The sequence below is a fragment of the Oscillatoria sp. FACHB-1406 genome (assembly GCF_014698145.1).
Taxonomy (GTDB): domain Bacteria; phylum Cyanobacteriota; class Cyanobacteriia; order Cyanobacteriales; family Spirulinaceae; genus FACHB-1406.
The window spans coordinates 1-115,343 of record NZ_JACJSM010000016.1 but is presented as its reverse complement, the minus strand read 5'-3'; the positions used below and the strand labels follow the sequence as shown (position 1 = coordinate 115,343).

Genomic DNA, 115,343 nt, shown 5'->3' with positions numbered 1-115,343 from the left:
GAGAACGCCAAGATTGGTTTTTCGGCGTAGATATGGCTATCTACCACACCACCGGCAACAATGTCAGAGTCCCGATTATCCCAGACGGATTCTTAGCCCTCAATGTCGAGCGGTGCAAAGGTGGGGAACCGCGTAGCAGCTATGTGATGTGGGAAGAAAACAACGTTGCGCCCATCCTTGCCCTCGAAATCGTCTCCAAAACCCCTGGAGGAGAATACAGCAGTAAAGAAGCGCTCTATGCCCAATTGGGAGTGCTGTACTACGTTATCTATAATCCCCGGCAATTCGGAGGCGAGAGCCATCAAAAATTGGAAGTGTATAAATTAATAAATGGAAGATATCATTGGCAGGTGCAAGAACCGGTATGGATGCCAGAAATTGACCTAGGAATCGGTCGAGGGGTACGCAATTATGGGGAATATGAAAGAGAGATTTTATATTGGTTTGATGAAGAGGGAAATCGCTACGCTAGCACGGAAGAGGAATTAGAAATAGTGCGGCAACGGGTGGAATCTGCCGAACAACAAACCGAACAAGAACGACAACGAGCGGAATCTGCCGAACAACGAGCGGAATCTGCCGAACAACAAATCGAGCAACTACAGAGAGAACTGGAGCGCTATCGTCAGCAACTGGGCGACTTACCCGATCTTTAAGAATTTCGTAGCTTTAATGAGACCCTGTAGAAAAGAGGAGAAATTGAGATTTGAGCGAGTAGTGAGTCATATGAAATCCGGATAAATAGCCCCACTATAAATTGGCTTTCCTGCTGGCTGAGGCGATAAACATACTATGGTCATTCAACCGGATTTCTTATCATATCGTAGCGGGCTAACGTTCTCAACAGGTCAGCCCGATCCTACTCTTAGGCTTAAGTTGAATGGCACTGAAACAAGAGTTGAAAAATCGCCGTAGAGACGTTGTATACAACGTCGTTATTGATATTTCGTAGGGTGGGCAACGCCCACCAGCCTTAAGTCAGTGCCATTCGGCTTAAGTTAACACCAATGATGCCCCTACAGATTGCATCGTGCGATATCGTCCCAACGCCGTCAGCGGAAAGTGCTGGTAGTAAAGGTGATATTTAAGGTAAAAATGACAGGGAAAGCCGGTTCCGGTGAAGTAAACTTCGTCCCAACTGCCGTCGGGTTGCTGGGTTTCGAGGAGGTAGGCGATACCGCGAGAGATGGCATCCCTTGCACCTACCGTTGAGGTTGCTGCGTTTGTACTTTCCATTGTCTCGACTGCTGCCATTAATCCAGTCAGCGCCCAAGCCGTTTGGGAGGCGGTACTATCGCCCTTGCCTTTTAAAAACGGGTTTTTGTAGCTTTCGCAGGTTTCCCCCCAGCCGCCGTCGGGATTTTGGCAGCGCACTAGCCACGCTGCACCGCGTTCGATCGCGCGTTGGTGGGATTCGGCAGCAATTAACGAAAGAGCCGACAGCGCTCCACTCGTACCGTAGATATAGTTTACACCCCAACGTCCGAACCAAGAGCCATCGGCTTCTTGTTCGCCTGCGAGGTAAAGGAGGGCATCACGCAAGGACTGAGAACCGAGGGATAAGTTGCAACGTCCGGACATTTCCAGCACCCGCGCGGTGACATCGGCGGTGGGAGGATCGATGGTTGCTTTTAAGTCGCTGTAGGGCAGGGCATTGAGCCAATCTTGGGTATTATCGATATCGAAGGCAGCCCAACCGCCGGAACGACATTGCATGGATAGAATCCAGTGCAAGGCGCGTTTCATTGCGGCTTGTTTGACGGGTTCGTTTGGCATTTTTAAGACATCTAACGCCATGACGACGACGGCGGTATCGTCTACGTCAGGGTAGAAGCGATTCTCAAATTCAAACGCCCAGCCGCCGGGAGTGCCGGTTTTATTTTTGACCGACCAATCGCCGTAGTTTAAAATTTGTTTATCGAGGAGCCATTGTCCGGCGCGTACCAGTTCAGCGCGATCGCGTTCTATCCCCGATTCGACTAGCGCGCGCACCGCTAAGGCAGTATCCCACACCGGCGAGACGCAGGGCTGAATCCAGTACGTCTCTTCGGTTTCAACGGCGAAGTTATCGACGGCTTTCAAGCCGCGATCGACGATCGGATCGCTAACATCGTAATGGAGAGCGCGTAACGCTAGCAAGGAATTGAGCATCGCCGGGATAATTCCGCCCCAATCCCCCGTCGCTTCCTGCCGTTCGATAACCCATTTTTCTGCCGCTTTCAATCCTTCCTGGCGCAAGGGCATCAAATTGTTACTTTCTGCGAATTTAAAGGCATCGTCCAGCCACACGAAAGCGTCTGTCCAATCGTTATGACGCGGCAGTTCGTACTTGACATTTTGGATGCCTTCTGCATAGAGTTCGTTGAGGTTAATTCCCGGCTCGACGATGTAAACGGGTTTTTTATCGAAGACGACAATTAGGGGAACGGTGCTGCCCCGCGCCCAACTCGACATTTCGTAGATGGTGAAGGGGAAGTTATCGGGCAGCAGCATCAGCGCGGCGGGAATTGAGGGAAGTCCGCGCCAGTCGTAGCAACCGATTAGCGCGAGGTGCAGTTTGGTGAAGATGCGCGTTTTGCTGATACCGCCTTTACTGAGGATGAATTGCTTGGCTTTGAGTAGGGCGGGATCTGAGGCGGGAACGCCTAGCAACCGCAGCGCCATGTAAGCTTCGACGGAGGTACTGAGTTCGCCGCCATCGCCGAAATAGAGTTCCCAACCACCATGTTCGCGCTGTTCGCGGCGCAGGTAGGTTTCGATTTTGGGGAGGGGGCGGGTTGTGTCGGTTCCCCAAATTTTGTGCAAGAGAACGACTTCGGCGGTGATGGTGACGTTAGATTCTAAGTCCGCCCACCAGTAGCCTTCGGGGGTTTGCAGGGAGAGGAGGTAATCTTGGCTGCGCGCGATCGCGTTTTCTAAGGCTGCGGTGCTGGGCGGTTCGCTTGTCGTTCTGTCTTGGATTTGCATATTGCTTGAATAAAGGGGAGTTGGGGTTTCAGGGGCGCTGATTCTCTCCTCGGAATTGAAAGCTGCCCCGTGGGGAAGCAAGTCTCGAGTTTAGTTGAAAATCTATCAAAAAATTCCCCTACGCATCAACAACTGCTAACGGGAGGGTTGCGACACAAGGGCAGTTCGAGGGTGAAACAACTACCCTTTCCAACTGTGCTTTCGAGAGAGAGAAGCCCGCGATGGTGCAGGGCGATGGTTTGGGCGATCGCGAGTCCCAAACCTGCCCCGCCCCGCCCTCGGGCGCGATCCTCCTCGCCGCGATAAAAGCGATCGAAGATTTTTCCTTGAATTGCGGGTGCAATGCCAATTCCGGTATCGCAAACGCAGAGATAAGCGCGCGACTTGCGAGTGTAGAGTTTAACCGCGATCTCGCCTCCGGAGGGGGTATATTGAATCGCATTCATTAGTAAGTTACTCACCAAGCGGTAGAGTTGTTCGCTATTACCGCGTACCCACAGGAGGGGTTCGCCTTCAGTTTCGAGGTTCACTTCGAGATCGGCTTTGAGGGCGAGGGCGGAGAGTTCCTCAATGAGATCGCTGGCGATGTCTTGCAAGCAGCAGGCGGTGCTTTCGAGTTGCGGTTGCTGTTCCAAACGCGACAGCAGCAGCAAGTCGGCGACTAATTGACTCAAGCGCAGGTTTTGGCGCTGCAAGATGGCGAGTAAATCCCGATCGCTTTCGGCGGTTTCTGGGGGCGCGCGCAGGGCAGATTCGACGGTGGCCAGCATCGCGGCAATGGGGGTGCGGAGTTCGTGGGCGACATCGGCGCTGAATTGTTGAATTTGGCGATAGGCGCGGTAAACGGGGCGCATGGCGAAACCCGCTAAGCCCCCACCGGCTAAGGCGACGAGAAGCAGCGCGATCGGAATTCCTAAGCCCAAGCACCAGCGTACCATTGTCAGGTAGGCTTCGATGTCTCGGAGCGATCGCCCGACTTGCAAGGTTCCCCAGTCTTGGCGATCGCGCGTATGCAAGGGCAGGGAGATTTGATGGTAGGTTTGGCGATCGCCGTCTTGAAGCATCTGCCACCGTTGCGGGTTAAATTGGGCGGGCAGCGTGCGACTATCGTTACCTGCGACGGCAACTAAGCGCTGGGAACTGTCCCAAAGGCGAATGTAGTAATTGCCGCGATTGATGGCGCTGAGGCTGTAGGGATTGACGGGCGGCAGGGCTTTACGACAAGCGGTTTGAACGCGGCAAAGGTTGGGGAGGAGTGCTTCAACGCTCGGTTCGAGTTTGCCGGGAGTTGTTAGTTTCCATTGCAAACTGTCGTGTAAGGTTCCAGCGACGGTTTGTAATTCGCGATCGATGGTAACGGTATGGGCGTGCGCGATCGCGCGATAAACTCCCATGCCCAAACCGACGAGAATCAAGCCCATTACACCGCTGTAAGCGAAGGCGAGGCGGAAGCGGGTTTTTTGAAACAGGCGTTGGCAATTTACCACGAGATCTCGAACCCAATTTAGCCGTTTAAATGTTATCTTTTGAAGTCGATCGTGTTAACTTTTTGTTACAAAAATCGGCTGTTTTTTAAAGGTTTTGGCTTGCTTTTTTTGCCCTATTGACATATACTCTAATAATGGAAGTGGTGACGTTTTTTAGATAAGCTCGTCTATTCCCATTATAAAAATATAGTACCTAAATTCTTGCCAAAAAGCAAGCCCCAAATTTTAAAAAATTGCCCGAAAATTTCCGGTTTGCAAAAACATTTTAACTTACGAGCGTTCACAGGTCGGTTGAAGTTCGAGTTTTAATGTGTTAACTTTTTGTTACAAAAATCGGCTGTTTTTTAAGAGTTTTGGCTTGTTTTTTTTACCCTATTGACATATAATCTAATAATGGAAGTGGTGACGTTTTTAGATAAGCTCGTCTATTCCCATTATAAAAATATAGTACCTAAATTCTTGCCAAAAAGCAAGCCCCAAATTTTAAAAAATTGCTCGCTATTTCGCCCCTAAATTCAGTTTGCCGCAACGACCCCCAAAAGCGATCTAAATTAGGGATAACTTTTCAAACGATAACCCAAACCCCGCACCGTTTCAATCGGCACTTCTACACCGCAACTTTCTAATTTGCGTCGCAACAAGCGCATTTGAGCGGCAACAACATTACTCATCGCCTCCGCACCCACTTCCCACAATTGATTGCGAATTTGTTCGCTGTTGAGAACTTGATTGGGATGGCGCATGAGATATTCCAAAAGTTGATATTCCTTGTTAGTCAGTTCGACCGTTCGAGGCGGCTGATTTGGGTTGTGCTGGGTAACAGTGCGGGTTCCGCAGTCGAGGTAGAGGGAACCGACGCGAAGGATTTGAGGTTCGAGGTGAGGCGAACGGCGTTGCAAAGCGCGGAGACGGGCGAGTAATTCCTCCATTTGAAAAGGTTTGACGAGGTAATCGTCCGCCCCAGCATCTAAACCCGCGATTTTGTCAGCCATGCGATCGCGCGCGGTAAGCATCAAGACAGGCGTTATCCAACCGCGATCGCGCATTCGTTGTAAAAGCGTCAGTCCAGAAAGCCCCGGTAGCAGCCAATCTAAAACCGCGATCGCATAGCTAAAATCCCCACAATCCAAATAATTCCAAGCCATTTGCCCGTCCGTCGCCCAATCGACGATATATCGTTCCTGAAGCAAGACTCGCTTAATCGCCTCTCCCAAATCAAACTCGTCCTCAACCAACAAAATTCGCATCGCCCTCCCTCAAAGATTCGAGCCAATTACTGCCAAACCGAGCAAAATCAACTTTGATTTCATCTCCATTTCATCAACGGCTGAAATACTAAAGATATCCCTTTTATTCACCCCCATAAACAACAATGAAGCGAATCTTAATGAGCCTTGCAATTGTAACGACAACTTTGACAATCTCTGGAGTTTTCCCCGCGCTGGCTACTGTTGAAAATGGCGATCGCTTCTCATCAGAAATCCAGAATAATTGCAGCAGTAAGCATCGAGGGCATCGTCACGGCGATCGAACCCCCACACCCAGCCGGAAAACTTCCTAACTTCCCGCGCAATTCAATCGCCAGCAATAGGACTCTTCAGCGACATTCTTCTCAGCGAGAATGCGTCTGGAGGGCATAGAAAATCTCGATCGCACCATCCAGCTAACACTTTTAACAAGCTAATCCGTGAAACTCTTAACCCCGCTGTCGCGCCGAGCGCGTCAACTGCATCGCGCTCTTGTCCCTCTTGTTCTCCTGCCCCTGCTGATAACACTAATCACAGGTGTCGGCTTTCAAATCGCCGTTCAGACTGGGAACGCCGATGAGTGGGAATGGTTGCTAGCGCTCCATCGGGGAGATTTCGCGATTGTTAACTTAGAATCAGTATACGTTTTTTACAACGGTCTGAGCGTGCTGTTTTTACTCGCGAGCGGTACTCTGTTATGGCTCAATAGCGGACGACGCAATCGCGAAAATTAACTTCTCAATTCTCATTTAACCCCTTCAATCGCTATGAGTTACTTGACTTCAAGCGTGACTCGCCGCAACCTCCTCCGTTTTGCCGCCAGCCTCGGGCTAACAGTCGGATTTCATCAACTTTTAACCCCGAAAACGCGCGCCCAAAATCAGCCCATCGGCGAACTCAAACGCCCCGATCGCTATCCTGAAGTTATCGATTTAGAAGTCTTAGAAAGTCGCCTGAAAATCGGCGATCGCGTTGCTGATGCGATCGCGGTTAACGGTACGGTTCCCGGCCCAATCATTCGCCTCAAAGAAGGACAAATTGCCACCCTCAACGTCAGCAATCGCCTCAACACCGATACATCAATTCATTGGCACGGAATTATCCTTCCCGCTCAAATGGATGGTGTTCCCGGAATTAGTTTTAATGGCATCAAACCCGGACAAACTTTTCGCTATCGCTTCCCCGTTCAACAAAGCGGGACTTATTGGTATCACAGTCATAGCGGTTTGCAAGAACAACAAGGTCACTTCGGAGCTTTAATTATCGATCCCCTCGAAGCCGAACCCTTCAGTTACGATCGCGATTACCTCATCATGCTCTCCGATTGGACGGATACCGATCCCCATCGCATCCTCAGCAACCTCAAAAAATCCAGTACCTATTACAACAACCAACGTCGCACGATTGGCAATTTTGGCGAAGATTTAGACTGGGCGCAAATGCGCATGGATCCCACCGATATTGCTGACGTGACGGGGGCCACTTACACCTATTTATTAAATGGGATGCCCCCGGAAAGTAACTGGACAGCTTTATTTAAACCTGGAGAAAAAGTCCGGCTGCGATTTATTAATGCCTCGGCGATGACCTTTTTTGACATTCAAATTCCGGGTTTAAAAATGACAATCGTGCAAGCGGACGGGCAAAACGTTCAACCCGTTACCGTCGATGAATTTCGGATTGCGATCGCGGAAACTTATGATGTCATCGTCGAACCCGAGCGCCCCGGCCCTTATACTATCTTTGCCGAAACAATGGATCGCAGCGGCTACGCCCGAGCAACCCTCGCTACCCAACCGGGCGCAATTGCTGCCATTCCCCCTCGCCGCACCCGTCCCCTGCGAACGATGGCAGATATGGGGATGATGCACGATGAAATGAGAGAGGGGGAGACCGGGAGAGGGGGAGATGGGGAGATGGGGAGAGGGGGAGATGGGGAGACGGGGGGACGGGGAGATGGGGAGAAAAGCTCGATTAAGCAACATTCCGGACATGACGCACACTCTAAACCGCAAACGAGCCAGCCTTCCGATTCTTCCATGCCGGATGGTCATAACATGAGTCACGGTAGCGAAGGTCATTCCATGCCAGATGGTCATAACATGAGTCACGGTAGCGAAGGTCATTCTATGCCCGATGGTCATAACATGAATCACGGTAGCGAAGGTCATTCCATGCCAGACGGTCACAATATGAACCACGGTAGCGAAGGTCATTCTATGCCCGATGGTCATAACATGAATCACGGTAGCGAAGGTCATTCTATGCCCGATGGTCATAACATGAATCACGGTAGCGAAGGTCATTCTATGCCCGATGGTCATAATATGAACCACGGTAGCGAAGGAGAACCCCACGGTTCCGATACTCATGGTGCGGGTAACGCCGCCGTCCCGATGATGGTTCGCAATCGCCTCCACGAACCCGGAATCGGCTTAGAAAATACTCTAGAGCATCGCGTTCTCGTCTATACCGATCTCCGCAGCCTCGTACCGAGAAACGATAATCTTACTGTCGAGCGCGAGCTAGAACTTCACCTCACCGGCAACATGGAACGATATATGTGGTCGTTTGATGGCAAGAAATATTCAGAATCGCCGATTGTCACGTTGTACTACGGCGAACGGGTGCGCCTGACTTTTGTCAACGATACGATGATGGAACATCCGATGCACCTTCACGGGATGTGGATGGAAGTTGATAATGGCGCGGGGGCGTATAAACCTCGCAAGCACGTCTTAAACGTCAAACCGGCGGAAAAATGTTCGGTGGAAGTCTCTGTTGATGCGCCTGGAAATTGGGCGTTTCACTGCCATCTGCTTTATCACATGGATGCGGGGATGATGCGAGCGGTTAGGGTTGTCGATCGCGCAGCAGGAGGTGCAGTATGAGAGTTAGCGCGATCGCCATTGCCATCAGTATAAGCCTTGTTTCGTTTCCCCCAGGAGCGAACGCAGAACCAGAATCCCCCGTACTGTCTGCCCCCACCGCCCAACAAAATCTTCCCTACCCCCCTCCCCTCGACCCAACCTTACCCCCCCTACCCGAAATTCACCCCCATCCCGAACCGATGTATGGGGCGTTGACGGTCGAGCAGCTAGAATATCGTCTCAATGAGGGTCACGATACTTTCAACTGGGAAGCCGAAGGCTGGTACGGGGGCGACTATCGGCGCTTGCGGCTCAAAACCGAGGGCGAAGTCGAGCTTAGCGGCGATGGGGGCGAGTTAGAGGTTCAGCTTCTTTATTCGCAACTGGTGTCTCCGTTTTGGGAAGTACAAGGGGGATTGCGTTACGATCGCGAGTTCGGGCAGAATGTAGAGCGCGATCGCTTTTTCGGCGCGATCGGCATTCAAGGACTAGCTCCCTACTTCGTTGAAACCGAAGCAACCCTTTTTGTCAGCGAAGCCGGAGATGTATCGGCAAGATTTAAAGCCGAACGAGACTTTTTAATCTCCCAACGCTTAATTTTACAGCCCGAAATCGAACTCAATCTTGCTGCCCCATCGGTTGAAAATTTTGGAGTCGGTTCGGGGTTAAATGATGTGGATTTGGGGTTGAGATTGCGTTATGAAATAACCCGCGAGTTTGCGCCTTACGTTGGAGTCAATTGGACGCATAAATTCGGTCAGACCGCAGATTTTGCCCGTCGCGAGGGCAAACAGGTCGATAATTGGGCGGTCGTCGGCGGCGTGCGCCTCTTGTTTTAAGGAAAGTTCGGGAGCGCGCAGAATGGATATTTTCGCTATTCTGCCTCGGCGAACTGTTCGCTAATAATGCCATCGCCTTCAATTTTTAACCAACGTCCCCGCCAAAAAGCGCGATCGCCGTATGCACCTTTTATCCAAATTGTCAAGCTTAAAACTTCGCGTAAGGGTAAAGCCCACAACCATCCGGCGAGCTTAGGGGCTTTCAAGTGAGAGAGGGCGATAAAAACTTGAAGGTAACGAACAGTCCAGGTGAGTGCCGAAAGCGCGATCGCCCAAGGTGCAAACTTGGCGATGAGGAGCAGCGGAACGCAAAATACCGTACCGTAGCAAAAGATCATCGTATAGTATTGCGGGCCGCGATTAAAGCGAATCGTCCTCGCCCAGCGCAGTTCTCGGGTGAAGACATCGCCAACCGTTTCAGTGCCGGTATCCGATTCGAGAACGTAATGGGAAAGTTCGACGCGATCGCCGCTGCGAGCAACACGCTTGCCCAAGTTATAATCCGAACCAATCCGATTGAGGTGCAGTCCGCCGCACTTCGCTAAAGTTGTTTTGCTTGTCGCCAGAGTGGTTCCCACCGCACAATTTAAACCGCCGTCTAAGATACGCGCTAGCAACAAGCTGGGAATGAAGTCAAAACCGCGCCCAAAAGCCGCCATTGCCGCACCGAGAGATTGCGGTTCGCGTCCGACAAAAGCACAAGTCACCATCCCCACGCCGGGAGTGGCGAGTGGTGCGGTGACGGTGCGAAGATAGTCGCTACTAACGCGAATATCGCTGTCAGCAAAGATAATCCACTCGTACTGGGCTTCCGGCAAGAGGTAACTGAGGATACTATCTTTATGGTTGGCTCCGCGCGGTTCTAGATTGACAAAGAGGCGGGCGCGATCGGGATAAGTTGCGACCAGCTTTTCAAGAATAGGAACGGCTGGATCTTTCCCATCCACAACGCCGAAAAGGATTTCGTAATGGGGATAATCCTGCTGGCACAAAGACGACCAATTCTCCCACGCTCCCGCGTCGAGTCCGCAGGCGGGAATCATCAGCGAAACGGGCGGCAGGTCTTTGGCGAGCATCTCTTGACTCTGGGTAGAGGAGTCAAAAAACTGACGCATCGCGATCGCGCAGGCGAGGTAAAAGACGATGGAACCGCTAATGAGGAGAAAAAGAACCAGTAAGGTGGCGATCCCGACGGGATCCGCGTAGCGGTGCGCGAGAATCATCGTTTACTACAGCCAATAATCAAAGCTTATTATATCGCGCGCGCCCCGTTCGCTGCCTTTGCCAACGACACACTTCTTAACAAAATCGCTAAGAAAACCCGAAACGTTTTAATCTAAAGACTGGCATTAAATAAAGATTTGTTTTTAGCAAAGTCGCCAGGGGAGCGCTGAACCATTATTGTGGTTAATGATGGAGCCTCAGAATGCCCCAGCTTAAGGAAATCAACACGCTTAGATGGGAGATAGTTAAAAGCTAATGAGTGTCAAGGCAAGTGGTGGAAGTTCGGTTGCCCGCCCCCAACTATATCAGACGGTAGCGCTCTCAACGATTTCTCAGGCAGAACAGCAAGATCGCTTCCCCGATCCCGGGGAACTCGGTCAACTGAACGCCTATTTCGGTTCGGGAGCAAAACGGCTTGATATTGCTCAAATCATGACGATTAATTCAGACGTAATCGTTTCTCGCGCTGCTAACCGGATTTTTTCCGGAGGTTCGCCGTTATCCTTCCTCGAAAAACCGCCCGAAGAAACCAGCGACAAGCTCGTTTTGGCTAGAGCAGCCGAGCGCGACTCGGCGACTTACGTCGAAAGCAAAGGGGGTTCTGGGATTTTTGGAGGCATCCGTTCGATTTTTTCAATCTCGGATGGTGGCGTTTTACCCGTAAAGATTCCGGCAGGTTTCCGACCGATTAGCGTTTCGCGCTACGGCCCGAGCAATATGACCAAATCCCTGCGCGATTTATCGTGGACATTGCGATATGTCACTTACGCAATTGTTGCAGGCGACCCGAATATTTTGGTCGTTAATATTCGCGGACTGCGCGAAGTCATCGAAAATGCCTGCTCGATCGCAGCGACATTAGTCGCTATGCAGGAAATGCGCAACGCGAGCATCGCCTATGTCAGCGGCGATGAAGAAGCCCGAGAGATCGTCGCTCAATACTTCAATATCGCGATCGCCGAACTGGAAGCCTCAACCCCTTCCGACAAAGTGCGTCAAACCGCCGCCAGCGATCGCCAAGGCTTACAACTGCCCCAAAGCTACTTTAACGCAGCAGAACGGCGGCAGAAGTTTGTGATGAAACCAGGACTCTCTGCGGGAGAAAAACAAGCCGCTGTCAAAGCTGCCTATCGGCAAATTTTCGAGCGCGATATCACGCGCGCTTACAGTCAGTCGAATTCCTACCTCGAGTCGCAAGTCAAAAACGGCGACATCTCGATGAAAGAATTCGTGCGCCGTCTGGCAAAATCCCCCCTATATCGCAAACAATTTTTTGAACCTTTTATTAACAGCCGTGCTTTGGAATTGGCCTTCCGTCATGTCCTCGGTCGCGGTCCGAGTTCTCGCGAAGAAGTCCAAAAATACTTCTCTATCGTTTCTAGCGGCGGTCTGTCAGCCCTGATCGATGCCTTAGTCGATTCTCAGGAATATGCAGACTACTTCGGCGAAGAAACCGTACCTTACCTGCGCGGTTTGGGTCAAGAAGCGCAAGAATGCCGCAACTGGGGAATGCAGCAAGACCTGTTTAACTACAGCGCGCCGTTCCGCAAAGTTCCTCAATTTATTACGACCTTTGCCAAGTACGAGCAGCCCCTTCCCGACCAGCACGTTTACGGTGCGGGCAACGATCCGCTCGAAATTCAATTCGGCGCGATCTTCCCGAAAGAAACCCGCAATCCCAATACCAGCCCAGCGCCTTTTAGCAAGGACACCCGCCGCATCCTCATCAATCAAGGACCGGCCATCAACAGCCAGATTAGCAATCCAGGAGCGCGCGGTGCGGCCCCCGGAACGCTCGGCCCGAAAGTGTTCAAGCTCGACCAACTTCCGGGAGGCGGCAAGCAGAAGGGAACGAGTGTCAAATTCTCGGAAAATTCGACCCAAGCCGTTATTAATGGCTGTTATCTGCAAGTCTTCGGCCGTATGCCTTACGAAGGTCAGCGAGATAAAGTCGCAGAAATTCGGCTCGAAAATGGCAATATTACGGTGCGCGAGTTCGTCAAATTGTTGGCGAAGTCGGATGCGTTCCGCAAGACTTATTGGCAACCGTACTACGTGGTGAAAGCGATTGAATATATCCATCGCCGCCTCTTAGGTCGTCCGACCTACGGCCGCCAAGAGATGAATATGTACTTCGATATCTGTGCGAAGAAGGGGCTGTATGCCTTGATCGATGCCATTGTCGATAGTACAGAGTATTCCGAGTCTTTTGGGGAAGATACGGTACCTTACGAACGCTATCTGACGGCGGCGGGCGCGAAGATGCGATCGCTGCGCTCGGGTCGTCCGGCGATCGATACGACCTATAACGTTCGTCAGACCGAAGAAGTTACGCCGCGCTACGTTCAGTTGGGAACGGTATCGGAAAATCGCACCGAACCCGATATTCAAATGCGGATCGCTCAAGGAGTTTCGACCAAGCGCCAACAAACCAAGACGTTCAAACTGATCGATCGCGGTAACAAAGTCGAACTCAAAAACGCGATCGCGGCAGCTTACCGTCAAATCTTCGAGCGCGACATTCCGCCCTTCACCACCTCCTCGACGCAATTCAGCGCCTTAGAGAGCAAACTCAGCAACGGCGAAATTACCGTTAAAGAGTTTATTGAGGGCTTGGGATGTTCGGAGTTATACATCAAGCAGTTCTACGCCCCGTTCCCCAACACGAAGGTCATCGAATTGGGAACGAAGCACTTCTTGGGGCGCGCGCCGCTCAACCAAAAGGAAATTCAAACCTACAACCAAATTCTTGCCACTCAAGGCATTCGCGCCTTTATCTCGGCAATGGTTAACAGTATGGAATACCTGCAAGTGTTCGGCGAAGATACGGTTCCCTACCGTCGCTTCCCGACCCTACCGGCGGCGAACTTCCCCAATACCGAACGGCTGTATAACAAGCTCACCAAGCAAGATAAGGAACTGGTCGTTCCCAGTTTCAAGCCCGTTAAAAGCGGTCTGTAGCCCGCGTCCGGTTGGTTTGCTCGCGGCAAGCCGACCGGCGATCGCACGCTGAATTGGACGATCGCGCTCGAAAACCCGCTCGGGATTAGAGTTGCGATCGCCGAATTTTCGTTTGCGCTTGTAACAATTCCTCTCAAAGATGAGGAGAAATGTAAAAAAGTATTAAGCGTCGATCGAGAAAGCGGACGAAATACCGCAAAATGATTGCGGAAGGTTGCTGAGGGAGTCAGGAAATCGAGGTCGGTTGGAAAGCCGATCGCGCATTCCCAAAAAATTCAGCCGCCGAATTTTAAAACACCAGTTTTAAGTCCACCCGGTCTATTTTTTTTTGTTGGAGGATATCCATGAGTATTGTCACGAAATCCATCGTGAATGCAGATGCAGAGGCTCGTTACCTCAGCCCCGGCGAACTCGATAGAATCAAAGCTTTTGTCAGCAGCGGTGAAAGCCGTCTTCGCATTGCTGAAACCTTAACCGGCGGTCGCGAACGCATCGTTAAAGAAGCAGGCGATCGCCTCTTCCAAAAGCGTCCGGATGTCGTATCCCCCGGCGGTAACGCTTACGGCGAAGAAATGACCGCTAGCTGCCTGCGCGACCTCGACTATTACCTGCGTCTGATCACCTACGGAATCGTTGCTGGCGATGCTACTCCGATTGAAGAAATCGGCTTGGTCGGTGCAAAAGAAATGTACAAATCTCTGGGAACCTCCCTCGACGCGATGGCTGAAGGCGTTCGCGAAATGAAAAATGCAGCAACCGGCATGATGTCCGGAGCCGATGCTAGCGAAGCGGCAGCTTACTTCGACTTCGTAATCGGTGGGTTGCTCTAGGAAACGCCCCCTCGACATTCTTAAAAATTAGAGATGCTCTGCCATCGAGCATCCGCGATCGAGATTCTTAGACTTAGGTAAAACAAGGAAACAAAGCTATGCAAGACGCAATTACTGCTGTTATCAACACTGCTGATGTCCAAGGCAAGTACTTGGATAGCTCGGCAATGGAAAAGCTCAAAGGTTACTTCAAGACGGGCGAACTGCGCGTTCGTGCTGCTACCACCATCAGCGCCAACGCAGCCACCATCGTTAAAGAAGCTGTAGCAAAGTCTTTGCTCTACACCGATACCACCCGTCCCGGCGGTAATATGTACACCACACGTCGTTATGCAGCTTGCATCCGCGACTTGGATTACTACTTGCGCTATGCAACCTACGCAATGCTTGCTGGCGATCCTTCCATCCTCGACGAGCGCGTTCTCAATGGTTTGAAAGAAACCTACAACTCCCTCGGCGTTCCCATCGGCACCACGGTTCAAGCGATTCAATCGATCAAAGAAGCGACCGCTGCTCTCGTCGGTCCTGATGCTGGTAAGGAAATGGGCGTTTACTTAGACTACATTAGCTCTGGCTTGAGCTAGTCTGTAGAGGTTAACGAACCCAAAGCCAGTCAATTCCACCACTAGGTTCGGGAAGTCAGCAAGTGAGTGCTAACTCGTTGAAGGCTTAGCCGGTATGTCCGACTTTTAAGTTTCGACAGTTAGTATTGACTCGCTAACTCCCGACCTTAGCAGTTTCATCAGAAAAATGGGTTTGAAACCCCGTGCTTCTAGCACGGCTTTACATTAATTTTTGGTAGAATCGTGTTGGTCAATGACCCACCCGCGACGATGGAGACATAAACCCTAACACCAAAGCTTGCGAAACTTCGCAACGGGGAAGAAAAATCGGTAGACCGGGAAAAGAGGACGGGGCAATGGGTAGAGCTATCCCTCGAATCAACCCAAAACCGAGAAATTCTTTTCGGAATTTCGACACCTAAGAACCGCTGGGCTAGCGGGGATAGTCTGTGGAGCGAACGTAAGACCATAAAACTCCTTGCGGGTGGAGGCAGTTGCAATGAAGCAGAAACCTGAATCGTGAGGTTTAGGAATCACCGCACTTTTAGGGCGGTGAGGATGTCAAGGCAAATATTATGACTTGGCTGCGCGATTTCCCTCGCGAACGGGGGCGGAAAAATTCCAAACCTGACTAAACATTTCAAAAACCGAATAAATTAGTAAGCATTAATCAGCCAAAAAGTCAACAGTAATCTTCATTTTTTGATTTTTAGTTTAGGAGAAAAATTGACCGATGCGAATGTTTAAAGTGACTGCTTGCGTTCCCAGCCAAACTCGAATTCGGACGCAGAGAGAACTTCAAAATACTTATTTTACTAAGTTGGTTCCCTTTGATAACTGGTTCCGCGAACAGCAGCGAATCATGAAAATGGGCGGCAAAATTGTTAAAGTCGAACTCGCAACCGGGAAGCAGGGAATTAATACCGGACTTGTCTAAGGTTTCCTGTTACAGTTTGCGCGGGGGAGGTCGAAAGCGACCTCTTTTTTTTTGTGTATCCGAAGGGATCTGCGTAGCGGATTGCGCCCTTCAGCCTGTATATTGACCTATACCCCTCCCGCCTCCACTGCAATGCGCGATCGCTCAACCGAACTGCTCGAGAAGAAGCGGTTTCCCCTCGATAAATTACGATACCTTTTCCCCTTCTTCGATCCCGAAGTCGGCAATTGGGCGATGGAAGCGCGATCGCTCCGTTGGTTAACCTTCCTGTGGCTCTTCGTCGGCTTAGTGATGCTCTTTTCGGCTTCCTATCCTATTGCCGATGCCGAGTTTGGCGACGGAGCCTACTACTTTAAGCGGCAACTGCTCTGGATTTTTGTCGGACTGCTGGGTTTTAACTTTCTGGTACGCTGGCCAATTCGTTACGCGCTTGGAATTGCTAAGTGGTTCGTCTGGCTGCTGTTAGCGTTAATTATGACCACCTTGATTCCGGGTTTGGGAACGACGGTGAATGGTGCAACGCGGTGGGTGAGTGTCGCCTCCTTGCCCTTACAGCCCTCAGAATTGATTAAACCCTTCTTAGTATTGCAAAGCGCGATCGTCTTCGGACAATGGAAACAGTTAGATAACCGCAAGCGAGGACTGTGGTTGGGAACGTTTGCCTTGCTTCTCGGCAGTATTCTGCTTCAACCCAACTTAAGTACGGCGGCGTTATGCGGTATAACCTTATGGCTGATTGCCCTAGCAGCGGGCGTACCCCTCCTGTACATGGGAGGAACGGCTTTAGGAGGGTTTATGTTAGCCGTCGGCAGTATCAGCATCCAAGACTATCAGCGCCGCCGCGTAACTTCCTTTCTCAACCCTTGGGCAGATCCGATGGGAGATGGCTATCAGTTAATCCAAAGTCTCTTAGCCGTTGGTTCCGGCGGAACCTGGGGTTCTGGGTTCGGCTTATCCCAACAGAAGCTATTTTATTTGCCCATTCAGTACACAGATTTTATTTTCTCTGTCTACGCGGAAGAATTTGGCTTTGCGGGCAGCATTGTTTTGTTGCTACTGTTAATGGCTTATGCAAGCTTCGCTGTTATCGTCGCGATTAAATGTCGCGAACCCGTTCGCAAATTGGTAGCGATTGGTGTCATGGTACTGTTAGTAGGGCAAGCGCTGATTAATATTGGTGTAGCGACGGGCGCGCTACCGACAACGGGATTGCCTCTTCCACTTTTTAGCTATGGGGGCAGTTCGGTTATTGCCAGTTTGCTCTTAGCGGGGTTACTCGTGCGCGTGGCTCGGGAAAGCAACGAAGCAGAAGTTATTTCGCTACAAAGTCATCGTAAGAAAGGAAGAAAAAAATTATGAATTATGAGTTATGAGTGATGAATTATGAGGGATAAGTTATTAATGATGAGTTATGAGTGATGAATGATGAATGGGAATTATGAGTTATGAGTTACGAACTGGGTATCATTCAACAAATGCAACAGCCGGAGTTTTATCCCCATCCGGTGAAAGAGCCGATTGAACTGCTACAAACTCACGCCTCCTATGTTTTTTTGACGGGAGATTATACTTATAAAATTAAAAAGTCAGTTAACTTTGGTTTTTTTGATTACTCGACGCTCGAAAAACGACAGCATTTTTGCCAGGAAGAGCTACGGATGAATCGGGATTTAGCACCCGAAATTTATCTTGAAGTGTTACCAATTACGTGTGATGGGGAGCGATATACCTTACAAGGTAAGGGCGCAATTATCGAATATGCAATAAAGATGCGACAGTTTCCGCAAACGATGCTCTGGAGTCATTTATTCGAGCAAGGAGAATTAACTATCGAATGGATGGAAGAATTGGGGCGAACGGTAGCCGCATTTCACCAAAGTGCAAAGACGAATGACTATATCCGCAGCTTTGGGGAAGTTGAAAAAATCAAGGCAGCATTTGATGAGAATTATCAACAGAGCGAGCCTTACATTGGAAGGGTACAAACCCAGCAGCAATTTGAGGAAACGAAGCAATTTAGCGATCGCTTTTTTGAGTGCGAACGGGACTTATTGAAGCAGCGACAAGCGCGAGGTAAAATCCGCGAAGTTCACGGCGATTTGCACTTAAAAAATATTTGCTTGTGGGAAGGAAAAGTTCGTTTGTTCGATCGCATCGAGTTTAATGAAGAATTTCGCTTTGTCGATACGATGTACGATGTCGCCTTTGCGGTAATGGATTTGGAGGCGCGGGGGCGCGTCGATTTAGGGAATGCTTTCTTAAATACTTATCTCGAGCGGACGGGCGATTGGGAAGGATTGCAAGTTTTGCCGTTGTACCTAAGTCGTCAAGCTTACGTGCGTGCTAAGGTGAACTCTTTCTTGCTTGATGATGCAGCAGTACCTCCTGAAGAGAAGGAGAAAGCAAAAGAAGCTGCCGAAAATTACTACCGTTTGGCTTGGAATTACACCAAAACCCATCGCGGACGAGTTGCGATGATGTCGGGATTGTCAGGTTCGGGGAAAAGTACGGTAGCGCGCCAGTTAGGGCGGGAATGGGGGGCGATTCACCTGCGATCGGATGCGGTACGCAAGCATCTGGCGGGACTGGATTTGCAAGAGCGGGGAGATGATACAATTTATACGCCTGAAATGAATCAGAAAACGTATGGGCGTTTGTTGGAGTTGGCAGAAATGCTAGTTCAGCGTGGGTTTAGCGCGATTCTTGATGCGAAGTACGATCGCGTCGCTTTGAGAAAACCCGTAGTTGAATTGTGCGAATCGCTACAAGTCCCTTTACAGATTCTCTATTGTAACGCGCCGTTGGACGTACTGCGCGATCGCGTTGCCGCCCGCAGCGGAGACATTTCCGATGCAACCCCCGAACTACTAGCACGCCAAAGGGCAGCATTTGAATCTTTTACGCCCGCAGAACAGCGTTATGTGCGCGCGGTAGAAGAGAATTTCAATTCCGTTAAAATGCTTTAAATTGTTACTCTCTCCGCACTCGGTATAAGTAATATTTCTCATTATAGATCAAACTATCAACGAATTTTTCTAAAGGTAAAATTGACAGATCGCCGCGAGTTTCTTTTAACTCATAATTGAGAATTAAGATAACTTCTTCAGTAGCAGTTTGTAACTTTTCCGAGACTTGTCTCAACACTTCTCCCGAATCGACTTCAGTGCGACTGCGATTAAATAAAACAAAACTTCCAAGCGCTTGACGTTCGGGGTAGTAAATTTTTCGATTTAAGTAGCCGCATAGGGGAGACATTGCGACATCTTGACTGCCGACTAAAAATCCGCGATCGAGTTGATTCGTTTGAAGATATTGCGCGGCAGCTTTACTCGCAGAATAGGGAATAGTAAAGTCTCGACTGAACGCGACAATACCGCCAATCAATTGACAGCAGAGTAGGATGTTTAAGAAGGTTTTTCCCTGCCGTTGTGAAAACGTTAGCCACTGTGCGATCGCGGTATTTCTAGTATTCCTATTTTTTGGGATTTGTGGTGATAACTCACGCTTTTTATAGTAACTCGCTAGCCAAAATGAGATTATCAATACGAGGTAAAGATGACCAAAGTGTCGTTGTGCGCCGAGGAACTTAATATAAGTAAAGAGCAGAATTTCAGCCGTCGCGATCGCGTAAAAAAATAAAACTAAAGGTTTTCTCCAAAAAATGCCAGCAACCAAAGCGATAATCGCCAGAGAAAGCGTACCGCAAATCAGAACGCTATAGTATTTAGAATCTCCGGCAATGATGAGAACAATATAACTATTCCAAAGACGCGATAAAGCCGTAAAAAAGTGACGAATATCGAATGATAAATTCCAGCCTCTCGATAGTCCGCCATTTTCTAAGTTATCGCTGGGCGGAATCAAGAATGCAATGGAAGTTAGAACGCCGATGCCGAATATGGCAAGGCTAAAAAGCTTATTTTTTAGGTTCGCGCGAGTTTGGTAGTCAAGAGTTCTACTGAAAATCACCTCAACGATTAAAGTCAGCCCTAACGCGATCGCGATAAACAAGCTGTAAGCGTTGCAATTCGCCATAAAGAACAAACAGATGGCTAACCAAAGATAAGTTTGCTGGCGTGTTGCATACAAAGCACAAAAAAGAAAACTAAAAAGCATCCCCAAACTGTAATTTCGACTGATAACTAAATATTCATAGAAGGGGAGATAGCCAAAAACAAATAGGACTTTTTGAAACGTGCGAAAAGGAGAATATCGGAGGAAAAGATAAGCCGCGATTGTCCCTAAGATCAAGTGAAATAATTGCATAATAATGGGATCGCGAGCGATGCGATACAGCAATGCAACGCAGAAATACCAAAGCGCGGGATGGGGTTCGTAGCGAATTACGCGTAAAAACTCTGCCATTGACTCGCTATCGCGGACGATTAACCAAATCGTCATTTCATCGCGCCACATAGCATGATTGAGAATGCCAACTAATCCAAAAAGAAAGAAGATAGAGAGAAAAAAGAAAGTAAAAGTGTTACGATCTTCCGATATTCTTTTGTAGAATTGAGACCAGATTCGAGACGGGGACATTTTGACTTTGAACGCTGAAGAATCCAAAAACGAAAATTATATCAAAAAGCAATTCGGATTTCGCCTTCGTTCACTGACAGACATTCAGTGGCTGGTAATATTTTGTCTGGCTGCGATCGCATTATGGACGATTTCTCTAGGGAATGTTCCCCTGCGCGATTGGGATGAAGGTTCTCATGCAATGGTTTCGCGCGAACTATACCGTACCGGAAATTGGCTCTATTTAACCTTTTTCGGGCAGCCCTATTTTATGAAACCGCCGTTAGGGTATTGGATTGTCGCAAGCAGCTATCACCTATTTGGGGGCGTTAGCGAACTGACGACGCGCCTTCCGGTGGCACTGCTGACGGCGATGGGCGTACCGCTGCTTTACCTCGTCGGGCGCGAAGTGTTTCCCCGCCGCCTCAGCGCGATTTTGTCCGCTTCGGTATATTTAACGCTACTACCAGTGGTGCGTCACGGGCGCTTAATGATGCTGGACGGACTGGTGAATACTTTTTTCATTTTGCTGCTGTTCGCCCTATTGAAGGCGCGAAAACAGCGGTTGTGGGCGATCGCGATCGGGGTATGTCTTGCCGCGATCGCGCTAACGAAGGGAATCCTCGTTTTTCCCTTGTGGGCGATTGCGGGGGCGTTGATTTTGTGCGATCGCGATTGGAAAATCTTTAAAAATCCCTACGCTTGGTTGGGCTTAATTTTAGGGGCAACGTTTGCCCTCAGTTGGTATTATTCCCAATGGCTAAAATACGGCGATCTATTCATTCAAGTACATTTAGGCTCTCAAAATTTCGATCGCATTGCAACCGTTGTTGAAGGCAACGATGGCCCGCCGTGGTACTACCTCATCGAACTTCTTAAGTATAGTTTTCCTTGGCTATTATTTTGGCCGGGAGGATTAATTTTAGCTTGGCAGCATAGCAGTTTTTCATCGCTCGATCGCTTGAAAAAAGGAACTCCCAATAGTTGGGCAAACTTAATCTTAGTCGGGACAATTATTTTCCTCACCACGATTTCCTTGATGGGAACGAAACTGCCGTGGTATGTCATGCCCTTGTATCCCTTTTTTGCGCTGGCGGTCGGGGCAAAGTTAACGCAACTCGCAGAAAAACCAAAAAGATATTCTCTATTTTTGGTCGCGTTTTTTGGCTTGTTAACGTTTGTAGGCTTTGCAGGGTGCGGTTATTTCATCGTTGCCGATCCGCAACCGACTTTAATATTAATGGGAATTGGGGTTGCCGTGACGATGGGATTAACCGCTTGGCGGATGCAAAAACGCGATCGCATCTTTATCCCCATTCTCGCAATTGGAATGTATCTTTCCCTTGCGTTGCTGATGACTTCCACCTCTTGGAATTGGGAGTTAAACGAACAATTTCCCGTCGTTCGCATCGGCGCGCTGATTCGGGAAAATACGCCACGCGAGCGCGTTATTTATACCTCTTTCGCCTATAATCGTCCTAGTTTGGACTTTTATAGCGATCGCGCCGTCAACCCCGCCGACTTACCCGCCCTGCGCCAACACTGGCAATCGGGAGACTATCTCCTCCTCGATGCAAGCGCCCTCGCCCAATTATCGCCCCCCCAACGCGCAATCCTCGGTACGGCGGACGGATTTACCCTCGTTGGACCGATTTCGCAATAAAGATTTTCAGCTTAATTTTAGCGTCGAACTCGCGTTTATGGAGACTGCCATTTTCGCTCGGGAATCATCGCCGTTACCATAATGTTGCGTAATGTTCCTGTTGGTAAATCTCTGCCCCGATGATAAGGCACAATAACTTGAATATCTTTTGACTTATTGCGCCACTTTCGATGGCTCCCTTTTTGAGAAATCAATTCAAAATTATACCGCCGTAATATACGCTCGACAGCATCAGCATTCATTCTCCTCAGTCGGCTTATCCAACTGTTACCTCACAGATAACAGCCCCCGGCAGCAATTCAACGGGTTCTGGTTGTAAATAAAGCTCTATAGCTTCCTGAATATTGCTAAGTACTTCTTCTTGTGTCGTACCAGCCGAGACGCATCCTGGTAACTCCGGACACCAAACTGCCCAATCATTTGTTTCGACATCGGGTTCGAGTATGACTCGCCATTTCATAACAGTTTTTAAAAGCTTGCTCTACCCTATTCATTATATAGCGCTATTTGCCCGATAATGAGCGCTACTAAAAGCTGAAAGTCTTGACTCGCCCAATTATCGCTCCCTCAACGCGCAATCCTCGGTACTGCGGACGGATTTGCCCTCGTTGGAGTGGTGTTGCAGTAGTAGTTCCTTCAAACTTCCCAATCTTCCCACCGCAAACCGACAACTCGACTAAACTCTCGGACATTGTGAGTGACGAGGGTGAGATTGTTGGATAGTGCAATCGCTGCAATTTGTAAGTCGTAGGGACCGATAGGAATTCCTCGACTTTCAAGTTCCATTCTAATTTCCCCATAAATTTTTGCAGCCTTGCCGTCGAAGGGCAAACTCATAAATTCGTTAAAAAACTCTTCAAATAAAACAAGATTGTTATTTCGACGAGTGCTTTTATAAGCCCCGTAATAAAGTTCAGCTTTTACAACATCGCAGAGAAAAATTTCCGATCGAGATTGGGCGGCCATACGAGTCGCGATTGAAGAACTTCGACGAACCAGATATTGAATACAAGTATTAGTGTCTAAAAGGTAACTCATGACCAACTCCAATCTCGTCGATCGCACTGACCTTGACTTCCGCGTTCTAGGGGTTCCCCCTGCCAAGCGCCAGCGGTTCTTTCAAAAAAGCCTGGAGTCCAGTTGGAATAGTTATTTAGCCCTCGATATTGCTCCTCTGGCAAGAGTTCTGGCTGTAGAGAATCGACTAACAGCCTTAGAAGACTCCACCGTTCGCTTAATGGCAACTCTAAGATTTGTTTTTGGAGTTCTGGTGTCATTCTCTTTACCTCAAGTACATTTTTTGATAATCGATAAATATTCTGATACCAATTTCCAGTCCCCATACACAAAATTTTATCTGTATTTTAAACTCTCTAACTTTTTAGCTTTGAGGATTGTCTCCACCTGCTGATAGACATAGAAAAGCAAACCGCCTGGTCATTAAATGGCGCTCGTGCATCTTAAAACCCCGTTTCCGATACAAAGATTGCCCTCTTATATTGCCCGGTTCCACTTCCAGATGTAAGGCTTTAACCCCTAATTCCTGGCACATTTCTTCGATAAACCGAACGGCTTCCGTACCGATGCCTTGACCTCGATAGTTTTCCTCGAGATACAACTCATCAATGAAGGCATTTCGTCCCCCATACTCCAAACTGTAGCTAAACGTTAATACCACATAGCCCACAGCAATCCCCCCCCACTCGATCAGCCAGATGCGTCCTAAAGAATCGTTGGCAATCAGTCCGACTAAGGCATCTCTAACAATCCCCTCATCGAAGGGATAATGGTCAATAGCGTAGAATCGCTGCATAAATTCCGCTAATAAGGGAACATGAGCTTGACTGGCGGGCTGGAAACCGATTTGCATAGCCTAAACTTGCTAACTCTGTTTGGGGGTGTCTCACTCTATCATTACCCAGAGGTGGGGAATTACGACTAGGGCTGGTGCGGTAGGGCAAGAAGAGAGAACCCAATTTTCGTCATAATGAAAACGTAGCTCGCATTTTAACCTTGGAGAACGAACGCGATGGGAACATCTAAAAAAGATTTTGAAATTGAAAAAAGCGACGGCGAATGGCGCGAAAGCCTTAGCCCAGAACAATTCCACGTTCTGCGCAAGCATGGCACCGAGCGCGCCTTTACTAGCCCCCTCGACAAAAAATACGAGTCCGGGACTTATCTGTGCGCGGGATGCGGTCAAGAGCTTTTTAACTCGGAGACGAAGTTTAATAGCGGTACGGGTTGGCCGAGTTTTTACGCACCGATGGAAGGGGCGACGGAAACTACGGTTGACCGTTCGTTATTTATGACGCGGGTGGAAGTGCATTGCAGTCGTTGCGGCGGACATTTGGGTCACGTTTTTGAGGACGGCCCGAAACCGACGGGACAGCGCTATTGTATGAATGGGGTGGCGCTGGAGTTTATCCCCGATTCGCCGACGAAAGAGAGTTAATTGAGCGAAACGTAGGGGGCGGAGCGCGAAGCGTAACGCCCCTACAAGTTAAGATTGGGGTTCGGAGCGTAAAATTTCCGCTTGACGCGCACCGCTACACGGCTCCAGAGCGGGAGCGCGCTTTGCTATATAACAAACTTAGATGCTTAAACTCTATTCATGATTCAAGCCCTACTCAAACCGATAACGTTTGACGAATTCATAGCTGAATATCCAGAGAATTCTGAATGTCGCTATGAACTTCATAACGGAGCCATTATTGAAATGCCAAAGCCAACGGGAGACCATTCTGAAGTTGCTGGCTTTATTATTGCAGAACTGAACTTTGAGATTCGCAAAGATGAAAAATCCGGGTTCATTCCGAGAGAATGTATTGTCAAAGCCGCAAATGAAATGTCCGGCTATGAACCCGATGCGGTTGTTCTCAATCGTCAAGCTTTAAGCAACGAATCGCGCTGGAAAAAAGAATCGGTTATTACCATTGGAAAGTCGGTCTGTTTGATTGTTGAAGTCGTTTCTACAAATTGGAGAGATGACTATGGGTATAAACTGGTCGATTACGAAGCATTAGGCATTCCTGAATACTGGATTGTCGATTATTTAGGATTGGGTGGCAGACGCTATATTGGCGATCCAAAACAGCCAACGCTTTCCATGTGTCGATTGGTAGATGGAGAATACCAAATTCAGCAATTTCGAGGCAACGATCGCATAAAATCTTCTGCTTTTCCCAATTTAGATTTAACAGCCCATCAAATTTTTAACGCTCAAAGATAAGATCGTAATTTAAGAGCAGTTTATCGAATCGTCGATATAAACGGTTGTAAAGTTATTCCAAGCAGTAAGGGCATTGCAATGCAATGCCCTTACATGAGTTTTTAACCTAATACCAATTCTCAGTTACGATGCACTAAATTTTTCTTCGTAGGGGTATAACATCGTTATGCCCTCTTCGGGAATCGTGCAAAATCAATGAGAGTTGGTATAACCCCTAACGAACAGCCGCCCCAACCTTTTCAGCCATCGGGCGATAGCCGGAAAATTCCATCGAAAAGGTTGCCATTCCTTGAGTGGCGGATCGCAAGTTGGTGGAATAGCCGAACATTTCGGCTAAGGGAACTTCGACGCGCAGGACGGTGTAATCGGCGGCGACTTCGGAACCGATGGGCGTTCCGCGCCGCGAGAGTAAGTCGCCTTGAATGCGTCCGACAAATTGGCTGGGCGTTTCGACTTCAACGAGCATAATCGGCTCTAACATTAAAGGGTTAGCGCGATCGAAGGCTTGCTCGAAGCCTTGATGGGCGGCAAATCGGAAGGCGTTTTCGCTGGAGTCGATGGGGTGAAAGTCACCGCCAGAGAGAATGACTTTGACGTTGACCACGGGGTAGCCTCGCAAGCGTCCGGTCGCGATCGCGTCCCGAAATCCCTTCTCGCAGCCCGGGATAAACTGCTTGGGAATTGCGCCCCCAACCACACGATTTTCAAAGCTGAAGCCCTCTTCACAAGGTTCAATGCTCCCTACCACGCGCGCGTACTGCCCCGACCCTCCCGTTTGTTTTTTGAGGGTATAGTCGAAGCTAGCCGATCGCGCGATCGTTTCCCGATACGCCACTGCCGGTTTGCCGACATACACCTCCGCGTTATACTCCCGCCGCATCCGTTCCAGATAAATCTCTAGATGCAGTTCTCCCATCCCCGAAATCAGTATTTCGTTCGCCTCCGGGTCGCTGCTGGCGCGCAAGGTCGGATCTTCCTTCACAAAGCGGTTTAACGCCTTCGCCATCCGCACCGAATCCTCTTGAGATTTGGGCGTAATCGCGAGGGTAATCACGGGTTCCGGGACGAACATTGCTTCTAAGGAAAGCACCCGTTCCGGCGCGCAGAGGGTATCCCCAGAGGCGCAGTCAACACCCATAAAGGCGACGATATCGCCTGCTTCCGCGTTTTCGATGTCTTGGCGTTCGTCGGCGTGGAGGCGCACGATACGACTGACGCGGACGGGCGAACCCGTGCGACTGTTAATGACGCGGGTTCCCTTGACGATACGTCCGGCGTAAATGCGGACGTAGGTCAGTTGCCCGAATTCGTCGTCGGTGAGTTTGAAGGCAAGTCCGACAAAGGGTGCGTCGGGATTGGCTTCGAGATTAACTTCTTCGCCCGTTTTGACGTTCGTTGCAGTAACGATTTTTCGGTCTAAGGGCGAGGGAAGATAAAGGGTGACAGCATCGAGTAGGTTCTGCACGCCTTTATTTTTGTAGGCAGAACCCAGGAGGACGGGAACGATTTCTAGTTTCAATGTCGCTTGGCGCAACGCCTCCCAAATCAGTTCGCTGGGAACTTCTTGTTCGGCGAGGAGGTTGGCAACAATGGCATCGGAATAAAGGGAAATGCGGTCTAACAGATGGTCTCTCGCTGCTTGCGCTTCGGCTTGCAGGGAGTCGGGAATCGGCTGTTTCGTCCAATTTTCCCCATTTTCGCCCTCAAAGGTGCAGGCGCGCATTTCGATGAGGTCGATAACGCCGCTAAATTCGTCTTCCAAGCCGATGGGCAGTTGAAGCAGAATTGGGCTGAGGTTGAGTTTATCTTTGAGCGATTGTACGACGCGGAAGGGATCGGCTCCGGCGCGATCGAGTTTATTGATAAACGCAATGCGCGGTACGCCGTAGCGCTTCATTTGCCGGTCTACGGTAAAGGATTGGGACTGCACGCCCGCAACGCCGCACAGCACCATGATGCCGCCGTCGAGAACCCGCAGCGATCGCTCTACTTCGATGGTAAAGTCAACGTGACCCGGTGTATCGATGAGGTTGATTTGATAGTCATTCCAAGCGCAAGTCGTCGCCGCAGAGGTAATGGTAATGCCCTTCTGCTGCTCGAGTTCCATGTAGTCCAGTGTTGCGCCATCGCCACCGCCGCGCACCTCCTCAATTTTGTGGATTTTGCCGGTGTAGAACAAGATTCGCTCGCTCAAGGTCGTTTTTCCGGAGTCGATGTGGGCGGAAATGCCGATATTGCGAATGCGTTCTCGCGGGATAGCAGTCATGATGGCTCCTATTTTTGCCAGACTAAAGGGATAAGTTGATGGGTTTCCGATCCGCGCGATCGGAAGTCTAGCTTCATTGTAGCATATATAATTCAGATTGCGTACAACCCCTTCCGTTTGGGGCGGGTTTTCCGTTACATCAAATCCCCAACAAGGCTCCTACCCATCCCACCTCAGCTTTTCAGCTTTCCTGTGTAGTGCCGTGACACACCTTAAATGAGGCTTTAGAAAAACTCTTGAAACCCGATCGAGTAAGCAATAGAACGAGAAACCTATCGCACAGTTTTAGCTGTGTCACGGCAGTAGGGTGTGTTAGCGAAGCGTAACGCACTATTCCCGCTCTGAGTAACATTTTTCACGATTCATTTAGACCCGTCGCCGCCATATAATCCGTCCACCATTTTGGACTTGCCGATGTAGCAATGTCATTGATAACCATTTTTTTTGCACGCGAATCTTCTCTCAAATCTTCTAAAGAAGGATCGCTTCCGCATTCAGGACAGATATACATCCATTTTCCTTTAAATTCGGGATGGTCTGAGTTACGGTGAAAGCAATCTTTAAACTTTAAAAGATGATGATGCTCTCCGTAGCAATTTTGAATTACCCAGAAATCTCCGCACTGCGGGCAGGAACAGTATAAAGCAGTTCCATTTCCTGCACTTTTTTCTCGAGCGATGACTCTCTCAATCAAGTCTTCTTCTGAGATGAGATCTGGAAGCCAACTCGAACGAACATTCTTACCCCATTTTAAAGGCTGACTGCACGCTAAGCAAGTCGTACAAAGTTCTGTATTATGATATTGCAGGAGGAGACGTAAAATTCGTTTAATCTGGCGCTCTTCATCTTGTCCTGGAATTAATGCGATCGCGCCATACCGATGTCCGGCATAATCAAACTCATTAATGATAGCACCAAATTCTTCTCGTACAAAACGGTCAAAATGTACTTCTCCCCAATAATCTTTACGAATATCGGTATGAAGAATAAAAGCAGAAGTTAAAGAGAGTTCCTGCAAGTAGCGATTTTTAGCGACATCCATGACATCTTTTTTTAATTGCTCCCATGTTTGCTGAGTATAGTCTCTATATTTCGCGTCAAAAACATATTTGTTAACTTTGCCATCGACTTCCACAAAAAGTAAAATATCTGGTGTTCTTAATTCATCTTTTGTATTTCTCAGTTTGGGTTCGTACTGGACTCCAACTCGAAGTGAAAACTTGCTATTTCGGGTAACGAGGGAAAAAAGTTTATTTTTAGGTAATTCGAGCGTACCGTCGCTCTTAAGTTCAATGCTTTCAAAAAGATGAGCTTCTCCTTCTAAAGGCTGCATATCGGCATACAAAATGAACGCAGTATATAACTTGACAACGCACCAAATTTCGTAAATCTCCCAAGTCGGACGAACTTCTCCTCGATAAATCTGTTCGAGCAAATGCAAAACTTTTTGAATGGGTTCTAGAGTACCTCCTTTTAAGTTTAAATAGCAATCGAGAATGGGAGCATAGCTCGATGACTCAATCAATCGCAGCGAATTGAGTTGAGGGACTGTCGGCGTTTTAATATCTTTAATAAATTGAGAAGTTCTCGCTTTTTCTGCCCACTCAACACAATCTTGCAATTGCGAAATTTTGTCTTTAGCTTGTCTCTTAAACTCTTCTCTATCAGATTGAAATAACCGCCATCTTCTTTTGGCAGCTTTCACGAATTCTTTAAAATCTTCGTCCTTTCTATGCCACTTTTGCTCAAAAAATTTATTCTCTAGATTTCTTGAGTCTAACGACCCTATTGCAACTGCTAATCCTTTCGCGAAGTCCCTCAAGTAAAAGTCTAAAATATAACACAGGAATTCATTTTCTAAGCATTGAAATGATTCCGTCCGCTTAATTCCGATAACTCTTCGTTTGAATGGGTTGAGTTTATACTCAATCAAACTTCGAGGAGAAATACCTGCCTTTTCAACCTCTAGAGTTCCGATTTCAGTAACAAAACTTTTCAGCGGTCTTTTTTCAATTTCGCTCCAATTCATTCGGACAACAGATGCGAGTTCGAGTAATGCTGTAGCCGTTACCAGCATTCCGTTTCCTGCCTGCCATTTTTGCCCCAATCCTGGAACCCCAGAACCTTCACCCATAGGTACGGGCATCTCTCTTTGTACGCAACAGGCAGTAGAGATAGCTAAAATGCCAATATCAGCGATCGCTTGCTCGATTTGTTGTTCGCTAATACTAGCAGGATAAATGTGTAAAGTAGCAGCCGTTTCATTTAACATTTTACCGGCTTTATCTTTTAATAACACTGTAACTTGTCCCGATCGCCGCGCAATTTCTCCTTTCAATTTTCCCTGTAGTTCCCAACGCTGGGTGGTAGGAATCTGAGTCAGTGAGAAGGGAGATTTTCCCTCAAGAATAATTTCACCTCGCCAAGGTTTGTCGAGTTCGACATACCAACTCTCTCCAAATTGGCGAATATGAGTAATGCCATTTTCATCGGGAAGAAAGGGCGTACCTTTAAGATTGACAAAGCTAATTTTGGGGTAACTCATTTTAAGCGTAAATTATATTAGCGAGGAGGATTTTATCCCAGAGATAGGAAGAAGAAGGTTTGAGGAATGCAGTGGGCAAAGGCGGATATTGGATTGAATCGATACAGACATATAATCTTCGCTGCCTTTTCCCACCCTACAGGAGATGAAGAGTGCTTTAGAAACAGCCTCTCATACTTTTGTCCAGTAACGCACGTTAGCTCGTCGTCTATCTTGCAGTTGTTCGTTTAACTGATAAAGGATATTACCCGGATCGTAAGGTTGATAGGTTGTCTCGATCTCCTGAAGCCATTGTTGCAATAAACCTGTCTTTTCATCATTTTTAAAGAAGTAGATTCTCGGCAGCAGTTTTGTAAAAATAAAATGACCTAGACAATCTTGGGATGATAATCCTATAAGATTAGCGACAGCAGAGAAAACTTGATAGTCTCGGCTAATACGGTGTCCTAAAGGGATGCCTAATGCAGAGATAAATTTCTGGTTCCATCTCAAGATAAGTTTCCATTCGGGAGATTTTGGATCGAATTTTTCGACTGAAGCAATTTCGCGTTGTAAGGATGCAATGGAGAGGATTACCGATTGCGCTTCACCCAGATTTGTAGCTATGAGTGAATTGGCTAAATTCGCAGGAGGGTAAGCGATAGTGTAGGCGCGATCTATGACTTTTGGACTCAGATCGTATGTGGTTTCATCGGAGTTTAAGGTTCCGATTAACACCGAGTTGGGAGAAAGTTTGAAGGTTGAGGGGTAATCGTTTAAGAGTGACTGAATTTGTTGGAGTCTCATATCCTGTTTGTTCGTGCGCTCGATTGTCTCATGTAAAAACTTTGCTTCTTGAAAAAGTTGAGTTTCAATACTGGTAGAGTAGAGTAATAATCCTTGTCGGTGTTCGTCGCTGTTGAGAGAGGATATATTAAGGTGCAAGCGCGAATATTCTAGTGCTGATAGTAAGTCAGCACCGTAGTTCTCAATCCGAGCGAGATTCAGTTCGTCTAGGCAAACTAAACACAAGCGATCGGGTTGAATTTTCGCATCTTTAAGAGCCGTTAGAAAAGGAGAGGGACGAAATATTTCGCTTAACGGATCGAAAAAACCTAGTAAGTCAGAAGAATCGAGCCAAGCGGGGCGAACGGGGATAATTTTCGAGCTTCCGCCTAAGAGATGGGCTGAAGTTTTAATAATACTTGTCTTACCAACTCCGACAGGGCCATTGAGAAGAAGAAGGCTGCCTGAATAACAAGAACTCAACAGAGCTAGTAAATAACTCATCTCAATATTTTTAGGGAGAAAAAGTCCCGACTTGCTCAATATTGTCTGCCACTGCAATGCTAAGCTTTGAGGAAAAGGCAAAACTTCCGAGGGCTGAATCGGTTGTTCTTGAACTTCTAAAGGAACGGCTAAACGATAGGGTTCTACTGCATCAAAAAGTTCTTTTGCCTCTCTCCTAGTCTTTTCTGAATCATCTACTGAAGCTTGAATGGAGCGTTCCAAACCTTCTAAAAAATCTTGTCTTTCTTGATGGATAAGGGAAAGCCTGCTTCTGTCTTCATGTAGCTGTTGTCGGTCGAGTTCCTGCTGCCTTTTAAACTCTAATTCTCGTTGATTTAAAGCAATTTCTTTCTCCTCAACCTCTTGGGTCTTCTCTTTCACTTTTTTCTCGATTTCCTGTTCTAAGCTCACTTGTTGTTGCTGAAGCTGGTTTAGTTCTTTTTTTAACTCTTCACGTAAGTGAGTGGCGATTTTTTCTTGTACTTCCGTCGCTAAAACTTTAGCTTCTTGTTCTGAGATGACTCGAACTTTAACGGCGTGCGGATTTCCGGGTTGTTGTTTGCTGCGATCGATACCGCGCTCGCCCGGTTTTTCCCATTCAAAAGTTACATAATCGCCTTGCTCTGCAACACTATTTGGGGCAAAAAATTCTGTGGCTTGCGTACCATCTTTTAAAGGTAGGTTATCAATCAGTGGTGAAATAAATAAGATGTTATTTTGAAGCTTACGAATAACTTGTCCTGGCAGTTGTTTGGGGAGAAGGGGAATTATCCATCGATTGAGACAAGTTTCTAACTCTAACGGAGTATCCATTTTCATGTAGGGGTAAAGTTGACTGCGCTGAGTCGGGAATGCTTGCTGAATTGCGATCTGTCAAGCCAATTCGCGACCTATAATACAGTATTCCCTTATCACCATTCAGATGTAACCGCGATCTCATTTTTCCACCAACGCAGTATGAATCTTAGGGAGTCAGATCGAAAAATCATCGAACTACTCGCTCCGGTAAATCGAGGATTAGCCACAGTAAATCGCTCAAAATTCCCAGACAGAAGCTAAGATACTCGATAAATTGAGTTGTAGCTGGGATAGAATAACGCGGCGAGCCGTGGCAATGAAGCCGAATACACCAATGGAAATTATGTGTCACTTCGCGACCGTCAAATTTCTGAAAAGATATTAGTAGAACTCACAGCAGAGTAACTATTCATTCATAGTCTTATACGTGGCAACGGCGGACGGCGAAATCCGATTGAGATAGCGGAATATCCAATACTTTAAAACCGTATCTAAGATGACCGGAAAAGTTGCAATAAACAAGAAATTAAAGTCGCGACTTTCTGGCAAGCCAAAGTGACGCGCAACGCCTTCTAATATGACTTCCCAACCGTGAGGCGAGTGGAATCCGACGAACATATCGGTGAACAAAATGATCAAAAATGACTTGGCGGAGTCGCTCAATCCATAAATTAGTTCGTCGATAAAGGACTTCAGAATCGCAATCTCTTTTCGACTGGCGAAGACGACGGCGGTGAAAGCGATTAACGAGCAGACATCGGCAAAAATATTGGCAATTGCTGTCGAGCCTCGCCCTCGATAATCTTCAGCTAACTCTTCGGCTTTATGCTTGACTTCGGTTTCCATTTCTTCTGCCGAGAGGCTTGGCCCGATACCGAGCAGCGAACGGAAATGAAGGGATTCTTCAAAGGCTTTTAATTCCTCGATCGCTTCTTTTTGCATATCTTCATTTAAGAAGATTGTTTCAGTTGACTCCGTAAATAAACTTTGCTCGACCAAAGGCGAAATCAAAAAAGTTTTTGAGAGTTGATGAACCAGAAGCGGTACAATAACGAGAATCAGCAAGAAGCGAATAGAAATCGCCGTGCGATCGCGAGATTGTCGAAACTTTTTGAGGATTTCTTCTTCAGATTCTTGGGATTGAGGGTCAATTTCTCGCTGAATTCGGCTAAAAGTTTTCAGGAGCGATCGCGGCAAAACTCCTGCCTTATCAGAAATCGTTTCGACCTTTTCTTTATTATTTGGGCGCTTATCCATTGGATCGATGATGGCAGGCATTCGCGGCTCTGAGGGGACAATTTGCCGCTGAGATTGAGGGGGCTTCTTGGGAATTTCAACCAGAGAAACGGCAATTTTGTCTTTGGACTGTCGGGAGACTTTATATTTACGAACGACCGAATCAATAAAATTGATTTTTTCAATAACAATTCCAGAACGTTCGCGAAATTCTAAATCGTAAACTTTATCGGCAATCCCTTTATCGAGATCGGCTAAACTCAGTACAGATCGCGTAGTTTTAAATTCTGCGAGGCTACTATTAATAATGCCTAAATTTTTGCGCACTTCAGCCCGACAATACGCAATGACTGCTTCGCTATAGCTACTGGATTCGGGCGAAACCATACCGCCTTCAAAGTATTCGTCTTCTAAGGCTTTAATCGCTAGAGCCGACCGATAAGCGCGGTCTAAAGCACGGTCGGGCGTGCTAAAAAACCAACGTTGAGCTTTCTTAAATAAAGGAGGAACTTTCATCGGTTCGAGGGTTTTATCGGACAGTTCCGACCGAGAAATTTGTGAAGTTTATGTGGTATGATAGCAGATTAGTTCAGACCCGGTTTGTCCGATTGATAGCATTTTGGTTTCAGTTTGGATTGTCGGAACCTCTCGCAGCGGTAAGACCGACCGTTTAATCGCCGCCTTTCGCAGGTGGGTATCCGATAAAATTCCCTCACCTCAATCGGGTACGGCTTTATCCCCAGCCGCCCTCGCCCTAGCCGCGAACGATGACAACCGCCGAGCGATCGCGGATCGCCTTTCCCAGACCATTGAAGGGAGTTATCCGGCGATCGCAAAAACGCCTTTAGGATTTATTTCCGACGAGGTGATGCTGTTTTGGCCGCTATTGTTCGAGCGACTGGCGGTGAAAGCTCAATTTCCGCTACGTTTGCGCCCGGAAACCGAACAAGAGTTAGCCACGCAACTCTGGCGGGCGACGCTACAAGGTGAAAACGCCCTTCCTCCCGGAATTAATGAATATCGTTTCGTGCGTCAAACCTTAGATTTACTGCAATTGGCGGGGGCGGCGGGCATTCCAGCCGAAGAAATCCCGGAAATCCTGGAAGCTGGGCTAATGGCAGCAGAATGGGATGCGAGCTTGACGGCGAATCCAACGGCGGTTGGCGGGGAAGCGATCGCGGGTAAACTACGAGGACAACTTCTCCTTGAATGGCGGCAGTGGTGTCTGGAACGCGGTTTGCTCAGCTACGGCATCATTTACGAACTGTACTGGCGTTACTTGCTCCCGGATTCGACCTATCAATATCATTTGCGACGGCGCTATCAAGCCGTATTTGCCGATAATGTCGATGATTATCCCGCGATCGCGCGCGACCTCATCGAAGTTTTGCTCGATGGCGGCGCAACCGGCATCTTTACCTTCAACCCCGACGGAAAAATTCGCTTGGGATTAAATGCCGATCCCGACTATATGGCAGAATTGGCGCAACGCTGTCAAGTACAGTGGATGGAAGATGGGGAGATGGGGAGAGGGGGAGATGGGGAGAGGGGGAGAGGGGGAGACGGGGAGACGGGGAGATGGGGAGACGGGGAGACGGGGAGATGGGGAGACGGGGAGAGGGGGAGAGGGGGAGACGGAGAGAATGGGGGAGAGAGTCCGAGATTGCTGCGGGAAACCGTGGTAGCAATGCTAGAGGAACCGGCAGAGTTGGAGGGTTTGCCAGAAACCATCCGTTCGATTCAAACAACCTCGAGAGCGGCGCTGCTGCGACAAACCGCCGATTTAATTATTCAAGCGATCGCTCGCGGCGAAGTCCAGCCCCAAGATATCGCTATTATCGCCCCCGGGTTGGACGCGATCGCGCGTTACACCCTCATTGAAATTTTTTCCGCACGAGACATTGCTGTCGAACCCCTCAACGAACAGCGCCCCTTAATCGCCTCTCCCGCCGTGCGCGCCCTTCTCACCCTCCTCGCCCTCCTCTACCCCGGATTAGGACGATTAATCGATCGCGATGCAGTCGCCGAAATGCTCGTCGTGACCAGCGGTTCCCTACTCGCACCCGCCGAAGGAGAAACAGTCAGCGAAAACGCGATCGACCCAGCCCGCGCCGGACTCATCGCCGACTTCTGCTATGAATTCCATCTCGAACGCCCGCGCTTACTCCCCATCGAAACCTTCCCCCGCTGGGATCGCCTCGGACATCGCGCCACCCTCGCCTACCAAAAGCTCTGCGCTTGGATTGAAGAAACCCATACCCTGCTCGAACAAACTCCTAACGCCAGCGTTATCGCCATCCTCGACCGCGCCATCAAGCATTTCTTCGCCAACAACCAACGCCTTTCCTTCCAGCGCCTCTCTGCCCTGCGCGAACTGATGGAAACCGCACAACACTTCTGGGAAGTGGAGCGCCGACTGCGGCAAAACGAACCTAGCGCCCGCTCTCGCACCGAAGAAATCGCACAATTCATCCAACTGCTCGATCGCGGTACGATTTCTGCCAACGCGCGTCCCGGACGACCACTCGGACTGACTCCGCCCAACGCCATTACCCTCGCGACTATCTTCCAATACCGTTCCAGCCGCCTTTCCCATCGCTGGCACTTTTGGCTCGATGCTTCCTCCCATTTGTGGGAATCCGGCGGTGCGGCCACCTTATTTGCCGCTCCCCTCTTTCTGCGGGCTGGGTTGGTTCCTTGGACTCCCGAAGCGCAAATCAAAGCCGACGGAGAACGCTTAGAACGCATTCTGCGCGATCTTTTAGCCCGAGCCGAAGAGCGAGTTTATCTGTGTCACAGCGATCTGGCAGCGAACGGAACCGAACAAACCGGATTGCTGTTGCCCTTAGTCTACGCCGCCCAAACCACTGCTGCGATCGCGATCGCCCAGCAAAGCTAAAAACACGCAGCCTTTCCTCATTCAATTATTCCACGATTATCTTTCCAACCATGCCCGCACCGCGATGGGGCCGACAGTAATAGGAATATTCCCCGAATGCTGCATCTGCCGGAAACGTTGTCGAATAAAACTGACCGGGCGAAAATAATAATTTTTCGCGAGAAAGCTTTTCTAAATCGACACCCACCGGACCTTTGTCAAAAACAGCATTGTGAGGGGCTAGCTTATTGATGACAAATTTCACCGTATCTCCCGGCTTAATTTTGAGGGTACTGGGTTGGAACTGAAGCCTTCCGCTATCCGACCCCATTTTGACCGTATAGGTTTCGGCAGCAGCAGAGTTCGCACCCAAACAAAGGCTTGCTAAAACTAGCAATATTGCCGATAGAAGTAAGCCAAGACGTTTTGGCAGTACGACTAGCTTCATTAATTTGTCTCCCAGCAGTTTTTTGAATCTACTGCTAATTTTACCACCAAACCTTTTCACCCACTTTTCCGATTCGATCGTCGGTCAAACTCAATCTTTAGCCTTATCTAACTTCAATCTCTGAGTTTCCCCATCCCGGCGATTTTTCTGCCGCGCGCAATACAAAAGCCGCTAACTTTTCGAGTTCTGTTTTTGACATCCAAGCCTCGGTTACTTTACGGCAGGCAAGACTGGGTTCGCTGCCATCGTAGCTGAGGGGATCGCGCATAAAGTCTGCTATCGCAGTGACGTTATTGCGAGGAGGTGTTGCGCCGCCGAGGTCTTCTAGCGATAAAGAAACGGTCGGATCTTGAACGGTCGTGCCGCCAACATGACAATAAATACAATGTTCTTTAAACAGTTCTTTCCCTTGATAAAAATCATCGGGCGTATAGGTTTGCGTATTCCCTTGTGCGTCGTAAGGAACCGCAACAGGTTCTTTAGCGATATAGCGAGTAATATATTTATCGACAGCTAGGGCAGGACGAGTCCCCGCTAAAAGAACCAAACACGCACTCAAGATAGCTAGACTAGCGCGCAACCAACCGGTTGCAAAAATCTTAAACGTTATGGGTTGATTCATAATGGTTTGCCCAGCAAAAACTTCAAAATAAAAAAATGGGGTAAGGAGAGTCGAGCTTGAATTACGAATTACGAATGAGTAATTATTGAGTCAAGGCGCTCCCCTTCCCGGCAATGCGCTTTAGAGCAACGGTTCTTGAATTAATTTAGTCGTAGACTTTACCAGCGCCCCAACGGAAACCGCGAATCTGCGCTTCCGTTAAGATGTAGCCTGCCAAATCTTGTAAATCCTGTTGAGTTAAATTTCTCATTTCCGGATACAGATCGGTCCGAGTGGTATTCGGGTGCAGTTCGCTAATATCTTGCTCCCCATCATAAGTTTTGGGATTATTGAGGTAGCTGACAATTTCGTCAACATTGTCGCGAGGGGGTTCAGCCCCTTTAAGAGAGGTACTTCCTAAAGTGACGTTCGGGTTGGTTTTGGTTCTGCCGGCCATGTGGCACTTAGAACAAGCATTGGTAAACAAGCGTTTGCCATGCTCGAATTCCTTGTTAGAAACTACGACATTCTCGGTCGCATCTTGCTTGACCGTGCGTAATTCTTGCTTGATATCAACTGCAAAAGCGCGATCGATCGGCAGTTGCAGCGTAAAAATTAAAGTCGCGACTAATCCCAAAAAAAGGCGTTTTAGCATACTTCTCCTCAAAACAGTTTGGCTTATTCTGTGGCACGGCGATCGCGACCTAGATAAAGCGCGATCTGCCGCTTGCCAGACGGTCGTATAAACTATGATGCCATTCAAACGTACCGTTTCCATGTTGGATTTTAGAACCCCGGTAAAGGATCCTTCCCAAGCGGAATTCACGCTTTCAAAATCTAAAATTCAAAATGCCTCCCCTGAGAGGATTTCAGCCATTTTGAACGAGCTTTTAATTGCGGTTCGCCTCGACTAATGCTTCGACAATTGAGGCGGCGAGTTCTGGGGTTGCGCCGAGGGGTTGACCGAGCCGAAGGGCGGTTTCGGGAACTTGGCGTTGCAGTTGTTCGTTCTCGGCGGCAATCGCTTCGGTGATGTTTCCGGCGAAGAGAAAGTAGGGGACGATCGCGATCGCTTCTCCGGCGGCTAAATCGCTGACTTGTTGGGCTAAACTTGGAGCGATCGACCAGTAGGCAACTCTAGCTCCGAGTCGGTTGGCTAAGCTAGAAATCCCATCATTTCCTCTCGGGCGGCGACTGCCATGTGCGAGCAAAATTCGTTGGCGCGCGTCCAAACGCTCGAACTCAGCGACGAGTAATCGCTCTACGCCTGCATAACTGCCGAGATGGGGTAATAGATTGAGGGAGATGCCTGCTGTTAAAGCGTGCTGTGCTTGCTCCACAGCAGCGGGAAGATCTTCAAGAACGTGAACGCCTGCATGAAGAAATAGAGGAACGATCTGCACTTCGTTAAATCCGGCTGCTTTCGCCCGCAAGGCAAATTTTTCAATGCTTTGGTGGAGCGGGAGAGAGGCGAATTCTAAGGTTGTGCTTCCGACAATCGGCAAGCTGTTTTTCAGCGATCGATTTCGGGACTCGATCGCGAAACGAACTTCAGGGGCATCCAGCGCTTGCAGGACTAATTGGGTGAGATATTTTGCCGCAGTTTGGGGGCGCGGATCGCGGCTACCATGCGACACTAGCAGATAAGCAGAGGACAAGGGCTTTTAAAAGTTAAGTTTTGTGTCGATCGCTTGCCTTATACTCTAACAGTTTTCACAAGAATTGTTTAACGAGGCAGCAACTCGGGCGTTTCTCCGGCGAGGGGCAGGGTAAAGCAAAAGGTACTGCCAGCCCCTAGTTCGCTTTCCACCCAAATTTTACCGCCGTGAAATTCGATAATTTGCTTGCAGATGGGCAATCCCAAGCCAGTTCCTTTCGGCTTATCGGTGAGTATATCTCCGACTTGCTTGAACCGTTCAAAGACTTTTTCGCGATCTTCGGGGGCAATACCAATACCGGTATCGATGATACTGACAAGCAGGAAACCTTCTTGACGCTGCGCCCGACAGCTAACGGTTCCTTGGGGGGTGAATTTGACGGCATTAGAGAGGAGGTTGATCGAGACTTGAATGAGGCGATCGCTATCGACTTCGACGTGGGGTAGGTTCGGCTCGATCTCGCGAATCAGCCTTAAGTTGCTTTGCTCGAAGAGGGAAGCGGTAGCCGCGATCGCGCGTTCTAAAATCTCGCGAGGTTCCACCGGCTTAATATTCCAATCGACGCGCCCCGCCTCCATTTTGGCAATATCGAGAACGTCGTCAATCAAAGAAGTCAATCGTTCGGCTTCCGAGACGATAATATTAATATTCGATCGCACTCGCTTCATCGCTTTTTGCGCCCGCAGGACTTCTAACTTCACTGCCGGAAAAATATCTTCTTCGAGCTTGTCGCGGATAATCGAAGCAAAACCCAATACCGAAGTCAGCGGCGTGCGCAATTCGTGGGAAACTGTCGCCAGAAAATCGGTTTTCATGCGATCGACTTCCCGTTCGACGGTGACATCGCGAATCAAAACCACCAGTCCTAAATCTTGTTGGCCTTCGTCGCCGTCTCCTTCCCGACGAATGCTCGTTGCTAAGGCTTGTCCCTCGCGATCGCGGCTTAATTTAACATTAGCCGAGACAGTTCCCTTATCCTGACGTTCGGTTTTTTGAGCCAAAAGCGCTAAATCTAACGGAAAAATCGAGGCGATATTTTTTCCGAGCAAGTCGATTCCGTTGAGATTAAACATTTCCAACAATGCCGGATTAAAGCGCGTAATCTTGCCGGTGGGATCGATAACTAAAAGCCCATCCGCGAGGCGATCGACAATCGTGTTAAGGTCTGCTAAAGTAGAACGCAATTCGCGCGATCGCTCTTGTGCCTGCGTTAGCAATTCCGCCTGTTGCAGCGCTACCCCCAGTTGAACGGCAATTTTACGGACAAATTCAATTTCTTTCTCCTGCCACTTGCGCGGCGCGGAACATTGGTGAATGCAAAGCAATCCCCAGAGTTGACCGGCCTTAATTAACGGCAAAACGAGATTGGCTCGGACTTGGAAGCGAGAAAGCGTCATAAAATGGCAATGCTCCAAATCCACCTTCTGAATATCTTCGCAGGCCCAAATCTGCCCCTGACTGTAAGCTTGTGCGCGCGTGCTAAAACAGCGATCCTCGATCTCCACTGCCAGCGCGCTCGCAAACGGCTCGACCACATCTTCAGAGACAATACAGCCGTACTCCCAGTTGCTCCCCGCACCAAACGCATAGATTGCTACGCGATCGGCATTTAGCAATTGACGTACTTCAGTTGTAGCAGTTTGAAAAATCGTCTCCAAATCCAAAGTTTGCCGGATCTTATCGATAACTTCCGAAAGAGCGCGTTCCTGTTCTGCTTCCAGCGCCAGTTCGAGCGCGCGCTGTTCGAGTTGTTTTTCTAGCGTCGTCGCTAATTCGTGCGATCGCTGTTGGGTTGCAGCGAGTAGTTCGGCTTGTTGAACGGCAATACTTAATTGGTCGCCAATTTGCACTAAAAACTGTACTTCTCGCTCTTGCCACTGGCGCGGACCGGAGTTCTGGTAAGCAGCGAGCAATCCCCAAAGTAGATTACCGTTGTAAATGGCGATGATGACATAAGCTCGTGCTTGTTGACTCTCGAGCAGTTCCACGTAACATTTAGAAAATCCCTCAGCGTAGAGATCGTTACAAATTCTGAACACTTCTCCGTGGTTAAAACGTCCCCCTTGAGTCTTTTGGAAGTAAGTATCGCTAATGGTTGGATTTCCTAACTCAGTCAGACTACACTGATTGATACTTTTACGAATCAGAGGATTTTCTTCCTGTTGGTCGAGGAAAGATTTCCATCCCGGCGCAATAGATTCGACCACAAATTCGCCACTCCAGTCTGGATTGAAGTGATAAATAACGGCGCGATCTGCTCCTAAGAGATGTCGGACTTCTTCGACTGTCGTTTTGAAGATTGTCGTTAAATCGAGAGAACGGCGAATTTTATCAATAATCGCAGCAACGGTTTTCTCCCGCCCTACCGCTTGGCTGACAGCGCGGGCGAGAAAGTCGGATTGTTGTTGCTGCCAAGCCAAGGCTTGAGCTTGTTGTAGGGCAACGCCTAAATGAAGGGCAATTTGTTGGGCGAACTCGATGTTATCCTCCGTCCAGTGGCGCGCTTCGGTACAGAGGTGAACGGACATTAACCCCCAAAGTTGTTCGCCTTCGAGCAACGGTACGACGAGGTTGGCGCGAAATCCAACCCGTTCGACCAGCAACTTCATGCAGGTGTGGAGATCGATATCTTCAAAGTCATCGACTGCCCAAATCCGTCCCCGACGGTAATAAATGCCAAAGTCTTCGCTAAAGCAATGGTCGTAAATTTTGAGACCGACGATTGAACTGTAGGGCGGGCGCACGTCTTCGGCGACGAATTCGCCTTCACTCCAGGAGGAGTTAGGGAGGAAGCGATAAATACCGACGCGATCGGCATCGAGCAATTGGCGAACTTCCCGCGCTGTCGAGCGAAAGATGGTTTCTAAATCGAGCGATTCGCGAATTTTCGTGACGACAGCCATCAAGGCCTTTTGTTGGGCGACGCGCACGGGTTCTGGTAAAAGTTCTTGGTGCAGTTGCTTGACTTCGCGGCGCAACTGGTCTCGCTCTCGTTTGAGGGCGCGAACGCGATCGCTTTCTGACAACTGAGTGACATTCGAGAACAGAGTGGATAGAACCCGTTGCAGTCCGGCAGTCATGAGGGCCAATAAGAGCAATTACTATAGTTTTCTCTTTCTCAATTTAAAAACATTTCTCCGATTTTGACTATTCGGCTTGCTCGCGTCTTGCACGGGCCGCGTTTTTGGTAAAGTAGTATCGAAATACCCACTTTTGAGCCAGAACGATTTATGATTTTGCCCGGAGCTACGGTTAAAGTAATTAACCCCAACGATACTTACTATTGCTTTGAAGGACTCGTTCAGCGCATCAGCGACGGGCGAGCCGCCGTTCTTTTTGAAGGCGGAAACTGGGATAAACTGGTGACTTTTATGCTTTCTGAAATTGAAGAAGTCGATCTCAGAAAGAAAAAGTAATTTTCCTTAAGCGCAAAATCCAGCTTTGGATGAGGCGATTCGGACGTTTCGCTTCATCCCAAATAGCTCTCTCCATCGCCCCCGCCATTGCATAAGTTTGAGATTGAGTATACTCGCGAGCGATCGAGGTAGAATTCCGGGGAAAGAGGTGAAACTTTGGCTTGGAAAGTAATCATTAATAAGATAGGGTTGTCATTGTTGACAACCCTATCTTATTTTTTCTAAGATTCGGTCAATTTGTATTGGGAGCGGCGTTTTGGGGCGCTCGTTTACCCCCAGCATAGACCCGCTTTTATTGAAAATTAATAGCAATTGAAAAATCGATTTGGTTAATCAGTCATAGTAACTGAATTCGGATTTTCTTGACTTCCCCATTGTGAGGGAGCTATTATGAGTTTAAGTTCGGGCATTGAGTTATAAAGTAGCGTTATTATTAGCTCTCGCGTAGGTGGGGTTCGCCCTAACTGAATATCTCCTTTATTCAGGTCATACCCAGACAGAAAACCGTCTCTTACGCCAACTAGAAATAGTATATTTTTATTCTTGATAAAATGGTTAGCCCCTTGTTATTAAAGTTATTAAAATTGTCTGCTCTACAAATCTCCTTGAAACGCGCTGCTAAACCCTCACAGTTGTAGGTTGCGATCCAGGAATTAAAAAAAACAATGTTTGATATGAACTCCCAAAAATGGGTTTCCCCTAAAGAAGCAGACGTTACAAATTGCGATCGCGAAGCAATCCATATCCCCGGACAAATCCAGCCTCACGGTGTATTGCTCGTTCTCCAAGAACCCGACCTCATTCTCCGACAAGTCAGCGAAAACACGGAAGATCGTCTGGGTATTCCGGCTTGCTCTCTGATCGATCGAGACCTCAGCCTGTTATTTTCGCCTGAAGACATTGAAACCATCCGCTTTCACCTCAGCCGCGACCAGTCCGAGCAATTTTCGTTCCCTATCTTAACCTTAAAGGTCAAAGAAACAAACTTAACATACTACGGAACGTTGCACCGTCACGGCGGAGTCGCGATCTTAGAATTAGAACCCGCGTCTTCCGACTCCTTAAGCTCGAACTTGGACTTTTACCAGCGTCTCAAAACGGCGATCGCGCGGATTCGGAAAGCCAAAAACTTTTCAGAAGCAACCCAATTGCTAGCCGAAGAAGTTCGAGAGATCGTAGGTTTCGACCGAGTGACGATCTATCGTTTTGAACCCGATGAAAGCGGTGTCGTCATCGCAGAAGCCAAACGAGACAACCTAGAATCCTATCTCGATTTACACTATCCCGCTTCAGATATTCCCAAACAAGCCAGAGAACTGTATTACCGAAATTGGCTGCGTTTGATTGTAACTTCAAACTACGAACCCGCAAACCTTATCCCAGCCACTAACCCGATCTCGAACGAACCCACCGATCTCAGTTTTTCAGTGTTGAGGAGCGTTTCTCCGTTACATCGAGAATATTTGCAAAACATGGGGGTTGACGCTTCTTTTTCAATTTCTTTGGTCAACGACCGCCACCTTTGGGGCTTGATCGCCTGTCACCATTACGAACCCCGTCACGTCCCTCCCGAAGTCCGCAAAGTCTGCGAGCTTCTCGGATTATTTGTTTCGATTGAAATTGTTTATCAACAGGAAAAAGACCGCATTCAACACCGCGATCGCATTAACGAAATCAAACAAACTATTAAATATAAACTTTCGACAACCCAGAAATTTATTGGTAAAGTTGTTGAGGAGAATAGCGAACAATTTTTGAGTTTGACGAATGCACAAGGACTCGCTTTTTGCGCCGGTCAAGATTTGATATTAGTCGGTCAAACTCCATCTTACTTAGAAACTCAAGATTTAATCGCTTGGTTGATTCATTCAACCCAAGACGAAGTGCTAGCAACCCATTGCCTTGCCCAACACTATCCCCCCGCCGAAAAGTTTGCAACACAAGCAAGCGGCGTACTGGCGATTTCGCTTTTACCCGATCGAACATCTTACCATCTTTTATGGTTTCGACCAGAGCTTGTTCGCACGGTAAATTGGGCCGGAGATACTCACAAATTCGTCGAAGTTGAAGAGGATGGCAGCCTTCGCCTGTCGCCTCGTAAATCTTTTGCCGCTTGGCAAGAAACTGTCAGACAGACATCCTTACCCTGGCAGCAAATAGAAATTGATACCGCGCGGGAACTGAGAAGTACGTTGCTGCTAAAGTTTTCCCAGGTCGCTTTAGAAGATGCCGCGATCGCGAACCAAGCAAAAAGCCAATTTCTCGCAAAAATGAGTCACGAACTGCGCACTCCTCTCAATGCAATTTTAGGCTTTACCCAAGTCATGAATCGCGATGTGACGCTCAGTTCTCAACATCGAGAATATATTAGCATTATTAACCGCAGCGGTCAACATTTACTAGAACTGATTAACGACGTTCTCGAAATGTCTAAAATCGAAGCCGGTCAAGAAACATTGAACGAAAAAAGTATCGATCTTTACGAACTGCTCGCCTCGCTAGAAGCTATGCTCGGTTTCAAAGCGCGCGCTAAAGGACTGGCTCTCAACTTTCATCTTTCGCCCGAAGTTCCTCAATACATTCGCATTGATGAAAGTAAATTAAACCAAGTTTTAATTAACCTCATTGGTAACGCGCTCAAATTCACAGAAGTCGGTCGAGTTGAGCTTTATATCGAGTGGCAGTCCGAGTCAAAGAATGAATCTGTTCCGCTTCTCACCTGCAAAGTTTGCGATACGGGAACGGGGATTAGTTCCGACGAAATGAAACAACTGTTTAAAGCCTTCGAGCAAACAGAATCCGGTCGCCGTTCGATGGAAGGAACGGGGTTAGGGTTGGCGATTAGTCAACAGTTTGTTCGTCTCATGGGAGGAACAATGAGCGTACAAAGCGAGGTGAATCGAGGGAGTACCTTTTCGTTTCAAGTTCGCGCCCCTGAAAGCTCGCAAGAAGAAGTCCAACAGTCCGTTCAACAGAAGCGAATTATCGGTTTAGAACCCGGACAGCCCGACTACCGCATCTTGATTGCTGAAGATGTTTTGGAGAATCGCAGATTGCTGGTCGATATCTTAGAATCTCTTGGGTTTCAAGTGCGCGCTGTGGAAAATGGGAAAGAGTGTTTAAGCGTTTGGAACGCTTGGCAACCTCAGCTTATTTTAATGGATATGCAAATGCCCGTCCTTGATGGCTACGAAGCAACCCGAACGATTAAAGGTTCTCCTGAAGGCAAGGATACGGTAATTATTGCAATTACGGCAAATGCCTTTGAAGAAGAACGAGTGGATATCTTGAATGCGGGTTGCGATGAGGTCATGAGAAAGCCTTTTCAAGAAGAAGTCTTGCTTGAAAAAATTGCCGAGCGCTTGCACATTTGCTATTTATATGCGGAGGAAGAACCGATTCCACCTGCTCCCCTCTCCATTTCCCTAGATTTAACTGAAAAAGCGATTCAAATTATGCCGAAGTCATGGATAGATCGGCTTAATGATGCGGCTATTTCTGTCGATGAAGAAAGAATATTTCGACTTATTGAAGAAATCCCTTCTACGGAAGTTACGCTCCTCCAAATCTTAAAAAACCTCGTCGCTAACTATCGTTTGGATATTATCGCTGAAGTCACGGGTGGATTGGAAATCAAAAATAAATCAATGTAATTTGGCTTATATCAACCTTTATGCTTCAGTCTAGTATATTGTCAGAAAAAGAAAGAGTTATCTTTTTAGTAGACGACGAACCCGATAATCTGCGCGTTTTATCGGAGATTTTGCAAGCTCGCGGCTATAAAATTCGCAAAGCCATTAGTGGGACTTTAGCTCTTGCTGCCATCGAACGAGTTAAACCCGATTTGATTTTACTCGATATTAATTTACCCGATATCAATGGCTACGACCTTTGCAAAAAATTAAAAAATTCAGAATTCGTTCGGGAAATTCCCATTATTTTTATTAGCGCCTTGGGTCAAACAGAAAGCAAACTCAAAGCCTTTCAAGTTGGGGGAGTAGATTACGTCACAAAACCTTTTCAGGAAGAAGAAGTTCTGGTTCGGGTCGAACATCAACTGAGCCTGCGTTTTTTGCAACAAGAATTAGCGGATAAAAATAATCTGTTAGAAGAAAAAAATAAACTTTTAGAACAAGAAGTTTGCGATCGCCGCCAGTCGGAGTCAGAAACTCGTCTTTTGTTAACGGTGAGTCAAACATTAGAAAAAGCAGCCGATTTAGATATGGCGTTTCAGGAAATTTTACGCATTCTTTGCCGCAGCATCCATTGGGATTTTGCGGAAGCTTGGGTTCCCAATGAAGAGGAGACGACTCTAGATTGCCATGTTGGATACTACGCTCAATCCCCAGAATTAACGTCTTTTCGCGAAGAAAGTTGCAAACTGAGGTTTAATTTAGGAGAAGGACTGCCGGGAAGGGTGTGGCAATCGAAGGCTCCAGAATATTTTAGCGATCTCTCAACTGTACCAGAATCAGTTTTTTGTCGTTGCTACCACGCAGCACAAGCGGGGTTAAAAGTTGTTCTCGGTATTCCCATTCTCGATGAAACTGAAACAGTTTTTGCTGTGTTAGTTTTTTTTGCTAAGCAACCTTTAAAATTCCAAGCACGAGCCTTTCAACTCATTTTTGCCGTGGCGTTTCAACTCGGTTCTTTGTTAAGACGAAAGCAGGCAGAATATCGATTAAAACAAGAACAAGAAAAAACGGAAAAACTGTTGTTGAATATTTTACCGGCTCCGATCGCGCAACGGTTGTATCAAGGAGAAACGGTCATCGCCGATCGCGTTGAGGAGGCAAGCATTCTATTTGCAGATTTAGTTAATTTCACGGATTTTTCTTCTCGAAAAACACCTCTCGAACTCGTGAAATTACTCGATCGCATTTTTTCTGAATTCGATCTGCTGGCGCAAAAATACTGCCTGGAAAAAATTAAAACCATTGGCGATGCGTATATGGTGGTTGGCGGACTGCCGGGGATTCACTGCGCGCAGGAGTCCTCGAGTCCTGTTGAGGCGATCGCGCGTATGGCATTAGATATGCTAACTGCGATGCAGCAATTCCGAGAAGAAACGGGAGAAGTTTTGCAAATTCGCGTCGGAATTCATGTGGGCGAAGTGGTTGCAGGTGTTATCGGTTTGTCTAAATTTTCTTATGATTTATGGGGCGATGCTGTAAATCTTGCTTCTCGGCTACAATCGTCCAGTCTGCCTGACGAAATTCAAGTGACATCCGAAGTTTATAAGCGGTTGCACAAAAAATTCTTTTTTCAGAAAAGGGAACTCGTGCGGATAAAGGGAAAGGGGCAAATGGACACTTATTTTTTGAAAGGAATGATAGCAAGCTGATTTGGGTTGTGAAACTCTAGCTTTACCACTGGAATACAAACATTGATGTATTTCGGAGATGTCTACTGCATTCGATCCAACGTCCGATAGCCGATCGCTTCGGCAACGTGCGGGACTTGAATCGCCTCTTCACCCGCTAAATCCGCGATCGTCCGCGAAACTTTCAACACCCGATCCATCGCCCGCGCCGAGAGTCCTAATTTGCGAATTGCCGCCTCTAAAAGGTTGCGACTGGCTTCGTCGAGTGGGCAAAATTGACGCAGGTGGCGGCTTTGCATTTCGGCGTTGCTGCGCGCGCTGGGATCGTTGTCAAATCGGGTTCTAGCGCGATCGCGGGCGGCAGTCACTCGTTCGCGCACCACCTGCGATTCTTCCCCTAAGCGCTGTCCTGTCATCTCTTCCGGTTTGAGGCGATTGACGCTGACTTGTAAATCGATGCGATCCATCAAAGGGCCGGATAATTTTGCCCAATATTGCTCGCGCGATCGCGGCGAACAAGTACAAGCTTGAATCGGATCGCCAAAGTAACCGCAAGGACAAGGATTTGTACTCGCTACTAAAGTGAATTGAGCGGGAAAAACCACCGATTGTTTGGTTCTCGAAATACTCACTTGACCGTCTTCTAACGGCTGGCGCAAAAAGTCTAAAACATTGCGCTTAAACTCGGTTAATTCGTCGAGAAATAGAACCCCTCTATGAGCTAAAGAAATCTCTCCCGGACGCGGAATACTGCCCCCACCCACCAACGAAGGGCCGGAAGCAGAATGGTGGGGACTGCGAAAAGGACGTTCTTTAATTAACGTGCCTTTATCTCTCAAAAAGCCAGCGACCGAGTGAATTTGCGAGACTTCCAACGCTTCGGAAAAAGACAGCGGCGGCAAAATTCCCGGCAAGCGGCGAGCGAGCATTGTTTTACCGCTTCCCGGCGGCCCGACAAAGATTAAATTATGCCCTCCGGCGGCGGCAATTTCTAGGGCGCGACGGGCGTGAGTTTGTCCTTTTACTTCTTTGAGATCGGGGATGCAAAAAAGTGGTTTTGTCAACTCTTCTTTGACATTAACGGTGACAGGAGTACAAGCTTCCGGGCGATCGAGAAAATCGGCAATCTCCGCTAAATTCTCGAACCCATATACCGCCAACCCATCCACAATCGCCGCTTCTGTGGCATTATCCTTCGGCACAATTAACCCGACAATCCCCATCCGTTCGGCTGCCGCAGCGATAGGTAAAACGCCCGCCACGGGGCGCAAACTGCCATCGAGGGACAATTCGCCCAAAAATAAATAGTCGCCCAATAGCTCGGTATTGAGGCTTTGAGACGCGGCTAAAATACCGATCGCGATCGGCAAATCAAAACAAGGCCCTTCCTTGCGTAAATCAGCGGGCGTAAGATTGACTACAATTTGCCGCATCGGAAACCCAAACCCAGAATTTTTAATCGCCGACTTCACCCGTTCGCGCGATTCCTGCACCGCTGCATCCGGCAGTCCGACAATCAAAGTTTTGGGCAGTCCCCCAGAAACATCGACTTCTACGCCTACTTTAACGGCATCAATACCGACAATCGCCGCACTCCAAACTCTGGCAAGCATATTGGGAATTGGGAATTAAAAATTGGAAGAATACAACCCGCTGCGCGCGGGGAATGACTTAACAAAAGTTGACTTGCAATATTTCTCTTTTAAGGAATTTCAAGAACGGTTAGCGTATAATCGCCGCGATCGCGAGCATCGTAACCATTAATGAAAATTCGATAGGTTCCATCCTTGGGTAAAGTTACCTTCAAAAACGAATCTGTATTCTTTTCATCGATATCGTCGTTCTGACCGATAATTGTATCGCCTGCATCAAATAATGCTAAAAAAGTATCAAATTTCCGACTCGCGACTGAAATTGTAAGCGTTTGCCCGGTACGACCTTGAATTGTATAAACATCGTACAAACTTCCGTCGCGTGCGTAAACTGAATCCCCATCAGCTAAGCTGCCTTGCGCTTGGAGAAGCGTTTTTACGGCTGTTGCTGGAGAAATGCTATCGCTATTGGCTGCTGTTGCCGCTGGTACGGGTGAGGTTTCTACTGCTGCGGGATTGCTGGCGCTATTGTCAGGCGTTGCCGCAGGCGTTGCTGGTGCGGGATTGCTAGCGTTATTCTCTGCCGCTACCGCTGGTACGGGCGAGGTTTCTGCTGCTGTGGGATTGCTGGCGTTATTCTCTGTCGTTGCCGCTGGTACGGGCGAGGTTTCTGCTGCTGCGGGATTGCTAGTGCTATTATCTGCCGCTACCGCTGGTACGGGTGAGGTTTCGGCTGCTGCGGGATTGCTGGCGTTATTCTCTGCCGTTACCGCTGGTACGGGTGAGGTTTCGGCTGCTGCGGGATTGCTAGTGCTATTCTCTGCCGTTGCCGCAGGCGTTTCAGTTCGATTAACGGGAGGCGGCGGTACTGTAACGATCGCACCTTGAGGTAGATTAGGATTCGATGCTTGCGTTCCTGCGGGGGCAAAATTGGGGGTTATGGGTGCAGAAGCGGTGTTAGACTCACTCTGGAGGCGAGTTGGGTTAATTGGTGAAGCAGTGGGAGGGGCTGAAGCGATAGTATCGCGGTAATCGGCACTGTAGACAATCGTACAAAGTTCCTCGTAACGGCGATGCAATCCGCAAGCAACGCCCGTAGCACTAAAGTCATTGTAGAAAATATTCTCACGATGAAATCTGCCGACAACGCCGTCATCCACAATCAACTGCATGACTATTGCTTCTGCTGTCGTTACGCCATAGCTAATATTTTCGCCGATCGCGCCGCTCGAAGCACCGTAACGTCCGAGGCGATCGCTAAATTGACTGCCATCGCTGCCATAATGACCGATGATACCTCGAGAGCCGATATCATTAACGTGATCTTTCGCCGCCTGCGACATTCCCGCCGACAAACGCAAAGGCTGTAACGGTTGTTTCGCACGCAGAAAGCGAATCGCTTCATCGACTGCCTTGACTCCTTCCTGAGTGCGAATTGTCGGCTGTTCGGGCAGTTGCAACAAGTTACCGTAGTAATAAGATTTCATGCTTTCCAACCAATCGGCATAGGCGCTGGGATTGGTTCGCGCTCGATTCATCTCCTCTAACACCTGACGTTCGAGGGGAGAAAGAAGGCTGTCGGAGGGGCTATTTTGGGCGATTGCAGTGGGGAGTTGAAGCGACTGAGGGGAGGGAGGAGAAACCGCGCGCGCGATCGCGGGTACAAACAAACTTAAGATCGCAGAAGCGAAAAAATAGCGTTTCAGGCGTAAAAGCGAGCAATTCATGGGTTTGTATCAAAGGGACGAGCCTGTCTAGAAAATTTGAGGATATTCTAAATGTAAGGGAGGGACTCGCTTTTTTGCGTGAGGGGAACTTTGTCTTTCCTTAACCCTTATCCCCTATCAATAGATTCATTATCCCTTATCCCTCTATAACTTCATGTCTCAAAAAGTTTTAATCGTTTTAACCAGCCACGATACTCTCGGCGACACCGGCAAAGAGACTGGATATTACTTAGCTGAAGTCAGTCATCCCGTCGCTGTGTTCGATCGCGCGGGCATCGCCGTTGACTATGTTAGCCCTAAAGGCGGAAAAGCACCAATGACGGGAGTAGAACTCGAAGATCCGCTCAATACAGCTTTTCTCAACAATTCCGAAAAGATGAAGCAAGTCGAGAATACTCTCACTCCCAGCCAAGTTAATCCTGCCGACTACGATGCGATCTTTTATGCAGGCGGCCACGGAACGATGTGGGATTTTGCCGATAATGAAGCGCTTGCTAGCATCGCAGCCAATATTTACGATCGCGGCGGCATTGTTGCAGCAGTGTGTCACGGTCCGGCTGGACTCGTCAATATCAAACTCTCCAATGGCGATTATTTAGTAGCAGGAAAAACGGTTGCTGGCTTCACCAATGAGGAAGAAGAAGCGACGGGTTTAACGAAAGTCGTACCGTTTTTATTGGAAGATAAATTAACCGAGCGCGGTGCAACGGTAGAAAAAGCACCAAAGTTTGAAGCGAAAGTCGTAACGAGCGATCGCCTCGTCACGGGACAGAACCCTGCTTCGGCGGGCGGCGTTGGCGAAGCCATTGTTGCTTTATTAAAGGCAGAAAAGTAGAAATTAAAAGCTGGGAATTTAAAATCCCGCCGAATCTCAATTATCCCGCCCGCATTGACAGCCTGCTTCTGAAATGCGGGCGGGAAATTATTATCATTCTTCATCCTTTAAAACTTCGATCGCGAGTTCGATGCGCTGTCGTCCGCGTTCCAAGAAGCGATCGCATTCCTTCAAATGTTTTGCAGCAACCTCAAACTCCTCGAACACTTCTTCTAAACTTAATTCCCCCGATTCCAAGCGATCGAGAATTGCCTCAATTTCTGCAACTTTTTCCTCGTAGTTCCAATCAGTTTGTTTTTTCGATTTCATTGCTGACAATTTCTGTTACCTTAACCCGGAGCGAGCCTTGCGCCAGTTGCACGCTTAGTTCTTCTCCTAACTGCACCTCAGTGCTACTGCGAACTAAACGCCCGTCCGTTTGGCGCGCGGCGGCATAGCCTCTCAATAGTACCGCCCGAGGATCGAGGCTGGCTAATTGCTGCTGCAAAAAGGAAATGCGATCGCGCGCTCGTTGCAAAGAACGCGATCGCGCGGGAAATTGTTCCAATGCAGATTTCAGCCGCGCCAGTCCCCTCGCTTCTTGCTGCCAGCGTCGTTCGAGGCTTTGCACCAGCGCGACTTTGCGTTGTTGGTGGGCGCGTTCCAGTTCTCGCACATCGGGAACGGCAAGTTCTGCGGCGGCGGTGGGCGTATGAACGCTAACATCGGCGGCGAGATCTGCCAGGGATTCGTCGCGTTGGTGTCCGATGCCGGTAATAATCGGAATCGGACAATCGGAGATCGCGCGCACGACTCGTTCGTCGTTAAAGCATTCTAAATCTTCTACCGCACCGCCACCCCGCGCCAGGATTGCGACTTGGGCGCGCCCGTCCTTAGCCACGCGATCGATAGCCGTTGCGATCGATTCGGGGGCGGCTTTCCCCTGAACGATAGCAGGGGAGAGAAGAACGTGCAATCCCGGCGAGCGCTGCTGTAAAGTCCGTTGAATATCGCCCCAAGCGGCGGCGTTAGGGGAAGTGACGACGGCGAGAGTAGCGGGATGCGGGGGGAGGGGACGCTTGCGGGCAGCATCGAAGAGTCCTTCGGCTTCTAGGCGCGATCGCAACTGCCGGTAGCGCAAATCTTGCAACCCTTCTCCGGCGGGTAAAACTTGAAAGCAATTGAGTTGATACTCGCCGCGCGGGGCATAAAGGCGCAAACTTCCGAGGACGAGGACTTGCACGCCGCGATCGGGAACTTGTACTAATTGGGCTTGTAAGTTGCGCCACACCACGCAGCGAATCGTCGCGCTGCCATCGCTATCTCCTAATGTAAAAAATAGACCGCTGGGATGATTGCTCGCGCTTTTTACCTCGCCCACGACCCAAATATTTTGCAATTGCGGATCTTCGGTTAATAAGGCTTGGATGTAGGCGGTTAAACCCGTAACAGAAAGGGCGGTTTCAGGCATCATAAAAATAAAAATTCCAGCGGAATCTTCAAGGTTGAAGGTGTAGTTGCCGTTGAAGACAGGGAATGCTCGAGGTGAGCTTCGGAAATGTCTAGCCCGAAACCCGATTCGGTTGGCAATCTGAGGAAACATCTGTCAGTGTTAGGGGGCAGGCGATTTCTCCCGCACGTCAGCGATCGCACATTTTGGCGTTCGCCGGTTCGATGGAGGACAATGCGAAAGAAATCGCCCGATCGCGATCGCGAATTTGTCTCTACAATCGAAAGTAGCAGGCGAAATATCAGTAAGCATCCGCATCGTCCGGATCTTGTGGGAACCGAGTCCGATGAGGAATATGTCAAACTAGAACAATAGCACCGCTTTAAACTTAACGAAAAAATTGTACGCGCAGATAGGATAGAAAGCATCATGGGATTATTTGACCGCATGAGCCGACTGCTCCGAGCCAATCTTAACGATATGGTCAGCAAGGCAGAAGATCCGGAGAAGATTCTGGAGCAGGCTGTCATCGATATGCAAGAAAACTTGGTGCAATTGCGTCAGGCGGTTGCTCAAACGATCGCCGCCCAGAAAAAAACGGAGAAGCAATTCAATGACAACCAAGACGAAGCGAATAAATGGCAGCAGCGCGCTCAGTTGGCTTTGACCAAGGGCGATGAAGAACTAGCCCGAGAAGCGCTTAAGCGCAAGAAAGGCTACAGCGATACGGCGACAATGCTGCAAAGCCAACTCACACAACAAACGACTCAAGTTGACGACCTTAAGAAGAAACTGATGCAACTCGAGAGCAAAATTTCTGAGGCGAAAACCAAGAAAAATATGCTCAAAGCCAGAGCGCAAGCCGCGAAGGCGAACGAGCAGTTGCAAAATACTGTCGGCAATATGAACACCGGCAGCGCAATGGCGGCTTTCGAGCGCATGGAAGAAAAGGTGCAAATGATGGAAGCGCGATCGCAGGCGGCTATTGAGTTGGGCGGAAACAACCTAGACTCTCAGTTTGCGGCGTTGGAGTCGGGGAGCGATGTTGATGACGAACTGGCTGCGCTCAAAGCGAGCTTAACCGGCGGTTCGGTCAACCAAGCAGCCTTGCCCCAAGGTCAAACTCAGCCCTCTTCGACAACCAGCACCGACGACGAACTCGAAGCCCTGCGACAGCAATTGAAAAAAAGCTAATGGGGCAGCCAGTAGCGTTAGCGCTAGCCGAGGGCTAGCAGGTTGTGGAACTCGCTGGTAGAACGCGGGTGTGGCGAGGCTGCATCCGCTTTCTCAGCTAGAGCCTGTCCCCGCAACCGACTATAATCTTTGATGGCGTTCGTCGGACTCGTTTCTGGGAACTTTCAGGAGCGAGCGATCGCAGCGCGATAACAAACCTGTTTAAAATGAGGTCCGAAACTTGTGAGTGATGTCGTCGTTATTAGCGATCGGGAATTTGAAAGCGAAGTTTTACAGTCAGAACAGCCCGTTATTGCCTATTTTTGGGCTTCTTGGTGCGGCCCGTGCAAGCTAGTTTCTCCGACAGTGGAAGGCATAGCGAAGGAGTACGGCGATCGCGTTAAGGTCGTAAAATTAGAAGTCGATCCGAATCCCGAAGCCGTCGCTCAATGCAAAGTTGAAGGCGTTCCAGCGCTGAGACTGTTTAAGGGAGGCGAAATTATGGCTTCCCACGAAGGCGCGATCGGCAAACAAGCGTTGCAAGCTTGGCTGGAGCGAAATTTGAGTTGATGCGCCCGCAACGAGAAAATCCAAAACGATCGCTTCGAGCGGGGAAATTTCGGTAAAAATAGATCGTGGGTCTCAATCGTTGTGGTCTAAAAAGGATCGATGGTGAAATTAGCTCAGCGCCTCCAACCCCTGCAAAGCAATGTCTTCGCCGATATGGACCGCGCGAAGGCAACCGCAGAAGCAGCAGGGAAAGAGATTATTGACTTATCTTTAGGCTCTTCGGATCTGCCCGCTCCCGAAGTTGCGATCGCGGCAATTGAAACGTCACTGCGAGACCCCCAAACCCACGGCTATACGCTATTTCGCGATACCCGCCCTTTCCGAGAAGCGGTGGCGCGGGATTACGAGCAAAAATATGGGATACCGCTAGATCCCGAAATGGAAGTTCTCCCGCTGATTGGCTGTCAGGAAGGCACGGCTCATTTGCCCCTAGCGATTTTAGACCCTGGCGATGTGGCGCTGCTCCTGAATCCCGGCTATCCTTCCCATACAGGCGGCGTATATTTGGCGGGCGGCGAAGTTTATTTGATGGAGTTGCGCCAGGAGAATCAATTTCTGCCCCAGTTTGCCGAAATTCCCCCAGGGGTGGTGCAGCGGGCGAAGATGATGATATTGAGCTATCCCCACAATCCCACCACCGCTATTGCATCTTTAGCATTTTTTCAGGAAGCAGTAAGCTTCTGTCGGGAACATCACATCGTCCTCATCCACGATTTTCCCTACGCAGATTTTGTCTTCAGCGATGCGCCAGAGTCGGCGTTTACCGAACGGGGAAGGCTGCCTTCTATCCTACAAGCGGATCCCGAAAAAGAAGTTTCGGTAGAGTTGTTTACTTTCTCGAAATCTTATAATATGGGCGGTTTTCGCCTCGGTTATGCGGTGGGCAATCGGGAAATTATCGCCGCCCTGCGACAGGTGAAAGCCGCGATCGACTTTAATCAGTATCGGGGGATTATGAACGGCGCGATCGCGGCAATGAAAAGCGATCGCCGCATCGTTCTCGAAACCGCAGAAATTTTTCGCGATCGCCGCGATGCCTTTATTGCAGCCATGCACCGCATCGGCTGGTTCCTTCCCAAACCGATCGCGACAATGTACGTCTGGGCAAAGCTTCCCGCTCCTTGGCAAACTAATTCGATTGGATTTGCTACCCAGCTTGTCGCAGCGACGGGCGTTGCTGTTTCCCCCGGTGCGGGGTTTGGCTCGGGCGGCGAAGGCTACGTGCGTTTTGCCCTCGTCCATGAAGTTGCCGTTCTCGAAAAAGCCGTCCAACGCATCGCTGAATTTTTAGAATCTCATTAAAATCTACTCGAAGAAATTTGTTCTTCAAATTGTTATTTTGAATACGATTAAAACTCGACGCGATCGTACCAACAGTGTCATAAAAATGGATCTATCAATATTATTGTTAAGCTAATCTTTACGCGCTTATCCATAACAGCAGCATTCTGAGAATTCTGTGCTAAGCTACTGGTTAAGCTATAGCCATTTAGACTTCGGATGATAAGTTCGTTAGCATACAGCTTTACTCAATCCGAATCTCAATTGCTCCGCTGTCAATATCGTGTATTGGAATTCGGAGATACGTTATGTCAGTTTACGTGGGCAACCTCGCTTACAGCGTGACTCACGACGAGTTAAGCTCGGTCTTTGCAGACTATGGTACTGTCAAGCGGGTTCACTTACCCACCGATCGCGAGACGGGTCGCCCTCGCGGTTTTGGCTTTGTCGAAATGTCGAGCGATGCAGAAGAAGACGCAGCAATCGAAGAACTCGATGGTGCTGAATGGATGGGTCGGGTTCTGAAAGTGAATAAAGCCAGACCTCGTGAAAAAACAGGAGGGGGAGGAGGTCGCCGAAATACCCGAGATAGATTCTAAGAAGCTTTTTGAGACATTAAAGTTTCTGCTGTCAGTCGAGGAGGCAGAATCGCTTTTGAACCCCAGCCAGAGCGGAGAGCGCCATTAGAGCGAAGTTAAATTCGGGGGGTAGGCCGCTCGACGACACAGATTTTTAAACGCCGTTAGAGAGCGCGCTCCAAGTGCAACCCTTGGGTTTGTCTTGGCAGCAAGGCTCGAGATGTGTAAAACTAGAAAAGTTGTTAGGATGTAGCAGCCATTAGATGCAATCTAATGGCTCGGTTTTTTCTAAGGGAGTCCTCGCTCGGTTTCCCGCCCCATCTGTAATCTACGAATTGACAAGGAGTTAACGCAATAGAATGACCCAAGTGATTGTTGGCGAGAATGAAAATATTGAGTCTGCGCTGCGCCGCTTCAGACGGCAGGTTTCTAAAGCCGGGATCTTTGCAGATATGAAACGATTGCGCCATTTTGAAACCCCCATTGAAAAGCGCAAGCGTAAGGCTTTAGCTAGACGGCGTAAAAAACGCACGCGCTAAGATAGCGCTTGCGGAACTAAAAATTCTGACAGCAATGCCATCGCCCCCTGAAAGCAAAAAATTCACAAAAATTTACATTGGGGGCGATTGAAGTCGTTTTAATCCGAAGGAGGGCAAGCCTTGAAAGAGCGAATCGCTCGAGGACTCCCAGCCGACAAGGACTCAAAAAAAATCCCAACAAAATCGAATTCGTACAAAAGTAATAACGGGTCAGAAAATCATCATTTCTTGACATAAATCCCGCGTCACAGAACTTCAAATACAGTCGCCTTCTCCCAACAATTTTGCGGCAGACAAAACCCTTAAGAATTCAGGAGCAGATCTTTCCCAGCCCAAACTTCTCCAGTATCCTATCTGTTTGAGCGAAAAAAAGGGATATAAGTGCTGTCCTTTTCGGGAGCGACTCTTGCCCGCAGGACGGCTTTCCACCGATATTTGAACATCAGCCCGAGGAAACACTATGGGAAAACCCACCGGATTTCTTGAATACGTCCGCGAATTGCCTGCCGAACTCGAACCGCTCGCGCGCCTTCGTAACTGGGACGAATTTCACCTCCCCATGCCCGAAGACAAACTGCGACAGCAGGGAGCGCGGTGTATGGATTGCGGCACGCCCTTCTGTCATACCGGCACCTTAATTAGCGGAATGGCAAGTGGCTGCCCGATCAACAACCTAATTCCCGAGTGGAACGACTTGATCTATCGCGGACGCTGGAAAGATGCCCTCGATCGCCTCCATAAAACCAACAACTTCCCCGAATTCACCGGGCGAGTCTGTCCCGCGCCCTGCGAAGGTTCCTGCGTCCTCGGCATCCATAACCCCCCCGTCACCATCAAAAATATCGAATGCTCGATTATTGATAAAGGCTGGGATGAAGGCTGGGTAACGCCAGAACCGCCAGAAAAACGCACCGGCAAAAAAGTCGCGATCGTCGGTTCCGGGCCAGCCGGACTCTGTGCCGCCGCCCAACTCAACAAAGCCGGTCATACCGTCACCGTCTTCGAGCGCGCCGACCGACCGGGCGGACTGCTGATGTACGGAATCCCTAACATGAAACTCGAGAAAGAAAAAGTCGTTCAGCGTCGCCTCAGCGTTCTCGAAGCCGAAGGCATCACCTTCACCTGCAATACTGAAGTTGGTAAAGACTTACCCGTCGAAAAACTCCTGCAAGACTTCGATGCAACCATCCTCTGTACCGGCGCGACCAAACCCCGCGATCTCCCCATTGAAGGGCGGGAACTCAAGGGCATTCACTTCGCGATGGAATTCCTGACCGCTAATACCAAAGCCGTATTAGATGGTACTGAAACGCCCCTTTCCGCCGCCGGGAAAGATGTCGTCATCATTGGCGGCGGCGACACCGGCACCGACTGTGTAGGAACATCCCTGCGTCACGGTTGCAATCAATTAGCGCAAGTGGAAATTCTGCCCAAACCGCCCGAAAATCGCGCCGCAGATAACCCCTGGCCCGAATGGCCGAAGATTTATCGCCTCGACTACGGACAAGAAGAAGCTGCCGCGAAGTTTGGCGACGATCCTCGCGTGTATCTCACCACGGCGACGAAATTTGAAGGCGACGAAAACGGCTGCGTGAAGGCAGTACATACCGTGGATGTTGAATGGGCAAAAGACGAACAAGGGCGCTTTATTCCCAAACATATTCCAGGAACGGAACGGGTTATTCCCGCCCAACTCGTGCTGCTGGCGATGGGCTTTTTAGGGCCGGAACAACCGCTATTAGATGCGTTGGGGCTAGAACGCGACCCGCGCAGCAACGTTAAAGCTGAGTTCGGTAAGTATACGACGAGTATTCCCGGCGTATTTGCGGCAGGAGACTGTCGGCGCGGTCAAAGTTTAGTGGTTTGGGCCTTTAATGAGGGACGCGGGGCAGCGCGGGAGTGCGATATGTATTTAATGGGTAAGAGCGAGTTACCGTAGGGAGGTTATCTAATCCAGTAGGGGCGTTGCAAGTCACATTGGTGTCAACTTAAGGTGAAACACTTAGCCCGCCAAGAACTCAAGTTCTTGGCTAATAGCTGAAACCCGTTGAAACGGGTTGAATCTATCTGAATTTCTCAGTCCTATAAATGAGGACTTGAGTTATTAGCCTTGGGTTTGAACCCAAGGCGGGCTGTGCGAGCAGGCTTAAGCTTAAGTTGACACGAATGTGCAAGTCAACGTCCCTACCTAGGGATTAACTATTCGCCATCCCTACTGCTCGATCGCGTAATCCCCATCCGTTGCGATCGCGCGATCGATAACTTTTTTGCTACCGAAACTGGTTAGCACATCTTCGAGAAGGGGTAACAAGCGATTGACTTGTTTGCCCCGGATTAAAAAATCCCATAAAGGTTCGCATTTTTTCCACGCCCCAGAATAGGCGAGGTGACGCGCGCGATCGCCCCAATTCGATTTCGTACTAGCACCCTGAAAAATCGCAGACCAGCGGTAAAATTCCCGGTAAGATCGCCAATATCCAGCTTCTAGAGTCTCCGCACTCATGTTCGCGGGGCGGTAGACGGCGTGGCGCGTGTCGTATAAGTCCCAATTGTCGCTCGTTAAACGTGCTTGTGCTTGCATCCGTTCGTAGAGTTGCGTACCGGGATAAGGTGTAAGGATATGGAAGGTAGCGGTTTCGATGCCCTGGGTTATCGCCCATTCTACCGTGCGATCGAACACGCTTTCGTCGTCGCCATCCATCCCGTAGACAAAACTGCCGTTAACCATCACCCCAAAGTCGCGCAGGCGTTGAATGGCATCGCTGTAACTGCGGTTGAGGTTCTGATATTTGTGCTGTTCGATGAGATTGTTAGGGTTGAGAGTTTCAAAGCCGATGAAGAGGCTGCGAAGTCCGGCTTCGACTGCTTTTTCGACCAATCCCGGTTTGAGAATCGAGGGAATGGTTGCAGCGGCTTGCCAAACGCGATTCATGCCTTTCATTCCTTCAAATAAGGCAGAGGCAAAGGGTTCGTTACCGAAGAGATGATCGTCGAGAAAGTAGAGATGTCGTCCCGGAAGGCGATCGATTTCGGCGAGGGCGTTGTCAACGGGTTGAGTGTAAAAAGATTTCCCACCTTGGTAGAACGCATCCTTGTAACAAAAGTCGCAGTGGTGGGGGCAACCGCGCGAAACGACGATGGAGTTGGGAACGAGGTAAAGACGGCGCTTGATTAAGTCGCGACGGATGGGGGGCGCGCCGACGAGGGTTCGGGTGTGGGATTGATAGATTTTTTGGGGCTGTCCGGCACGAAAGTCTTGCAGAAATTGCGGCCAAGTGTCTTCGCCAGGGCCGAGAAAAATGGTGTCGGCGTGGCGGGCGGCTTCTTCGGGGAGGGAGGTGACGTGCAAGCCGCCGAGGGCAACGTGCGCGCCGCGATCGCGGTAGAGATCGGCGAGTTCGTAGGCGCGGTAAGCGGAGGTGATGTAAACCTGAATGATGACGAGATCGGGGCTGTCGTTGAGATTGAGGGGTTCGACGTGCTCGTCTTGGAGGTCGATTTCGTCGTCGTCGTTGAAGTAGGACGCGATCGCAGCCAGCCCTAAAGGGGGAAAAAGATGATACTTAATCGGTCGCCAGAAGGGGCTGAGCGCTTCGGTTAAGGCGGGCAGAATCATTTTAACTTTCATCGCGCAGTTCCTGGTTGCTTAATTCTGTTCTACTTTAACCAGAGAAGGGGAGGGAGAAAGGCTATGCGATTGAAACGTACAATTCGTAATTTATCTTTACGTTTAAGGTTAAATTTAACCTTGCTAGCCCTAAAAGGGGTTAATGTTGGGGGGAAATATTGAATCTAATCGATTGCGCGAAGCGTAACGCACTCTTCCCCTAGTGCTGGTGCGTTACGGCGCGAATTCGACTTGTGAGAATTGCAACTGAAGTATTGCGCGCCTAACGCACCCTACTCGCTGCCGGAGTTACACCACCTAAAACGTTTCTTAAAACGGCTCAGTCTTTAAAATTACAGGGTGAACCTGATTGGTCAGAAAAAATTGACCAATATTTGTATGGGGAAACTCTTTCTGACGATGACTGAGTTTTTTTTAGACACTTCTTTTGCGATCGCGTTATCTTCTGTCACCGATCGAAATCATACACGGGCGGTTGAGCTTGCCCATTAAATTGAGAGTAGCAGCACTCGTTTGGTGACAACTCAGGCGATCTTGCTATAAATAGGCAACGGACTTTCCAAGCAACGATACAGAGTTGCAGCCATCGAACTGTTGGAATCTTTTTTACCCTACCTCATCCCCAAAATCGCATCCTTCGCGATTGCCGCGCACCCGAAGGAATCTGCTTTATGACTCGCGTTCCCTCTTTTCTCCCTCACCTTGTTGAAACTTCAAGTGAACCTCGGAGTGAACTCTGACTTTTTCGGCAGGATAAATTCTCCTGTTCCCTTGGTCATGTTTTTCGGAACGGAGACCCTGAAGAATGTTGGGAAGATAAAAGTTGATTGTTTTAGTATTGGGGGTTGAATAACATGGGCTGCGCTATAGTTAGACTATCCAGCGTTTAAGTCAACCCAGCTATTTATAATTTGAGTAGTTGATAGTGTAATTTCATTATGAGTATTCTCGATCGAGTGCTAGAAACGGCTTTGCAACTGCCCTACGAACAACAGCAGATGCTGATTCAAATTCTACAAAATCGTCATCACGAAAGTCGCCGTGCAGAAATAGCTACGGACGCTCAGCAGACATTGACTGACTTCCGAGCAGGAAAATTCCAGCGCCAATCAGCCGAAGAAGTTGTTGCAGTCTTGCGCCAGTCTTTGCACGAGCCAGAAGCATGAGATCGCTAGTTTTAACTCCCAAATTTAGACGGGCATTCCGCAAGTTTGCAAAACGCAACTCTGACCTCCAGCAACGGATTGAAGATACTTTACAACAAATGGAAACAGATGTATTTGCTCCAAGCCTGGGTACCCACAAACTGAGTGGTAAACTGGATGGTCTTCAGTCTTGTTCTTGCGGGTATGATTGTCGAATTGTTTTTTCCATTGAACAGGATACAGAAGCAGATAATGAGGTCATTGTGTTACTCGACATTGGAACACATGATGAAGTCTATTAGACATCTCCGATAATTATCTTGAAACCCTGAATGCGCCGTACCAAAATTGGGGTTTCTGGAGATGTTTATTAACTGTCATGCGAGTTACGGCGGCATAACAACCGTGTTGCAGCGGACTTGCAAAGTCTATCGGTGATGTAGCAAAGGTTATCAGTAGCCGCTCAACCGGAACGTTAGCGATCGCTCGCGCAGAGATTCGCATAGCGACACGCTCTCACCTCATCCCCAAAATCGCGTCCTTCGTCATTGCCGCGCACCCGAAGGAATCTGCCTTATGACTCGCGTTCCCTCTCTTCTCCCTCACCTCAGCATTGCGATGCGGTTTTTCCAAAAGAACGATACTCAGAGTATTTCTGGATAGTGTAACTATCTGATCTCTTATCCAGAAAGTTTATGGCTATCGTCAAAGATCGCCGGACAGGCGAAAAAAACAGGCAATAATAAACTCTAAATAAAACCAGAAAAATAAATGCTTTGTCTTAATCCTGGCTATTTTGGACTAACTTCAAATGCTAACTCAGCCCGATAGAAGCACACATCGAACGCCAAGAAGAAATTCATCTGTCCCAAAATCAACGGAGCATTCCTGTCTTGTGTCCAAGCAAAAGCCAACTCTACCGGAGAAAATCGATCGACAGTTGCTGTCAACACTAATGCTCGCGCCTCAAACCTAGCCAAGTTTCCCCCTAATGGAACAGAGAGCCTTTGACGTTCCCAGACTGCCCCTAATCTTAAGCCCATTTGGTAGGGCAATACGTTGACGCTAGAACCTGTATCTAGCAAGCCTGTCACACTTACAGATTGGTTCTGATAAGTGAGGATTATTGGCAGGTATGGCAATGCACTTAATGCACCGAGATTTGGATCTATTTCCGTGAAAGCAAATCTGACTTTATCGGCCATGTGTAGCCACTTTTTCCTCTGCTAATGCCTTTGCTAAAACCGCAGCAGCTTCAAAAGAGTCATATAAACCTTGACTCGCTACATCTTTATCTTGAACGTTCAACGGGGTTAAACCGGATTCCTTTAACAACTCAGCTACCAGAAAGTGTAATAGCAAGAGCTTATCAGAATAAGATAATTCTTTGAGGAGGGGTACGAGTTCAGTGAGAGGCATAAGGTGTTTGAGGAGTTTGGGCTGTATCTATTCTAGAGTCTTGAGTTCGCAGCTACACATTAAGATCGAGTAAACGGGTTAATAACCCGATTGGAGCGGACAGTTGAGAGTTTTTTGTTTGTTGTTCAAGTCGATCTGCTGCCCCTCAATTGGAACATTAGCGATCGCTCGCGCAGAGTCCGCATAGCGGCGCGTATCCTCTCCATTCTCTCTCACCTCATCACCAAATCGGTATATTAAATAGTTAGACATCTCCTGCCCCTGGGTATTCTATCTAAGGATAAAATCTAGTCCTCCTATTTTGAGGAGGAAGTCATATGCAGTGGATAGACTTTCAGCAGACTGTCGATCAAAGATTGAACCGGGAACAACTAGACGAGCAGCAGAGCAGAGCACGCAATTTCAACGTTAATGGTCATGCGCTAGTTCGGGGTGTAGCTGGTTCTGGCAAGTCGCTGGTTTTGAGAAACCGTGTTGAGAAAATTGTAGAGGAGAGACTCAATCCAGTTCTCGTACTATCCTACAATCGTTTCATGAGAGGATGGCTCAAATCTACACTGGAAAAGAAAGGATTGAATGTTGAGTGTGGCACATTCCATCAATGGGGCTATCGCAGAATTAAATACGACTACAAATACGATCGAGATGATACTCTTCGGAAAACAGTAATCACTCTAGCAGAAAAATCGAAACTCCAATATCAATCAATTCTTGTAGATGAAGCTCAAGACTTTTATGACGAGTGGTTTTTGGCACTTCTAAAAATCTTAGACCCTCAAACCAATTCACTTTTCTTTGTGTATGACAATACTCAATCTGTGTATGGTCAGCCTCATAGACGTAAAAGTGGATGGAGTTGGGCAAAATTAAGAATAGATATTGTAGGTCGTGCCCAGATTTTTGATTTGAACTACAGAAATTCGCCTGAAATACTTGAACTTGCTTGGAAATTCATTCAACCTACTCTAGATAAGGTTGGCATAAGATATGACAAGCGAGAAAATAATCCTGCACTAGATAGAATTATTGAACCGAAGAAAAAAACTTCTAGAAGTTCTGGGGTCAAACCACTTCTACAACAGATAAACTTCTCAGAAATGCCCTTAGAGATTGCTAAGCAAGTTAAGAAGGCACTAGAAAGCTGTCCTGACTCGTCCATTGGCATCCTAACTCACCCAACCTATCCTAATACAAAAGTTCTTAGAAGTGATATTAGCTATGAGCTTCATCAGCTAGGAATTAGGAATCATGCTCCCACAAGGTCAGAAGAGAGAGATGGAAATGTAGTTGATAGACCTTATGCGATCGTAGACTCTTGGAATGCCTTAAAGGGGGTTGAATTTGATGCTGTGATTATTGCAGGAGTTGATTTAGCTACTGAGCAGCCTCACGATCCTGACTCAGATTTTGAGGAGATGGCAGGGCTTTACACTGCCATGACACGCACAAGAGATCATTTAGTTATGCTGTATGAAGTTAAGACTCCAATAGTTGAGCAGATTCAGAACGCATTGGACTCTCCTGACCAATTAAGTTATGAGAGTTGATAGCTAAAGATGTCTAACAATTTGGGTACAGCGGATTGGCAGAAGCCGCTTGGGTGAGATGCAAAGGTTATCTGCGTCCGCTCAACCGGAACGTTAGCGATCGCTCGCGCAAATATCCGCATAGCGACGCACATTCTCTCTATTTCACCCTACCTCATCTCCGAAATCGCAACGAGCCACCAGACAGAGGCTTTAGCGGCGCTATTAATGACAACGAAAAGACGGCGGAAAAATTGTCACAAGTAAAATCGGTTTAGTTTTGAACAAAAATAAGCTTGAACGTAAAGAACTCAATCATTTGCACTGTCAGCTTATGAATTACCCGCGCTTCAGCATTCCTGTTTTGGTTTTTGGGGCAATATCAGCCCTCGCTGCGGCAATACCTCCCCTTCTTCCCTCCGCAAGCGCCGTACCGCCAACACCCCAAGATACGCCAAGCAATATCATTCTGCCGGAAGCAGCTTACAGACCGATCGCGCCGAAGGTATTTCTCTCCCAGTATGCACTCACCTCTCTAACCCCGAGAGCTTTGGGGCTAGCCGTATTAACAAATTTGATGCAAGACTCAGAAGGGCGAGTCGCGGAAAGTCTCGAAATCGAGTATCCGAGCTTCGATCGCGCCGTTGTTCGCGTTACCGCCATTGGTTTGGCTGACGATTCGGTGCGATCGCTGCGTTACCGCTTTAAGTTTCAGATGAGCGAGGACAAATGGCAACTGGTCGAAGCTGGGCAACAATTTCAATGTCAGCCCGATCGCGGACATAGCGATTGGGGCGGAGAATTGTGTTCTTAGGGGCTATAGTTTTTTAACGCAGACAACATTGGTTAGGAACCGTTGAAACCCCACCGATTCGTACAGCTTCAACGCACCGTTAGGATTGTCAGCATCGACACCGAGTACAGCCGTTTCCGCCCCCGCAGCTTGCAAGCATTGCAAACCGCTCAAGAGCATTGCCCGCCCCAACCCTTGTTTGCGGAATCCGCGCCGCGTTCCGAGGGTGCAAATCCAGCCTTCCTTGCGTCCGTTGCGCTCGTTTGCCTCAGCCTTGATTTTGCAGTAGCAAAAAGCTGCAAAGGTTCCGTCGGGTGCGGCGGCGATTAAGTCGAGGTCGCGATTGTAGCTGGGTTCGTTGAGGTAGTATTGCAATTGCTCCAGGGTCATATCGTGATGGTTCCAGTGGTCGATGAAGCTTTGGTTGTAGAGTTCCAACCAAGCGATCGCGTCGGTTTCTGGATTGGCAGGAATGAGGGCAAAACCGGCGGGAAATTGCGGTTCTGGGATCGGTTCGCTCAGCGATCGCCTCATCCGAAAAAAGTAGCGTTCCGGCGCAAAGCCACATTCGGCAAACAATGCAAGGCGTTGGGCGCGATCGCTCAGTGCGTTAACCCGCAGTGTTATCGCACCCGGACAATCGGGATAACGCTGTTGCAGTTGTGCTTCTGCCCAAGCCAGAATCTCTCGCTCTAATTCGCGTTTTCCGCACTCCGGACAAACGCAGAAAGAGAGATATCCTTCCGGCTGTTCGCGATCGACAATCAATATCTCTGCATAGCCGAGGAGTTGTCCCGAATCGTCTTCCCAAAGCTGCGATTCCCGTCGCATCGGATCTTCGAGCTTGCGGCGCAACTTTTCCACCGATGTGCCGTTGTTAACGGTATCTGCCGCTTTACAAGCATTGATAAGCTTTGCGATCGCCTCTAAATCGGCTTCTCCTTGGTGCGATCGCGATCGGAACTGTTGCCGAACCAGCATAAATTTTCCTATTGTCAAAAGTTTTAAGAAACGGTTTGCAGCAATTAGGAGGAAAACATTACCCCCTTACTCCACCCCATTCCCTTAATTCAGGTGTAACACAAATACTACTTGGCTGCCAAATGTAAAGCTGAAAGCCTTGGCGGGCAAACGCTGCTCGGACTACAGAATGTCCGAATAACTCGGCGCAGGGCTAAAGCTGCTCATTTTCCCTCAAACAAAACGCTTTTATTACCATAAATATATATAAAAAACAAGATATTGCAATATTTATTTACTTCTGTTACATTTATTTACAACAAGCAAACAAAACACACATTTCCCCAGGAGCAAAGCAATGAAAGTAATGGAAACCATGACCGATAAAGGCTACGTCCTCGAAGAAGGCAATCGCTTAAACAACTTCGCTGTCGAACCCAAAGTTTACGTCGATGACAAAGTGAATACCGGCTTCACCAACTACGCAGAGACGATTAACGGACGCTTCGCCATGATCGGTTTCGTTTCCCTGTTAGCCTTAGAAGCTTTCAGCGGACACGGCTTAATCGGCTTCCTCTCCAGCCTCTAAACAGAACTCAATAACGCTTTGCTTGCACTATAACGATAGTGAAAGCAGCAAACTTAAAGGTTAAGAGTTCATGTTTTTAGTAATTGGAGCAACTGGCTCTTTAGGATGCAGAATTATCCAACTATTTCGAGAACGAGAACTCCCGGTACGAGCTTTCGTCCGCTTGAGTTCTCGTTACAGCGAAATCGAGAAACGCAGCGCAGAAACTTCTAACAGGAGTTGGCGCTGCGTTTCTGCATGAAACTGCTGCTGTAGGTTATGCGAAGGGTATTAACGCCCGTACCTCGGTTAGGACATTTGTTAAAGTGGGTAAGCTAAGACGCATCTAAATTGGGTATCCTCGATCCCCCCGTCTCCCCGTCTCCCCGTCTCCCCGTCTCCCCGTCAGACCCAAATCACCATTTAAATGCCGAACAGCTTAGCGCTCCCGCGCTCTTAAATCATTCACCCTCGCTTTTCAATAGAACTTCTCCATTAATCAACTTCCGAGCCGCCTCTAGTAATACTTCATCGACATAAGGCTTGACAAAATATCCCTTTGCCCCCTCTGCTGCCGCTCGTTGTTTCATTTTCTTCGCCCCCCGAGAGGTAAGCATTGCCACGGGAATTCCTTTTAGATTCTCGTCGGCTTGCAAGTTAGACAGTAAAGTAATCCCATCCATGCGGGGCATTTCAATATCGAGGAAGAGTAAATCGGCTTTCAAACCGGCTTGGAGTTGATTTAAAGCATCTTGACCATCTCGCGCTTGGGCGACTAAGTAGCCCGCGCCTTCAAAGGTTGCGGCGAGGAGCGATCGCACCGTAATCGAATCATCGACAATCAGGATGCTATGCTGGACGGGCTGACTGCCCCAAATCGGAACCAGAGCGGGCGCAACTTCAACGGATGGGAGCGTAGCTTCGATTCCGCTGAAATTCCCTTGGCTTTGTGCGGGTGCAACTTGGGGTTGGCGCGTGCTGCCCGGTAACAAAACTTCGCCATTGCGCAGGCGTTTGGCGGCTTCAAGTAACTCCTGCTCGACGTAGGGCTTCGTGAAGTAGCCGCACGCTCCTCGTTCTGCGGCTCGCTGCTTCATTTTCTGCGCGCCTCGCGAGGTAATCATTGCCACGGGAATTGTTTTAAGGTTTTCGTCATCTTGAAGCCGTTCTAAGAGTTGCATTCCATCCATGCGCGGCATTTCAATATCAAGGAAAGCAACATCGGGGTTTAAACCGGCGTTCAGTTGATTCCACGCATCTTGACCGTCTCGAGCTTGGGCGACTTCATAGCCCGCGCCTTCAAAAGTCATGGCAAGGAGCGATCGCACCGTCACCGAATCATCGACAATCAATACCTTCGGTGAAGTGTGTACTGGCGGCGCAACCTGTGGGGGTTGCAGAGTAGGGTGATGGGTTTGGCTTTCCTCAAAGCGCTTCTTACCGGGCTTGCGAGTGCTTCCTGGCAGTAAAACTTCTCCTTCCACCATGCGTTCTGCCGCATCAAGCAGCACTTCCTCGAGATAGGGTTTAGTGAAGTAACCGCTAGCGCCTAAATCTGCTGCGACGCGCCGATGCCGTTCCGCACCGCGAGAAGTAAGCATCGCCACAGGCAGCAATCGCAATTGTTCGTCCTTCTGCAAGCGTCCGAGCAACTCCAACCCATCCAAGCGGGGCATTTCGATATCGCAGAAGACGATATCGCAGGGCAAACCGCTACGCAACTTCTCCCAAGCATCCTGACCATCCCGCGCTTGTTCGACTTGATAACCCGCTTTTTCAAACGTCATCGACAGCAGCGATCGCACCGTAATCGAATCGTCTACGATCAATACCATCGGCTGAGAACGCTCGGCTTGCGCGTTCATCTCGCTTGCTGGGTCTTGCCACAGCGTTCTGGCTTCCCGGCGCATCCGACCTTCGGCAATTTGGATTAACTCCAAAACATCCGCGATCGCCATAATTCTGCCATCTCCCTGCACCGTCGCGCCCGCAATTCCCGCCGGTTTCGGCACCGGCCCGATAATCTGTTTGATGACAATTTCGCGATCGCCGAGCAATTGCTCGACCCCAATCGCCAGGAAACTGGTCGCGCTGCGCAACACCACCACCGAAACCATATTGTCCTCGCGCCCAGAAACATACAAATTGCTGCGACCGAGTTTGCGATGGTAAGTCAACAATTCTGAAAGCATACAGAAATGCAGCCGAATATCGCGCCACTGAATGTACTGATACCCATCCGAAGTCGCGTGAATTTGCGTCAGGGGCAGATCGAACATATCTTCCACCCCATCCATCGGGAACGCTAACGGCGTGCTAGCGCTCACGCAGCACAGCGCCTTAGAGATGCTCAACGTCAGCGGCAAGCGAATCGTAAACGTCGTTCCCTTGCCCAATTCCGAGTCAATATTAACGCTGCCGCGAATTTCCGCAATACTGGTACGCACGACATCCAACCCCACGCCGCGACCGGAAAAATTATCCGCTTGGTCTTTGGTACTAAAACCGGCATGGAAGAGGAGTTCGTAGACATCTAAATCCGTCATGCGCGTGGCTTCCGTCTGCGTTATCAGGCGTTTTTCCAACGCTTTCTGTTTGACTCGCGCCGCATCGATTCCCGCACCATCGTCAGAGACCGAAATGACGGTTTGGTTGCCTTGTTGCAGCGCGCGCACCGTGATCTGACCTTCGGGACGCTTGCCCCTCGATATGCGCTCGTCTGGTAATTCGATGCCGTGAGTTAGAGCATTATTAACCAAATGGGTGAGCGGATCCGAAAGATGCTCGAGGATCATCTTGTCGATCAGCGTTTCTTTGCCCTCGAGGTATAATTGCGCTTCTTTACTCAACTGCGGACAAATTTTCTTCACGGCGAGCGGCAATCGGTCTGCCGTGCGAGAGAACGGAACCATGCGCGCCTTGGTCAGCCCTTCTTGTAATTGCGAGGTAACTTGCCGCAGACTGCGAGCGACATGATCGATGTCATCGACCCAAAGGTTGATATCCGAAGCAGATTCTCGCACTCGCACGATTAATTCAATCGTTTCTTGAGCGAGTTCGTGGAATTTGCTGAAGCTGTCCATTTCAAGGGCGCTGTAACCGTCTTTCTCTTCATTCGTAGACGATTTGGTAGACGATTTGGAGGTATAAACAGCACTGCGATCGACAGGGTTATGGCCGCGATATTCTTGACGGCTTTTGAGCAGTGCATCTTCAAGGAGCGATCGCTCGTAAAGATCTTGCATCCGACCGGCGACATCGCTCAAATTTTGCACTTGGTGCATCAAACTATCGAGGCTTTGACGTAATTTATCGCCATCGCCTTCTAAACTATTGCGATTGACAACCAACTCACCCATTAGGTTGTTGAGATTGTCCATCTGCTTGACTGGAACCTTGAGCGTCTGTTCCACCACCGTCGAAACTCTACGGGGACGGGAAGGACGGTCGAGATTGGTCGGTTGTCCGGTTCCGGGGACATCAAACTCTAGCAGCTTGATTAGGTCGCTAAATTCATCTTCTTCCATCGCAGGCGTTGCAGGAAGTCCGAGTCCGAGTTCGAGTTCGAGTTCCGGTTCCGGTGGCGATAGTTCGGGTTTCGTTTCCAGGAAGCGATCGAGTTCGGCAAAGGGGATAGAGTTATCCTCTGTGGGGGGTTCGGTATCGAGTAAAGCTTCGAGATCCTCGATCGCATCGTAGTAGAACGGCGTGAGGGTTGCCGGTTGCTCTTCTGGCTGCTCTAACTCCGCCTCAGAACGGGCTGCAACGGGCGAGACGCGATCGACAGCAGGTTCGGAACGATGGAGTTCCGGAGCGCGAGAGTCTACTTCTACCGGTGCAATTGGCGAACGCTTTGGAGGCGCATCTTGTGAGATTGTTCCGAGCCTCGAGTCCTCGAAGGATTCTTCGAGCGGCTTTTCTTCAACGGCGGCGGGCGGCGCGACTGAATCAAACAAATCGCTTAAGGGATCCCGTTCGACTGCAAGTTCCGGTTCGACGGCTGCTTCAAGCAAGTCGTCGAGAGGTATTTCCGAGGGCGAGCTTTCCGGCGCGACTTCAAAAGGCTCCCCGTAATAACGCGAGCTTTCTGCTAACAACTCATCCAAGCTAGCATCCAAACTCCGATCTAATTCCAAGGCTTCTTCGCTCGCTGCTCTCCTCGCCAAATCTTGAGAGAACGTTGCTGAAAGCTCTTGACTGGATTCGCTGCTGGGCGAACCCAAATCTTGCAATAAAGTATCGAGGGATAAATCTTGGCTGTCCTCTTGAAAGACTGTATCGAGGGATAAATCTTCGATCTGTTCTTGCAATAAAGTATCGAGGGATAAATCTTGGCTCTGTTCTGCGTCAAAGATATTATCTAGAGAAAGATCGATATCTGCTTCTCCTTGGAAGAGGGTATCCAGGGAAAAATCCGTATCCAGCGTATCGAACTGAGCATCCGCTGTTTCTATTTCTTCTTTGAAGCGACTAATAGAAGGTTCGCTGCTTTCAATCGATCCCGGTGCTGCGCCTAGCTCCTGTAGCATCGTGTCGAGACTGAATTCCGGCTCGGGAACGGCTGCTTTATCTTCGCGCTCCTCGGAGGGCAGTACGGCTGCAATTTTTTCGATTGGCTCTTCATCGAGCAGTACATCCGGGCCGAATAAGTCATCTAAGGAGGAATCAATCGTCAAATCTTGAGAGGAAGTCGCACTGGCTAAGTCGCCCAGAAAGTCGAAATCGTTATCGTCCTCGACGGATTCAGACACCGAAGACAGCTTAGCGTTGGCAGCGCTAACATTTGTCGCGCCCAATTGGTCGAGAAAGCCGGATATATCGGTGATGTCTTCCGAAACTTCGGGAATTTGAGCGCCATCGAAATCTTCAAAATCGTCGAGTTGCCCGAGGACATCGTTGAAGTTTTCGTTCTTTCTGCCATTGCCTTCCCCGAACTGGATGAGCGTAACGTTATCCTCATCCAGATTGTCCTCTAAGTCGGAGGTTGCAAACAGGTCGGCTAAGGTACTCAGTTCCGCTTCACCCACTTCTGGGGTGGAACTCAGTTTTCGGCTTGAATGAGAGGGGGCAATAGGGAAGTCGCTTTGAACCGACGACGCGATCGCTACCGATGCTACAGTCGAGCCGTTCTCTTGGGTCATGTTACCTGCGGTAACGGCGATTTTCGGGTTCAAGAGCGAGTCAATATGATACTGCGTTTGCTCGAATATGGGTTCGATTTCAGCCATAACTCGCTCTGAAACTCCAGCGGGGACAGCGAGATGGCGTTCGAGTTCGCCAACCAAGGTTTGGAGCGCATTGAATATCTGCGTGCAAAGCGATTGCAAGCGCGTATCGACTTTGACGGGCTTTTCTTTGAGCCGTTTGAAGAAGTCTTCGAGACGATGAGCGCTGCGACGAATGCTTTCGAGTTCCAGCATCGCCGCGCCGCCTTTAATCGAATGGGCTGCCCGGTAGATTTCGTTGGCTGTTTCTGGGTCGTCGAGGGTGCTTTGAAAGTTGGCAATTCCCTCTTGAATTGTTTCGAGGTGTTCTTTTGCCTCTTCAATGAAATAACCCGTGATTTTTTGGCGTTGTTCGACTTGCATAAGCCACTTGCTCTCCCTAATCGCTCTCTGCGCTTCGATTGTGCAGCACCGTCTGATGATTTTTCGATCGCGTTCGCACTCTAAACCTATTTCGCTACTCTGCCGTCGCTCGAGCGCTTCTGGTTTAAAGATAACCTCAAATGCTGTCGAAGATTAAAGGCTACTGGATCTTTAATCCTCGACTCGATACCCTAAGTCTGCCAGTTGCATTCTCGATTGTCGCCATTTTGGTCTGACTTTTACGAATAATTCTAGATAAACTTTGCCCATAATCAACTTTTGGATTTGTTGGCGCGCCTCGGAGCCGATCGCTTTGAGCATACTGCCCCCTTTGCCAATTAAGATTCCTTTTTGAGAATCTCGTTCGACGGCAATGGTGGCATAAACTTTGACGATCTCGGGCTGTTCTTCTACTTTTTCGATACTGACGGCGACGGAGTGGGGAATCTCTTCGCGCGCGAAGGCGAGAATTTGTTCTCTAATCAGTTCGCCCATGATAAATCGTTCCGGTGAATCCGTTACTAAGTCGGGCGGATAGTAATACGGCCCAGGTTCGAGGTTTTCTGTCAGTAGGGATTGCAAGCGATCGATCCCTTCCCCAGTTAGGGCAGAAAACTTGACAGCAGGACGATCTTGTGTATCGAGAAGGTCGCGATAACTGCGATCGATCGCTTCGGAGTCGTCGGGCTGACAATCGCACTTATTAATCCCCAGAATAACAGGCGTAGCGGTCGATTGCAGTAGATCGGCAATGAAGCGATCGCCGCCCCCCGCGATCGCAGAACCATCCACAACGAATAGCACTAGATCCACCGCAGCGATCGCATTGCGGGCGTTTTGAACTAAAATTCGTCCCAACTCGTGACGCGGTTTGTGAATGCCGGGAGTATCGACAAAAATAATTTGGGCTTCATCCGTGGTTAGAATCCCGCGCAAGCGATTGCGAGTTGTCTGCGCTACGGGCGAAACAATCGCGATTTTTTGACCGATCGCGCGGTTCATTAACGTCGATTTACCCACGTTCGGCCGTCCGATTAAGCCGACAAAACCGGATTTAAAGCCGACCGGCGCGACGGGAACGATTAAAGAGTCATCAAGCATCAGTTGGGTAGATATGGCACAATTGAGAGCGACAGAAGGTTAAGTTGCGAATTCGTCTGCGTTATGGTTACTGTATCCCCAACCGAGTCTGAAGTCTATCAGGGTCAATTTGGCGAGTTTACGATTACTCCGAGCGATCGCCGTGGCGTTCTACTCTATCGTACTGGCTTGTGCGTCGCCGCACTGAGTTTTGCAGCAGGCAGTGCTTGGGTTCTTCTCGCCCACCCCTCCGCAAACCAGCTTGCACTCCTCACGCCCCTATTTTGGCTCTTTTGTGCGGGCTTAGCCCTCAGTTTGCTAACCATTCATATCTATTTAGCTGCCCTGCATCGTCTCCTGCAAGCCTTTCTCCTTGTAGGCGCTTTCGCTGCGATCTTCATTGCGCTACAGCGTCCCGAATCGCTCGCTTGGACGGTTTATCATTACCCCGTTACTCTGTTGGGAATTGGCTTTAGCTTTGCTGCACTGACGGGAATTTTCTTTAAGGAAGCGTTTTGTTTCAACCGTTTCGAGACAAAGTTTTTAACGCCTTTAGTGCCGTTACTATTATTAGGACATTGGGCAGGAGTTTTTTCTGTGGGAGTCGAACAGGGATTGCTCGCAGCTTGGAGTATTCTGTTTCTTGTCTTTGCCCTGCGAAAAGTCATACAGCCGATTCCGCCGGATATTGGCGATAAGTCGGTGTTTGAATACTTGAAGATGAAAGCTAAATGATGAATGGGGGATAAGTTATGAATGGTGAGTTATGAGGGCTGAATGGGGGATAAGTTATGAATGGTGAGTTACGAATTACGAATTACGAATTACGAACTACGAATTACGAATTACAAATTACGAATTACGAATTCCCCCTGTTTATCCCGATTAGACCTTCGCTGGCTTGATATTGGTAACGTTCGATCGCGGTACGCACGGCAGCACGATGTTAGCAAGTAACGCTCGAACTCAAAATCCTAACAACTCGCTCGATTTATGATGCTCGAACAAGATTATCGCTACATCCTCGAACCCACAACTATCGGACGGGGAACTTTCTCTCAAACAAAAAAAGCTACGATCGCGATTGGTGAAAATCAAACAATTGCGACGGATTCCCAGGGTGCGATCGTGAAAACCCTTGCGTCCCACCTCCGCGAACTTCCCGACTTCTGGCGGTTCAAACGACGTTTCTCAAAGCTTGCCCATCGCCTCTGTGACTGCCAACACCCGCACTTAGCCAGCGTTATCGATTGTTTTGAGGAAGACGGACAACCTTATGTGGTTTACGAAGCGATCGCGGGGCGCAGTCTAGCTGATATTTTAGAAACGAAGGGAGCATTTCCCCTCAATCTCGCCCTGCGTTATATCGAGCAAATTGCAGGCGCGATCGCAACACTGCATAACGCCGGACTCCTACACCTCGATCTCAGCCCCAGCAATATTATTCAACGCCACGATAAAGATGAAGTCGTCGTTGTTGAGTTCGGATTGACAGCAGAATTAACTCCCGCTATCAAGCAAACGCGCGCCAATCTCCTTTCGCCCGGTTACGCAGCCCCCGAACAACATCAACCCAAAGCCTTCTGCACTCCCGCTACCGATATTTATGCCCTTTCGGCAACCCTCTATACGCTACTAAACGGCAATCCGCCGCCCCCCGCGCCCCTACTCGATATCATTGAACGCGATCGCTGGCAACATTTCCCTTCCGATCTCCCAGAATCCATAAAAACGGCAATTTTGCAAGGTTTAAGTATCGATCCGCAGCAACGCCCCCAAAGCGTTCAAGCTTGGCAATCCTTGCTCGAGGGGACGAGCGAAAATTTAGCAGCAGAGTCCATCAATCCCGTTGAAAATAATAACTTCGTAACGCCGTCAATTATTAACGAACTTCCTTTCTCAGAAGGTTTAGAAGAAACCCGTCTTCAGGAAGTTAATTCGACTGAAGAAGTCCGAGCTACAGCGGAAGAACAAACCCTCGATCTAGGTGAAAGTCTCGAACTCGAAAGCTTAAAAGTTCGACAAGAATTTTTGGTAGAAAGGGAGTTAGAACAAAAATCAGAACGGCAAGACTGTGCAAGCGTCAACAACGATCGGGAATTTGTCAAAGAATCTTTCCCTGAGATTCAAAAGAGTCAAGACGAACCAGCCTTGATTGAAGAATCAATCGCGCCTACTGGAGCGAGCGATTTAGTAGAGTTAGCGCTCGTTGAAGAAGTTTTACCCTCAGAAATATTCGGTGAAACCGCGCTTCAACAGCAGGGAGTAACAGCAGAAGAAAAACCCCTTGAGTTAGCTGAAAACGTCGAACTAGAAAGCTTGTCAGTTTGGCAAGAAATCGCGATCGAGAGTGATAAGAAAGAATCGAAAATCCAAGACCTTCATCGCGCTGATGCTCGTAATCCAATTGTAGAAGACCAGACTGATGCTTATGAAAGCTACAATTTAACAGATTTTCCGGCGCTCGAAGAAGTTTATCCTTCGGAGGTGTTAGAGCAAACACCGCTTCAAACCGTAAGTCCAGCCGAAGCTAATGCAGCAGTGGAAGAAGAATCACTCGCTCTTCTTGAAAACGGCGATCGCTCAAACACTTTATCAGGTCTGGAAGAACTTTGGGTAGAAAAGAACGATGAAGAACTAGAAATTAAAGCGATTCATCCGGCTGAGAACAGCCTAAGAATTGAAGAAATATCGGTTGAGGCTTCTGAAAACTACCCTGCTGAGGATTTTCGAGTTACCGAGAAAGTTTCGGCTACAGAAAGGTTAGAAAAAAGCTCGCTTCAAGAAGTTAGTCTTGCTGAAACCGCGATCGGCATTGAGAAAGAAATCACAGATGTTGCAGAAAGTCAAGATATCGTCAGTTGGATAATTGGGGAAGAAATTCCGGATGCGATCGCGACAGACGAACCCAAAACTAAAGACTTTCATCGCGCCGACGGACGCTACACGGCAGAAAAAGAAGAAATTGCCCGCGATCGCATCAATCTCGCTGAACCTCTTGAAGCAGTGGAAGTTCGCGAATCAACAAGTGTCCCGATTATTGAGGAAATATCGCCCTCGGAAGAATCGGAAGAAATTACCCGCGATCGCATCAATCTGGCTGAATCTCGTACAACCCTTGAAGCACAACCCATCGCTCCATTTGAAAGTCCAGACTTAGCGAGTTTTTCGCTAGCGAACGCGCAGCAGTTACCCGAACTTTTGGAAACATCTAGCCCCTCGATTAGTAATGGCAAACACGCCTTAACGCGGAAAGAACTGCAAAGCACCAAAATGGTACTGTGGTGGCTGAGCCGCACGAACTCAAACCCAACTCTGTTAAAGCCAAAATTCCCAATGCGAGCGCTGTTAGTCACTTGTGCGATCGCGGCTTCTGCGGGAGCGGGGTTAGGAATATCCGTGCGCGTCAACCGTCCCGAAGAAGCAGGATCGAGCGTTTGGCATCTCAAACAATCTTTTCCGCCTCGAGACGCTGCCTCGCCAACCCTTGAGGAAGAAACGTATTAACTACCCGAGTCAAGCGAGCAGTAAACTCAAAAGTTTGATTGTTCGCCCATAGGCTCGGAAAAATGCCCGATCGGCAACCTCGACGATCCTAACGAGCTTGCCCGCCCAGCGGCACGGCATCGCCGATCGCTGAGTAAAAATCTTAACAATAGAATTCCGTAGTTCCTCACCTTCTCTAGTCTGCCTTCCGAAGGAAATCGGGCAGAGGGCAACAGAAAGCGCTGTCGGCTCGGAAGCGATCGGATATAATTTGTAACGAAACGTATAAAAATTTAGCTTAATTCTGGCCATGAGTAATCCCGTTATCCATGCCTTCTTTGTGGGAAAAGCCGTTGCCGAAGTCTTATATGAAAAAGCAGAAGACAGTCTCAGCAACGCTTTGAGCGAATTAGGTCGCTTTGATGCCGAGCAGCGCGAAAACCTGCGTCAATTCTCCGAAGAGGTGCTAGCCAGGGCCGAGCGCGAAATTGCTCGAGAAACTGGAGTCTCTACGGCTAACGCAACTTCCCAAAGCAACAGCGATCTCCAAGAAACCATCGACGAACTGCGAGCCGAAATCGCGCGCGTTCGTTCCGAACTAACCGCCTATCGCAGTCGCTCGATTTAATCGAGCAGCCTCTAAATTTCGCAGTGCGCTCTGTATAAGGTTCCGCTTGGCGAGGTGCGCCTCCCAGCCCCCTTGCCGCTGCCTCGTCCGTGCATTTCCCATCGCTGTGGCCTTACCTCAAATATAATCAAGACTTGTGTCAGCCCTTTCTCAAACCCCTAATCGTTCTATCGAGTACGTTCAAGCCTCCGCATCGCCCCCTCCCGGCGCTCGCCCGGACAACGGAAAAACCAAATATCGATGGAATCGAGAAAATTACTCGCGCAATCGGCGGCGTTTTGATATTTGGGTTTTCGTTCTAACCCTCCTGTTTCAACTTTGGCGCGATGGCAAGCGGTGGAGTTACATCGGCGGCTACAGCGATGAAAAACGCCAAAGACGGCGCAAAAATCAAGCCGCTTGGATCCGCGAAAGCTTACTCGAACTCGGTCCAACTTTTATTAAAGTCGGTCAATTATTTTCAACTCGAGCCGATTTATTCCCTGTCGAGTACGTCGAAGAACTCAGCAAACTTCAAGATCGCGTCCCTGCTTTCGATTACGAGCAAGTTGCGAGCATTATCCAAGAAGATAGCGGCAAAACGATCGCGGAACTCTTTAGCAGTTTCGATCCCACTCCCCTAGCGGCAGCCAGTTTAGGACAAGTTCACAAAGCGCAACTCCGCACCGGCGAAGAAGTCGTCGTCAAAGTCCAGCGTCCGGGACTCAAAAAATTATTCACCATCGACTTGGCAATTCTGCGCCGCATCGCCCAATACTTCCAAAATCATCCGCGTTGGGGGCGCGGACGAGATTGGCTGGGAATTTACGATGAATGCTGTCGGATTCTCTGGGAGGAAACCGATTATCTCAGCGAAGGACGCAGCGCTGATACTTTCCGGCGTAACTTTCGCGCAGTCGATTGGGTGCAAGTCCCTCGGGTGTATTGGCGCTATTCTTCGCCCCGCGTTCTGACACTGGAATATTCCCCCGGCATTAAAATCAGCCATTACGAAGCGCTGGAAGCGGCGGGATTAGATCGAAAGTTGCTGGCGCGCTTGGGGGCGGAAGCGTACCTGCGACAATTGCTCGAAGATGGCTTTTTCCATGCCGATCCCCATCCCGGCAATTTAGCGGTGAGTGCGGATGGCAAACTGATTTTCTACGATTTTGGCATGATGGGCAAAATCAAAGCCAATGTCCGCGAACAGTTAATGGAAACTTTATTCGGGATCGCTCAAAAAAATGCCGATCGCATCGTTGATTCTTTGATCGAACTGGGGGCGCTCGCGCCGACGGGCGATATGGGGCCGGTGCGCCGCTCCGTCCAGTATATGCTGGATAACTTTATGGATAAACCATTTGAGGAGCAATCGATCGCGGCAATTAGCGACGATCTGTACGAAATCGTGCAAGATCAACCCTTTCGCTTTCCGGCAACTTTTACCTTCGTGATGCGCGCTTTTTCAACCCTGGAAGGCGTTGGAAAAGGCTTAGATCCGGATTTTAACTTTATGGAGGTCGCTCAACCCTTCGCCTTGCAAATTATGACGGATAGTAACGGCAGTAACGGCAATAGCATCTTGGACGAATTGGGACGACAAGCGGCGAGTGTAGGCAGTACCGCCTTGGGGCTGCCGCGCCGTCTCGAAGATACCCTCGAAAAGCTCGAACGCGGCGATATTCGGGTACGGGTCAGATCGACTGAATCCGATCGAATTTTACGAAGAAATGGGACGATTCAACTCCTGACCAACTATACTTTATTAGTTGCCGCCTTCACTTTGTCTGCGACAATCCTCTTCGTTAATAGCAAGTTTTGGTTAGCAGCGATCGCGATCGCTGCGGCTGGAGTGTCGATTGTCGGCTTAGTTCGTCTTTGGCGGCGAGTCGATCGCCTCGACCGAATGCCTTAACTTTGCTAGAGTTTTTGAAGCAAGCCAAACAATCAGTAATGTATGAAACCGGGTTTTGCGGGTAAGACGGATACGGGAATGGTACGTTCCGTCAATCAAGATAGTTATTATATCGACGCTCCCCAGGGCCGTTTTTTTGTGGTTGCCGATGGAATGGGCGGTCACGCAGGCGGTCAAGAAGCAAGTCAGATAGCAACGGACACCATCCGTACCTATTTAGAAGAACATTGGGATTCATCGGTAGCGTCGCACGAACTGTTAGAGAAAGCAATTTTCGCGGCGAACCTAAAAATTATCGACGATCAGCAGAAACATCCAGAACGCTCGGATATGGGGACAACTGTAGTCGTTGTTATGTTTCGCAACTCGCAGCAGTGGTATGGCTCGGTGGGCGATTCTCGACTCTATCGACTGCGCACCGATCGCTTGGAGCAGTTAAGCGAGGATCAAACTTGGGTGGCGCGCGCCTTGAAAATGGGCGATTTGACCTTAGAAGAGGCAAGAATTCATCCGTGGCGGCACGTTCTGTCTCAATGCTTGGGACGCAGGGACTTACAAACCGTGGAAATGCATTGCATAGAGGTGAACGCGGGCGACTGTTTATTATTGTGCAGCGATGGGCTGACGGAAGAAGTGAGCGATGAGGCGATCGCGGATTGTTTGCGATCGACGGACACCTGCGAAGAAGCAGCAACGGCTTTAATTGAAGCTGCTAAATTCAATGGCGGCTCTGATAACATCACAACCGTGCTGATTTCAGTTAACGGCGAATCAGTAAATTCGTAAATGGCGAACTATTGAGTGCTAGGAGGACAGAAAAAAGGTTATCAAAGATTTGGAGTGGCGGGTTGAGCTTGTGTTTTCCAACAATCGGGTTGAGGGATAATGATAAACCCTCTTTACGATTGACTTCGATGCTTCAAAAGACAGCGAATAGTGGATAGTTTACAGTGGAACTAACGCTGCGCCTGCAACAAAATAATGCAGAAACAACCGTCCCTAGCAATCGCACGGAATTTATTATCGGTCGTTTGCCGGAGTGCGATTGGTGTTTGCCCTTTGGGGAAATTTCTCGCAGGCACGTGCGCTTGTTCAAAAATGCTTCGGGAGAATGGCTCGTTGAAGATTTGGGCAGTAAGAACGGCAGCCGCTTAAACGATCGAAGATTGCTCGCGCCCGTTGCGCTCCGTCGCGGCGATCTGCTCGAACTGGGCGACGTTGGTATTGAGGTCGGATTCTTAGTTTCGCGCCCCCAACCCTCTACTGTTCCTCCCAAACCGACGACCTTTTTTCATAACGTTCGCGAGTTGCAACAGCGGTGGATGCTAGGGCAAAGTCAAGGCGATCGCGCCTTTCAAGATAAAGACGAAGCGATCGCGCGCCTCCAAGATTTAGTCGAAATTTCCAAGCAACTCAGCGTCGCAACTTCCCTCGATGAAATTTTTGCACGAGTGCAAGAAGTCGTCTTTCGCTATCTCACTCACATCGATCGCTTAGCACTCCTAATTCAACAAGAAGATTCCAACGAACTCAAACTCCTTCAAGCCGCCGCGCGCGATGCAAGCGAGCAATCCACCCTCATCCTCAATAGCAGTTGGGTCAGTCACACGATCTGCCAAACAGTTTTCGACGAACGAGTTGCCGTGCAAATTGCCGATGCGCAAGCGGACGAACGCTTTAGCAGCCAACACAGCGTCCTGTTTAACAACATTTGCACTTGCATCGCCGTTCCCCTCTGGAATGAGAATCGCGCACTCGGCGTACTCTATGCTGATGCCAATCATTCCAGTCGCGATTGGGCTGAAGCGGGCGAACGCGATCTCAGCTTTTTTTCTGCCCTCGCTAACTTAATCGCTGCCAACGTCCAACGGTCATTGCTGCTGCAAAAACTTAAAAATGAAGAAATGCTGCGCCAGCGTTTAGAACGCTATCATTCTCCCGGTCTCGTTCAGCAATTACTCGCAGTCAACGCTCGTCCTCTCGACACGGTGACTCATGACGGGGATGGTCGCCTGCCGCCGATTGAAAGCGACATCAGCATCCTATTTGCCGATGTCGTCGGTTTTACTGCCCTTTCCGAACGCCTCACGCCGGTTCAAGTCGCTCAATTGCTCAACCGTTTGTTTGAGGAAATGACTGCCGAAATTTTTGCGTTGGGCGGAACGCTGGATAAATATATCGGCGATTGCATTATGGCGTTTTTTGGCGCGCCGGAAGCACAACCGGATTGCGCCGATCGCTCAGTTACCGTTGCCCTGAGAATGCTCGCTCGTTTGGCAGGTCTCAACGCCACTGAAACCTTTGGAGAACCCCTGCAACTGCGAATCGCCATCAACACGGGTCGCGCGGTCGTGGGTGATGTCGGTAGTTCTCAACGCTTAGAATATACTGCTCTCGGCGGGACAATTAATCTAGCCTCTCGCATGGAGAGTATTTGTCCGCCCGGAGAATGCGTCGTTAGCGAAGCGACTTACAATCGACTCTCGGCTCGGGATAGTTTCCAAGAGATGGGAGAATATCGGTTTAAGGGAATCGAGCGACCGATTAAAATCTATCGCAGCGCCCTTACTATAACTTAGCTTCTTTGTCAAGATGCGCGATCGTATTTTGCTCTTCTGTACCCTTTGCTGGGCCAGCGCCCTACCCATTGCCGTTAATGCGACGGAACTCGCCCCCCAGTCTGCTATCGAGGTGGCGCAACAGCCGACTGAAGCGCTTTCGGCGAGCGAAGCGGAGTTTTGGGCGCGATCGCAAGCCTTAATCGAAGAACAGTTAGAAGTCCTTGGCTTGCTGGAAGCAGCGACGGTTCCTTCGGCTGAAACTCACATCAACGGGCGAGTCGTAACGACAACGCAATCCGAACGACAAAATGCAGCGCGCGATCGCCTGTGGCAGCACCTCCTTAAGCTCGAACGCTACTTGCGGGATATTGCGATTGTCCCCGAGTTTATCTGTCGCGATCGCCCGATCGCGCTCCCCTCAGATTTTACTCCTGCCCAGCAACAAACGTACTGCTCCCTCTTTTACACCCAACAACTCCTTCAACCCCTTTCTCCCTTCCTCGATCGCCGCACGACACTCCTGCGCCCTCTCGATCTTTCCCTCCGACCGACGCAGCCCCTCCCCCTCAAGCCCGCAAACGGCGACGATACCAATGGTTCTGCTTTTTCGGCTTCCGTCGCCGCCGCCGAAGCCGCTACACCCGAGCCGGTTGTTGTCTCTCAACCGGTGAAGAAACCGGAGGCGAACGGAAACGCTGCACCCACCTCGGTAGCGATTCCGAATTCCGAGGCGATTTATGCGATTGAAACCAGCCGCCGCTTGCTCCTAGCTGCTCAAAATAGCCTTCCTGCTGGCTATAATAACTTTTCTGCTGAAACGCGATCGCTGAGCGGCAGCCCGAATTATTTGGCGCTGTATCCCGAAGAAATCAAAGGTTATGAGGATGTTCTCGAGCAGCCGAATACCGGCATCGCGACGATTTTTCCGGAACCGCCCTCGCCGTTGGATCTCAATCAATTGCGCGATCGCCTCTATCCGGAGATGGGCGCGCCTCGTCCTTTCGTGCCGTTAGAAACCCTTGCTTACGGGTTTTTACCGCGCCTCGCCCTGAAAATAGAGGGAGAGAGTTTCGCGATCGCGACCAGTTCCCTCACCTATGGGTTTATGGTCGATCTTGGCGACGATATCGACTTTGAGGATTTCCCCGACTACGACGACAAAAAAATCGATTGGTACGATCGCGATTTTAATGCCCTCACGGATGCACAGCGCGAGCTATTTGTCAACTACCGCCCGCCTCAAGAATTGCGCGCGATCGAAGCCGACCAACGCCGCTTTTTCTTCGACAAACTCGGCTTAGATTTTGCCCCAACCGCCCGCCCGCCCGCCGTTTCTTACGCACCCGCTCGGGTAGAACATACTTATTTATTGCGCTTAATTCAATATCAACTGCCTGCCGTCATTCTCAACAACGAACCAATCCCGCGCGATCGCCGACGACACGCCGGACGCATCTTGCAAACCCCCAGCAGCGATCTCGCGATCGCCTTTCGCCCCCTGCGTCGCAATCCCGACGGCAGTTACGTTGTTCTCTGGAAAGTGGTGAAAGCCTATCCCAAACCGGAGATTAAGGATTTGGGGAACTATGCGAATTTTCAGTAGACGCGATCGATTGTACAGCCGTGGTATCTCTCGTCGCGCAGAATGTGAGTTCAAATGATGACTGAAAAGACACTGGAGCAAATTTTAGTAAGATACTAAAACTCATTTATTGGCAAGATTTACGCAGAAGAAAACGAAGAGAATGACCCTTTAATGGATGTGTTTGGTATTTCCCCTGCCGTCAAACGAGAAAATCGACAGTATTGGGGACGCGAGCTAGGAATGTGTTGGTAATTGTTAGTTGTTGAAACTTGTCAAGCGTATTGTCAAAGCTTTCAACCTGCGTTGAAAGTCGGTAGCGATGAACCATGCGATCTGATTGTCGAGCGGTACGCGATTGATACAAAATATCGGATCGGTTCGGGAGATTCTGGAACGCTGAAAAAATTTAAATCTTATGGATCGCTCCTGCGCTCGCAAGGCTATGAACCCATTCTTTTAGTTCTCCGAGAAGATAATCTTCCCGCTGCAATTACTGCCTGTGAAACTGGAACTTGGAAAGTTTATATGGGCGATTTTGCGTTCGGATTTATACAACAATTAAGCGGCTTCGCTCTGAAATCCTTTCTTAGGGAAAGAGCGAAAGCTTTCCCTGTTGACCGCTAACGCGATCGAGACGCTTATTAATAATTTCTATATAGTCAGGTACAATTTCAATTCCAATGTATTTAATGCCAAATTCTTTAGCAGCTAGCAACGTTGTTCCCGAACCAGCAAAAGGATCGATAAGGATAGAATTTTCAGAGCGCGGGACAAATATCTCCACGAGCTTTCTCATTAAAGAAAGCGGTTTAACCGTACAATGAACGTTAAAGTCCTCGTTTTTTTCGCGTGCTAGACCTTCAATAATGTTGGATTGAAACCCTCCCAAAGAATCTTGGGTATAAAAAAGACCCGTACCGTATTCCATCAAAGTTTCTAAATAATTATCGACCAGGGGTTTTTGTAGGACGCAAATCGCTTCCCATTCGTTTCGCAAACAACTGTGCCAACCCTCCCATTCTTTGGAGTTTTTATATCCTCTTTTTTCGAGTTGTCGCTTAATATTGACTCCTTTAGGAATACCGCTCGGTCTTCGATAAACGAGAATATCGCGGGCATAAAAACCCACGTTTTCTAGGGCGACTTGGACGCGAGCAACGGTGCGCGTGCTATTGAAAACAAGAACCGTTGCACCCGGTTTACAAATCCGAAACAGTTGCTCTCCCCATTCAAAGCACCACTGTTGGTAATCTAAAATGTTGTTGCGGTTCCTTTGATACCATTTCTCGTTTCTGACTCCTCCTGCTAAGCCACTACCATAAGGAATATTTTTAACGAGCGTTTTATTGTCTTTGCTATTCACTCGTTCGATACGTCTTTTGATTTCTGAATCGTCCCATTTATGACCGATAAATTCATAATTATAAGGCGGATCGGTAATACAAGCAGATAGATAACAATCCGGTAATTGCTTCATAACCTCGCGGCAATCGCCAGTTAAAACTTGATTCAAAGGAGTTTTTGTCATTAACCACACCATCTCAATAAGATTATTATAGTGAGGCAAAATTTCTGGGTAGCAGGAATAGAGGCTAATTGCTTTATTATCCCATCAATGACAGGATTGTTCGTCAGAAGGGCGAATGCAATTCATCCCTACCCTTCTACAATAGAATTATAAAAGCACTTCAAGAAAATTTACTTTCCCGAATAGGGATTGCTGAATAATGCTAAAAAAGAGTTCTAGTAGGGTGGGCATTGCGGCAAAGCTCTTGAATCTAACGTGCGCTTTAAGTCGGCAATGCCCACCCTTTGGATAATGCTAAAAAAAGAGTGGGCGCAGCAATATTGATTGCTGGGAGAAGTGTGAAACTTTTCTATTCCGGAAGTTGCGATCGCGTAGAAAATAGCCCTAGCAGCGAAGCAAGGATCGCGCCGAACACAAACCCGCCTGCGTGCGCCCAATACGCAACCCCGCCTTGTTCCATCCCGACATTCACCGGCGCTTCCAGCGTTGCAAGACCGTTAAACGCTTGTTGCACGAACCAAAAACCTAAGAAATAGATCGCGGGAACGCGAAGGGTAAAGAAGAAGAAGCCTAAAGGAACGAGAGTTACGATCCGAACTTGGGGAAACTTAAAAATGTAGGCTCCCATTACGCCCGCGATCGCGCCACTCGCCCCTAAAGAAGGAATCGCAGAACCCGAAGCGAAAAACCACTGGGTTAAAGCTGCTAATGCGCCGCAAACTAAGTAAAAGAACAAAAATTTAAAATGTCCGAGTTCTTCTTCAATATTGTTGCCAAAAATCCAAAGAAACAACATATTAAAGCCGATATGTAAAAAACCGGCGTGTAAGAACTGAGAGGTAAATAACGTCAGCGGTTCTGGTACGGGCTGACCGATCGGAATTCCCTCTATACTTGCTGTCAGTTCTCGCGGTACGACCGCAAAAAGATGGAAGAACCCTTCAAGGGCGGCTGGACTTAAGGTAAGCTGGAAAATAAAAACAGCAATATTGAGAACGATTAACGCATAGGTGACATACGGTGTAATCGTTATTGGATTTTCGTCTTTTAATGGAACCATTGGAGTGAAGAGTAAATAGTGAGTTTTGAATAGTGAATAAGCGGCTAGTCATCGAACGGAAACGGCAAAAATCTTAGATTTGATAATCTCGGGCTAACTGCTAGCTACAGGGCAGAGCGGGCAAGCGAACGGCAACTCGCGATCGCGGACAAGGAACAGTTTTTGCGATCGCGTACCATTCACGATTCACTATTCACTAAACTAGATTGCCATAAAAGCGAACTTAAATTATCGGGAAAATGGAACCTTTTGACAATCGCGCTTCTTCAGTCTCACATCGCGCTCTTCTCAATCGCGCCGTTGTCAGCGCCGAACAAATGCGCCAGATTGAAGAACGCATTTTTGCGGCTGGAATGCCCGTCGCTGCGTTAATGGAAAAAGTCGCCGGATTAATCGCCGCGCGCATTATGACGCTCTACCCCCCCTCAAAAGTCGGCGTACTCGTCGGCCCGGGACACAATGGCGGCGATGCGGCAGTTGTGGCGCGGGAGTTACACTTGCAAGGCTATGAGGTCAATTTATACCGTCCCTTCGCGAAGTTGAAAGAACTGACCGCCGCCCACTTCAATTATGCTAGCAGTTTGGGCATTGCGGTTTTTGATGACATTTCGGAGTTAGAACCCTGCAATTTCATTATCGATGGGTTGTTCGGTTTTGGCTTAGAACGAACGCTTTCTGGCAGTATCGCTGAAGCCGTGAAAACGCTCAACTCGTGGCAGAAACCCGTCGTTAGTATCGACTTGCCTTCAGGGATTCATACCGATACGGGGGAGGTTTTAGGGGTTGCGGTACGATCGACGCAGACGTTTTGTTTGGGATTGTGGAAGTGCGCTTTTTTTCAAGATGAGGCGTTGGGGTATTGCGGCGATGTTTCGCTGGTAGATTTTGGTATTCCGGAAGCGGATATCGAGGCGATTCTCTCGCCCGTACCCGCCGTGCAGCGACTCACGCGGGAAGTCGTTTTGTCGAATTTGCCATTACCTCGTCCTGCGGTAACGCACAAGTACAAACAAGGACATTTATTGCTGATTTGCGGTTCGCGACGCTATGCAGGAGGGGCGATTTTGACGGCGTTGGGGGCGCGGGCGAGTGGGGTGGGAATGCTTTCGGTGGCGGTTCCGGAGTCGCTGAAACCGTTGTTGGTGGCGCAGTTACCGGAGGCATTGGTTGTGGGCTGCCCGGAGACGGAGAGTGGTGCGATCGCGGATTTGCCCGATTTAGACCTCTCTCAGTTTAGCGCGATCGCCTGCGGCCCCGGAATTACTCTCGATGCCCTCCCCGTAGTGGAACGAGTTTTAAGCGCGCCCGTACCGCTGATTTTAGACGCAGATGCCTTAAATGCTTTAGCTCGTTTGGGGACGGAAACTAGATTATCTCAACGCTCCTATCCCACCATCCTTACGCCTCACGTCGGGGAGTTCAAGCGCTTGTTCCCGGATATCGCCCCGGAAAATCGTATCGCTGCGGTAAGAGAAGCAGCACTGCACTGTGAAACTATTGTACTGCTGAAAGGAGCCAGAACCGCGATCGCCAATCCCGAAGGTCAAATCTGGCTGATTCCCGAAAGCACCCCCGCCCTCGCCCGAGGCGGTAGCGGCGACGTACTCTCCGGGTTAATGGGCGGTTTAGTCGCGCAACAAGGGGCAAGTCATACCATCGCTGCTATCGCCGCCGAATGGCACGCCCGCGCCGGAATTCTCGCCGCCCGGAAACGCACGGAGTTAGGCGTTGATGCTTTTACCCTCACCCAATATTTAACCCCCATACCGCGATCGTAATTCGTAGTTCGTACATCACCCCGTCACCCCGTCACCCCGTCACCCCGTCACCCCGTCACCCCATCTCCCCATCTCCCCCTCTCCCCTACCCCTCTTCTGTAACAGAATTTAAAGTTATCTTCCCCGTTGTTCGAGGAACTTCAAACGCTAAGGTAAACTAAGCTTTGAGCTTATCTGTATTGCGTAAACACGAGAACACTCGCTAAGGAGCCGATTTTCTAATGTCTCATAGCGTCAAAATCTATGACACCTGCATTGGTTGCACCCAATGCGTCCGCGCCTGCCCGACCGACGTACTAGAAATGGTGCCTTGGGATGGCTGTAAAGCCGGTCAAATTGCCTCCTCTCCTCGCACTGAGGACTGTGTAGGCTGCAAGCGTTGCGAAACCGCCTGCCCGACCGACTTCCTCAGCGTCCGGGTTTACCTGGGTGCTGAAACCACTCGCAGCATGGGCTTAGCTTATTAAAATCCTCTCGAATTTCGAGTCGGGTTGATATATCCCCTTTAACAATATCTGTGAGTCTAAAAAGGAGGGAAGCATTAGCTTTCCTCCTTTTTATCTGTAGAGACGTTGACTTGCAACGTCTCTACAGGCGATTTATTCTTTCTTAATACCAATTCTCATTGATTTTGCACGATTCCCGAAGAGGGCATAACAATGTGGCTGCCCCTACGACGAAAAATTTAGTGCATCGTAACTGAGAATTGGTATAAGTCAGTGTCAATTGTCCATTATCAATTGTCCATTATCTTCACACCAAATAATCCTGCAACGCCTTCACCTGTAACGGTTGCGATTGCAGCGTCCGAATTGCGGAAACAACTGCTTTTGCCCCGGCAATGGTGGTGATAATGGGGATTTTATACGCCAAACAAGTCCGACGAATTAAAATTCCATCTTCTCGCGCTTCTTGACCAGAAGGGGTATTAATCGCCAATTGAATTTGGGCGTTCTTCATCGCATCGAGAACGTGAGGACGACCTTGATGGACTTTTAAAATTAATTCCACATCTAAACCGTGTTTTTCTAATACGGCTTGCGTCCCTTCTGTGGCAATAATTTTAAAACCTAAATCCATGAAATCGCGCACGACAGGAACGACGGCTTCTTTATCGCGATCGTTCATGGTCACAAAAACAGTACCCGATAAAGGTAATCGTTCGCCTGCTGCTAATTCGGCTTTAGCAAACGCTTTTCCGAAGTCAAAATCAATCCCCATAACTTCCCCTGTCGATCGCATTTCGGGGCCGAGTAAGGTATCGGTACCGGGGAATTTATTGAACGGTAAAACGGCTTCTTTTACGGCAACGTGCTTGGGAATAATTTCTTGGGTAAAGCCCAATTCTTCGAGAGTTTTACCGGACATAACGCGGGCGGCGAGTTTGGCTAGCGATGCGCCGGTGGCTTTGGAGACGTAGGGAACGGTGCGAGAGGCGCGGGGGTTGGCTTCGAGGATGTATACCGTTTCGCCTTGGACGGCATATTGAATGTTCATCAAGCCGATGACTTTGAGGGCGCGGGCGAGTTGCACTGTCCAAGTGCGAATGGTTTCGAGGGCGGCGGGGGAGAGGGAGGTATGGGGGATGGAACAAGCGGAGTCGCCGGAGTGAATCCCGGCTTGTTCGATGTGTTCCATGATGCCGCCGATAACGACTTTTTCAGTTTTATCCGCGATCGCGTCTACATCGACTTCCACCGCATTTTCAAGGAACTTATCGATTAAAATCGGATGGTCGGGTTCTACCTGTACGGCGAATTTCATGTAACGCTCGAGTTCGCTATCGGCGTAAACAATCTCCATTGCCCGTCCGCCCAATACATAGGAAGGACGCACGACGACGGGATAACCGATGCGATTGGCGACTTTTAGGGCATCGTTAAAAGTACGTGCCGTGCCGTTGGGCGGTTGTTTGATATCCAGTTCGCGCAGGATTTTTTCAAATCGTTCTCGGTCTTCGGCGATGTCGATAGAATCGGGCGAAGTTCCCCAGATTTGGGTTGTTTTTTCGGGCAGTTTATCGAGATATTCTTGCAGGGGAACTGCCAGTTTTAAGGGCGTTTGACCGCCGAATTGGATGATAATTCCTTTGGGGTTTTCGGCTTCGATAATGTTAAGAACGTCTTCCTTGGTTAAGGGTTCAAAGTAAAGGCGATCGCTAGTATCGTAGTCGGTGGAAACGGTTTCGGGGTTGGAGTTGACCATAATCGTCTCGAAGCCGTCATCGCTGAGGGAAAAAGCGGCGTGACAGCAGCAGTAGTCGAATTCAATCCCCTGTCCGATGCGGTTCGGCCCGCCGCCGAGAATCATTACTTTCGGTTTTTCTACGGGCGTAACTTCGCATTCGCCGACTTCGTAGGTGGAGTAGTAGTAGGGCGTGTAAGCTTCAAATTCTGCCGCGCAAGTATCGACGACTTTGTAAACGGGGGTAATGCCGAGGGATTTGCGATAGTTGCGTACTTCGTCTTCGCTGGTTTTGGTAGCGTGGGCAATTTGGCGATCGCTAAAACCATTTTGCTTGACAAAACGCATTTTTTCCGCATCAATCTCTTGCAAGGGGGTGCGCTTGAGGAATTTCTCGATTTCGAGGAGTTCGACAAACTTGTCCAGGAACCAGAGATCGATCGCGGTGAGTTCGTGAATTTCTTCTACCGTCATACCCAGTTTGAGGGCATGGTAGACGCTAAAAATGCGCTCGGGGTTGGGGGTACGCAGGGAGGCGCGCACCTGTTGCAGGGAGGGAATCGACTCAGTACGATCGCAACCAAAGCCAGAACGTCCGGTTTCGAGCGATCGCAGCGCCTTTTGGAACGATTCGCAGAACGTCCGCCCAATCGCCATTGCTTCGCCGACAGACTTCATTTGCGTCGTCAGCACGGGTTCGGAACCGGGGAATTTCTCGAAGGCAAAACGAGGAATCTTCGTCACCACATAATCGATGGTGGGTTCAAAGGAAGCGGGCGTTTTTTGGGTAATATCGTTGGGAATTTCGTCGAGGGTATAACCAACCGCCAGTTTTGCCGCCATTTTCGCGATCGGGAAGCCGGTTGCTTTCGAGGCGAGGGCAGAAGAACGAGAGACGCGGGGGTTCATCTCAATGACAATAACTTCGCCGTTGATGGGATTGACGGCAAATTGAATATTCGATCCGCCGGTTTCCACGCCGATTTCGCGAATGATTTTAATCGAAGCATCGCGTAGGCGTTGGTATTCCTTATCAGTGAGGGTTTGGGCGGGTGCGACGGTAATCGAATCGCCGGTATGAACGCCCATCGGGTCGAGGTTTTCGATGCTGCAAATAATCACCACATTATCGGCGAGGTCGCGCATCACTTCCAGTTCGTACTCCTTCCAACCGAGGAGCGATCGCTCGACTAAAATTTGAGAAACCGGCGACGCATCAATCCCGCCTTGGGCCATTTCCTCGTACTCTTCCTGGTTGTATGAAATGCCGCCGCCAGTGCCGCCCATCGTGAACGCAGGGCGGATAATGAGGGGATAAGTCCCAATTTCGGCTGCGATCGCGCGCGCTTCTTCTAGAGTATTCGCAATCCCTGAAGGACAAACACCTACGCCAATACGAGCCATCGCTTCCTTAAACAGTAGACGATCCTCCGCCATTTCAATCGCCGGTAGTTTCGCCCCAATGAGTTCTACGCCGTACTTCTCCAAAACGCCATTCTTAGCTAAGGCCACAGCCAGATTGAGAGCGGTTTGTCCGCCCATCGTCGGCAGCAGTGCATCCGGACGTTCCTTATCGATTACCTTTTCCACCATTTCCGGGGTCAGCGGTTCGATATAGGTGCGATCCGCCGTTTCCGGATCGGTCATAATTGTTGCAGGGTTGGAGTTGACAAGAATCACTTCATACCCTTCTTCCCGCAGAGCTTTACAGGCTTGCGTTCCTGAATAGTCGAACTCGCAGGCTTGTCCGATGACGATGGGGCCGGAACCGAGTAGGAGAATTTTTTGGATATCGTTGCGGCGAGGCATAGGGCTTTTGTTAGTGCGATCGGATGGTTAACCTAAATCCTGACCATTGTATAGGCATCCTTGCCGTCAGAGTGTTTCTTTTATAGCGATTTTATGACTTAGGGGGCTGGGGAATCGACGGAGGAGGTTGGCTGCGAGGATGGGTGCGATACTAAGATGAAGGGAGTTTACCCAGCTTTTATCTTCAATAGCCATGCAGATTACCCTTGAAGTCCCGGATTGTATTGGCGAAAAACTGAAACAACTGGGCGATCGCCTGCCGGAAGTTTTGGAACGCGCGATCGCCGAACTCCCAGCTTCCGAAACCGCCGCTTACCACAACGAACTCGAAATTCTCGAACTGCTAGCCAGTCAGCCCAGTCCTGAAGCTATCCTCGCCCTTCGCCCCGCCCCTGCCTTACAAGCCCGTATGAGCGAACTGCTTGCCGCTAGTAAATCCGGCAATCTCTCGTCCGAGCGAGAAATCGAACGCGATCGCTACTTACTCCTCGAACATTGGGTGCGGTTGGCTAAAGCTTATGCGTTCAAGCAATTACAAACCGCAGAATGAGCTATATTCCCTCTGCACTACGTCGCTTCGTCACCCAACGAGCCGCCGGACAATGCGAGTATTGCCGATTTCCCCAAACAGCTTCCTTTTTCGCCTTTGAAATGGAACATATCATTGCAGAAAAACATGGTGGGCTTAGCATTGCTGAGAACTTAGCTTTAGCTTGTACCTACTGCAATCGCTTTAAAGGAACCGATCTCGGTTCGCTCGATCCGGATACCAAAAAACTTACGCCTTTTTATAATCCTCGCCTTCAACAATGGTCGAACCACTTTCGACTAGATGGCGCGATAATTACCCCCTTGACTCCAGAAGGGCGAGTAACAGTAAAAATTCTACAATTTAACCTTTCAGAGCGCATCATCGAGCGCGAGCAACTCATTTCTAGCGGCGAATAGGGTGGCGTTGAGCAATTTTAGAAGTTTTGTAATCGGGTGTACTCGCGAAGCGTCAAATAAAGTGCAAGGCACACTCCCGATCGACTTGTTAAACTGGGATTGAAAAATCTTCACTTCACCCAATCAATGACCCAACTCATCGAATATCCCCTCGAAGACGGTAGCACCGTATTAGTTGAAGTAGACGAACCGCCAGCCCCCGGACCAAGACCCGTAGCGCGACCGGGTGAAGTTGCCGCCAAAGCCAAGCAAACTTTCGAGCAAGCTTTGGATAATCTGCGTCCGATGATGAAAGCCTTAAGAAAAAAGGTCAACGACTTGAGCGAAGAAGAAGACCAAATCGAAGTTAAATTTGGCATTAAATTAAGCGGTTCTGTGGGTGCAGTGGTCACGGCGGGGGCAGAAGCAACTTATGAAGTAACTTTGAAATGGAGCAAGAAACCTCAGTAGTTTGATTCTGTGAAATTTTATTCCGTATCGATGTTATCGATAACGTCCCTAACGATAACAGGTAGGGGCGAATGGTATTCGCCCCCATTGGCACAGATGAAAATTCTGCTGATTTTTTGGGTAAGTTTGGAGGGTTCGTGACCGATAAATTTGAAACTTACAAACGCGCGATCGCGCGAATCTTAGATAGTGCGGGAGCCACTAGAGGAACGGGATTTCTCGTTTCTTCTCAATACATCTTCACCTGCACCCATGTCATCGAACAAGTTTTAGGTATTAGCTGTAGTGGCGACCTTCCCGAAACTGAGATTGAGCTTGAATTTCCCTTCAATTCACCTTGTCTCCAACAAAGGGCAAAGGTTATTTTTTGGAAGCCAAATTATAATTTTCTGAAAGCTTTAGAAGGAATAGATATAGCCCTTTTAGAACTATGTACTCCCCTTCCTTCCGATGTTAAACCTATCCCTGTCGCTAAAGAAAAAACTCAATGGAATGATGATTTTCGAGTCTTAGGTTTCCCGGAAGGTTACGATTTACGAGGAGATTGGGCAAAAGGAAAAATTTTGGGCGAACAAGCTGGAGGTTGGCTGCAACTACACGCAGAAATTTCGATTCTACCGGGCTACAGTGGCGCACCCGTTTGGGACGAACAAAAGCAAGGCGTTGTCGGTATGATGACCCGTTCCGATGTAGAACATCGGAAAGCTGATGCAATTTCGATTCAAGCTTTAGCCAACACCTGGAAACAACAAGGACAACTTATAAGGCTGCTAAACCCTCATTTTGTATCTTCAAAACGCATCATTGAAGAAGCTTATAGAGCCTGTCGCCCCTCTGGATGGCAATCAGAATTTCCGACAACCCTCGCTGATTGTGTTTTCGATCTCAGCGAAATGCCAACGGGGGAAAATAATTGTAGTCGGATAGTTGAATTCGCCTCAAAGTTAGTCCCTGCATTTCCTTCTTTATTTGAAAATTTAAAAAAGTGGGCAAAGAACGCATTTCAGATCGAGCAACAAGAATTTGACCGGCTTTGCGATCGCGCCGTTTTAACCCAAAAGCAGCCAACCACTCAAAGCTACTTATTCATTTTTGTTCGGAGTAATGAAACTTCAGATCGCTATAATCTTGAAGCTGGAATTTTGATGGAGGAAGACGAGCGAAGTTCAGTGACGCGCTACCAAACTTTAACCGTCAATCTACCTCCTTTATCGCGATCGCAACTCGCAACCCTAGAACCCAAATTACTGACAGATATCCTCGAACAAAGTCGTCAGTTAACCCAAGGAAAGTTGCAAATTGAGTGTTTTCTTCCCTACACTCTCCTCGATTTAGCGATCGATCGCTGGAAACGCGATGATGAGTATGATGAACCTTTTCCGCTGAGCGAAGAATATCCCGTTGTCGTGCGAATTCTGGAGCGTTTGGGCTACAGTAAACCTTACTTAAAAAACCAGGAATGGCGAGAAAAATGGAAATGCCTTCAACAGAATGCTTGTTGTTTTGAAATTTTAGCTTGTTGCGATCGCGCGCGGGAAAAAGTTGCTGAAGACTTAGAACGAGGCTATATCGGCTTGAGAAGAAAAACCATTGTACCGCCAGCAAGCGAACCCGGAGGAATGTTTTCCATCATCATGAAAGAAGGAATTCCCGTCACGCTTTGGAGTCGCCAAGATATTGATTCCTGTGGCGAGGCAGAAAGATACGAACAACTGCTAAAAGTTTCTGTCGTCGAACTGCCCAATCGGCTAAAAGCAATCAGAAATGCCACCCCTCGAAAGGACGAAACGCATATCGGCCACCATCTTTCCCTTCTGTGGGACAATCCCTATAGAGTTCCCCCCGATGCTCCTTCATTCCGCAGTAATTCGTTATGAACGATTGGAAGATTTTTAACGGCGACGGTAACATCAAACACGACTGGGAACTGCCCGAACCTCCCAGTTGGCGAAGATTTGGCTACCAGCAGCAGAATCGCGGCGCGCAGTTTGTCGTTCGCGGCGATGAGGTGGAATTGGTGAACGCTGCGCTATATTTACGCCGTCCGCTGTTGGTGACGGGGAAACCGGGAACGGGCAAAACCACGCTTGCTTATGCGGTTGCGCGGGAGTTGGGGTTGGGAGAAGTGCTGGTGTGGCCGATTTCGACGCGATCGACGCTACAAGAAGGATTGTATCGGTATGACGCGATCGGACGGTTGCGAGATAGCCAACAATTCAGTCAGTCGCAGACAAATCCAGAAAGTTTTGAAAATCCCCTAGAAAAACAGGCAGAAGATATTGGGAAATATATTCGTTTGGGGCCGTTGGGAACGGCAATGCTGCCCTCCTATAAACCGCGCGCTTTGCTGATTGATGAAATTGACAAAAGCGATATCGATCTACCGAACGATCTTCTCAATATTTTTGAAGAAGGCGAATTCGATATTCCCGAATTAGTCCGTATTAAAGGCGAGCAAGAAACGGTTGAAGTGCAAACTTATTATCGAGGCACAGAAGAGCAAACTTACATAATTACTGGGGGATTAGTCCGCGCAACAACTTATCCTTTTGTTATTCTGACAAGTAACGGCGAACGCGATTTTCCTCCCGCATTTCTCCGGCGGTGTTTGCGTTTGGAAATGAGAGACCCCGATGAAACACATATTAAACAAATTGTCAAGCAATATTTGCACGCAGAAGGGGAAACTTTACCCCAAGAAGTTGAGAGAACGATTGAGGAGTTTTTAAAGCGCCGCGATCGCGAAAATCAAAACCTCGCAACCGATCAATTATTGAATGCGATTTACCTGATTACGCAAGGTCAACAGCCAACCGAAGCAGACTTGAAAAAATTACGCGATCGCCTATTCCAAAATTTAAGCGAGTAGTTATGTAGTGTGGGTTTACTAAAAACCTTTACTAATAATAGCAATCTTAATTCTAAAAATTCACCCATCTTATAGGATCGTAGGGTGCGTTAGCGAAGCGTAACGCACCGTCTAGATATTATGCCAGATCGTCAAGCATCGGTGATTCTTTCGGAGAAGATCGCGCTGCCTATGACAATTGGTAACAAGAAAATCGCGAATAACTTGCTAAATTTTGGTTAATATTTCGTTGGGGCATAGCAGTGCTATGCCCTCTAAACCTTGCTAGCTGCCTATTCAAATTCAAATCTGTTACCCTCTGCCGAATAACCGCTTTAAAGGATTGGAAGCAATCAAACCCTTGCTTCCAAACTTGCTCTTTTGAGCGGCTCCGACGGGGTTAGAATCGCTTAAAATGGCGATCGCGCGATCTCTTAATTCGCTGCTGCGGTCTGAATTACCCCTAGAAACGAGAACCGCACGGGAATCATCCGTTTCCGACTGCGCCTCGCTGAGTGCTTCCTGATACGCCTTCTGCAAGCTTGGCAGACTCGCTGCAATCGTCGGGAGTTCTACCACTCGACTATCGAGATTTTGAGCGATGGAATGGAGTTGCGCTTGCAGCGCGGGGGGTAAAGATTCCTCTTGTTGACCGAGCGCTGTAATGAAAGCGATAAGACTCTTTTCTTGTTGGGGTTGAAATGCTGTCATAATTATAAAAATCTCCAATTGCAAACAGAGGCAAAATAACAGCAAGCGTGCTGAAGATTCGCCCTAATTCAATCGTAGGTAAATTTGCGCTTTTTGTGCAAAGCTCGCCCAAATATCTATCTTTAGAGAGACGAGTTCGGCAATACTTCAGCAATAACCGAGCATAGCGCGAGGGATTTCTTTCAAAACCCAAGGCTAATAACTCAAGTCCTCTTTATAGGACTGAAAAATTCAGATGTATTCAACCCGTTTCAACGGGTTTGAGCTAATCGCTGTGGAACTTGAGTTCCTGGCGGGCTAAGTGTTTCACCTTAAGTTGACACCAATGAGCAATGCTCTGCCCCTACAGATAAAATCTAGTGCATCAGGACTGAAAATTGGTATTAAAAACTGTAGAGACGTTGTATACAACGTCTCTGCGGGGAAGGTGGCAAACGGCAAAGGGCAAAAAAGCGACGCACCGAGCGACTTGTACCGAGCGAAGTCGAGGTAAGTCGAGGTGGCAAGAGGACAAAAAAGCTAAAGAGTCCTCGCCGCGCAACCTACAACGCGAAACCCGATGTTGCTGAACCGATAGTCGGGATCGTCGGGATTGTAGCTGTACCGGCAGGCAGAACGGCAGTACCCTGGATTGAGGTTCCACGAACCCCCGCGTAGTACATAAAGACTACTATCACTAGATAGCCATATAGCTCCATCATCAGGCGCTCCCTCATAATTACTATGCCAAGCATCGGCGCACCATTCCCAAACATTACCGTGCATATCGTACAGCCCAAAAGCATTAGCTGCTTGAAAATATCCCACGGGGGTTGTTTGTTCTCGATATTCTCCTTTCTCTCCTTCTCCGTAGGTGTAGTTCCCGTCGTAGTTCGCCAGTTCGGTAGAAATTGTCTCGCCAAAATGAAAGGGCGGGTACTTCTGCCCTTCTTCCAAAAACCGAACTGCCCGACAAGCATATTCCCACTCTGCTTCGCTGGGCAACCGATACTCCCACCCCGTTTTTCTGCTTAAACGGGCGCAAAACTCCACTGCGTCGTACCAAGAAACCATTTCTACCGGACGAGTCCAGCGCTCGTATTCTTCATAAGGTTCCTTAAAACTGAAAGGGTCTGGGTCGAGGTCGCGTTCGACTTTTTCCCAGCCCGCTACAACTCGCCACTGCCCTTGCGTCACTGGATAGCGCCCCATATAAAACGGGGGAACTGTCACCTCATGCTGTGGCCCTTCATCATCATATCGATCGCGTTCCTCTTCCGGCGACCCCATCAAAAACGTTCCGCCCGGAATCTCCATCAGTTCTAGCTGTACCTCGTCATTCAGCCTTTGAATAATGCCCCTTGCTTCTCCTTGCTGCCGCTGGATAACCCATTCTGCATTCTCCCTCTCTATACTGAACTGGCGTTCGAGCGTTGCCACCGTGAAGACAAACACCGTTTCCTCTATCGTCAGTTCCGCCCTTCCGGAAGGCAACTCTTCCAGTACGGGTTCTACCTCCAGCCTTTCCCCCTCAACTTGCTGCGCTGAAACAACATAGCGCTCTAACTCGTGGGCTAACTCCTCCGACACGGCTTCTTCAACCGCCCCCTCTGGAGTTTCATCGCGCTCCAACTCATCGGCAAACGCCGCATACTCGCCGCCCAAATGCTTCAATACATCCAACGTCACGCGAGCAAAAGCGAAAACTTCCTCCTCCATCTCCCCTTCTAACCGTCCTGAAGGCGCTCTCAACTCTGCCATAAACTCTTGCATCGACAGTCCGGCGCGTTGGGCAATATAAGCAGAAAGTCGGTCGATAACCCCGACTGTTTCCGATTTCGGCAGCGTTGCGAGCATTTTCTCGCGCATTCCGTCCGCAAACTCATACAAGCGCCGCTCTGGGTCTTTTTCTTCGTCGATACGGCGCAGAATACCGCTGAGAAAGACTTCGGCGAGGTGAGTCGCATCGGATTCGGGCAGCATCGTCTGCTGAATCAGGCGCGCGATCGGCAATTGCACGGGAACTGCTGCCATTAATGCAGCCAAGCGCCGTGCAGTGGGAGAAGTTGTCGCGAGGAAGGTTTCAAAAGACGGGGCGGCGGCAATTTGCGCTGATTGAGGAGGGCGAGGCGTTGTTGCGCTGAAGCAGTAACCGGCGATTTGCGTCTCTCCCAACCCAGCGAGGTTTTGCGCCCAAACTTTCAAACCGTGAGGAACCAGGCTGACGACGGGGACGGGAAAACCGGCGGTGGTTTCGGCTTCTTCTTCCCAGAATGCCTGACTTTCGAGTTGCCAGCGGGGATTGGGGGCTGCGGGTTGGTGCGAGTTCATCCAAACGCTTTCAGCTTGTTGCAAGGCGGTTCGCTGCCAAAATTTACCGGGCAAGAGTTGCAGGATAGTGACGGGATGTTTGTTGCCCCAGGTTTGCAGCAGTTCGAGCCATTTCCCGCCATACCAAGCCTCGGAAACGCAATCGCTGAGAATGAAAATTGCCCGTCGCCCTTCGGAGTCGATGAGGGTTTTGGGGGAAAGAGTACGGGTAGAATTTGCGGCAAACAGTTCCAGGTTTCCGGCTTCATCTGGCCGCACGTACCAGAGTTTCGCATCTCGAAATGCGCCTTGTCGCAAAAGGAGTTGCTGAAATTCTTTGATAGTTTGCTGCCAGATGCCGCAGGAGGGGCTATCTTCGACGACGAGGGCAATATCGAGCCAACGGGTGGGGGTGGGTTTGAGGACGGGCAACCAGAGGCGTTCTTCTGCGATGCGCTCTACGGTTGCTTGGGTATCGAGAATGGTTTCGCTGCGGGAGGGATAGGTTTGTTTGAGGGGTTTGAAGGCGCGGGCGAGGTCGAGGCTATGGCGTAGGGCGCGAGGGGCAGGGGTTTTGAAGGGCAGGCGGGAGGGAGTGGGCGCTTCGGCTTCGCTCGGCGTATCAGGAGAGGGGAGGGGGGGATGGGGAGAGGGGGAGAGGGGGAGAGAGGGCGAGGGGGTGACGGGGAGAGAGGGCGAGGGGGGGATGGGGAGAGGGGGGAAATGATGAATGCTGAATTCTGAATGCTGAATGTCGAATGATGAAGGGGGATGAGAGGAATGATGTTGCGGTGCGCCTTTTTGAACGGCCAACCAGAGCATATCGGCGATGTTTTCAGCGGTGGGGGTGATGTCTTCGCCGTAGAGTTTGGATTTTTGGATGGCGTGAATGAATTGCTCGAAGAGGTCGGGCATTTCAGTTATCAGGAAATTGGGTCTAAAACCCCGTCCTTACTTCGACAAGCTCAGTAACCATCTAGGACGGCTTTTGCTAAAATATAGATGGTCACTGACCCACCCGGTTTTAAGATACTCCAAAATAAATAGCAAGGTTGAAAGTCCTGTCAGAGTTGCGATCGGAAATAGGGAAAGCAAAGGGGCAATGGTGTAGTCCAACCCTAGAGGCAAACAAGTAAGTTTTTTGCTTGCGTACAGATTAAAACAGTCGCCATAGGGCATTGGGAGACTCTAAACGGACGTGGAGCGACAGTAAGACTACTAGGGGCGCGGATTTCGAGGTTTCCTCGAAATTAAACGCCGCCCCGTCGGTAGCAAGTTGCTGTGAAGCGTCAAGAATCACCGCTCCTTTAGGACGGTGAGTATGTCAACAGTAGCTAGTCATAATGGTGCGTTACGCTTCGCTAATGCACCCTACTTTCTATTTTCTAACAATACCTTGAATTTCGATCGACCAACTGGAGAGCCGGAATAATGGTGCGTTACGGTCTGCTAACGCACCCTACTTTCTAGTGGAATATTGATGGGTCAATATTGTCAATTGTCCATTATCGAATGGCACTGACTTAAGGCTGGTGGGCGCTGCCCACCCTACGAAATTATCTGTAGAGACGTTGTATACAACGTCTCTACAGGCGATTTTTCAACTCTTATTCAGTGCTATTCGTCCATTATCAATTAAATTGATGGGTCAGCGTTGTCAATTATCAATTGTCAATTAGATAGAGACGTTGTGTACAACGTCTCTACAGTTCGGAAATAGGGCGGGCAAAAGATACGGTAACGCTTTAAAAAACGCGGTGTTGGAGAGAAGGCATTTGCTGGCGCACTTGCTTGAGGCGCGCGGGGTTAATCTCTGCAATGGCAATCCCCGGTTTATCGCCCGCATCCGATAGTACCGCTCCCCAGGGATCGATAATCATGGCGTGACCGTGGGTATAGCGCATGGCGTAGTGATTGCCGGTTTGGGCGGGGGCGATGACGTAACAGGTATTTTCAATCGCCCGCGCTTGTAAGAGTACCTGCCAGTGATCTTTGCCGGTAAAGGCGGTAAATGCTGCCGGAACGAACAGAACGTCCGCACCGCGCCGGGACAAGTCGCGATAGAGTTCGGGGAAGCGCACGTCGTAACAGACGGATAATCCCAGATTTCCTAATGTTTCCGAAGCATAAATTGGCGGTAATTTTTGACCGGCCATTACGGTACTGGACTCGCAATAGGTAATGCCGTCGGGTAAATTTACGTCGAATAGATGCACTTTTTGGTAGCGGGCGAGTTCGGTTCCGTTGGCATCGACTAACAGCGCCGTGTTGTAAACTTTGCCGCCTTCTACGGGGACGGGGAAGCCGCCGCCTAATATGGAAATTTGGAAACGCCGCGCCATCGTTGTGAGGAACTTTTCGCTGGCGATCGCGATATCTTCTGCTTGCGTCATTTTATCTTCTTCCTTGCCCAAAAATGGGAAATTTTCAGGCAGGCAGACCAGTTCTGCCCCTTGACGCACGGCGAGATCGATTAATTCTTCCGCCTCGGTCAGATTTTTCTGAAGATCGGGCGTACTGGTCATTTGGACTGCGGCAGCGAGGTAAGGCTTCATCGATGTTGGAAACAGGCGATCGACGCTCTAGAGATAATTTATTTTTCTTATTCTCTAACTGTTTCTATCAGAGTTCAACCCCTGCCCGCAGTCTATCTCTAGCGGGTCTATGGGGGTTGTGAATCTCCTTTAGAGGAAGAGTCTAGAAGTTCAGACGTTCAGAAGTCAGTAGGGGACTGGCTTTGAGCGTATCTTTCACCAATTCAGGGTTACGCGATCGCCTACGCGCGATCGCTCGAGACTCGCTATTACGAATTACAAATTACGAATTACAAATTACAAATTACAAATGCAATGATAATGATGGAAGAAATTGTTTTGCCAATCAATTAGAGAGAAGCTCGATTGCTATGCCTAGCCCGACGTTGCGATACGCTTATTTTCCAGGTTGCGTTGCCCGAGGCGCTTGTCAGGAACTCTATCAATCTACGGCAGCCTTAACCCAAGCCCTTGGTATCGAACTTCTCGAACTCAAAAAAGCAGCCTGTTGCGGTTCGGGAACTTACAAAGAAGATTCGCAACTGCTCGAGGATACCGTCAACGCACGCAATATTGCCCTCGCAGAATCGCTCGATCTTCCGCTTTTAACGCATTGCAGCACTTGTCAAGGCGTTCTCGGTCATGTGGACGAACGCTTGAAAGAGGCTCGAGAAAACAATCCAGCTTACCTAGAAGAAGTCAATCGCTTTTTAGTGAAGGAAGATTGCGCGCCCTATCGCGGGAGTAGCGAAGTCAAGCATATTTTGTGGGCTTTGATTGGGGATTATGGTTTGGAAGCGTTGCAGGAGCGAGTAACGCGCCGTTTGGAGGGGTTAAAGTGCGCGGCGTTTTATGGATGTTACTTGTTGAGAGCGCAAAAATCGATTCCTTTCGACAATCCCTTTCAACCCGAATCGATGGAAAATGTCTTCCGCGCGGTGGGGGCAACGCCGGTGTACTATCGCGGTAGGACGCAATGCTGCGGTTGGCCGCTGTCGAGTTATGCGGCGGCGGAGTCTTTTACTATGGCGGGCGGACATCTCCAAGAAGCCTTAGAAGCGGGCGCGGATTGTTTAGTTACGCCTTGTCCACTCTGCCATCTCAATCTCGACTCGAGGCAGCCAGAAGTCGAAAAGGTTATCGGACGATCTTTAGGGCTGCCGGTGCTGCATTTGCCGCAGTTAGTCGCGCTGGCGCTGGGGGTTCCGCCGCGAGAGTTGGGGTTAGAACGTCATGTGGTTTCAACGAAGCCTGTTTTGGAGAAACTTGGAATAATTGACAATTGATAATTGACAATGGATAACGTCTTGGATAATTGACAATTGACGAAGGCCACTGAAATAAGAGTTGAAAAATCGCTTGTAGAGACGTTGTATAGCAGTTTTCACATAGATGAGGTACACCCAGCGGGCGAATACCATTCGCCCCTACGGGGCGGCGTTTAATTTCGAGGCGACCTCGAAATCCGCGCCCCTACCAATTTGATTTTTGGAACTGTACCTCACGCAAACGAAAAACGCTATATACAACGTCTCTACAGATGATTTCGTAGGGTGGGCAGCGCCCACCAGTCTTAAGTCAGTGCCATTCGACAATAGACGAATGGCGCTGAAATAAGAGTTGAAAAATCGCCCGTAGAGACGTTGTATACAACGTCTCTACAGATAATTTCGTAGGGTGGGCAGCGCCCACCCGCCTTAAGTCAGTGCCATTCGACAATAGACAATTGATAACGTTTGAAGTCGCTCTTGCCCGCCCTACTGGACTTAATTACGAATTACGAATTACGAATTACGAATTACTTAAGTTCTTGCCAAACCTTCTTCGCGGGCTGCTTTTTGGACGGCGGCGGCGACGGCGGGGGCAATGCGCGGATCGAAGGCGGAAGGGATAATATTTTCGGGGTTGAGTTCTGCGGTGGGGATGGCGGCGGCGATCGCTTTAGCGGCTTCCAAACACATTTTGGTGGTAATGGTGGCAGCGCGGCAATCTAATGCGCCTCGGAACACGCCGGGAAAGGCGAGTACGTTGTTAATTTGGTTGGCGTAGTCGCTGCGTCCGGTGGCGATAACGGCGACATCATCTTTGACGAGTTCGGGCTGAATTTCGGGGATTGGGTTGGACATTGCCATCACAATCGGATCGCGAGCCATTGATTTAACCATTGCGGGGGTTAAAACTCCCGGCGCACTCACGCCGATAAAGACATCCGCATCGACCATTGCATCGGCTAAGGTTCCTTGCGCTTCGACGGCGAATTCTTGCTTTTCTGCGGTTAAGTTTTGGCGCTGCTTGGAGAGTAAGCCTTCGCGATCGCACAAATAAAGGGATTGCGCCCCGGCTTCGCGCAGCAGACGCGCGATCGCGATGCCCGCCGCCCCCGACCCATTAATGACAATTCGTACCTCTTCTAGGCTCTTTTTCACGAGAATCAGCGCGTTTGTTAGGGCGGCTAAGGTGACGATCGCAGTTCCGTTTTGGTCGTCGTGGAAAACGGGAATATCGATTTCTTCGCGCAGTCGTTTCTCAATTTCAAAACAGCGCGGCGCGCTAATATCTTCAAGGTTAACGCCACCGAAAACGGGTGCAATGTTTTTAACGGTTTGAATGATTTCTTCTGGATCTTGCGTATTCAAACAAATTGGAAAGGCATCGACACCAGCAAATTCTTTAAAGAGCATAGCTTTCCCTTCCATTACGGGCAAAGCTGCTTCGGGACCTAAGTTTCCTAAACCGAGAACGGCGCTACCGTCGGTGACAATAGCAACGGTATTGCTTTTAATGGTGAGGGAGAAAACTTTTTCGGGTTCGGCTGCGATCGCTTGACAAATCCGCCCTACGCCGGGGGTATAAGCCATTGCTAAATCCGAGGGTTTCGTCAGTCTGAAACGACTGTTAATGTGAATTTTGCCGCCTTCGTGCAGGGCAAAGGTGCGATCGCGCGCTTCTAGGATTTTTACTTCCGGCAAACTTTTAATCGCCGCCACAATCTCTTCAGCATGGTTGCTGCTCGAGGCATCCACAATAATTTCTCGCAGAGAAACTTTGCGGGTTTGTTCGAGGAGTTTAATTTCGCCGAGATTGCCGCCGCAATTCGCGATCGCTTGGGTTACGCTGGCCAGCATTCCTGCCCGATTGGGAACTTCCAGGCAAATTTTAATACTAAAACTGGGGTTGGGGGTGAGGTTGACCATTTAAAAGTTATCAGTTATCCGTGAATAATGAATAGTGAATAGTGAAGAGCGACCGGGCAAAAGTTCGTGACGAACAGTAGAGGGTAGATTTTAAACTTTCTCCTGAAGAAAGAGAAGCCCGGAGCAAACCCGGGCTGTTCGTCATTCATTATTCGTTTTGACGGCTCCTCGCCCTAAAGATGCGAGGATTCTTGGATCGTAGGGAGTCTAATGACTTTACCCTCACCAAAATTCACTGCGATGCGCCCCACCGCTGTATGAGAAAATTCTTTCTGCTCCCTTGGAGCCAAAACTTTCCCAGGAAATTACGCCCATTGCGAGACAGGTTCCTCCGCTCTTGGCGCGAGTCTCTGACTGTGTGGCGGATGCCTTTATCCTACCATCAGGCATCCGCCCTAGAAGGGCGTAGCTCTGTATCCCATTATTTTCGGTCAATTATCAATTGTCAATTCTCAATTGATAATTAGTCTTTTCGCTTGAAGGAGTGCAACCACTCGCGAACTTGTTCGCCAGCAGCATCGCGTCCGCCCAAACCGAAGGAAATCGCGATCGCGACGGCAACTGCACCTAACAGCAAACCAAACGCTAACTTCACGATATCCGGAGCAATACCAATTTGTTGCAGTGCCATCGCACCGCTAAAAACAATAATGGCAATGCGCGCGGCTTGGGCGAGAATGTGGGACTGGCGGCTGCCGGAACTCATAATCAAGTTATAGGTGAAGTTCGCCAAGTACAAGCCGAGGGCAAAAATCAACAGCCCGACCAAAAATTGACCGGCAATCACGAGCAAACCGCCGACTAAAACCGTGAGGGCGGGAATTTGCAAGATATCCACAGCCGCTAAGGTAGCGACGAGCATTACGCCCACTAACACGATAATTCCGGCAATTTCCGAAGGCGTGCGCGTCGGAGAACGTCCGGGAAGTTCGCCATCGCGCAGAGGAACGGTACTGCTGCTGACGGGCAATCCCATCCAACGGAAAACGTTATTAAAACCGAAACTGGTGAGGATGCTGGTGACGAATTCCGATAAATACTGTCCGACGACGAAAGCTAAAGCGAGAATCAAGCCGACAATGAAGAGACGGGGTAGATAGTCAAGAATCTGCTGAAGCATTGAGATTGCCGGAACGGAAATCGCATCGATCCTCAAGGCTTGAAGGGCTGCGATCGCGACGGGGATCAATACTAAGATATAGACTGCCGTTCCCAGAATCCAGGAGAGGGATTGCCGCGAAGTTACACCCGCTACGCCAAATTTAGCACCGACGCGATCGACTCCCGTAGCCGCGAGGAAGTTCGTCACGACGCGGCGAACCACTTGCGCGACTAACCAGCCGATCGCAGCGATTAAGAAGGCTGCGAAAATATTGGGCAGAATTAACAGAATTTCGTTAAGCAATCCCACCACGGGCGCTAACGCTGTTTGTAAGCCCAACGCTTCTAGAATCCAAGGCAGAAAGACCAAAAATACGAACCAATAAAGCGTATTGGCGATCGTATCGGTTACGGTTAATGCGTTTGCTTCTGGAGTCGTTCCCGTTTGTTGTCCTAAGCGTTCGTCCAAACGCGCCGTCCGCAAAACGCGCGTTACGATCGCCTTAACTAAGGTCGCTATCAGCCAAGCTACGCCCAATAGAAGCAACGCGCCGCCCAGTTTCGGGATAAAGTTCGTTACTTGGTTGAGTAAGCTTTGTAGGGGCGCGGAAACTTGGTTGAGATTCAACGCTTGCAGGGCTGCAATCACCGCAAACAAGAAAATCAGCCAAAAGACGATTGATGCAAACCATTTTTCAACGGCGGGTTTTTCTTGGTCCGGCGTTCCCGTGGGCGATCCCGTCAGCCAAGCTGCGAGTTTATTGTCAAGAGTAGTGCGTTCGAGCAACTTTTGCGCGACAAAACTCGCAAAAATTGCAATCAGCCATCCGAAAAAGAGGATGAGGATGGCTTTGATTAGATTCAAGACTGAGGTTCCGATATCCGCCCCCAGCGCTGAAGAAAGCCAATCGGGTGTGAAAGTGGAGTCAGTTTGCCCCAAGAGTGGGGCGATTTGGATCTGCGCGATCGCGTCAATAATTATCATGATCGATTTCCCATACTTGATTCGTCCGTTGTCGAGCCGTCGGTAGAATTGTCCTATGCCGAGCGCCCCAAGCGCGCGATTTATGGGCGGGTTCCGATCGAGGTAAGCTTAAAATAAGGCTTGCACTCTGTTAAACCGCGCTTAACGTACATCATTGTGCCTAGGTTTAGGGATATCTTACGGGAAAAGGGAGCGAATGCAAGTTGGCAAATCCAATAACTTAATGTTTTTTCGTTACTCGGTCTAAAAATCCGCCATTTCAATGTCTTCTCGCCAAATTATCGAACAGTCGATTCAAATTGATGCCAGCGCTACCGTTGTCGAACAATGTATTACCGATTTGGAATTAATGCACCGCTGGCTTAATCCCGTCCTACGCTGCGAACCCGTTGGCGAATGGAGTACCGAACCGGGCAGTCGCAGCCGTTTTATCCTCCAAATTCCCCTCTTGCAGCCAACGCTGAGAAATCGAGTTGCTCGACGAGAACCGGGTTTGATCGTGTGGGAATTTGATGGCTTTTTTCGGGGTCGCGATCGCTGGGAGTGTCAGCCCCAAAAGCGAGGAACTCACCTCCTCAATCGTTTTGAATTTGAGATTCCCAATCCCGTCGTTCGTTGGGGATTTAATACTTTTGCCGCACCTTTGACGAAGCAAGATATGAAGGCTCAATTGCGCCGTCTCAAACGAGTGGCAGAGACTTTGTATTTTTCCGAGTCGTAACTTTATAATGAAAGTCTTGCTGCTGGTGCTGGTTGCTAATATTTTGGCGAGCGCGATCGATACGGTTGCGATCGCGTCTGTCTCGCTGTATCTCAATCTCGCCGTTTTTAAAGTTTCGCTTTTTATCAGGCCCAAACTCCTTCGCTTGGAAAAATGGGGAACCACTTTTGAGATCGGAAGCATTCCCATCGGCGGCGGCATTCAATTTTATAACCGAGAAAATTTGCCTCAAATCTCTCAACGCGCTAGCAGAGAGCGGGATTTAGCGCTGGGATCGAAAATTTTGCTGGAGTGGCTGCATCCCCTTGAAAGGCTTCTTGTTACTCTCAGTGGCGCGATCGTAATTTTTACAATTTGTAGCTTAATTTTAACTCCTCAAGTAGCAATTACTGCTCTCCTCTCTGGATTCGAGCAAATTATTCACAGCAGTTTTGATTCTGAGTATGGAAGGGCGCTTTTCTTGCGGGTTGAGAGTCTTCTCGACTCGCAACCCATTTGGGTAGTAATGTCAATTTTACTAACGAAGTTTTTGTCTTTAAATTTGCTACCCATTCTCCCTTTTCATGGCGGTGCAATTCTCAAAGAAATTATTCGCTCGCTCGGCAGGCGTAACTTTGAATTCTCGCCATTTTTTGTGCAACTTTCTTGTTATCTTGCAATTATATTAATTCTCAGATGGGTTGTAATGTTGATTGCTTTTTGTATCCTTCCGGAGCTTCCCATTGTTTTTTGATAAAGTTCTCGCTCTCACACGCTACTGTCGCAGTGGAAGCTGAATCGTAAACTCGCTGCCGCCGCCGGGACGCGATCGATAAATAAGATTTCCACCGTGACGCTCGACAATAATTTGGTGAGAGATTGACAATCCTAACCCCGTTCCCTTACCCACAGATTTTGTCGTAAAAAAGGGCTTGAATAAGTTTTGTTGTAATTCTTCAGAAACTCCAGAACCATTATCCTCAATCTGAATTTCAACCCAACCTGGATCGGTTGCCATAGGTTTAGTCCGAATAACAATAGTAGGGTTCTCTGAAACGCCTTCTAAAGCATCAATTGCATTGCCCACTAAGTTAATCAAAACTTGATTGATTTGTCCGGGATAGCAATCGATTTTTGGTAACGCTGTGTACTCTTTAACAATGTTAATGGGGGAACTCGGAGCATCACTTTTAAAGCGATAGCGTAGAATCGTCATCGTGCTTTCAATACATTCGTGCAAGTCGATTAAACTTGGCTTAACCTCATCGAGCCTTGAAAAGTTGCGCAGACTCAGAACGACTTCTTTAATTCTCTCGACTCCCAGATTCATTGTATCGAGCAGTTTGGGCAAATCAACGAGGGTGTAGTCCAATTCCACAGATTGACTAAAGTCTTTGATTTCGGGATGAGGATCGGGATAATGATGTTGATATAGCTCCAATACCTCAATCAAATCGGAAACATACATTTTAGCGTATTGAATGTTTCCGCTAATAAAACCCAGGGGATTATTAATTTCATGAGCGACTCCCGCTACAAGCTGCCCCAAACCCGATAGTTTCTCAGCTTGAATTAATTGAATCTGGGTTTGTTGAAGCTTCGTTATTGTGTCGCTGAGTGCTTGGCTTCTGGCTTGAGCGACAGCCATTGCCGTGCAAGTATCTTTATAGAGTTTAGCTTGATATAAATCGATCGCTTTTTCTTGCTGTTCTTTTTCTTTTTGATATTGCAGAACTGCTGCATCTAAAGCTTCGAGTAGATCGCCTTCGGAAGTGTGAAGTAAATGTTGGAGATAAGGGTTGTTGCAATTGAGAGCGTCAGCAGGAATGCGAGCTAACTTTCTACCCGCTTCTAAAAAGTCTCGAACTCTGCTATTGAGTTGGTAAGGCGCTTCGTAATAAATTTTGGAGATTGCAGGCGACAATGCACCAGAGAGATTGAGCGTTAGGTCTCCATTAATTAAGCTCTCGTGCGATCGCTCCATTAAGTCCAAAGTTTCGCATAGTTTCTTTTGCAAACTTTCTCGGTTTTGCGTAGAGGTAGCCAACGTTAAGCGTAGAGCGAATAACGCAGATCTTTGAGAAAGCATCCGCTGCCGACCGCTGATATTCAGAACAGCAGCGCTGACTTCGCGAACTGCGAAAATCTTCTCGATATTGAACTCATTACTTACAGTTACAACAGAAGACATTTGGAGCAAGCTATTAGGCTTTAGCAGTTGAAAAAGAACGGACTTACTGCGAGCGATTCGTTCTAATACTCGAGCGATCGCCATAACAAACCTCCAAACAGGTTAGAAATTTCTAGAGGATACGTTTGAAAGGGAGAAGCACCGCGAGAATTGAAGAGGATAGTGCAGTTTTCGGTGAAAATAGAACAGTTAAGGTTCTTAGAATAGAAAAACTTATATCTCTTTCATCGCTGATTCAATCTTGAATTTAACCAACTTTAGAGGAGGGGTCTGTTGCAATTGATACAAAAGATAATGTTATTCGCAGAAGTTTAACGGAAGTTTAACAGGACAAGCTTTTATCAAAGAAATATCGGCGTTAATTCTGCCCTATTGTCGTAATTCCACCGCACAGTGCAAAATAGAAATCAAGCTCTGGCAGGAATTACAGCAATTTTACGGAGTCAAAAAGCGACCTGCCTTTACTTATTAGAGTTAGCGACCTATCTATCTATAAGGAGAGAAAATTCTTGAAACCCTATCACCAAATTGCGATCGCAGAATGCGGCGAGCCTCTGGTTCCAATTCCCTTGGAAGATTTTGCAGTTATCTCTCCCCATCCTTACCTCGAACTCGGAGCCGATTACAACGGCAGATCCCCTTATTTTCTGCGTCAATCCGTCTTAGAAGCCTTAGAGAGAGCAAAACAACATTTACAACAATTACGTCCCGGCTGGAAAATTCAAATTTTTGATGCTTACCGTCCGGTAGAAGTGCAAAAATTCATGGTCGATTACACCTTCACCACGGTTTTACAAGCGAGAAATTTAACCCTAGCAGACCTTTCACCACAACAACAGGAGGCAATTTGGGAAGAAGTTTACGAACTGTGGGCAGTGCCGAGCGAGAATCCAGCAACACCGCCACCGCACAGTACGGGCGCTGCGGTAGATGTCAGGTTGCTCGATGCAGCAGGGGAGATTGTGGATATGGGAGGGGAAATTGACGAACTCTCAGCGAGATCGCAGCCCGATTACTATCTTAACTCCACCGAGCCTCGCGATCGCGACTATTGCGATCGCCGCCAACTCCTAAAAACGGTCATGGTAGAAGCCGGATTCGCCGCCCATCCGGGGGAGTGGTGGCATTTTTCCCTGGGGGATCAGATGTGGGCTTGGCTGACGCAATCGCCCGTTGCGCGCTACGGGCGATGGACGATCTAAATTCCTCGTGCTGCCTATTCCCGAACGTGAAAGGAGAAGTTAGCGGCCACCATTAAGGTAAAATAAAAATCTTACCTGTAGCAAACTACAGATTGTCACCGTGCTTGCTCCTAAACGAATCTTTGTTCTATTAATTAACGCAGGGACTGAGAATGAGGGCATCCACACCCTACAAATGGGGGGACGCAATAAAGTTCTGATGTTTGAGTCTGAGGACGATGCCCTGCGTTATGCGCTCATGCTGGAAGCGCAGGATTTTCCGGCTCCCACCGTCGAAGCCTTCCCATCCGACGACATAGAGGAATTTTGTCGCGAGGCGGGCTACGACTCGGAATTTGTTGAAACCGGACGCTTAGAAATTCCTCCAGAATTGAATGTAGAAAAACCGGATTGGGAGGAAAATAATAGTAAAACTCCGGAACCGGAAGCAGCGGAGGAATCGGAGATGTCGGACTCCGAACTCGAAGCGATTCGCCGTCGCTTAGAAGGGCTGCTTTAGTTCAGTTAACAGTATTGAGTAGCTCCATTTTTTTTAACCGATTGCATGAAAAACTTTGAATCGCGAGGTCATCTGTTAACCGAGCAAGTCAATCCGAACAGTCGGGATTTAGATAGCCTCTCGACGCTAGAGTTTGTCGATCTTTTCAATCGGGAGGACGCGCAAACCCTTGCTGCTATTGCTGCGGCGCGTCAGGAATTAGCCGCCGCGATCGATCTGATTCATGGAGCGCTAGAAAAAGGCGGCCGTTTATTTTATCTCGGTGCGGGAACGAGCGGGCGTTTGGGGGTTTTGGATGCGGCGGAATGTCCCCCCACCTTCTGCACTTCGCCGGAATTAGTACAAGGAATTATTGCCGGCGGTGCAGGGGCGTTGGTGCGAAGTTCGGAAGATCTCGAAGATCGCGCTGAAGATGGGGAAACGGCAATAGCCCACCATCAAATCCACGATCTCGACGTTGTGGTGGGGATTACGGCGGGGGGAACGACACCTTTTGTTTTAGGGGCGCTGGCGGCAGCTAGGGCGCGCGGTGCTAAAACGATTTACATTGCTTGCGTCCCCGCCGAACAAGTCCAAGTCGAAGCGGATGTGGATATTCGCTTGCTCGTCGGGCCCGAAATTCTCGCCGGTTCCACTCGCTTAAAGGCGGGAACGGTGACAAAAATGGCTTTAAATATCCTTTCGACGGGCGTAATGGTGAAGTTGGGGAAAGTGTACGGCAATCGCATGGTCGATGTTGCTGTTACTAATAGTAAATTGCGCGATCGCTCCCTGCGCATTCTCGAGGAACTCACCGATCTCGATCGCGCGGCTGCCAACGAACTATTAGAGCGCAGTGGAAAACGAGTTAAACTAGCACTGTTGATGCACTGGACGGGCTTAGACCCCCAAGCGGGCGAACAATGGCTCGCAAGCCATAAAGGGCATCTCCGAGCGGCAATTGAAGCAATGGATAATGGATAATTGATAATGGACAATTGATAATTTTGAATTCTCAACTTTAATTGCTAGCTTTGTGATTTTCGCTCGTCATAATAGTAGAGAAAGCGAAGTAGCCGCTGAATAGAAAATCGATAAGAACCAATAACTGACAACTAATAACTAATACCTGTCCGCAGATAACTAATAACGAATAATTGTTCACCGATCGCTGAAATTTAATTCATGTTTAATCGATCCGAGAGTTTTGCAGTTATCTCCATCCTGCTTTTAGCCGCAGGAATACTCATCTGGGGATACAATCGCGCCAAACCCTATGGCAAAGCAGGACTGCTCGCCTGGTTGCAATCCGTTGTCTTGATGGTGCCTTGGCTGGTTTTCTTCGGACTATTTTCCACCGGAATTGCCCTCAATGCGATCGCGTTAGTTGGCTTATTAGTCGTTTCAGCCGGAATTTATATCTACCTCGGCAATCGCTTGCGTGCTGCCGGACAAGACTCAATTCTGCGCGATCGCAACCCCAGCCCACCGCCAACTGAGCTAACCGCCACACCCCCTAGCACCCCTGAAGCTGCGCCTTCCATCGCTCCAGAAGTTCTCCCCATTCCAGAAGCCGATCTCCAAGAAATTCAAAAGATTTTCGGAATCGATACCTTCTTCGCCACCGAAACCATTTCCTACCAAGAAGGAGCCATCTTTAAAGGCAATTTGCGCGGCGAAGCAGCAGAAGTCCGCGATCGCCTCGCCGACAAACTTGCCCAGCGTTTCGATGAGAAATACCGCCTGTTCCTCGTCGAAAGTCCCGACGGCAAACCGACGATTGTCATCCTGCCCAGCAGCAGAGATCCCGAACCCTTAAGTCTGGCTCAAAAAAACTTAGCGATCGTACTCCTCGTTTGTACCATCGCCACCAGCATTGAAGCCGCCGCACTCTTACGAGGATTTGACTGGTTTAGCGAACTCGGACGCTACCGCGAAGCCCTGCCCATCGCCGCCGGATTGTGGACGATTCTAATCGCTCACGAACTCGGACACGGTTTCTTCGCCCGCAAACACAACGTCCGTTTGAGTTGGCCGTTCTTTCTCCCCAGTTGGCAAATCGGCTCTTTCGGGGCGCTGACTCGCTTCCAATCCTTACTGCCCAATCGCAGCGTCCTCTTCGATATTGCCTTGGCAGGGCCGGTTGCTGGCGGACTTGTCTCCTTAGTAATGTTAGTTGTCGGCTTAATCCTCTCTCATCCCGGCAGTTTGTTTCAACTTCCCGCTCAATTTTTCCAAGGCTCGATTGTTGTAGGAATGCTGGCGAAAGTTTTTCTGGGCGACGCACTGAAAGCGACAACAGTAGACGTTCATCCGCTGGCGGTGTTGGGCTGGTTGGGACTGGTGATTACCGCGCTGAACTTAATGCCCGCCGGTCAATTAGATGGCGGGCGCATCGTCCAAGCGATTTATGGGCGCAGGATGGCACGGCGCGCGACAATCGCCACGCTAGTCGTGTTAGGCATTATCGCGGTTGCAGTTCCCGGCAATCCCATTCCCCTTTATTGGGGGTTTCTCATCCTTTTCTTGCAGCGAGACTTAGAACGACCGAGTTTGAACGAACTCACCGAACCCGACGACTTGAGAGCGAGTTTGGGGCTGCTGGCGCTGTTTTTGATGCTGTTGGTGCTGATTCCGCTGACTCCAGCGCTGGCTCTTCGTTTGGGGATTGGTGCTTAATGTTGGGATTCTGCCAGACAATTAAGCTTGTTTATCGGTTTGGGTGCGGATCGGTAGGTGTAGAAAAAGCCAGCCTAAAAATAGGGGCTGCAAGCTAGCCCCAATCGGGCTTTCAAGCGTTTTACCGGCTGAAGCGATCCGCACCCTGGCTCCTGGCAAGGGTTTCAGGCGATTTTAGGGGGTTAATTCTTGACAGGACAAAAGCTGGAATGTTGACACTCCCCGTCCTAAAGGAGCGGGGATTCCTGATTCAGCGAGACAACTTACCAAGTAGACTTGCATCTACTTGACAGAGGTCGAACTCTCCACAGGC

93 protein-coding genes and 1 pseudogene (1 of these 94 running past the window's edge) are annotated in these 115,343 nt (G+C 49.0%); 54 read left to right on the top strand and 40 right to left on the bottom strand.

Going from position 1 to position 115,343, the window contains the following annotated elements; translation table 11 throughout:
- Positions 1–656 carry the 3' portion of a Uma2 family endonuclease gene (locus tag H6G50_RS16070; protein WP_190718195.1) on the top strand. 130 nt of this gene lie to the left of the window's left edge, so 656 of the gene's 786 nt are visible here — the last part of the coding sequence; its start codon lies beyond the left edge, outside the window; its stop codon occupies positions 654–656.
- A 337-nt stretch (positions 657–993) separates the two neighbouring features.
- Here H6G50_RS16070 and shc read toward each other — a convergent pair whose 3' ends face one another.
- The 3 genes from shc to rppA all read right to left on the bottom strand — a co-directional run bounded on the left by shc (position 994) and on the right by rppA (position 5,701).
- On the bottom strand, positions 994–2,967 hold the full coding sequence (gene shc / locus H6G50_RS16065) for a squalene--hopene cyclase (RefSeq protein ID WP_190718191.1): 1,974 nt from the start codon (positions 2,965–2,967) through the stop codon (positions 994–996).
- A gap of 125 nt (positions 2,968–3,092) precedes the next feature.
- Positions 3,093–4,454 carry a two-component system sensor histidine kinase RppB gene (rppB, locus tag H6G50_RS16060; RefSeq protein ID WP_347239944.1) on the bottom strand — a complete coding sequence of 454 codons (1,362 nt, stop codon included), beginning with the start codon at positions 4,452–4,454 and terminating at the stop codon, positions 3,093–3,095.
- A gap of 551 nt (positions 4,455–5,005) precedes the next feature.
- Positions 5,006–5,701: a two-component system response regulator RppA gene (rppA, locus tag H6G50_RS16055; RefSeq protein WP_190718187.1), complete on the bottom strand. Its 696-nt coding sequence runs from the start codon at positions 5,699–5,701 to the stop codon at positions 5,006–5,008.
- A gap of 125 nt (positions 5,702–5,826) precedes the next feature.
- Here rppA and H6G50_RS16050 point away from each other — a divergent pair, with 125 nt between their 5' ends.
- The 4 genes from H6G50_RS16050 to H6G50_RS16035 all read left to right on the top strand — a co-directional run bounded on the left by H6G50_RS16050 (position 5,827) and on the right by H6G50_RS16035 (position 9,410).
- Positions 5,827–6,015 (top strand): hypothetical protein, encoded by a 189-nt coding sequence (locus H6G50_RS16050; protein ID WP_190718185.1) that lies wholly within the window; start codon positions 5,827–5,829, stop codon positions 6,013–6,015.
- Positions 6,016–6,141: 126 nt separating this feature from the next.
- Complete coding sequence (locus H6G50_RS16045; RefSeq protein WP_199303060.1) at positions 6,142–6,435, top strand: PepSY domain-containing protein; 294 nt, start codon at positions 6,142–6,144, stop codon at positions 6,433–6,435.
- Between the two features lie 33 nt (positions 6,436–6,468).
- A complete protein-coding gene (locus H6G50_RS16040) occupies positions 6,469–8,592 on the top strand; it encodes a copper resistance system multicopper oxidase (RefSeq protein ID WP_190718182.1) in 2,124 nt (707 codons plus the stop codon).
- Positions 8,589–9,410 (top strand): copper resistance protein B, encoded by an 822-nt coding sequence (locus H6G50_RS16035; protein WP_190718179.1) that lies wholly within the window; start codon positions 8,589–8,591, stop codon positions 9,408–9,410. Before H6G50_RS16040 ends, H6G50_RS16035 begins: the two co-directional genes overlap by 4 nt.
- A gap of 35 nt (positions 9,411–9,445) precedes the next feature.
- On the opposite strand, the gene H6G50_RS16030 is transcribed toward H6G50_RS16035, so the two are convergent.
- The gene (locus H6G50_RS16030) at positions 9,446–10,633 is read right to left on the bottom strand and encodes a glycosyltransferase (protein ID WP_190718176.1); all 1,188 of its coding nucleotides are present in this window, start codon (positions 10,631–10,633) and stop codon (positions 9,446–9,448) included.
- A gap of 256 nt (positions 10,634–10,889) precedes the next feature.
- Here H6G50_RS16030 and H6G50_RS16025 point away from each other — a divergent pair, with 256 nt between their 5' ends.
- The 6 genes from H6G50_RS16025 to H6G50_RS16000 all read left to right on the top strand — a co-directional run bounded on the left by H6G50_RS16025 (position 10,890) and on the right by H6G50_RS16000 (position 18,891).
- A complete protein-coding gene (locus H6G50_RS16025; protein ID WP_190718174.1) occupies positions 10,890–13,595 on the top strand; it encodes a phycobilisome rod-core linker polypeptide in 2,706 nt (901 codons plus the stop codon).
- A 344-nt stretch (positions 13,596–13,939) separates the two neighbouring features.
- Positions 13,940–14,425 carry an allophycocyanin gene (locus H6G50_RS16020; RefSeq protein WP_190718172.1) on the top strand — a complete coding sequence of 162 codons (486 nt, stop codon included), beginning with the start codon at positions 13,940–13,942 and terminating at the stop codon, positions 14,423–14,425.
- Positions 14,426–14,523: 98 nt separating this feature from the next.
- Positions 14,524–15,009: an allophycocyanin subunit beta gene (gene apcB, locus H6G50_RS16015; RefSeq protein WP_190718169.1), complete on the top strand. Its 486-nt coding sequence runs from the start codon at positions 14,524–14,526 to the stop codon at positions 15,007–15,009.
- A 712-nt stretch (positions 15,010–15,721) separates the two neighbouring features.
- Positions 15,722–15,925 (top strand): phycobilisome linker polypeptide, encoded by a 204-nt coding sequence (locus H6G50_RS16010; RefSeq protein ID WP_190718165.1) that lies wholly within the window; start codon positions 15,722–15,724, stop codon positions 15,923–15,925.
- A 234-nt stretch (positions 15,926–16,159) separates the two neighbouring features.
- Positions 16,160–17,284, top strand: coding sequence for an FtsW/RodA/SpoVE family cell cycle protein (locus H6G50_RS16005; RefSeq protein ID WP_242032851.1), 1,125 nt, complete (start codon positions 16,160–16,162; stop codon positions 17,282–17,284).
- 86 nt (positions 17,285–17,370) lie between these two features.
- On the top strand, positions 17,371–18,891 hold the full coding sequence (locus tag H6G50_RS16000; RefSeq protein ID WP_190718161.1) for an AAA family ATPase: 1,521 nt from the start codon (positions 17,371–17,373) through the stop codon (positions 18,889–18,891).
- Positions 18,892–18,895: 4 nt separating this feature from the next.
- Here H6G50_RS16000 and H6G50_RS15995 read toward each other — a convergent pair whose 3' ends face one another.
- Positions 18,896–20,464, bottom strand: coding sequence for a hypothetical protein (locus H6G50_RS15995; RefSeq protein WP_190718158.1), 1,569 nt, complete (start codon positions 20,462–20,464; stop codon positions 18,896–18,898).
- A 1-nt stretch (position 20,465) separates the two neighbouring features.
- Between H6G50_RS15995 and H6G50_RS15990 the strand changes: the two genes are divergently transcribed.
- On the top strand, positions 20,466–22,106 hold the full coding sequence (locus H6G50_RS15990; RefSeq protein ID WP_242032850.1) for a glycosyltransferase family 39 protein: 1,641 nt from the start codon (positions 20,466–20,468) through the stop codon (positions 22,104–22,106).
- Between the two features lie 35 nt (positions 22,107–22,141).
- On the opposite strand, the gene H6G50_RS15985 is transcribed toward H6G50_RS15990, so the two are convergent.
- The 5 genes from H6G50_RS15985 to H6G50_RS15965 form a co-directional block, all read right to left on the bottom strand.
- Positions 22,142–22,348 carry a type II toxin-antitoxin system HicA family toxin gene (locus H6G50_RS15985; protein WP_199303058.1) on the bottom strand — a complete coding sequence of 69 codons (207 nt, stop codon included), beginning with the start codon at positions 22,346–22,348 and terminating at the stop codon, positions 22,142–22,144.
- Positions 22,349–22,362: 14 nt separating this feature from the next.
- The gene (locus H6G50_RS15980; RefSeq protein ID WP_190718155.1) at positions 22,363–22,566 is read right to left on the bottom strand and encodes a type II toxin-antitoxin system HicB family antitoxin; all 204 of its coding nucleotides are present in this window, start codon (positions 22,564–22,566) and stop codon (positions 22,363–22,365) included.
- Positions 22,567–22,742: 176 nt separating this feature from the next.
- Positions 22,743–23,144, bottom strand: coding sequence for a type II toxin-antitoxin system VapC family toxin (locus H6G50_RS15975; RefSeq protein WP_190718152.1), 402 nt, complete (start codon positions 23,142–23,144; stop codon positions 22,743–22,745).
- Positions 23,141–23,383 (bottom strand): hypothetical protein, encoded by a 243-nt coding sequence (locus H6G50_RS15970; RefSeq protein ID WP_190718149.1) that lies wholly within the window; start codon positions 23,381–23,383, stop codon positions 23,141–23,143. Before H6G50_RS15970 ends, H6G50_RS15975 begins: the two co-directional genes overlap by 4 nt.
- Before the next feature lie 104 nt (positions 23,384–23,487).
- Positions 23,488–23,976 carry a GNAT family N-acetyltransferase gene (locus H6G50_RS15965; protein ID WP_190718146.1) on the bottom strand — a complete coding sequence of 163 codons (489 nt, stop codon included), beginning with the start codon at positions 23,974–23,976 and terminating at the stop codon, positions 23,488–23,490.
- 159 nt (positions 23,977–24,135) lie between these two features.
- Here H6G50_RS15965 and msrB point away from each other — a divergent pair, with 159 nt between their 5' ends.
- Together msrB and H6G50_RS15955 are read left to right on the top strand one after the other, a co-directional pair.
- A complete protein-coding gene (msrB, locus tag H6G50_RS15960) occupies positions 24,136–24,561 on the top strand; it encodes a peptide-methionine (R)-S-oxide reductase MsrB (protein ID WP_190718143.1) in 426 nt (141 codons plus the stop codon).
- A gap of 159 nt (positions 24,562–24,720) precedes the next feature.
- On the top strand, positions 24,721–25,338 hold the full coding sequence (locus H6G50_RS15955) for a Uma2 family endonuclease (RefSeq protein ID WP_190718138.1): 618 nt from the start codon (positions 24,721–24,723) through the stop codon (positions 25,336–25,338).
- Between the two features lie 214 nt (positions 25,339–25,552).
- Here H6G50_RS15955 and fusA read toward each other — a convergent pair whose 3' ends face one another.
- The 4 genes from fusA to H6G50_RS15935 all read right to left on the bottom strand — a co-directional run bounded on the left by fusA (position 25,553) and on the right by H6G50_RS15935 (position 33,968).
- Complete coding sequence (gene fusA, locus H6G50_RS15950; RefSeq protein WP_190718135.1) at positions 25,553–27,604, bottom strand: elongation factor G; 2,052 nt, start codon at positions 27,602–27,604, stop codon at positions 25,553–25,555.
- Positions 27,605–27,959: 355 nt separating this feature from the next.
- Positions 27,960–30,149 carry a nuclease domain-containing protein gene (locus H6G50_RS15945; RefSeq protein WP_190718132.1) on the bottom strand — a complete coding sequence of 730 codons (2,190 nt, stop codon included), beginning with the start codon at positions 30,147–30,149 and terminating at the stop codon, positions 27,960–27,962.
- Positions 30,150–30,320: 171 nt separating this feature from the next.
- The gene (locus H6G50_RS15940; RefSeq protein ID WP_190718130.1) at positions 30,321–32,231 is read right to left on the bottom strand and encodes an AAA family ATPase; all 1,911 of its coding nucleotides are present in this window, start codon (positions 32,229–32,231) and stop codon (positions 30,321–30,323) included.
- 390 nt (positions 32,232–32,621) lie between these two features.
- A complete protein-coding gene (locus H6G50_RS15935; protein ID WP_190718126.1) occupies positions 32,622–33,968 on the bottom strand; it encodes a proton extrusion protein PcxA in 1,347 nt (448 codons plus the stop codon).
- A gap of 103 nt (positions 33,969–34,071) precedes the next feature.
- Between H6G50_RS15935 and H6G50_RS15930 the strand changes: the two genes are divergently transcribed.
- Entirely contained in the window at positions 34,072–36,351 is a 2,280-nt protein-coding gene (locus tag H6G50_RS15930; protein ID WP_190718123.1) for a recombinase family protein, read from the top strand.
- Positions 36,352–36,376: 25 nt separating this feature from the next.
- On the opposite strand, the gene petE is transcribed toward H6G50_RS15930, so the two are convergent.
- The 5 genes from petE to H6G50_RS15905 form a co-directional block, all read right to left on the bottom strand.
- On the bottom strand, positions 36,377–36,778 hold the full coding sequence (gene petE / locus H6G50_RS15925) for a plastocyanin (RefSeq protein ID WP_190718120.1): 402 nt from the start codon (positions 36,776–36,778) through the stop codon (positions 36,377–36,379).
- 103 nt (positions 36,779–36,881) lie between these two features.
- Entirely contained in the window at positions 36,882–37,400 is a 519-nt protein-coding gene (gene psbV2, locus H6G50_RS15920; protein ID WP_190718118.1) for a photosystem II cytochrome PsbV2, read from the bottom strand.
- Between the two features lie 145 nt (positions 37,401–37,545).
- The gene (gene psbV / locus H6G50_RS15915) at positions 37,546–38,034 is read right to left on the bottom strand and encodes a photosystem II cytochrome c-550 (RefSeq protein ID WP_190718113.1); all 489 of its coding nucleotides are present in this window, start codon (positions 38,032–38,034) and stop codon (positions 37,546–37,548) included.
- A 235-nt stretch (positions 38,035–38,269) separates the two neighbouring features.
- Positions 38,270–39,037 (bottom strand): sirohydrochlorin chelatase, encoded by a 768-nt coding sequence (locus tag H6G50_RS15910; RefSeq protein ID WP_190718110.1) that lies wholly within the window; start codon positions 39,035–39,037, stop codon positions 38,270–38,272.
- Positions 39,038–39,105: 68 nt separating this feature from the next.
- The gene (locus tag H6G50_RS15905) at positions 39,106–42,117 is read right to left on the bottom strand and encodes a GAF domain-containing protein (protein ID WP_190718108.1); all 3,012 of its coding nucleotides are present in this window, start codon (positions 42,115–42,117) and stop codon (positions 39,106–39,108) included.
- Between the two features lie 150 nt (positions 42,118–42,267).
- Here H6G50_RS15905 and H6G50_RS15900 point away from each other — a divergent pair, with 150 nt between their 5' ends.
- The 3 genes from H6G50_RS15900 (at position 42,268) to H6G50_RS15890 (ending at position 47,797) form a co-directional block, all read left to right on the top strand.
- Positions 42,268–42,453, top strand: a complete 186-nt coding sequence (locus H6G50_RS15900; protein WP_190718096.1) for an NAD(P)H dehydrogenase subunit NdhS — start codon at positions 42,268–42,270, stop codon at positions 42,451–42,453.
- Positions 42,454–43,118: 665 nt separating this feature from the next.
- Positions 43,119–46,106 carry an ATP-binding protein gene (locus tag H6G50_RS15895; protein ID WP_199303056.1) on the top strand — a complete coding sequence of 996 codons (2,988 nt, stop codon included), beginning with the start codon at positions 43,119–43,121 and terminating at the stop codon, positions 46,104–46,106.
- Positions 46,107–46,126: 20 nt separating this feature from the next.
- A complete protein-coding gene (locus H6G50_RS15890; protein ID WP_190718083.1) occupies positions 46,127–47,797 on the top strand; it encodes an adenylate/guanylate cyclase domain-containing protein in 1,671 nt (556 codons plus the stop codon).
- 62 nt (positions 47,798–47,859) lie between these two features.
- On the opposite strand, the gene H6G50_RS15885 is transcribed toward H6G50_RS15890, so the two are convergent.
- Both H6G50_RS15885 and H6G50_RS15880 read right to left on the bottom strand, forming a co-directional pair.
- Positions 47,860–49,389 (bottom strand): YifB family Mg chelatase-like AAA ATPase, encoded by a 1,530-nt coding sequence (locus tag H6G50_RS15885; RefSeq protein ID WP_190718080.1) that lies wholly within the window; start codon positions 49,387–49,389, stop codon positions 47,860–47,862.
- Between the two features lie 89 nt (positions 49,390–49,478).
- Positions 49,479–51,095 carry a CAP domain-containing protein gene (locus H6G50_RS15880; protein WP_190718077.1) on the bottom strand — a complete coding sequence of 539 codons (1,617 nt, stop codon included), beginning with the start codon at positions 51,093–51,095 and terminating at the stop codon, positions 49,479–49,481.
- Between the two features lie 154 nt (positions 51,096–51,249).
- Here H6G50_RS15880 and H6G50_RS15875 point away from each other — a divergent pair, with 154 nt between their 5' ends.
- Entirely contained in the window at positions 51,250–51,930 is a 681-nt protein-coding gene (locus H6G50_RS15875) for a type 1 glutamine amidotransferase domain-containing protein (RefSeq protein WP_190718072.1), read from the top strand.
- 93 nt (positions 51,931–52,023) lie between these two features.
- Here the strand turns inward: H6G50_RS15875 and xseB are convergent, their stop codons facing one another.
- Both xseB and xseA read right to left on the bottom strand, forming a co-directional pair.
- Positions 52,024–52,239: an exodeoxyribonuclease VII small subunit gene (gene xseB, locus H6G50_RS15870; RefSeq protein WP_190718070.1), complete on the bottom strand. Its 216-nt coding sequence runs from the start codon at positions 52,237–52,239 to the stop codon at positions 52,024–52,026.
- Entirely contained in the window at positions 52,217–53,383 is a 1,167-nt protein-coding gene (gene xseA / locus H6G50_RS15865) for an exodeoxyribonuclease VII large subunit (protein ID WP_242032849.1), read from the bottom strand. The genes xseB and xseA overlap by 23 nt, the downstream gene beginning before the upstream one ends.
- A gap of 84 nt (positions 53,384–53,467) precedes the next feature.
- Here xseA and H6G50_RS15860 point away from each other — a divergent pair, with 84 nt between their 5' ends.
- The 7 genes from H6G50_RS15860 (at position 53,468) to gltD (ending at position 59,439) form a co-directional block, all read left to right on the top strand.
- Positions 53,468–53,734, top strand: coding sequence for a hypothetical protein (locus H6G50_RS15860; RefSeq protein ID WP_190718067.1), 267 nt, complete (start codon positions 53,468–53,470; stop codon positions 53,732–53,734).
- A gap of 54 nt (positions 53,735–53,788) precedes the next feature.
- Positions 53,789–54,553: a PspA/IM30 family protein gene (locus H6G50_RS15855; protein WP_190718065.1), complete on the top strand. Its 765-nt coding sequence runs from the start codon at positions 53,789–53,791 to the stop codon at positions 54,551–54,553.
- Between the two features lie 222 nt (positions 54,554–54,775).
- Entirely contained in the window at positions 54,776–55,102 is a 327-nt protein-coding gene (locus tag H6G50_RS15850) for a thioredoxin domain-containing protein (RefSeq protein WP_190718062.1), read from the top strand.
- Between the two features lie 102 nt (positions 55,103–55,204).
- The gene (locus tag H6G50_RS15845; RefSeq protein ID WP_190718213.1) at positions 55,205–56,404 is read left to right on the top strand and encodes an LL-diaminopimelate aminotransferase; all 1,200 of its coding nucleotides are present in this window, start codon (positions 55,205–55,207) and stop codon (positions 56,402–56,404) included.
- Positions 56,405–56,691: 287 nt separating this feature from the next.
- Positions 56,692–56,982, top strand: a complete 291-nt coding sequence (locus tag H6G50_RS15840) for an RNA-binding protein (RefSeq protein WP_190718059.1) — start codon at positions 56,692–56,694, stop codon at positions 56,980–56,982.
- Positions 56,983–57,320: 338 nt separating this feature from the next.
- The gene (rpsU, locus tag H6G50_RS15835) at positions 57,321–57,500 is read left to right on the top strand and encodes a 30S ribosomal protein S21 (RefSeq protein ID WP_190718056.1); all 180 of its coding nucleotides are present in this window, start codon (positions 57,321–57,323) and stop codon (positions 57,498–57,500) included.
- A gap of 460 nt (positions 57,501–57,960) precedes the next feature.
- The gene (gene gltD / locus H6G50_RS15830; protein ID WP_190718053.1) at positions 57,961–59,439 is read left to right on the top strand and encodes a glutamate synthase small subunit; all 1,479 of its coding nucleotides are present in this window, start codon (positions 57,961–57,963) and stop codon (positions 59,437–59,439) included.
- A 273-nt stretch (positions 59,440–59,712) separates the two neighbouring features.
- Here gltD and H6G50_RS15825 read toward each other — a convergent pair whose 3' ends face one another.
- A complete protein-coding gene (locus H6G50_RS15825) occupies positions 59,713–61,128 on the bottom strand; it encodes a radical SAM protein (protein WP_190718050.1) in 1,416 nt (471 codons plus the stop codon).
- Between the two features lie 938 nt (positions 61,129–62,066).
- Between H6G50_RS15825 and H6G50_RS15820 the strand changes: the two genes are divergently transcribed.
- Positions 62,067–62,294 carry a hypothetical protein gene (locus H6G50_RS15820; RefSeq protein WP_190718048.1) on the top strand — a complete coding sequence of 76 codons (228 nt, stop codon included), beginning with the start codon at positions 62,067–62,069 and terminating at the stop codon, positions 62,292–62,294.
- The gene (locus tag H6G50_RS15815; protein ID WP_190718045.1) at positions 62,291–62,575 is read left to right on the top strand and encodes a type II toxin-antitoxin system mRNA interferase toxin, RelE/StbE family; all 285 of its coding nucleotides are present in this window, start codon (positions 62,291–62,293) and stop codon (positions 62,573–62,575) included. The genes H6G50_RS15820 and H6G50_RS15815 overlap by 4 nt, the downstream gene beginning before the upstream one ends.
- Before the next feature lie 489 nt (positions 62,576–63,064).
- On the opposite strand, the gene H6G50_RS15810 is transcribed toward H6G50_RS15815, so the two are convergent.
- The 3 genes from H6G50_RS15810 to H6G50_RS15800 form a co-directional block, all read right to left on the bottom strand.
- Complete coding sequence (locus tag H6G50_RS15810; protein ID WP_190718043.1) at positions 63,065–63,478, bottom strand: hypothetical protein; 414 nt, start codon at positions 63,476–63,478, stop codon at positions 63,065–63,067.
- Positions 63,468–63,692 (bottom strand): hypothetical protein, encoded by a 225-nt coding sequence (locus tag H6G50_RS15805; RefSeq protein ID WP_190718040.1) that lies wholly within the window; start codon positions 63,690–63,692, stop codon positions 63,468–63,470. The genes H6G50_RS15810 and H6G50_RS15805 overlap by 11 nt, the downstream gene beginning before the upstream one ends.
- A 78-nt stretch (positions 63,693–63,770) precedes the next feature.
- Positions 63,771–63,944 carry a hypothetical protein gene (locus H6G50_RS15800; RefSeq protein WP_190718038.1) on the bottom strand — a complete coding sequence of 58 codons (174 nt, stop codon included), beginning with the start codon at positions 63,942–63,944 and terminating at the stop codon, positions 63,771–63,773.
- Between the two features lie 65 nt (positions 63,945–64,009).
- On the opposite strand from H6G50_RS15800, the gene H6G50_RS15795 reads away from it, so the two are divergent.
- Both H6G50_RS15795 and H6G50_RS15790 read left to right on the top strand, forming a co-directional pair.
- Positions 64,010–65,239 (top strand): UvrD-helicase domain-containing protein, encoded by a 1,230-nt coding sequence (locus H6G50_RS15795; protein ID WP_190718035.1) that lies wholly within the window; start codon positions 64,010–64,012, stop codon positions 65,237–65,239.
- A gap of 313 nt (positions 65,240–65,552) precedes the next feature.
- Positions 65,553–66,032 carry a hypothetical protein gene (locus tag H6G50_RS15790; RefSeq protein ID WP_190718032.1) on the top strand — a complete coding sequence of 160 codons (480 nt, stop codon included), beginning with the start codon at positions 65,553–65,555 and terminating at the stop codon, positions 66,030–66,032.
- A gap of 3 nt (positions 66,033–66,035) precedes the next feature.
- Here H6G50_RS15790 and H6G50_RS15785 read toward each other — a convergent pair whose 3' ends face one another.
- Positions 66,036–66,992 carry a GNAT family N-acetyltransferase gene (locus H6G50_RS15785; protein ID WP_190718029.1) on the bottom strand — a complete coding sequence of 319 codons (957 nt, stop codon included), beginning with the start codon at positions 66,990–66,992 and terminating at the stop codon, positions 66,036–66,038.
- Positions 66,993–67,347: 355 nt separating this feature from the next.
- Between H6G50_RS15785 and H6G50_RS15780 the strand changes: the two genes are divergently transcribed.
- Complete coding sequence (locus tag H6G50_RS15780; RefSeq protein WP_190718209.1) at positions 67,348–67,560, top strand: chlorophyll a/b-binding protein; 213 nt, start codon at positions 67,348–67,350, stop codon at positions 67,558–67,560.
- A gap of 70 nt (positions 67,561–67,630) precedes the next feature.
- Positions 67,631–67,765 (top strand): annotated as a pseudogene (locus H6G50_RS24200) (NmrA family NAD(P)-binding protein); the annotation flags it as partial.
- Between the two features lie 235 nt (positions 67,766–68,000).
- On the opposite strand, the gene H6G50_RS15775 reads toward H6G50_RS24200, so the two are convergent.
- Positions 68,001–73,127 (bottom strand): response regulator, encoded by a 5,127-nt coding sequence (locus H6G50_RS15775; RefSeq protein ID WP_190718027.1) that lies wholly within the window; start codon positions 73,125–73,127, stop codon positions 68,001–68,003.
- Between the two features lie 171 nt (positions 73,128–73,298).
- A complete protein-coding gene (era, locus tag H6G50_RS15770) occupies positions 73,299–74,228 on the bottom strand; it encodes a GTPase Era (protein ID WP_190718024.1) in 930 nt (309 codons plus the stop codon).
- A 63-nt stretch (positions 74,229–74,291) separates the two neighbouring features.
- On the opposite strand from era, the gene H6G50_RS15765 reads away from it, so the two are divergent.
- The 8 genes from H6G50_RS15765 (at position 74,292) to H6G50_RS15730 (ending at position 84,985) form a co-directional block, all read left to right on the top strand.
- Complete coding sequence (locus H6G50_RS15765; RefSeq protein WP_190718021.1) at positions 74,292–74,942, top strand: DUF2301 domain-containing membrane protein; 651 nt, start codon at positions 74,292–74,294, stop codon at positions 74,940–74,942.
- Between the two features lie 258 nt (positions 74,943–75,200).
- Positions 75,201–77,714, top strand: a complete 2,514-nt coding sequence (locus H6G50_RS15760; protein ID WP_190718018.1) for a serine/threonine-protein kinase — start codon at positions 75,201–75,203, stop codon at positions 77,712–77,714.
- A 289-nt stretch (positions 77,715–78,003) separates the two neighbouring features.
- Positions 78,004–78,321 (top strand): DUF6825 family protein, encoded by a 318-nt coding sequence (locus tag H6G50_RS15755; protein WP_190718015.1) that lies wholly within the window; start codon positions 78,004–78,006, stop codon positions 78,319–78,321.
- 169 nt (positions 78,322–78,490) lie between these two features.
- Entirely contained in the window at positions 78,491–80,215 is a 1,725-nt protein-coding gene (locus tag H6G50_RS15750; protein WP_347239946.1) for an AarF/ABC1/UbiB kinase family protein, read from the top strand.
- A gap of 42 nt (positions 80,216–80,257) precedes the next feature.
- Entirely contained in the window at positions 80,258–81,001 is a 744-nt protein-coding gene (locus tag H6G50_RS15745; RefSeq protein ID WP_190718008.1) for a Stp1/IreP family PP2C-type Ser/Thr phosphatase, read from the top strand.
- A gap of 164 nt (positions 81,002–81,165) precedes the next feature.
- Positions 81,166–82,794: an adenylate/guanylate cyclase domain-containing protein gene (locus H6G50_RS15740; RefSeq protein ID WP_190718005.1), complete on the top strand. Its 1,629-nt coding sequence runs from the start codon at positions 81,166–81,168 to the stop codon at positions 82,792–82,794.
- Positions 82,795–82,807: 13 nt separating this feature from the next.
- Positions 82,808–84,379 (top strand): hypothetical protein, encoded by a 1,572-nt coding sequence (locus H6G50_RS15735; protein WP_190718002.1) that lies wholly within the window; start codon positions 82,808–82,810, stop codon positions 84,377–84,379.
- Positions 84,380–84,613: 234 nt separating this feature from the next.
- Positions 84,614–84,985, top strand: a complete 372-nt coding sequence (locus H6G50_RS15730; RefSeq protein ID WP_199303052.1) for a hypothetical protein — start codon at positions 84,614–84,616, stop codon at positions 84,983–84,985.
- On the opposite strand, the gene H6G50_RS15725 is transcribed toward H6G50_RS15730, so the two are convergent.
- Positions 84,948–85,889: a site-specific DNA-methyltransferase gene (locus H6G50_RS15725; protein ID WP_190717999.1), complete on the bottom strand. Its 942-nt coding sequence runs from the start codon at positions 85,887–85,889 to the stop codon at positions 84,948–84,950. The genes H6G50_RS15730 and H6G50_RS15725 overlap by 38 nt on opposite strands.
- A gap of 349 nt (positions 85,890–86,238) precedes the next feature.
- Positions 86,239–86,949: a rhomboid family intramembrane serine protease gene (locus H6G50_RS15720; protein ID WP_190717996.1), complete on the bottom strand. Its 711-nt coding sequence runs from the start codon at positions 86,947–86,949 to the stop codon at positions 86,239–86,241.
- Positions 86,950–87,188: 239 nt separating this feature from the next.
- On the opposite strand from H6G50_RS15720, the gene H6G50_RS15715 reads away from it, so the two are divergent.
- Positions 87,189–88,727, top strand: a complete 1,539-nt coding sequence (locus H6G50_RS15715) for an NAD(P)H-hydrate dehydratase (RefSeq protein WP_190717993.1) — start codon at positions 87,189–87,191, stop codon at positions 88,725–88,727.
- Positions 88,728–88,948: 221 nt separating this feature from the next.
- Entirely contained in the window at positions 88,949–89,194 is a 246-nt protein-coding gene (psaC, locus tag H6G50_RS15710) for a photosystem I iron-sulfur center protein PsaC (RefSeq protein ID WP_190717990.1), read from the top strand.
- A gap of 286 nt (positions 89,195–89,480) precedes the next feature.
- On the opposite strand, the gene carB is transcribed toward psaC, so the two are convergent.
- Complete coding sequence (gene carB, locus H6G50_RS15705) at positions 89,481–92,720, bottom strand: carbamoyl-phosphate synthase large subunit (RefSeq protein ID WP_190717987.1); 3,240 nt, start codon at positions 92,718–92,720, stop codon at positions 89,481–89,483.
- A gap of 193 nt (positions 92,721–92,913) precedes the next feature.
- On the opposite strand from carB, the gene H6G50_RS15700 reads away from it, so the two are divergent.
- The 5 genes from H6G50_RS15700 (at position 92,914) to H6G50_RS15680 (ending at position 96,987) form a co-directional block, all read left to right on the top strand.
- A complete protein-coding gene (locus H6G50_RS15700) occupies positions 92,914–93,270 on the top strand; it encodes a hypothetical protein (RefSeq protein ID WP_190717984.1) in 357 nt (118 codons plus the stop codon).
- Positions 93,267–93,668, top strand: a complete 402-nt coding sequence (locus H6G50_RS15695; protein WP_190717981.1) for an HNH endonuclease signature motif containing protein — start codon at positions 93,267–93,269, stop codon at positions 93,666–93,668. The genes H6G50_RS15700 and H6G50_RS15695 overlap by 4 nt, the downstream gene beginning before the upstream one ends.
- Positions 93,669–93,794: 126 nt before the next feature.
- Positions 93,795–94,118 (top strand): CU044_2847 family protein, encoded by a 324-nt coding sequence (locus tag H6G50_RS15690; protein ID WP_190717978.1) that lies wholly within the window; start codon positions 93,795–93,797, stop codon positions 94,116–94,118.
- 137 nt (positions 94,119–94,255) lie between these two features.
- On the top strand, positions 94,256–95,995 hold the full coding sequence (locus H6G50_RS15685) for a trypsin-like peptidase domain-containing protein (RefSeq protein WP_190717975.1): 1,740 nt from the start codon (positions 94,256–94,258) through the stop codon (positions 95,993–95,995).
- Positions 95,992–96,987: a MoxR family ATPase gene (locus H6G50_RS15680; protein WP_190717972.1), complete on the top strand. Its 996-nt coding sequence runs from the start codon at positions 95,992–95,994 to the stop codon at positions 96,985–96,987. The genes H6G50_RS15685 and H6G50_RS15680 overlap by 4 nt, the downstream gene beginning before the upstream one ends.
- A gap of 291 nt (positions 96,988–97,278) precedes the next feature.
- Here H6G50_RS15680 and H6G50_RS15675 read toward each other — a convergent pair whose 3' ends face one another.
- From H6G50_RS15675 to H6G50_RS15665, 3 genes are all read right to left on the bottom strand, one after another.
- On the bottom strand, positions 97,279–97,677 hold the full coding sequence (locus H6G50_RS15675) for a hypothetical protein (RefSeq protein ID WP_190717969.1): 399 nt from the start codon (positions 97,675–97,677) through the stop codon (positions 97,279–97,281).
- 519 nt (positions 97,678–98,196) lie between these two features.
- A complete protein-coding gene (locus H6G50_RS24575; protein WP_190717966.1) occupies positions 98,197–100,881 on the bottom strand; it encodes an SAV_2336 N-terminal domain-related protein in 2,685 nt (894 codons plus the stop codon).
- A gap of 830 nt (positions 100,882–101,711) precedes the next feature.
- Positions 101,712–102,521 (bottom strand): carbon-nitrogen hydrolase family protein, encoded by an 810-nt coding sequence (locus H6G50_RS15665; protein ID WP_190717963.1) that lies wholly within the window; start codon positions 102,519–102,521, stop codon positions 101,712–101,714.
- A 350-nt stretch (positions 102,522–102,871) separates the two neighbouring features.
- On the opposite strand from H6G50_RS15665, the gene H6G50_RS15660 reads away from it, so the two are divergent.
- Positions 102,872–103,786 carry a CoB--CoM heterodisulfide reductase iron-sulfur subunit B family protein gene (locus tag H6G50_RS15660; RefSeq protein ID WP_190717960.1) on the top strand — a complete coding sequence of 305 codons (915 nt, stop codon included), beginning with the start codon at positions 102,872–102,874 and terminating at the stop codon, positions 103,784–103,786.
- 516 nt (positions 103,787–104,302) lie between these two features.
- On the opposite strand, the gene H6G50_RS15655 is transcribed toward H6G50_RS15660, so the two are convergent.
- Positions 104,303–105,694 carry an NAD-dependent malic enzyme gene (locus tag H6G50_RS15655; protein WP_190717957.1) on the bottom strand — a complete coding sequence of 464 codons (1,392 nt, stop codon included), beginning with the start codon at positions 105,692–105,694 and terminating at the stop codon, positions 104,303–104,305.
- A 463-nt stretch (positions 105,695–106,157) separates the two neighbouring features.
- Positions 106,158–107,780, bottom strand: coding sequence for a mechanosensitive ion channel (locus H6G50_RS15650; RefSeq protein WP_190717953.1), 1,623 nt, complete (start codon positions 107,778–107,780; stop codon positions 106,158–106,160).
- 262 nt (positions 107,781–108,042) lie between these two features.
- Here H6G50_RS15650 and H6G50_RS15645 point away from each other — a divergent pair, with 262 nt between their 5' ends.
- Together H6G50_RS15645 and H6G50_RS15640 are read left to right on the top strand one after the other, a co-directional pair.
- The gene (locus H6G50_RS15645; protein WP_190717949.1) at positions 108,043–108,501 is read left to right on the top strand and encodes an SRPBCC family protein; all 459 of its coding nucleotides are present in this window, start codon (positions 108,043–108,045) and stop codon (positions 108,499–108,501) included.
- A 7-nt stretch (positions 108,502–108,508) separates the two neighbouring features.
- Positions 108,509–109,234 (top strand): site-2 protease family protein, encoded by a 726-nt coding sequence (locus H6G50_RS15640; protein WP_190717946.1) that lies wholly within the window; start codon positions 108,509–108,511, stop codon positions 109,232–109,234.
- A gap of 21 nt (positions 109,235–109,255) precedes the next feature.
- Here the strand turns inward: H6G50_RS15640 and H6G50_RS15635 are convergent, their stop codons facing one another.
- The gene (locus H6G50_RS15635; RefSeq protein WP_190717943.1) at positions 109,256–110,755 is read right to left on the bottom strand and encodes an ATP-binding protein; all 1,500 of its coding nucleotides are present in this window, start codon (positions 110,753–110,755) and stop codon (positions 109,256–109,258) included.
- Between the two features lie 425 nt (positions 110,756–111,180).
- Between H6G50_RS15635 and H6G50_RS15630 the strand changes: the two genes are divergently transcribed.
- The 4 genes from H6G50_RS15630 (at position 111,181) to H6G50_RS15615 (ending at position 115,030) form a co-directional block, all read left to right on the top strand.
- Complete coding sequence (locus tag H6G50_RS15630) at positions 111,181–111,873, top strand: M15 family metallopeptidase (protein ID WP_190717940.1); 693 nt, start codon at positions 111,181–111,183, stop codon at positions 111,871–111,873.
- A gap of 100 nt (positions 111,874–111,973) precedes the next feature.
- Positions 111,974–112,372, top strand: coding sequence for a DUF3110 domain-containing protein (locus H6G50_RS15625; RefSeq protein WP_190717937.1), 399 nt, complete (start codon positions 111,974–111,976; stop codon positions 112,370–112,372).
- Between the two features lie 45 nt (positions 112,373–112,417).
- Positions 112,418–113,335 carry an N-acetylmuramic acid 6-phosphate etherase gene (murQ, locus tag H6G50_RS15620; RefSeq protein ID WP_190717934.1) on the top strand — a complete coding sequence of 306 codons (918 nt, stop codon included), beginning with the start codon at positions 112,418–112,420 and terminating at the stop codon, positions 113,333–113,335.
- A 201-nt stretch (positions 113,336–113,536) separates the two neighbouring features.
- Entirely contained in the window at positions 113,537–115,030 is a 1,494-nt protein-coding gene (locus tag H6G50_RS15615; RefSeq protein ID WP_190717931.1) for a site-2 protease family protein, read from the top strand.
- A gap of 21 nt (positions 115,031–115,051) precedes the next feature.
- Here H6G50_RS15615 and H6G50_RS15610 read toward each other — a convergent pair whose 3' ends face one another.
- Positions 115,052–115,189, bottom strand: a complete 138-nt coding sequence (locus tag H6G50_RS15610; protein ID WP_190717928.1) for a hypothetical protein — start codon at positions 115,187–115,189, stop codon at positions 115,052–115,054.
- Positions 115,190–115,343 lie beyond the last annotated feature (154 nt).

Coding starts and splice junctions, on each gene's coding strand:
- H6G50_RS15775 (WP_190718027.1), bottom strand. CDS start 73,127: ATGCAAGTCGAACAACGCCAAAAAATCACGGGTTATTTCATTGAAGAG.
- rppA (WP_190718187.1), bottom strand. CDS start 5,701: ATGCGAATTTTGTTGGTTGAGGACGAGTTTGATTTGGGAGAGGCGATT.
- H6G50_RS15640 (WP_190717946.1), top strand. CDS start 108,509: ATGAAAGTCTTGCTGCTGGTGCTGGTTGCTAATATTTTGGCGAGCGCG.
- H6G50_RS15900 (WP_190718096.1), top strand. CDS start 42,268: ATGATTTTGCCCGGAGCTACGGTTAAAGTAATTAACCCCAACGATACT.
- H6G50_RS15635 (WP_190717943.1), bottom strand. CDS start 110,755: ATGGCGATCGCTCGAGTATTAGAACGAATCGCTCGCAGTAAGTCCGTT.
- H6G50_RS15655 (WP_190717957.1), bottom strand. CDS start 105,694: ATGGTCAACCTCACCCCCAACCCCAGTTTTAGTATTAAAATTTGCCTG.
- gltD (WP_190718053.1), top strand. CDS start 57,961: ATGGGAAAACCCACCGGATTTCTTGAATACGTCCGCGAATTGCCTGCC.
- H6G50_RS15690 (WP_190717978.1), top strand. CDS start 93,795: ATGACCCAACTCATCGAATATCCCCTCGAAGACGGTAGCACCGTATTA.
- H6G50_RS15760 (WP_190718018.1), top strand. CDS start 75,201: ATGATGCTCGAACAAGATTATCGCTACATCCTCGAACCCACAACTATC.
- H6G50_RS15820 (WP_190718048.1), top strand. CDS start 62,067: ATGAGTATTCTCGATCGAGTGCTAGAAACGGCTTTGCAACTGCCCTAC.
- H6G50_RS15725 (WP_190717999.1), bottom strand. CDS start 85,889: ATGACAAAAACTCCTTTGAATCAAGTTTTAACTGGCGATTGCCGCGAG.
- H6G50_RS15965 (WP_190718146.1), bottom strand. CDS start 23,976: ATGCAAATCGGTTTCCAGCCCGCCAGTCAAGCTCATGTTCCCTTATTA.
- shc (WP_190718191.1), bottom strand. CDS start 2,967: ATGCAAATCCAAGACAGAACGACAAGCGAACCGCCCAGCACCGCAGCC.
- H6G50_RS15790 (WP_190718032.1), top strand. CDS start 65,553: ATGAATTACCCGCGCTTCAGCATTCCTGTTTTGGTTTTTGGGGCAATA.
- H6G50_RS16035 (WP_190718179.1), top strand. CDS start 8,589: ATGAGAGTTAGCGCGATCGCCATTGCCATCAGTATAAGCCTTGTTTCG.
- H6G50_RS15745 (WP_190718008.1), top strand. CDS start 80,258: ATGAAACCGGGTTTTGCGGGTAAGACGGATACGGGAATGGTACGTTCC.
- psaC (WP_190717990.1), top strand. CDS start 88,949: ATGTCTCATAGCGTCAAAATCTATGACACCTGCATTGGTTGCACCCAA.
- psbV (WP_190718113.1), bottom strand. CDS start 38,034: ATGCTAAAACGCCTTTTTTTGGGATTAGTCGCGACTTTAATTTTTACG.
- H6G50_RS16000 (WP_190718161.1), top strand. CDS start 17,371: ATGAGTTACGAACTGGGTATCATTCAACAAATGCAACAGCCGGAGTTT.
- H6G50_RS24575 (WP_190717966.1), bottom strand. CDS start 100,881: ATGCCCGACCTCTTCGAGCAATTCATTCACGCCATCCAAAAATCCAAA.
- H6G50_RS15720 (WP_190717996.1), bottom strand. CDS start 86,949: ATGGTTCCATTAAAAGACGAAAATCCAATAACGATTACACCGTATGTC.
- H6G50_RS15840 (WP_190718059.1), top strand. CDS start 56,692: ATGTCAGTTTACGTGGGCAACCTCGCTTACAGCGTGACTCACGACGAG.
- H6G50_RS15975 (WP_190718152.1), bottom strand. CDS start 23,144: ATGAGTTACCTTTTAGACACTAATACTTGTATTCAATATCTGGTTCGT.
- H6G50_RS15980 (WP_190718155.1), bottom strand. CDS start 22,566: ATGAAATGGCGAGTCATACTCGAACCCGATGTCGAAACAAATGATTGG.
- H6G50_RS15800 (WP_190718038.1), bottom strand. CDS start 63,944: ATGTCTAACTATTTAATATACCGATTTGGTGATGAGGTGAGAGAGAAT.
- xseB (WP_190718070.1), bottom strand. CDS start 52,239: ATGAAATCGAAAAAACAAACTGATTGGAACTACGAGGAAAAAGTTGCA.
- rpsU (WP_190718056.1), top strand. CDS start 57,321: ATGACCCAAGTGATTGTTGGCGAGAATGAAAATATTGAGTCTGCGCTG.
- H6G50_RS16040 (WP_190718182.1), top strand. CDS start 6,469: ATGAGTTACTTGACTTCAAGCGTGACTCGCCGCAACCTCCTCCGTTTT.
- H6G50_RS15890 (WP_190718083.1), top strand. CDS start 46,127: ATGCTTCAGTCTAGTATATTGTCAGAAAAAGAAAGAGTTATCTTTTTA.
- murQ (WP_190717934.1), top strand. CDS start 112,418: ATGAAAAACTTTGAATCGCGAGGTCATCTGTTAACCGAGCAAGTCAAT.
- xseA (WP_242032849.1), bottom strand. CDS start 53,383: ATGATGCCTGAAACCGCCCTTTCTGTTACGGGTTTAACCGCCTACATC.
- H6G50_RS15665 (WP_190717963.1), bottom strand. CDS start 102,521: ATGAAGCCTTACCTCGCTGCCGCAGTCCAAATGACCAGTACGCCCGAT.
- H6G50_RS16030 (WP_190718176.1), bottom strand. CDS start 10,633: ATGATTCTCGCGCACCGCTACGCGGATCCCGTCGGGATCGCCACCTTA.
- H6G50_RS15805 (WP_190718040.1), bottom strand. CDS start 63,692: ATGCCTCTCACTGAACTCGTACCCCTCCTCAAAGAATTATCTTATTCT.
- petE (WP_190718120.1), bottom strand. CDS start 36,778: ATGAAGCTAGTCGTACTGCCAAAACGTCTTGGCTTACTTCTATCGGCA.
- H6G50_RS15780 (WP_190718209.1), top strand. CDS start 67,348: ATGACCGATAAAGGCTACGTCCTCGAAGAAGGCAATCGCTTAAACAAC.
- H6G50_RS15940 (WP_190718130.1), bottom strand. CDS start 32,231: ATGGATACTCCGTTAGAGTTAGAAACTTGTCTCAATCGATGGATAATT.
- H6G50_RS15945 (WP_190718132.1), bottom strand. CDS start 30,149: ATGAGTTACCCCAAAATTAGCTTTGTCAATCTTAAAGGTACGCCCTTT.
- H6G50_RS15970 (WP_190718149.1), bottom strand. CDS start 23,383: ATGACACCAGAACTCCAAAAACAAATCTTAGAGTTGCCATTAAGCGAA.
- H6G50_RS16020 (WP_190718172.1), top strand. CDS start 13,940: ATGAGTATTGTCACGAAATCCATCGTGAATGCAGATGCAGAGGCTCGT.
- H6G50_RS15935 (WP_190718126.1), bottom strand. CDS start 33,968: ATGAAAGTTCCTCCTTTATTTAAGAAAGCTCAACGTTGGTTTTTTAGC.
- msrB (WP_190718143.1), top strand. CDS start 24,136: ATGGGAACATCTAAAAAAGATTTTGAAATTGAAAAAAGCGACGGCGAA.
- H6G50_RS15875 (WP_190718072.1), top strand. CDS start 51,250: ATGTCTCAAAAAGTTTTAATCGTTTTAACCAGCCACGATACTCTCGGC.
- H6G50_RS16050 (WP_190718185.1), top strand. CDS start 5,827: ATGAAGCGAATCTTAATGAGCCTTGCAATTGTAACGACAACTTTGACA.
- H6G50_RS15955 (WP_190718138.1), top strand. CDS start 24,721: ATGATTCAAGCCCTACTCAAACCGATAACGTTTGACGAATTCATAGCT.
- H6G50_RS15645 (WP_190717949.1), top strand. CDS start 108,043: ATGTCTTCTCGCCAAATTATCGAACAGTCGATTCAAATTGATGCCAGC.
- H6G50_RS15700 (WP_190717984.1), top strand. CDS start 92,914: ATGCAGATTACCCTTGAAGTCCCGGATTGTATTGGCGAAAAACTGAAA.
- H6G50_RS15660 (WP_190717960.1), top strand. CDS start 102,872: ATGCCTAGCCCGACGTTGCGATACGCTTATTTTCCAGGTTGCGTTGCC.
- H6G50_RS15650 (WP_190717953.1), bottom strand. CDS start 107,780: ATGATAATTATTGACGCGATCGCGCAGATCCAAATCGCCCCACTCTTG.
- fusA (WP_190718135.1), bottom strand. CDS start 27,604: ATGACTGCTATCCCGCGAGAACGCATTCGCAATATCGGCATTTCCGCC.
- H6G50_RS15825 (WP_190718050.1), bottom strand. CDS start 61,128: ATGAAAGTTAAAATGATTCTGCCCGCCTTAACCGAAGCGCTCAGCCCC.
- H6G50_RS15880 (WP_190718077.1), bottom strand. CDS start 51,095: ATGAATTGCTCGCTTTTACGCCTGAAACGCTATTTTTTCGCTTCTGCG.
- H6G50_RS16025 (WP_190718174.1), top strand. CDS start 10,890: ATGAGTGTCAAGGCAAGTGGTGGAAGTTCGGTTGCCCGCCCCCAACTA.
- H6G50_RS15815 (WP_190718045.1), top strand. CDS start 62,291: ATGAGATCGCTAGTTTTAACTCCCAAATTTAGACGGGCATTCCGCAAG.
- psbV2 (WP_190718118.1), bottom strand. CDS start 37,400: ATGAATCAACCCATAACGTTTAAGATTTTTGCAACCGGTTGGTTGCGC.
- H6G50_RS15885 (WP_190718080.1), bottom strand. CDS start 49,389: ATGCTTGCCAGAGTTTGGAGTGCGGCGATTGTCGGTATTGATGCCGTT.
- apcB (WP_190718169.1), top strand. CDS start 14,524: ATGCAAGACGCAATTACTGCTGTTATCAACACTGCTGATGTCCAAGGC.
- H6G50_RS15755 (WP_190718015.1), top strand. CDS start 78,004: ATGAGTAATCCCGTTATCCATGCCTTCTTTGTGGGAAAAGCCGTTGCC.
- H6G50_RS15675 (WP_190717969.1), bottom strand. CDS start 97,677: ATGACAGCATTTCAACCCCAACAAGAAAAGAGTCTTATCGCTTTCATT.
- H6G50_RS15735 (WP_190718002.1), top strand. CDS start 82,808: ATGCGCGATCGTATTTTGCTCTTCTGTACCCTTTGCTGGGCCAGCGCC.
- H6G50_RS15810 (WP_190718043.1), bottom strand. CDS start 63,478: ATGGCCGATAAAGTCAGATTTGCTTTCACGGAAATAGATCCAAATCTC.
- H6G50_RS15995 (WP_190718158.1), bottom strand. CDS start 20,464: ATGTCCCCGTCTCGAATCTGGTCTCAATTCTACAAAAGAATATCGGAA.
- H6G50_RS15860 (WP_190718067.1), top strand. CDS start 53,468: ATGTCTAGCCCGAAACCCGATTCGGTTGGCAATCTGAGGAAACATCTG.
- H6G50_RS15985 (WP_199303058.1), bottom strand. CDS start 22,348: ATGAATGCTGATGCTGTCGAGCGTATATTACGGCGGTATAATTTTGAA.
- H6G50_RS15855 (WP_190718065.1), top strand. CDS start 53,789: ATGGGATTATTTGACCGCATGAGCCGACTGCTCCGAGCCAATCTTAAC.
- H6G50_RS15905 (WP_190718108.1), bottom strand. CDS start 42,117: ATGACTGCCGGACTGCAACGGGTTCTATCCACTCTGTTCTCGAATGTC.
- H6G50_RS15765 (WP_190718021.1), top strand. CDS start 74,292: ATGGTTACTGTATCCCCAACCGAGTCTGAAGTCTATCAGGGTCAATTT.
- H6G50_RS15695 (WP_190717981.1), top strand. CDS start 93,267: ATGAGCTATATTCCCTCTGCACTACGTCGCTTCGTCACCCAACGAGCC.
- H6G50_RS15615 (WP_190717931.1), top strand. CDS start 113,537: ATGTTTAATCGATCCGAGAGTTTTGCAGTTATCTCCATCCTGCTTTTA.
- H6G50_RS15795 (WP_190718035.1), top strand. CDS start 64,010: ATGCAGTGGATAGACTTTCAGCAGACTGTCGATCAAAGATTGAACCGG.
- era (WP_190718024.1), bottom strand. CDS start 74,228: ATGCTTGATGACTCTTTAATCGTTCCCGTCGCGCCGGTCGGCTTTAAA.
- H6G50_RS15785 (WP_190718029.1), bottom strand. CDS start 66,992: ATGCTGGTTCGGCAACAGTTCCGATCGCGATCGCACCAAGGAGAAGCC.
- H6G50_RS15715 (WP_190717993.1), top strand. CDS start 87,189: ATGGAACCTTTTGACAATCGCGCTTCTTCAGTCTCACATCGCGCTCTT.
- H6G50_RS16010 (WP_190718165.1), top strand. CDS start 15,722: ATGCGAATGTTTAAAGTGACTGCTTGCGTTCCCAGCCAAACTCGAATT.
- H6G50_RS15895 (WP_199303056.1), top strand. CDS start 43,119: ATGTTTGATATGAACTCCCAAAAATGGGTTTCCCCTAAAGAAGCAGAC.
- carB (WP_190717987.1), bottom strand. CDS start 92,720: ATGCCTCGCCGCAACGATATCCAAAAAATTCTCCTACTCGGTTCCGGC.
- H6G50_RS16005 (WP_242032851.1), top strand. CDS start 16,160: ATGGAAGCGCGATCGCTCCGTTGGTTAACCTTCCTGTGGCTCTTCGTC.
- H6G50_RS15680 (WP_190717972.1), top strand. CDS start 95,992: ATGAACGATTGGAAGATTTTTAACGGCGACGGTAACATCAAACACGAC.